This is a genomic window from Solihabitans fulvus (assembly GCF_008386585.1).
In the GTDB taxonomy this organism is placed as follows: domain Bacteria; phylum Actinomycetota; class Actinomycetes; order Mycobacteriales; family Pseudonocardiaceae; genus Solihabitans; species Solihabitans fulvus.
On the sequence record NZ_VUOB01000002.1, the window covers coordinates 170853 to 254710 of the forward strand.

The 83858-nt window shown below is 70.6% G+C and carries 75 protein-coding genes and 2 pseudogenes (1 of these 77 only partly in view); 39 read left to right on the forward strand and 38 right to left on the reverse strand.

The window, feature by feature from the left end:
* Together F0L68_RS02115 and F0L68_RS02120 are read right to left on the reverse strand one after the other, a co-directional pair.
* A protein-coding gene (locus F0L68_RS02115; protein ID WP_149847660.1) for a hypothetical protein crosses the window boundary here: on the reverse strand, nucleotides 1-62 show its 5' end (the start). Its footprint begins 487 nt before the window's first position; only the first 62 of its 549 coding nucleotides appear in the window; its start codon is at nucleotides 60-62; its stop codon lies beyond the left edge, outside the window.
* A gap of 143 nt (nucleotides 63-205) precedes the next feature.
* Nucleotides 206-1156 carry a hypothetical protein gene (locus tag F0L68_RS02120; protein WP_149847661.1) on the reverse strand — a complete coding sequence of 317 codons (951 nt, stop codon included), beginning with the start codon at nucleotides 1154-1156 and terminating at the stop codon, nucleotides 206-208.
* A gap of 213 nt (nucleotides 1157-1369) precedes the next feature.
* Here F0L68_RS02120 and F0L68_RS02125 point away from each other — a divergent pair, with 213 nt between their 5' ends.
* Nucleotides 1370-2296, forward strand: a complete 927-nt coding sequence (locus tag F0L68_RS02125; RefSeq protein ID WP_149847662.1) for a helix-turn-helix transcriptional regulator — start codon at nucleotides 1370-1372, stop codon at nucleotides 2294-2296.
* A 210-nt stretch (nucleotides 2297-2506) separates the two neighbouring features.
* Entirely contained in the window at nucleotides 2507-3346 is an 840-nt protein-coding gene (locus F0L68_RS02130) for a dioxygenase family protein (protein WP_223198426.1), read from the forward strand.
* A gap of 250 nt (nucleotides 3347-3596) precedes the next feature.
* Here F0L68_RS02130 and F0L68_RS02135 read toward each other — a convergent pair whose 3' ends face one another.
* Nucleotides 3597-4067, reverse strand: a complete 471-nt coding sequence (locus F0L68_RS02135; protein WP_149847664.1) for a bZIP transcription factor — start codon at nucleotides 4065-4067, stop codon at nucleotides 3597-3599.
* A 433-nt stretch (nucleotides 4068-4500) separates the two neighbouring features.
* Here F0L68_RS02135 and F0L68_RS02140 point away from each other — a divergent pair, with 433 nt between their 5' ends.
* Nucleotides 4501-8136, forward strand: coding sequence for a galactose-binding domain-containing protein (locus F0L68_RS02140; protein ID WP_149847665.1), 3636 nt, complete (start codon nucleotides 4501-4503; stop codon nucleotides 8134-8136).
* A 69-nt stretch (nucleotides 8137-8205) separates the two neighbouring features.
* Here F0L68_RS02140 and F0L68_RS02145 read toward each other — a convergent pair whose 3' ends face one another.
* Together F0L68_RS02145 and F0L68_RS02150 are read right to left on the reverse strand one after the other, a co-directional pair.
* Nucleotides 8206-10329 (reverse strand): ricin-type beta-trefoil lectin domain protein, encoded by a 2124-nt coding sequence (locus F0L68_RS02145; protein WP_149847666.1) that lies wholly within the window; start codon nucleotides 10327-10329, stop codon nucleotides 8206-8208.
* Between the two features lie 260 nt (nucleotides 10330-10589).
* The gene (locus F0L68_RS02150; protein WP_223198418.1) at nucleotides 10590-11711 is read right to left on the reverse strand and encodes a winged helix DNA-binding domain-containing protein; all 1122 of its coding nucleotides are present in this window, start codon (nucleotides 11709-11711) and stop codon (nucleotides 10590-10592) included.
* 118 nt (nucleotides 11712-11829) lie between these two features.
* Here F0L68_RS02150 and F0L68_RS02155 point away from each other — a divergent pair, with 118 nt between their 5' ends.
* Nucleotides 11830-12885 (forward strand): questin oxidase family protein, encoded by a 1056-nt coding sequence (locus tag F0L68_RS02155; protein ID WP_149847668.1) that lies wholly within the window; start codon nucleotides 11830-11832, stop codon nucleotides 12883-12885.
* A 197-nt stretch (nucleotides 12886-13082) separates the two neighbouring features.
* Here the strand turns inward: F0L68_RS02155 and F0L68_RS02160 are convergent, their stop codons facing one another.
* A complete protein-coding gene (locus F0L68_RS02160; RefSeq protein ID WP_149847669.1) occupies nucleotides 13083-13679 on the reverse strand; it encodes a hypothetical protein in 597 nt (198 codons plus the stop codon).
* Nucleotides 13680-14060: 381 nt separating this feature from the next.
* Here F0L68_RS02160 and F0L68_RS02165 point away from each other — a divergent pair, with 381 nt between their 5' ends.
* Both F0L68_RS02165 and F0L68_RS02170 read left to right on the forward strand, forming a co-directional pair.
* A complete protein-coding gene (locus F0L68_RS02165) occupies nucleotides 14061-15305 on the forward strand; it encodes an MFS transporter (protein WP_149847670.1) in 1245 nt (414 codons plus the stop codon).
* 177 nt (nucleotides 15306-15482) lie between these two features.
* Nucleotides 15483-17843, forward strand: a complete 2361-nt coding sequence (locus F0L68_RS02170; protein ID WP_188316343.1) for a family 20 glycosylhydrolase — start codon at nucleotides 15483-15485, stop codon at nucleotides 17841-17843.
* 49 nt (nucleotides 17844-17892) lie between these two features.
* Here the strand turns inward: F0L68_RS02170 and F0L68_RS02175 are convergent, their stop codons facing one another.
* Together F0L68_RS02175 and F0L68_RS02180 are read right to left on the reverse strand one after the other, a co-directional pair.
* The gene (locus F0L68_RS02175; RefSeq protein ID WP_149847672.1) at nucleotides 17893-18285 is read right to left on the reverse strand and encodes an SCO5389 family protein; all 393 of its coding nucleotides are present in this window, start codon (nucleotides 18283-18285) and stop codon (nucleotides 17893-17895) included.
* Nucleotides 18286-18318: 33 nt separating this feature from the next.
* Nucleotides 18319-19302 carry an ATP-binding protein gene (locus F0L68_RS02180; protein ID WP_149847673.1) on the reverse strand — a complete coding sequence of 328 codons (984 nt, stop codon included), beginning with the start codon at nucleotides 19300-19302 and terminating at the stop codon, nucleotides 18319-18321.
* A gap of 189 nt (nucleotides 19303-19491) precedes the next feature.
* Between F0L68_RS02180 and F0L68_RS02185 the strand changes: the two genes are divergently transcribed.
* The 5 genes from F0L68_RS02185 to F0L68_RS02205 all read left to right on the forward strand — a co-directional run bounded on the left by F0L68_RS02185 (nucleotide 19492) and on the right by F0L68_RS02205 (nucleotide 23625).
* Nucleotides 19492-20454: a metal ABC transporter solute-binding protein, Zn/Mn family gene (locus F0L68_RS02185; protein WP_149847674.1), complete on the forward strand. Its 963-nt coding sequence runs from the start codon at nucleotides 19492-19494 to the stop codon at nucleotides 20452-20454.
* Nucleotides 20451-21377, forward strand: coding sequence for a metal ABC transporter ATP-binding protein (locus F0L68_RS02190; RefSeq protein ID WP_223198419.1), 927 nt, complete (start codon nucleotides 20451-20453; stop codon nucleotides 21375-21377). The genes F0L68_RS02185 and F0L68_RS02190 overlap by 4 nt, the downstream gene beginning before the upstream one ends.
* Nucleotides 21374-22240 (forward strand): metal ABC transporter permease, encoded by an 867-nt coding sequence (locus F0L68_RS02195; RefSeq protein WP_149847675.1) that lies wholly within the window; start codon nucleotides 21374-21376, stop codon nucleotides 22238-22240. Before F0L68_RS02190 ends, F0L68_RS02195 begins: the two co-directional genes overlap by 4 nt.
* A complete protein-coding gene (locus F0L68_RS02200; protein WP_149847676.1) occupies nucleotides 22237-23067 on the forward strand; it encodes a metal ABC transporter permease in 831 nt (276 codons plus the stop codon). Before F0L68_RS02195 ends, F0L68_RS02200 begins: the two co-directional genes overlap by 4 nt.
* A gap of 108 nt (nucleotides 23068-23175) precedes the next feature.
* Nucleotides 23176-23625 carry a DUF5666 domain-containing protein gene (locus F0L68_RS02205; RefSeq protein WP_149847677.1) on the forward strand — a complete coding sequence of 150 codons (450 nt, stop codon included), beginning with the start codon at nucleotides 23176-23178 and terminating at the stop codon, nucleotides 23623-23625.
* A 51-nt stretch (nucleotides 23626-23676) separates the two neighbouring features.
* Here the strand turns inward: F0L68_RS02205 and F0L68_RS02210 are convergent, their stop codons facing one another.
* The 5 genes from F0L68_RS02210 to F0L68_RS02230 all read right to left on the reverse strand — a co-directional run bounded on the left by F0L68_RS02210 (nucleotide 23677) and on the right by F0L68_RS02230 (nucleotide 29360).
* Entirely contained in the window at nucleotides 23677-24540 is an 864-nt protein-coding gene (locus F0L68_RS02210; protein WP_223198420.1) for a polysaccharide lyase, read from the reverse strand.
* 195 nt (nucleotides 24541-24735) lie between these two features.
* Nucleotides 24736-25224, reverse strand: a complete 489-nt coding sequence (locus F0L68_RS02215; RefSeq protein WP_188316344.1) for a GNAT family N-acetyltransferase — start codon at nucleotides 25222-25224, stop codon at nucleotides 24736-24738.
* Between the two features lie 81 nt (nucleotides 25225-25305).
* Nucleotides 25306-27534, reverse strand: coding sequence for a (Fe-S)-binding protein (locus F0L68_RS02220; protein WP_149847679.1), 2229 nt, complete (start codon nucleotides 27532-27534; stop codon nucleotides 25306-25308).
* Between the two features lie 30 nt (nucleotides 27535-27564).
* Nucleotides 27565-28068, reverse strand: a complete 504-nt coding sequence (locus tag F0L68_RS02225) for a hypothetical protein (RefSeq protein ID WP_149847680.1) — start codon at nucleotides 28066-28068, stop codon at nucleotides 27565-27567.
* A 125-nt stretch (nucleotides 28069-28193) separates the two neighbouring features.
* A complete protein-coding gene (locus F0L68_RS02230) occupies nucleotides 28194-29360 on the reverse strand; it encodes a DUF6923 family protein (protein ID WP_223198421.1) in 1167 nt (388 codons plus the stop codon).
* Between the two features lie 344 nt (nucleotides 29361-29704).
* On the opposite strand from F0L68_RS02230, the gene F0L68_RS02235 reads away from it, so the two are divergent.
* Complete coding sequence (locus F0L68_RS02235; RefSeq protein WP_149847682.1) at nucleotides 29705-30463, forward strand: bestrophin-like domain; 759 nt, start codon at nucleotides 29705-29707, stop codon at nucleotides 30461-30463.
* Between the two features lie 55 nt (nucleotides 30464-30518).
* Complete coding sequence (locus F0L68_RS02240) at nucleotides 30519-31109, forward strand: hypothetical protein (protein ID WP_149847683.1); 591 nt, start codon at nucleotides 30519-30521, stop codon at nucleotides 31107-31109.
* Nucleotides 31110-31113: 4 nt separating this feature from the next.
* On the opposite strand, the gene F0L68_RS02245 is transcribed toward F0L68_RS02240, so the two are convergent.
* The 4 genes from F0L68_RS02245 to F0L68_RS02260 all read right to left on the reverse strand — a co-directional run bounded on the left by F0L68_RS02245 (nucleotide 31114) and on the right by F0L68_RS02260 (nucleotide 35067).
* Nucleotides 31114-32088: an ABC transporter substrate-binding protein gene (locus F0L68_RS02245; protein ID WP_149847684.1), complete on the reverse strand. Its 975-nt coding sequence runs from the start codon at nucleotides 32086-32088 to the stop codon at nucleotides 31114-31116.
* 49 nt (nucleotides 32089-32137) lie between these two features.
* The gene (locus tag F0L68_RS02250) at nucleotides 32138-32902 is read right to left on the reverse strand and encodes an amino acid ABC transporter ATP-binding protein (protein ID WP_149847685.1); all 765 of its coding nucleotides are present in this window, start codon (nucleotides 32900-32902) and stop codon (nucleotides 32138-32140) included.
* On the reverse strand, nucleotides 32899-33912 hold the full coding sequence (locus tag F0L68_RS02255; protein ID WP_149847686.1) for an amino acid ABC transporter permease: 1014 nt from the start codon (nucleotides 33910-33912) through the stop codon (nucleotides 32899-32901). Before F0L68_RS02255 ends, F0L68_RS02250 begins: the two co-directional genes overlap by 4 nt.
* A 360-nt stretch (nucleotides 33913-34272) precedes the next feature.
* Entirely contained in the window at nucleotides 34273-35067 is a 795-nt protein-coding gene (locus F0L68_RS02260; protein ID WP_149847687.1) for a PIG-L deacetylase family protein, read from the reverse strand.
* Nucleotides 35068-35231: 164 nt separating this feature from the next.
* On the opposite strand from F0L68_RS02260, the gene F0L68_RS02265 reads away from it, so the two are divergent.
* From F0L68_RS02265 to F0L68_RS02275, 3 genes are all read left to right on the forward strand, one after another.
* Complete coding sequence (locus tag F0L68_RS02265) at nucleotides 35232-38003, forward strand: DEAD/DEAH box helicase (RefSeq protein WP_149847688.1); 2772 nt, start codon at nucleotides 35232-35234, stop codon at nucleotides 38001-38003.
* Nucleotides 38004-38126: 123 nt separating this feature from the next.
* Entirely contained in the window at nucleotides 38127-38777 is a 651-nt protein-coding gene (locus F0L68_RS02270) for a DUF4333 domain-containing protein (protein ID WP_149847689.1), read from the forward strand.
* A gap of 70 nt (nucleotides 38778-38847) precedes the next feature.
* Nucleotides 38848-40062: a GNAT family N-acetyltransferase gene (locus tag F0L68_RS02275; protein WP_149847690.1), complete on the forward strand. Its 1215-nt coding sequence runs from the start codon at nucleotides 38848-38850 to the stop codon at nucleotides 40060-40062.
* A gap of 3 nt (nucleotides 40063-40065) precedes the next feature.
* Here the strand turns inward: F0L68_RS02275 and F0L68_RS42100 are convergent, their stop codons facing one another.
* The 4 genes from F0L68_RS42100 to F0L68_RS02290 all read right to left on the reverse strand — a co-directional run bounded on the left by F0L68_RS42100 (nucleotide 40066) and on the right by F0L68_RS02290 (nucleotide 43966).
* Complete coding sequence (locus tag F0L68_RS42100) at nucleotides 40066-40242, reverse strand: hypothetical protein (protein ID WP_188316345.1); 177 nt, start codon at nucleotides 40240-40242, stop codon at nucleotides 40066-40068.
* 109 nt (nucleotides 40243-40351) lie between these two features.
* Entirely contained in the window at nucleotides 40352-41299 is a 948-nt protein-coding gene (locus F0L68_RS02280; RefSeq protein ID WP_149847691.1) for an SMP-30/gluconolactonase/LRE family protein, read from the reverse strand.
* A 100-nt stretch (nucleotides 41300-41399) separates the two neighbouring features.
* Entirely contained in the window at nucleotides 41400-42620 is a 1221-nt protein-coding gene (locus F0L68_RS02285) for a glycoside hydrolase family 27 protein (RefSeq protein ID WP_149847692.1), read from the reverse strand.
* Between the two features lie 35 nt (nucleotides 42621-42655).
* Entirely contained in the window at nucleotides 42656-43966 is a 1311-nt protein-coding gene (locus tag F0L68_RS02290) for a glycoside hydrolase family 27 protein (RefSeq protein WP_149847693.1), read from the reverse strand.
* 330 nt (nucleotides 43967-44296) lie between these two features.
* Between F0L68_RS02290 and F0L68_RS02295 the strand changes: the two genes are divergently transcribed.
* Complete coding sequence (locus F0L68_RS02295) at nucleotides 44297-46222, forward strand: AAA family ATPase (RefSeq protein WP_149847694.1); 1926 nt, start codon at nucleotides 44297-44299, stop codon at nucleotides 46220-46222.
* 35 nt (nucleotides 46223-46257) lie between these two features.
* Complete coding sequence (locus F0L68_RS02300; protein WP_149847695.1) at nucleotides 46258-47931, forward strand: ABC transporter substrate-binding protein; 1674 nt, start codon at nucleotides 46258-46260, stop codon at nucleotides 47929-47931.
* 25 nt (nucleotides 47932-47956) lie between these two features.
* Here F0L68_RS02300 and F0L68_RS02305 read toward each other — a convergent pair whose 3' ends face one another.
* Both F0L68_RS02305 and F0L68_RS02310 read right to left on the reverse strand, forming a co-directional pair.
* The gene (locus tag F0L68_RS02305; protein ID WP_149847696.1) at nucleotides 47957-48667 is read right to left on the reverse strand and encodes an alpha/beta fold hydrolase; all 711 of its coding nucleotides are present in this window, start codon (nucleotides 48665-48667) and stop codon (nucleotides 47957-47959) included.
* Entirely contained in the window at nucleotides 48664-49653 is a 990-nt protein-coding gene (locus F0L68_RS02310; protein WP_149847697.1) for an NAD-dependent epimerase/dehydratase family protein, read from the reverse strand. Before F0L68_RS02310 ends, F0L68_RS02305 begins: the two co-directional genes overlap by 4 nt.
* 196 nt (nucleotides 49654-49849) lie before the next feature.
* Here F0L68_RS02310 and F0L68_RS02315 point away from each other — a divergent pair, with 196 nt between their 5' ends.
* Nucleotides 49850-51313, forward strand: a complete 1464-nt coding sequence (locus F0L68_RS02315; protein WP_149847698.1) for a glycoside hydrolase — start codon at nucleotides 49850-49852, stop codon at nucleotides 51311-51313.
* Between the two features lie 94 nt (nucleotides 51314-51407).
* On the opposite strand, the gene F0L68_RS02320 is transcribed toward F0L68_RS02315, so the two are convergent.
* The 5 genes from F0L68_RS02320 to F0L68_RS02340 form a co-directional block, all read right to left on the reverse strand.
* The gene (locus tag F0L68_RS02320; RefSeq protein WP_149847699.1) at nucleotides 51408-51980 is read right to left on the reverse strand and encodes a Clp protease N-terminal domain-containing protein; all 573 of its coding nucleotides are present in this window, start codon (nucleotides 51978-51980) and stop codon (nucleotides 51408-51410) included.
* 2 nt (nucleotides 51981-51982) lie between these two features.
* The gene (locus F0L68_RS02325; protein WP_149847700.1) at nucleotides 51983-52216 is read right to left on the reverse strand and encodes an RNA polymerase subunit sigma-70; all 234 of its coding nucleotides are present in this window, start codon (nucleotides 52214-52216) and stop codon (nucleotides 51983-51985) included.
* 106 nt (nucleotides 52217-52322) lie between these two features.
* The gene (locus F0L68_RS02330; protein WP_276313818.1) at nucleotides 52323-52634 is read right to left on the reverse strand and encodes a winged helix-turn-helix transcriptional regulator; all 312 of its coding nucleotides are present in this window, start codon (nucleotides 52632-52634) and stop codon (nucleotides 52323-52325) included.
* A gap of 137 nt (nucleotides 52635-52771) precedes the next feature.
* The gene (locus tag F0L68_RS02335) at nucleotides 52772-53548 is read right to left on the reverse strand and encodes a trypsin-like serine peptidase (RefSeq protein WP_188316346.1); all 777 of its coding nucleotides are present in this window, start codon (nucleotides 53546-53548) and stop codon (nucleotides 52772-52774) included.
* Nucleotides 53549-53770: 222 nt separating this feature from the next.
* Nucleotides 53771-54406 (reverse strand): NAD(P)-dependent oxidoreductase, encoded by a 636-nt coding sequence (locus F0L68_RS02340; RefSeq protein ID WP_149847702.1) that lies wholly within the window; start codon nucleotides 54404-54406, stop codon nucleotides 53771-53773.
* A gap of 91 nt (nucleotides 54407-54497) precedes the next feature.
* On the opposite strand from F0L68_RS02340, the gene F0L68_RS02345 reads away from it, so the two are divergent.
* The 4 genes from F0L68_RS02345 to F0L68_RS02360 all read left to right on the forward strand — a co-directional run bounded on the left by F0L68_RS02345 (nucleotide 54498) and on the right by F0L68_RS02360 (nucleotide 58518).
* Nucleotides 54498-55103 carry a TetR/AcrR family transcriptional regulator gene (locus F0L68_RS02345; RefSeq protein WP_149847703.1) on the forward strand — a complete coding sequence of 202 codons (606 nt, stop codon included), beginning with the start codon at nucleotides 54498-54500 and terminating at the stop codon, nucleotides 55101-55103.
* A gap of 126 nt (nucleotides 55104-55229) precedes the next feature.
* Nucleotides 55230-56336, forward strand: a complete 1107-nt coding sequence (locus F0L68_RS02350; RefSeq protein ID WP_149847704.1) for a DUF4037 domain-containing protein — start codon at nucleotides 55230-55232, stop codon at nucleotides 56334-56336.
* Between the two features lie 434 nt (nucleotides 56337-56770).
* On the forward strand, nucleotides 56771-57907 hold the full coding sequence (locus F0L68_RS02355; RefSeq protein WP_223198422.1) for an erythromycin esterase family protein: 1137 nt from the start codon (nucleotides 56771-56773) through the stop codon (nucleotides 57905-57907).
* A gap of 197 nt (nucleotides 57908-58104) precedes the next feature.
* Nucleotides 58105-58518 carry a hypothetical protein gene (locus F0L68_RS02360; RefSeq protein ID WP_149847706.1) on the forward strand — a complete coding sequence of 138 codons (414 nt, stop codon included), beginning with the start codon at nucleotides 58105-58107 and terminating at the stop codon, nucleotides 58516-58518.
* 145 nt (nucleotides 58519-58663) lie between these two features.
* On the opposite strand, the gene F0L68_RS42105 is transcribed toward F0L68_RS02360, so the two are convergent.
* The 10 genes and pseudogenes from F0L68_RS42105 to F0L68_RS02405 all read right to left on the reverse strand — a co-directional run bounded on the left by F0L68_RS42105 (nucleotide 58664) and on the right by F0L68_RS02405 (nucleotide 66122).
* Entirely contained in the window at nucleotides 58664-58810 is a 147-nt protein-coding gene (locus tag F0L68_RS42105) for a hypothetical protein (RefSeq protein WP_188316351.1), read from the reverse strand.
* Between the two features lie 39 nt (nucleotides 58811-58849).
* Nucleotides 58850-59179, reverse strand: a pseudogene (locus tag F0L68_RS44835) (tetratricopeptide repeat protein); the annotation flags it as partial.
* On the reverse strand, nucleotides 59133-60116 hold the full coding sequence (locus tag F0L68_RS02370; RefSeq protein ID WP_188316347.1) for an NB-ARC domain-containing protein: 984 nt from the start codon (nucleotides 60114-60116) through the stop codon (nucleotides 59133-59135). The pseudogene F0L68_RS44835 and the gene F0L68_RS02370, both read right to left, overlap by 47 nt.
* A 58-nt stretch (nucleotides 60117-60174) precedes the next feature.
* Nucleotides 60175-60819, reverse strand: coding sequence for a hypothetical protein (locus F0L68_RS02375; RefSeq protein WP_149847709.1), 645 nt, complete (start codon nucleotides 60817-60819; stop codon nucleotides 60175-60177).
* A gap of 166 nt (nucleotides 60820-60985) precedes the next feature.
* Complete coding sequence (locus F0L68_RS02380) at nucleotides 60986-61330, reverse strand: hypothetical protein (RefSeq protein ID WP_149847710.1); 345 nt, start codon at nucleotides 61328-61330, stop codon at nucleotides 60986-60988.
* A gap of 115 nt (nucleotides 61331-61445) precedes the next feature.
* Nucleotides 61446-61793, reverse strand: coding sequence for an L-rhamnose mutarotase (locus tag F0L68_RS02385; protein WP_149847711.1), 348 nt, complete (start codon nucleotides 61791-61793; stop codon nucleotides 61446-61448).
* A 61-nt stretch (nucleotides 61794-61854) separates the two neighbouring features.
* Nucleotides 61855-63036 carry a mandelate racemase/muconate lactonizing enzyme family protein gene (locus F0L68_RS02390; protein ID WP_149847712.1) on the reverse strand — a complete coding sequence of 394 codons (1182 nt, stop codon included), beginning with the start codon at nucleotides 63034-63036 and terminating at the stop codon, nucleotides 61855-61857.
* A 1-nt stretch (nucleotide 63037) separates the two neighbouring features.
* Nucleotides 63038-63865: a carbohydrate ABC transporter permease gene (locus F0L68_RS02395; RefSeq protein WP_149847713.1), complete on the reverse strand. Its 828-nt coding sequence runs from the start codon at nucleotides 63863-63865 to the stop codon at nucleotides 63038-63040.
* Nucleotides 63865-64845, reverse strand: a complete 981-nt coding sequence (locus F0L68_RS02400; RefSeq protein WP_188316348.1) for a carbohydrate ABC transporter permease — start codon at nucleotides 64843-64845, stop codon at nucleotides 63865-63867. The genes F0L68_RS02395 and F0L68_RS02400 overlap by 1 nt, the downstream gene beginning before the upstream one ends.
* Before the next feature lie 5 nt (nucleotides 64846-64850).
* Entirely contained in the window at nucleotides 64851-66122 is a 1272-nt protein-coding gene (locus F0L68_RS02405; RefSeq protein WP_149847714.1) for an ABC transporter substrate-binding protein, read from the reverse strand.
* 156 nt (nucleotides 66123-66278) lie between these two features.
* On the opposite strand from F0L68_RS02405, the gene F0L68_RS02410 reads away from it, so the two are divergent.
* The 16 genes and pseudogenes from F0L68_RS02410 to F0L68_RS02485 all read left to right on the forward strand — a co-directional run.
* Nucleotides 66279-67052, forward strand: a complete 774-nt coding sequence (locus F0L68_RS02410) for a FadR/GntR family transcriptional regulator (RefSeq protein WP_149847715.1) — start codon at nucleotides 66279-66281, stop codon at nucleotides 67050-67052.
* 117 nt (nucleotides 67053-67169) lie between these two features.
* Nucleotides 67170-67922, forward strand: a complete 753-nt coding sequence (locus F0L68_RS02415; protein WP_149847716.1) for an SDR family NAD(P)-dependent oxidoreductase — start codon at nucleotides 67170-67172, stop codon at nucleotides 67920-67922.
* Nucleotides 67915-68880 carry an aldo/keto reductase gene (locus tag F0L68_RS02420; RefSeq protein WP_149847717.1) on the forward strand — a complete coding sequence of 322 codons (966 nt, stop codon included), beginning with the start codon at nucleotides 67915-67917 and terminating at the stop codon, nucleotides 68878-68880. Before F0L68_RS02415 ends, F0L68_RS02420 begins: the two co-directional genes overlap by 8 nt.
* Before the next feature lie 38 nt (nucleotides 68881-68918).
* On the forward strand, nucleotides 68919-69764 hold the full coding sequence (locus F0L68_RS02425; protein ID WP_149847718.1) for a fumarylacetoacetate hydrolase family protein: 846 nt from the start codon (nucleotides 68919-68921) through the stop codon (nucleotides 69762-69764).
* Nucleotides 69761-70618: an amidohydrolase family protein gene (locus F0L68_RS02430; RefSeq protein WP_149847719.1), complete on the forward strand. Its 858-nt coding sequence runs from the start codon at nucleotides 69761-69763 to the stop codon at nucleotides 70616-70618. The genes F0L68_RS02425 and F0L68_RS02430 overlap by 4 nt, the downstream gene beginning before the upstream one ends.
* Complete coding sequence (gene larA, locus F0L68_RS02435) at nucleotides 70618-71901, forward strand: nickel-dependent lactate racemase (protein ID WP_149847720.1); 1284 nt, start codon at nucleotides 70618-70620, stop codon at nucleotides 71899-71901. The genes F0L68_RS02430 and larA overlap by 1 nt, the downstream gene beginning before the upstream one ends.
* Nucleotides 71898-73028, forward strand: coding sequence for a glycerate kinase (locus F0L68_RS02440; protein WP_149847721.1), 1131 nt, complete (start codon nucleotides 71898-71900; stop codon nucleotides 73026-73028). The genes larA and F0L68_RS02440 overlap by 4 nt, the downstream gene beginning before the upstream one ends.
* On the forward strand, nucleotides 73025-73723 hold the full coding sequence (gene larB, locus F0L68_RS02445; protein ID WP_149847722.1) for a nickel pincer cofactor biosynthesis protein LarB: 699 nt from the start codon (nucleotides 73025-73027) through the stop codon (nucleotides 73721-73723). The genes F0L68_RS02440 and larB overlap by 4 nt, the downstream gene beginning before the upstream one ends.
* Entirely contained in the window at nucleotides 73720-74868 is a 1149-nt protein-coding gene (larC, locus tag F0L68_RS02450; RefSeq protein ID WP_223198423.1) for a nickel pincer cofactor biosynthesis protein LarC, read from the forward strand. Before larB ends, larC begins: the two co-directional genes overlap by 4 nt.
* Nucleotides 74868-75668 carry an ATP-dependent sacrificial sulfur transferase LarE gene (gene larE, locus F0L68_RS02455; RefSeq protein WP_149847723.1) on the forward strand — a complete coding sequence of 267 codons (801 nt, stop codon included), beginning with the start codon at nucleotides 74868-74870 and terminating at the stop codon, nucleotides 75666-75668. Before larC ends, larE begins: the two co-directional genes overlap by 1 nt.
* The gene (locus F0L68_RS02460; RefSeq protein ID WP_149847724.1) at nucleotides 75665-76123 is read left to right on the forward strand and encodes a nucleotidyltransferase domain-containing protein; all 459 of its coding nucleotides are present in this window, start codon (nucleotides 75665-75667) and stop codon (nucleotides 76121-76123) included. Before larE ends, F0L68_RS02460 begins: the two co-directional genes overlap by 4 nt.
* A 343-nt stretch (nucleotides 76124-76466) precedes the next feature.
* On the forward strand, nucleotides 76467-77936 hold the full coding sequence (locus F0L68_RS02465; protein WP_149847725.1) for a non-reducing end alpha-L-arabinofuranosidase family hydrolase: 1470 nt from the start codon (nucleotides 76467-76469) through the stop codon (nucleotides 77934-77936).
* Between the two features lie 171 nt (nucleotides 77937-78107).
* Nucleotides 78108-79943 carry an RICIN domain-containing protein gene (locus tag F0L68_RS02470; RefSeq protein ID WP_149847726.1) on the forward strand — a complete coding sequence of 612 codons (1836 nt, stop codon included), beginning with the start codon at nucleotides 78108-78110 and terminating at the stop codon, nucleotides 79941-79943.
* Between the two features lie 209 nt (nucleotides 79944-80152).
* Complete coding sequence (locus F0L68_RS02475) at nucleotides 80153-82879, forward strand: RICIN domain-containing protein (protein ID WP_149847727.1); 2727 nt, start codon at nucleotides 80153-80155, stop codon at nucleotides 82877-82879.
* Between the two features lie 113 nt (nucleotides 82880-82992).
* Nucleotides 82993-83523 carry a SigE family RNA polymerase sigma factor gene (locus tag F0L68_RS02480; RefSeq protein WP_149847728.1) on the forward strand — a complete coding sequence of 177 codons (531 nt, stop codon included), beginning with the start codon at nucleotides 82993-82995 and terminating at the stop codon, nucleotides 83521-83523.
* Nucleotides 83520-83858: pseudogene (locus tag F0L68_RS02485) on the forward strand (hypothetical protein); the annotation flags it as partial. The gene F0L68_RS02480 and the pseudogene F0L68_RS02485, both read left to right, overlap by 4 nt.

Below are 83858 nucleotides of genomic sequence, written 5' to 3' on the forward strand. Positions count from 1 at the left end.
AGTGCGGCGAAGGCCACGGCAGTGTGCGCGAGCGCGCGCCGACGCGGTTGGTTCGGTGTCATCTGTTTGCTCGTCTCCTGGTGAACGGTCGCCGACGTGCCGGGCGATCGGGGGTGGGCGGCCGGCGTGCCGCCGGCTGTGACGCCCTGGTTCGGAGCAATGCGATCCTGGCCCCGGTCCTGCGATCGGTCCGGCGCCGCGCGGATCAGGCCAGCGGAATCGCCGGACGCACGTGCAGGTGGTCTACGTCGTCGGTGTCCCGCAACCACTCCGCGTACTCGGTGTCGCGGAACGCGGTCGCGACGGTGAGCCAGGACACGAACTCGCCGCCGCCGCCGTGCACCGCGCTGCCGCCGTCGCCGCCGCACACCACGCCGGGGTCGGCGGTCCGCTCGTCCTGGTAGGGGTCCTGGCCGATCTCCAGCCCGAAGATGTTCGGCAGGAGATGCGGGCCCTCGGCGGCCGAGTACGGGTCGCCGCCGGCCGGGTAGGTGTCGCCCCAGCGGAACAGCGTCGGGGCGCCCCCGCCGCACGCGTGCTCCCACTCGTCGGGGGTGAGCAGCCGCTGGCCGATCGCCGCCAGCCGGTCCACCTCCTCCTCGTACAGCGGGCAGTCGAGCAGCCAGGCGGACCGCACGGTCCAGTCCGCGCCGAGGATCACACGTGCCTCGCTGGACCATTCGATCTGGTAGCCGGGCGCCGGGGTGGTCGAAGGCTGCGCCGCGCGCGCGTCGGCGATCAGCCGCACGATGTCGGGGTGGTCCGGCGGCACGGCCACCGCGCCGGCCTCGACGGCGGCGACCGAGACCAGCAGCGGCGGCAGCACCACCGTGCGCGGCGCGGAGGTCATCGAGTCGACGAACTCCTGGAGGTCGAGGCGTAGACCGGATTCCGCCGCGCTCGTCGCGTAGCTCGCCGACTGCTCCGGTGTCGCCACGAAGCGACCGCCGTCGTAGCCGACGGCGACCTCGCCGCCAGGCACGAGGGAGAACCGCTGGCCGCGGACGTCGAACAACGCCGTCCGGCCGGTCCTGCCGGCGAACTCGTGCGCCCGGACCCCGAGCAGCGTCCCGCCGACGCGGTGCGCGATCGACGACGCGACCGCGCGGGCGGCACCGTCGTCGAGCATCCGCCATTCGGCCGCATCCGTGATCACCAGGGCAGTATGCAACGCCGATTCGCGCGGCGCCCGGCCCGTAAGACTCTGATTCGTTGCCCCCGGTGGCACCGGCCGGATCGTCGCGAGGTGCGGCGCCTGCCCCATTCAGCCGGCACACGCGCTATTCCCCGCAGAGCCCCGCGCATGTCATCGTGACCAGTGGACGCAATTGGTCTGGACCTCTAATCGGCCGACGAAAGGACCGGGACGATGCGCGGTACCACGGTGTTGCCGGGAACCCCCAGCCTGACACCGCGTGCGGGCGAGCTGCCGATACATCGGCTGGAACTGCCGATGCCCAACGCGCTTCCCTTCGCCGTCGGCACGTTCGACACCATCGGCCCGATGGCCCGCGCCCCGTTCCCGCACCGGCACACCTTCCACGAGATCGTCTACGTCACCGCCGGCACGGGGATGCACGTCGTCGACTTCGCCCGCTGGGAGCTGCGCCCGCCGCACCTGTGCGTCATCGCCCCCGGCCAGGTGCACCACTGGGACACCGTGCGTGGCCTCGACGGGTTCGTCGTGCTGTTCACCGACGACTTCCTGCTCGAGCACCGCGCCGACCGGGACGTGTTGCGGCGGCTGAGCGAACGGCCCTGGCTGACCCTGGACGACCGCGCGCGGGCGCGGACGGACCGGCTGGTCACCGAGCTGCACGACGAATACCGTTGCGGGGACGAGGGAACCGAGTCCGTGCTGCGCGCGCTGCTGCACGTCCTGATCGTCCGCGCGGCCAGGCTGCCCGAGGTCCCGGGGGCCGCGCCGCCCGCGCGGGCCGGGGCGGTGGCCGAGGAGTTCACCCAGCTGATGGGCCGCACCGACCTCGCACTCTGGTCGGTGCACGCGTTCGCGCAACGGATCGGCGTCACGCCCGGATACCTCGCCGAGGCCGTCAGGGCCACCACCGGACGCACCCCGTCCGAACTGGTCAGAGAGGCGAGGATCCGTGAGGCCAAACGACTTCTGGCCGGCACGGACCTGACGGTCCGGCAGGTGGCCAGGCGGACCGGGTTCACCGACCCCGCCTACTTCTGCCGGTTCTTCCGCAGGGAGACCGGTCTGCGTCCCGGCGACTTCCGCCGATGCGGCGACGTGCACTGGGGCGACGCGTTGGAAACGCTGTCGCCGCAGTAGGAGTCGGGGTAGGAGCCGCCGTGGGAGCAGCGGAAACAGCGACCCGGAGATTCACCACGACCGGCGAAGTCAGTCCATCGTCCACGCCGGGCCACGGTCGTAGGTTCGAGAGGATTCCCGACGCCCCCACAAGGAGCCAGCATGGACGCACCCCAGGACGGCGACCGCAGCACCCCTGAGGGAAACCGTCACGACACACCCGGCGCCGAGATGGGCTCCCGGCAGTTCAGCCGCAAGGCCGTGTTGCGCGCCGCGTTGGCTGCCGGAGTCGCGGTGCCGGCCGCCCTGCTCGGGGTCCCCGCGTTGGCCCGCACCGTCAACGCCAAGGGCGGCGCCGTCGTGCCGACGCCCTCGTGCCACGACGGCGACGAGCCGACCATTCCGCAGACGGAGGGCCCCTACTTCAAGCCGAACTCCCCGCTGCGCACCTCGCTGGTCGATCCCGGCACCGTCGGCACCCTGCTGAGCGTCACCGGTTACGTGTTCGGCCTTGCGTGCCTGCCGCTGCGCGACGTGCTGCTGGACTTCTGGCAGGCCGACGACAACGGCGCGTACGACAACTACGGCTACACCTTCCGGGGACACCAGTTCACCAACGCGCAGGGCATGTTCACGCTCAGCACCATCGTGCCCGGCCTCTACCCCGGCCGCACCAGGCACATCCACGTCAAGGTGCAGGCGCCGGGGCAGTCGATCCTCACCACCCAGCTGTACTTCCCGAACGAGCCGCGCAACAACACCGACTCGATCTTCGACCCCCGGCTGGTCATGACGGTCCGCGACGGGTCGGGCGGCCGCGAGGCCACGTTCGACTTCGTGCTGGACGTGCCGCAGACCGGCACCACCACCCCGACGACCCCGACCACGACCACCACGACGACCACCACCGGGCCCAACCCGCCCGGCGGCGGAAGCTGGGCGGCCGGCACCTCCTACGCGGCGGGCGACCGGGTCACCTATGGCGGGGTCGCCTATGTCTGCCTGCAAGGCCATGTGGCACAGACGGGCTGGGAACCGCCTGCCGTGCCGGCGTTGTGGCGGGTCGCCTGACCGTCAGGCGCGAGATTCGTCCGTCGATGGCGGCGGCGAACCACGACCGGCCGGGACGTCGAGCACAGCGGAGCCACGGTTGACGCGCGCGAGGCGCGCGCCGGCCGACGCGGCGTCGTCGCCCAGCTGACGGGCGACAGCCGTGGCGACTTGGCGGAGATCGCCACGTGGTCGCCAGGAGCGGCCGGGCGACGACGCGCTCGATGTCCCGGCCGGTCCTGGTGCCCTGCCGATCCTGCTGCACCGCCGGTCAGAACGGCGTGAAAACGCACTCGAACCCGCACTTCTTGCCCGGCCGATGGGTCGCGGCGACCCAGTACTCGCCGGGGCGGACCACCCCGCCGATGTACTCGTTGAGCTCGGCGCTGGCGTTCGCGGAGCCCACCTCGTTGGTCGGCGGGTTCTCGTAGCCGATCAGGAGTCGCACCCGCGCGGTCCGCCCGCTGACGAAGTACGCGGCCACGTACCCGAGCGAGGTGGCCTGGTAGACGGTGTCCATCGCCGCACGGAAGCGCGGCGCGGCGATGCCCGGCGCGGTGACACTCGACGCCGTAACACCGGGAGCGACCTGGCCGCGCAGCGCGTCCTCGGCGCGCGCCACCAGTTGGTTCAGGCGCTCCCGTTCGTCGGCCAGCGTCCCCACCAACCCGGTCAGCTGCGCCACCCGGCCTTCCAACTCCTCGACGCGGGCGCGCAGCGCCTCGTCCCCGGATCCATCCACTACGCGACCTCCAGTCAGACCGGCAGCCATCGGTCGAACCCTAGGAGGCACAAGGAATCCGCGGCGGACAGGGGTCGTGGCCGAGCACACGCCCGAACCTCCAGGGCGCGCTCGATCTGAATCCCCGACAACGGCGGCNNGCCGCCGTTGTCGGGGATTCAGCCGTGCCCGGTCAACCCGGTCACCGCGGCCTGATGCGGCCGGTCTGGTTCGTGCGCGGGCAAGGGTTCTCAAGCTGGTCACACGGCGGTAACATGCTCGCTTGAAAGAGATCGACAAATTGTCGCAAGAAACTGACACAACGAAGCTCATCATCGAACTCCGCCCTGAAATGCCATCGGGTACGCGGGTCTGATTTCGCACGCCCACTCCACCGTCGTTGTCCGTCGTCCGCGTCGTACCCCTGCTTTATCGATGTAGACAAAGGATCACCATGAGAAGAAGGCGCACCACAACAGGACTGATAGTCGCGACGCTGGTCGGCCTCGCGGTCGCGGCACCGCCGATCGTCGGCCTGGCACCGCCCGCATCCTCGGCCGGCTCGAACCCCGCGCCGCGCGACACCGCCGACGTCCCGGCCGCCGCGTCGCCGAACCTCGCACTCGGCCGGCCGGCGACGGCGAGCAGCCACACGCAGGACTACGTCCCAGGAAACGTCACGGACGGGAACCAGGCGAGCTACTGGGAGTCGACCAACAACGTGTTCCCGCAGTGGCTCCAGGTCGATCTCGGTTCCTCGGCCGGCGTGAACAAGCTGGTGTTGAAGCTCCCGACGGTCAACTGGGGTCCGCGCACCGAGACGCTGTCGATCCAGGGCAGCGTGGACAACACGAACTTCGCCACGATCCTCGCCTCGGCCGGCTACGCGTTCGACGGCTCGGCCAACACCGTCGCGATCAACGTCACCACCACGACGGCGCGATACCTGCGGCTGAACTTCACCGCCAACACGGGATGGCCGGCGGCGCAGCTCGCCGAACTGGAGGTGTACGGGCCGAGCGGCGGCGACACGCAGCCGCCGACCGCGCCGACCAACCTCGCGGTCACCACGCCGACCTCGGGGCAGGTAGCGCTGACCTGGGGCGCGTCGACCGACAACGTCGGCGTCACCTCGTATGCCATCTACCGCAACGGTTCTCTCGACACGACCGTCGACGGGACCACGCTAGGCCACACCGAGGTCCAGCCGGACAGCGCCACCGTGCAGTACTACGTGGTCGCGCTCGACGCCGCCGGCAACACCTCGCCGCCGAGCAACACCGTGACCCGACAGGGCAATGGCCCCCCGAGCACCAACCTCGCGCTCGGCAAGCCGGCCACCGGCACCGCGAACACCTACATCTACGTGCCGGGCAACGTCACCGACGGCGACCTGACCACCTACTTCGAGGGTTCGACCTACCCGAGCCAGGTCACCGTGCGGCTCGGCGCGAACGCCGACGTCTCCTCGGTCGTCGTCGCGCTCAACCCCGACCCGGTGTGGGGACCCCGCACCCAGACCATCGAGGTCCTCGGCCGGGAGCAGAACGCCTCCGGCGTCACCTCCATCGCCGCGCCGAGGAGCTACTCGTTCGACCCGGCCTCGGGCAACAAGGTCACCATCCCGGTGACCGCCAGGGTCGCCGACGTCGAACTCTCCATCACCAGTAACAGCGGCGCGCCCGGCGGGCAGGTCGCCGAACTCCAGGTGTTCGGCGTGCCGGCGCCCAACCCCGACCTCGCCGTCACGGGCTCCTCGTGGTCGCCGACCTCGCCGACCGAGACCGACCCGGTCACCCTCTCGGCGACGGTGCGCAACGTCGGCACTGCCGACGCGGCCGCCACCGACGTCAACTTCTACCTCGGCAACACCAAGGTCGGCACCGCGCCGGTCGACGCCATCGCGGCCGGCGCGTCCAGAACCGTCTCCGTGCAGGCGGTCGCGCAGAACGCGGGCAGCTACCAGTACACGGCGAAGGTCGACGAGTCCAAGAGCCTCATCGAGTTGAGCTACGCCAACAACAACTACACCAACCCCGCCGCGCTCGTGGTCGCGCCGGTGCAGAGTTCGGACCTGGTGGCGGCCGCGGTCGACTGGACGCCGAACAACCCGTCGCCCGGCAACACCGTGGCCTTCTCGGTGGCACTGAAGAACCAGGGCACCATCGCGTCGGCCGGCGGCTCGCACGGCATCACGCTCACGCTGGTCGACTCGGCCAACAACACCGTCAGCACGCTCACCGGCTCCTACGGCGGCGTCCTCGCGCCCGGCGCGAGCGCGGTCGTCGGCCTCGGCTCGTGGACCGCGGCCAACGGCAGGTTCACCGTGCGGACGGTCATTGCCGTCGACGCGAACGAGCTGCCCGTCAAGCAGGGCAACAACACCAGCAGCGCGTCGCTGTTCGTCGGACAGGGCGCGAACCTGCCCTACGGCAAGTACGAGGCCGAGGCGGGCGCGCTCGGCGGCGGCGCGGCGATCGTCGGACCGAACCGGACGATCGGCGACCTCGCCGGCGAGGCGTCCGGACGGCAGGCGGTGACGCTGAACAACACCGGCAGCCACGTCCAGTGGTCCTCACGGGAGCCGACCAACACGATCGTCGTGCGCTTCTCCATCCCGGACGCACCCGGCGGCGACGGCACCACCGCGACGCTCGACCTCTACGTCAACGACACGTTGGTGCAGCCGCTGAATCTGACCTCGCACTACGCCTGGCTGTACGGAGCGGAGACGGGCCCAGGCAACTCGCCGAGCGCTGGCGCTCCCCGGCACATCTACGACGAGGCGAGCTTCCTGCTGCCGGCGTCCTACCCGGCGGGCAGCGTCATCAAGCTCCAGAAGGACGCGGCCAACACCTCGCAGTACGCGATCGACTTCATGGAACTGGAGCAGGCAACGCCGATCGCGAACCCGAACCCCGCCAGCTACCTCACCCCGGCCGGATTCGGGCAGCAGGACGTGCAGAACGCGCTGGACAAGGTCAGGATGGACACCACGGGCGCCTACACGGGCGTCTACCTGCCGGCCGGCCAGTACCAGACGTCGAGCAAGTTCCAGGTGTACGGCAAGGCGGTGCGGATCGTCGGAGCCGGGCCGTGGTTCACGCAGTTCAGCTCGCCGTCCGGGCAGTCGGACACGGACGACGGCTTCTCCGTCTCCGCCACGGCGAACGGCTCGACACTGCGCGGGTTCGCGTTCTTCGGCAACTACACGTCCCGCATCGACGGGCCCGGCAAGGTCTTCGACCTCACCGACGTGGCGAACCTGACGATCGACGACATCTGGGTCGAGCACACGGTGTGCGCCATCTGGGGCACGCACGTCAGCGGCCTCAACGTCGCGGACCTACGGATTCGCGACACCTTCGCGGACGGCATCAACTTCACCAACGGGTCGCAGAACAACACGGTCGACAACTCCGAGGCGCGGTCGACCGGCGACGACAGCTTCGCGATCTTCGCCGCGCAGGACCACAACTCGGCGGACCTGACCGGCAACACGTTCAAGAACCTGACGTCGCTGCTGCCGTGGCGCGCGGCCAGCTTCGCGATCTACGGCGGCGACGGCAACACCTTCGAGAACCTGTACTCGGCGGACACGCTGACGTACTCGGGCCTGACGCTCAGCTCGCTGAACTTCAACTACCCGTTCCAGGGTTTCGGGGCCAACCCGAAGACCGTCGTCAGGAACATCTCGCTGGTGCGGGACGGCGGCCACTTCTGGAACGGGCAGGTGTTCGGCGCGATCTGGGTGTTCTCCGCGACCCAGCCGTTCCAGGGCCTGCGGATCACCGACGCGACGATCACCGATCCGACCTACTCCGGGATCATGTTCCAGACGGACTACGTGGGCGGCACGGCGCAGAACCCCGTGCAGGACACCATCTTCACCAACACCACGATCACCGGAGCACGGCAGAGCGGCGACCAGTTCGACGCGAAGTCGGGCTACGGCATCTGGGCCAACCCGCTGCCCGAGCCCAACCAGGGTCCCGCGGTCGGCTCGGTGACGTTCAACGGCCTGACCGAACGCGACAATCACGTGGACATCCAGAACACGACCACGACGTTCACCATCACGGTGAACTGACCAGCACGACGGCGTGCTCCGCCGGGTCGATCGCCGACCCGGCGGAGTACACCGACACCGCCCTCGGCCTTAGCCGGGCAGCCGCCAGAGCTGGTTGGGGTTGCCGGAACAGTCGAAGATGATCAGCTTGGTGCCGTCGGCGCTACCGCCGCCGCTGGCGTCGAGGCACCGGCCGGAGACCGGGTTGAGCAGCGTGCCGTTGGACTGCGGCTGCCACTGCTGGTTCGCGCCGCCGTTGCAGTCCCACAACTGGACGGCGGCGCCGTTCGCCGTGCCCGCCCACGCCACGTCCATGCACTTGCCCATGGACTGGATCGTCCCGTCGGCCGAGGCGGTCCAGGTCTGGTTGGACTGCTGGTTGCAGGTCCACAGCTCCAACTGGGTGCCGCTGGTGTTGCCGCCGCCGGTCACGTCGACGCACTTGCCGCCGATGCCGGTGATCGCGCCGGTCGGCCGGTAGTCCGTGGCGAACGCGGCCCGGCCGACGACGCCTGCCTGGTGCGAGGTGGCGAAGAAGCCGGCGTCCTGGCCGGCCGCCGCGCCCGGCACCGTGGCCGAGCCGACCGTCACCCAGGTGCTGCCGTCCGCCGAGTAGGCGCCGGTGTAGGTGTTTCCGCTGCGGCTGAGCCGAAGCCAGGACGGATACGCGGCGCTGCCGACCGACGCGCTGGTGCTGTCCAGGTAACCGTTCCCGTCGCTGTCCCACTGGAGCACGTAGCCGTGCTCCGGGGTGGCCGCCAGCACCACGTAACCGGGCGAGGAACCCGCCGAGGAGATGCTGTTGCGCACCATGATGCCGGCCTTGGCCCACGGATCGGTCGGCTGCTGGGCTGTGAGCCGCACGGTCGTGCTCGAACCGTCACCGAAGACGCCGGCCTGGTAGGTGGCCTGGTACTGGTCGACCCCGGTCCACGCGTCGGCGCCGCTGCCCGACAGCGTGAGGTGGTCGGCGGACTGAGCGAAGCCGGCCTGGCCGCCGGAACTGTAGGTGCGGTAGGGGGCGCTCACCGCCGACCCGCCGCCGGACACCCGGTACATCGCCGCGCCGTGCGCCGGCACGGTGGCGCTGATCGACCCGGTGGTGGAGCCGTTCTGGTGGCTCCACAGGTCCCTGAGCCCGTAGCTGGCGGCCGGCGCGACCCCGGCTGCCGCGGCGGTGGTGGCGATCGTCGCCGCCGCGCCGCCCGTGTTCACCAGCAGCACGGCCGCGTCGCCGTTGGCCAGCGGCTTGGTGAGCACGGAGGTCGACCCGCCCGTGGCGATCACGTGGCCCTGCGCGCCGAGGGAGTCCTGGTCGACACCGATGACGTCCTGGTTGAGGTAGATCGCCAGCGTCGCCGCGCTCGCCTTGCGCAGGTCGGTGCCGGCGATCAGCGGCGCGGCCATCTCCGCCCAGAGGCTGAAGTGCGTGCGGTACTCGGTGTCGGTCATGCCGCCGTTGCCGACCTCCAGCATGTCCGGGTCGTTCCACGCGCCCGGCGCGGCGTGCTGGTACAGCGGCGCGTTCTGCCCGAAGATCGAGGCGACCGAGCCCCAGTTGTCGCTGATGTCACCGGTGGTGCGCCACAGGTTCCCGGTGGCTGGTCCCCAGTTCCACGGGCCGGCCTCGCCCCAGTTGCAGATGCTGTAGCCGATGGTCCGGCCGGTGGCCCGCAGCGCGTCCCGCATCGCCGTGTACCGCTGGGTGGCGCTGACGCCCTGGTTGTTGCAGTTGTCGTACTTGAGGTAGTCGACCTGCCAGGACGCGAACAGCGCCGCGTCCTGGGTCTCGTGGCCGAGGCTGCCGGGATAGGACTGGCAGGTCAGGGTTCCCGCGCTTTCGTAGATGCCGAGCTTGAGCCCCCTGGCGTGCACGTAGTCGGCGACGGCGGTGATGCCGTGCGGGAACTTGACCGGGTCGGGCACGAGGTTGCCGTTGCCGTCGCGGTTCCTGGCCATCCAGCAGTCGTCGATGTTGACGTAGGTGTACCCGGCGTCGCGCATCCCGTTGGACACCAAGGTGTCCGCGGTCTGGGTGACCAGTTGCTCGTCGACTCCGCACCCGAACGCGTTCCAGTCGTTCCAGCCCATCGGCGGCGTGTTGGCGAGCGTGTTGGGCAGTGCGTCGGCCACGGGCGCCCCGACCAGCGTGAGTTGGGTCAGGGCCGCGGCGACCAACGCGGCCAACGACAGGGCGATCCCTCTTCGTCTCATACTGTTCCCTCCGGTCGGCAGGAAGCATGCGGCGTGCTGATCGGGTTGGCAGGTTCCAGCGCCGGTTGAGCCTGCCGGTGCAGTCCCAACGGATCGGTGTGTCGGCTGCCGTAGCTGGTCGCGTGCGGGGCGGGTTACCCGGCGGTCGGCGCTGAGGTTAACTCCGCATTAATTCGCACACAAGACTCAACTTGCGATCAGAGTTAAACAAGAATCCTCACCAGAGGCGTGCTGGGCGAGGTTTCGAGCGGTGCGGATGCTCAGTCCTGTTCGATGGCCGTCCCGACCTCGGTGAACCCGCGCACCGCGGCGAGCCGGTCGGCCTCGGCCTCGACCGCGGCGCGGCCGGCGCGGGACAGCCGCGCGAACGGCCGCACGCTGACGTCGAGGCGCCTGCGCCCGCTGCCCTTGCTGCGCCAGGTGCCGGCGATCTCCCCGTTGTGCAGCAGCGCGCCAGGATTGCCGAGCACTCGCCAGACTTCCTTCTGTAGCAACGGATCCGGCACGAGCGTGCCGCGGTCGCGCGCCTGGAGGAACGGGTCGAGCGGCGGCAGCAGCCTGGTGAGCTCCGGCGCCTCGGCCCGCCGCAGCGCGGCCACCTCGGCGTCGGGCAGCCACGCGCGCCGGCCGTCCACCCGGACCTCGACCAGATCGGCCGGCCACGCCGGCCGGACCTCGGCCTGCGACGTGCCGAGGTAGCCGGCGAACTCGGCCGGGGTGGCCGGACCGTGCAGCCGCAGATAGGCGTCCGCGACGGCCGACGCGCCCGCCGCCTGCTCGGGCACCGGTGGCCGGTTCTCCAGCGGGGTCAGCAGCAGCGGCGAGCTGCCCGGCCGGTGCCGCACCCCGGCCGGCAGGCCGACCTGCTGGAGAATCCCGCCGTACACATGGGTCGCGCCGCAGCCCCGGCACTGGTAGGAGTACGCGTCGGGCAGCGCCGCCGTCACCGCCGCGCTGACCTCGCCCTTCGGTGTCGGCCCCGAGACCGCAGCGCGCAGCGCCGTCGCCACGGCCGTGAACGCCTCGACGCCGCCGACACCGGCCGCCTTCAGCGCCGAGCGCTCCGTGCTGAGACGTGCCATCGCGTCCGCGTCGCCGCGCGGCCACAGGGCCGCGCTCAGCGCAGCCAGATCGTCCCGCCGGTGCAGGTGTGGTGCCCCGCGAAACGACCACAGCAACGCGAGCGGCCCGTCCTCGGCGACGGGATCCCCGGCCGCCGTGGCGGGCAGCCGGGCGGCCAGCGCGACCGAGGCGGAGCCCCTGGTGTCCTGCACCCCGAGGTCGAGGACGGCGAGCTCGGTCGCGGTCGGCGTCCGCCGGTCGAAGCCGTGCGCCGCGATCCGATACGCCACAACCTGTGCGCGGGTCACCTCGAAGACCATGCGGGCAGTGTGCATCATCGGTTCCTGACCCGCGCGACCATCCGGCGCGCCGCGCGGTTGACCTCAAGCCAGGTCGAAGTTGAACACTGGTCGCAGACGTTGTGATCAGGGAGGAACCATGGCCATCGACCCGACCGGAGTGCTCGACGAGGCGTACGAACGCCTGCACCGCACGGGACCGGAGTTCGACGGCTGGCTGAGCAACCACGGCCCGATGGCGGTCGAGGCGATGACCAGGGCCGGCCAGGGCGAGTCCGTGCACCACTGGCTGGACGACTACGTCCGGCGGCTGGACGATCTTCCCAAGGCCCGCGAGCCGATCGTCGGATGGCGCGAGGCGCTCGGCGACGAACGCCGCATCGGCGACTGGATCGAGCTGTTCACCAGGGAACTCGCCGAGGCCCCGTGGCGGGAGGTGCTGGCGAGCTGGTGGCCGAGGCTGCTGCCCGGCATCGTGGCGGGGGCGACCCACGGCGTCATCCGGGTCGGCCACGCGGTGCGCGTGCTGCTCGACCAGGAGCCGACCGAGCCGAGGATCGCCGAGCTCGCGCACGGGCTCGGCTACTGGGCGGCGCGCTGGCAGCTCCTGCCGTGCGTGCTGGAACCGGCCGGCCGGCTGCCGGTGTCCGTTGCGCTGGAGGAGATTCCGCGCATCGCCGACCAGACGGGCGGCATCGTGGCGCGGGTCGGCCGACTGGCCGGCCTGGACGGTTGGTCCACCGCGCTCGCCGCTCTGCGCGTCCCGTCCGGCATCGACGACGCGCGGACCCTGCTGACCGAACTGGTGGACACCGCGACGCTGCGCTATCGCACGCACGGCCACGGATCCGGGGTCATGCTGGTGCACGCGGTCACCGCGCCCAACGCCGTGCTGCGCACCTTGCCAGCGCTGCCCCGCAACCTGTGGGGGCAGAGCATGGCGGCGGCGTGGGCCGCCAGCGCGGCGGTGACCTCGGTCTACGCGCCGGCGACGGCCGCCGAGGAGTCGACCCTGCCGACCGGGCCCGACGGGCCGGACGCCGCCGCCGAGACCATGGCGCGGGCCGTCCGACACGGCGACGAGCACGCGATCAAGTTCGCCGACACCGCGGTGGACACCTATGCCAGGACGGGCGATCCGCGCGCCCTCGCGGCGGCGACGCGCGCCACGCAGCTGATCGAACCCCTTGCGTGACGCGGCTCGACACGGCGAGACCAGTCGCCGCCCGGATCGGGCACTCCGTCAGTTCCACGGCTATTCCAAGCGCGGCGGCACATTCCGGATGCCCGAGTGGACGTTCGGTGGAAATGCGACGCGCGGAGTCGGGAATACGGCCGTGACGCACGGCGAAAACGTTGTGCGGCCTTTCGCCATGGCGAACGTCCGCGTCGTCAGACCGTCGGGCTCGCCCACTCGGTGCGGCCGGTCTGGTCGTGTGTCCGATGGGGATCGGCCGCGCGCGAGCGCGCCTTCGCGCCCCTGCCGGTGGTGCCGAGGTCGCCGCGCATGGCCTCCTGCACGTTGCGGACCCGGTTCTTCACCAAGCTCATTCGGTCGGACATGTCGCGCTCGGCGCGGTCGGACGGGTCGAGCGGCTTGGCCGCGATCAGGTCGTACACCATGTCGTTGAGGCAGTCGTGCGCCTCCTGGCCCGCCTTCACGACCGGGCTGGAGCCGACGATCTTGATCGCGGCCAGGGTGTCGACGCAGTCCGCGAGAATCGCGATGGGCTTCTTCAGGTCGAGGTCCCGGCGCAGCTCGAACTGCGCCATCGCGAGGCCGACCGACCGCGTGCACTTGTCGATCAACGCCAGATAGCGCGCGTACAACTCGAGCCGCTGCTGCGACCAACGGGCGCGGTCCTCGTACTCCCAGTGCAGGTGATCGTGTCGAATGTCCTGCTCACGTCGTTGGCTCTCGCGCCACGCGTTGATCAACTGCGCGCCCACAATGCTGATGGCGGCGAGGACTGCGATGAGAAGCGGCATCCAGAGCGACTCTTGTCCCGATGGCACGGCAAACAAGATAGCGACGACCGAAACCCCGTCTCATTTGGGTGATGGCCTGGTTTTCGTGTTACTGCGACGGTATCTTCCCGCGCCCGGTACCTGTTCGAGTATTCAGGTAAAAGGTGTCCACGGATCGGAAAGCCCTTTTTCGCGCCGATTGACCGCTTTATCCGACGCGACTGTGGCACGACCGCGACGCGAGCGCCGCGCGGTGCGGTGGCCACCAGGGGAGTGCCGCCGGGGGAGTGCCGCCAACGTCTCGGTCGCCGGGATGTGACAGCAATTGTATAAGGGCTGTTATGATCCCCGGATGGTCGAAGGCGGCACGCCGGACCGGTTCGGACTGGCCGAGGGCAGCGCATGGCGATAGGGCACGCGCTCATCGACCTGACTCCGCTGCGGTCGTCGCCGGCGTTCCGGCGGCTGTGGATCGGCCGGGCGTTCTCCGGGTTCGGCGGCCAGCTGACGCTGGTCGCGGTGATGTTCCAGGTCTGGCACGCGACCGGCAGCACCGTCTGGACGGGTGCCGTCGGGCTGGCCCAGGCGGTGCCGTTGATCGTGTTCGGGCTGTTCGCCGGCGCGGCCATCGACCGCGTCGACCGGCGGAAGTTCTACCTGGTGACCACCGTCGGCCAGGCGGTGTGCGCGATTCTCCTTGCGGTGCAAGGGTTCTTCGGGCAACTACCGGTGATCGCGGTGCTGCTGCTCGTCGCCGTGCAGTCCTGCTTCGTCGCCGGTGGCGGCCCGGCGGCGCGCACCTTCCTTCCTCGGCTGCTGCCCGGCGACCAACTGGCGGCCGGGTTGGCGTTGAACCGGATCGCGTTCCAGGGCGCCATGTTGCTGGGGCCGGCGCTGGGTGGGCTGCTCCTTGGCTGGTTGGGCGTCGGCGGCTGCTACCTACTCGACGCGATCACGTTCGTCCTGGCGTTCTACGGCGCGTTCGGGCTGCCGCCGATGCGCCCCGACGGCGAAGTGTCCCGTCCCGGCCTGCACGGGGTGCTGGACGGTCTGACGTTCCTGGTGCGCAGCCCCGTGGTGCGCGGCGCGCTGCTCACCGACCTGGCCACCACGGTGCTGTCGATGCCGATCAGCCTGTTTCCGTTGGTCAACGCCGAGCGCTTCGGGAACAACCCGCGCACTCTCGGGCTGTTCCTGTCGGCCATGGCGGTCGGCGGGGTGCTCGCGTCGGTCTGGTCGGGGGTGTTCACCAGAATGGCCCGCCCAGGCCTGGTGATGCTCTGCGGATCGGCCACCTGGGGTGTGGCGCTCGCCCTGTTCGGCATCGCGCCGAACCCGTGGCTCGGGTTGGCCTTCCTGGTGTTGGCGGGCGCGGCCGACACCGTCTCGGTGGTGTCCCGGGGCACGATCGTGCAGCTGCACACCCCGGACGCGCTGCGGGGCAGGGTGGCCGCCGCCGAACAGATCGTCGGGCAGGCCGGCCCGGACCTCGGCAACCTGCGCGGCGGCCTGGTCGCCGGCGCGACGTCGGGACTGGTCGCGCTGGTGAGCGGTGGCCTGCTGTGCGTGGCGGCGGTCGCGCTGGTCGGCGCGAGCATCCCTGGGCTGCGCCGGTTCTCCACTGCGGCGTCCGCGCAGAGCCGGTGACCGCGCGGGTCTCGTCCGGGCGACGTCGGCACCGGTAATGACCAGTAGTGCGTGTTAATGCTCTGTTCAGGTCAATTCCGTGCAGGTATTGACAGTGCGGGCCGGTCTGCGGTGTCCTCATTACCGGTTAGTCAGTTGAGGTCGCCGTCCCGCCCTGTGAGCGCAAGGACACCGCCGATGACTCTGCTACGCACCCCGATCCGCCTGCTCGCCGCGTTGGCGGTGGCTCTCGCGGGCACGGCGGTCGCCGCCGCCTCGCCGGCCGCCGCCGTCAACGCGACGCCAACCACCATCCCCGCCCTCCAACAGTGGACCGGCGGCACCGGCGCCTACACCTTCGGCGCCGCAACGAGAATCGTGCGCGCCACCGGCGACGCGGCGGCACTCCAGGCGACCAGTCAGACGCTGGCCGAGGACCTGACCGCGCTGTCGGGGTTCACCATCGCCCAGGTCACCGGCAGCACCGCCGACCTGACGCCGGGCGACATCTATCTCGGCCTCGGTTCGACCGACACCGGCCTCGGCGCCGAGGGCTACCAGCTCGCGATCACCGACCGGGTGGCCGTCACCGCGCGCGCCGACGCTGGCGCGTTCGCCGGCACCCGCACCCTGTTGCAGCTGCTGCACCAGGGTTACGCCGTGCCGCAGGGCAGCGCGCGGGACTGGCCCGCCTATGCCCAGCGTGGCCTGATGGTGGACGACGGGCGGAAGTTCTTCACGCCAGCCTGGCTGCGCAACCACATCCGCGAGCTGGCCTACCTCAAGCTCAACTACCTGCACCTGCACCTGTCCGACAACCTGGGCTTCCGGATCCAGAGCGACACCCATCCCGAGATCGTGTCGGCCGACCATCTGTCCAAAAAGGACGTCGCCGACCTGGTCGCGTTGGCCGCCAGGTACCACGTGACGATCGTGCCCGAGATCGACATGCCGGGACACATGGACACGATCCTGGCCGCACACCAGGACCTCCGGCTCGTCGGCAGCGACGGCACGGTGAACAACGGCTACATCGACCTGGCGAAGGACGCCTCGTACACCCTGATGAAGGACCTCATCACCGAGTACCTGCCGCTGTTTCCCGGCCCCTACTGGCACATCGGCGCGGACGAGTACGTCACCAACTACGGCAACTACCCGCAGATGCTGACCTACGCGCGCGCCCACTACGGCGCGTCGGCGAACGCCAAGGACACCTACCTTGGCTTCGTGAACTGGGCGGACGGCGTGGTCCGCGCAGGCGGCAAGACCACCCGCGCCTGGAACGACGGCCTGTATGGCGGCAGCGCGGTCACCGTGCACCCCGAGGTGGTCGTCGAGTTCTGGACGAACTCAGGGCTCTCGCCGCAGCAGCACGTCGACAACGGCCACGAGATCATGAACGCCAGCTGGGATCCGACCTACTACGTGCTCGGCGGCGCGAAGCCCAACGTCACGTGGGGCTACGAGACCTGGAACCCCACCGTCTTCCAGGGCAACCAGACGCTGACGGCGGCGGGCCGCGCCAAGGATCTCGGCGCGAAGCTGCACGTGTGGTGCGACAATCCGAACGCCGAGACCGAGGACACCGTCGCCGCCGGCATCAAGGATCCGCTGCGGATGCTCGCTCAGCAGACCTGGGGCTCGCCCAAGCTCGCCGCCACCTACAGCGCCTTCCAGGGCGTGATCGCGAGCGTCGGTCGCAACCCCGCGTGGCCGACCGCCGCGCAGCCGGGCAACCTGGCCGCGAACCGACCGGTCACCGTGTCGAGCACCGAGACGCCGAACTTCCCTGGCGCCAACGCCGTCGACGGCGACTACGGCACCAGGTGGTCCAGCGCCTACGCCGATCCCCAGTGGCTCCAGGTCGACCTCGGCACGACCAGGTCGATCGGGCGGGTGAAGTTGACCTGGGAGACCGCCTACGGCAAGGCGTACCAACTCCAGACCTCGGCCGACGCGACGAACTGGACGACGATCTACCAGACGTCCACCGGCGTCGGCGGCGTCGAGGACCTGACCGGGCTGACCGGTTCCGGCCGCTACGTGCGGATGCTCGGCACCGCGCGCGGCACCACCTACGGCTACTCGCTCTACGAGTTCGAGGTCTACGCGCCCGGCTCGACGCCGGGGCCGGTGGCCTCGGGCCAGACCTACACCATCGGCAACCTCGGCTCGGGCAAGGTTGTGGACGACCCGGCCAGTTCCACCGCCACCGGCACGCAGTTGATCCAGTGGGCCAGGCACGGCGGACCCAACCAACAGTGGAAGGCCACCGGGAATCCCGACGGCAGCTTCTCGTTCACCAACGTCGCCAGCGGACTGTGCATGGACGTCAACGGCGGCTCGACCGCGTCCGGCGCGGCGATCATCCAGTGGACCTGCCACGGGGGAGACAACCAGCGGTGGCTGGTCACCTCGGGCTCGGCCGGCGTCACGGTCACGGGCAAGGCAAGCGGGCTGACGCTCACGGTGGGCGGTGTCGCGGACGGGGACCCGCTGACCCAGGCCACCGACACTGGAAGCGGCGCGCAGCGCTGGACCTTCACCCAGGTGTGAGGACCGGGCGCGCGACGCCGGACAGTCCGGCGTCGCGCGCCGACACCCGTCAGCAGTCGACGAGTTCCGGGCTCTGGTTGAGCAACTGGCCCCTTGGCGACACGAACGCGCGGTAGGCGGCGCCGTCGACGGCCGACGGGCGGAACGCGCCGACCTTGTGGCAGTTCTGGAACGCGAGCCGCACGCCGAAGTGCCGCTCGAGGCCGCCCCGGATGGCGTCGGAGGCCAAGGCGCGCAACAACTGTCCGCGATCCGGCTCGCTCGGCGGCGGCGTCGCGTCGGCGGCGAACTCCTCGGCGCCCGCGTCGAGGTCGGCCACCACCCGGCTGATCACCTCCCACGCGTAGGGCAGGGACTCGCGCACGCAGTCGACGAACTCCGCGTCGTCGACCTCGCCCCGCTCGGCCTTGTCGAGCAGGGCGGTCGGCACGGTAAGGGACATGGTCGGTACCTCCTGGTGTGTTGGGGTTTCCGGTCAGTTGGGGACGGGCGCGTGGCCCGAGCGCGACAGCGCGTCGGGACTGATGACGAAGTCGGGGTCGACCTGGTCTGCGAGGTCGGCGCCCGCGCGGTCGTTGCCCCAGGCGCGCGCGTTGCGCAGGTGGAACTCGACCGCCTGGCGCTGATAGGTCGGCCAGTCCTTGTCCGTCGCCTCGGCCAGCGCGCACATCGCGGCCAGGGCCGCCCGGTTCGCCTGCTCCAGCCGGCCGATCGGCCGGACCTCGCCGCGTTCGGCGGCGCGCACGTGGTCCGACCGGCCGAGCCAGGTGAGCAGGTCGTCGCCGACGCGGTCGCGCAGGAACTCGAGATCCCGTTCGTCGCTGACCTTGTTGCCCACCACGGCGATCCGCACGCCGAAGTCCCTGGCGTGGTCGAGGTACTGACGGTACACCGCGACGCTGCGGACGGTGGGCTCGCAGACCAGGAACGTGACGTCGAACCGGGTGAACAGCCCGGAGGCGAAGGAGTCCGCGCCCGCGGTCATGTCGACGACGACGTACTCGCCGTCGCCGTCGACCAGGTGGTTGAGCAACAGTTCGACCGCGCCGACCTTCGAGTGGTAGCAGGCCACGCCGAGGTCCCGTTCGGCGAACGGGCCGGTGACGGCGAGCCGCGCGCCGCCGACCTCGCGCACGCAGGCCCGGTAGACCGGGTTGTCCTCGGCCACCCGCAGCAGGCGGGAGCCCGCGCCAGGCGGGGTGGTCTTGATCATCGCGTCGGCGGAGGCGATCCGGGGATTGGCGCCGCGCAGGTGGTCCTTGATGAGCGGCAGGTGCGCGCCGAGTGCCGGCAGCGCGGCGGCCTCGTCCTCGGTCGCGCCGAGCGCGACGGCGAGGTGCTGGTTGATGTCGGCGTCCAGGGCCAGCACGGGACGCCGCTGGTCGGCGAGGTGGCTGATCAGGAGGGAGGCGAGTGTGGTCTTGCCGCTGCCTCCCTTGCCGACGAAGGCGATCTTCACGGTCGGGGGCTCCAACGGTTCGTGGCCCGGCGGGGTCCGGGCGAGATCAGGTCACAACGAGGAAACGGTTTTCGTTAGCAGTAGGACCCTACCTTGTATCGGTAACCGTTTTCACTTAGCGTCCCCGACACGCCCGCACCGTGGCGTCGTCGAACTGAGGGCGTGTCGCCCTCGTGGAAGGACACTGTCGTGAGGAAAGCCCTGTCTGCCGCTCGGTTCCGAGGACGCGGCCTGATCGCCGCCGCCGGCGCGGCCGCCGTGATCACCGCGGTGAGCGGGTGCGCGACCTCAGCCCCGGCGTCGACGGGCGCGAGCAGCGCCGCCGGGTCGACCACGAAGATCGCCGTCGTGGCCGCGGAGAACTTCTGGGGCAGCATCGCCACCCAGCTCGGCGGCGACCACGCCACGGTCACCAGCATCATCAGCAACCCCGACACCGACCCGCACTCCTACGAGGCCACCCCCGCCGACGGGCGCACGGTCGCCTCCGCGCAGTACGCGATCGTCAACGGCATCGGCTACGACGCCTGGGCGCCGAAGCTGATCGCCGCCAACCCCAACGACAAGCGCACCGTCCGCACCGTCGGCGACCTGGTCGGCGTGCAGGAGGGCGGCAACCCGCACCAGTGGTACTCGCCGGAGAGCGTGCGCAAGGTCGTCGACGCGATCACGGCCGACTACCAGAAGATCGACCCGGCCGACGCGGCCTACTTCGACAAGCAGAAGCAGGACTTCGAGAACAAGGCCCTCGACCGCTACACCAAGCTCATCGCGGAGATCAAGGCGAAGTACGCCGACACCCCGATCGGCGCGTCCGAGTCCATCGTCACGCCGCTGGCCGAGGGCCTCGGCCTCAAGCTGCTGACGCCGGAGAAGTTCCTGGACGCCATCAGCGAGGGCACCGATCCGACGGCGGCGGACAAGGCCACCGTGGACCAGCAGATCTCCGGCAAGCAGATCAAGATCTACGTGTACAACAGCCAGAACTCCACCCCGGACGTCAAGGCCCAGGTCGACGCCGCCACCGCAGCCGGCATCCAGGTGGCCACGGTGACCGAGACGCTGGCCCCGGCCACCGCGACCTTCCAGGACTGGCAGGCCACCCAGTTGCAGGGCATCGAGCAGGCCCTGGCCAAGGCGACTGGCAAGTGAGTCTGCGCCAAGGCGAGCGGGCGGTGGGCGGCGACAGCCCGCCGCCCGCCCGGCCGCCCGACGCGGCGATCCGGCTGCGGGGCGCGGCGGTCCGGCTGCGGGGCGCGGCGGTCCGGCTCGGCGGCCGGACCGTGTGGTCCGGCGTCGACCTCACCGTCGGCGCCGGCGAGTTCGTCGCCCTGCTCGGCCCCAACGGCGCGGGCAAGTCCACCCTGGTCAAGGTCCTCCTCGGGCTGCTTCCCCTGACAGCAGGGGAGATCAGCGTGCTCGGGGCCCGACCCGGCCGAGGGAACCACCGCGTCGGCTACCTGCCGCAGCGGCGCAGTTTCGACGCGGCACTGCGGATCCGGGGTGTCGACGTCGTGCGGCTCGGCCTGGACGGCGACCGCTGGGGCGTCCCGCTGCCAGCCTTCCTCGCGCCGAGGGCGCGGCGGCGCGCGGCCGAGGACCGGATCGCCGAGGTGATCGACCTGGTCGGCGCGACGGCCTACGCTGCACGGCCCATCGGCGCGCTCTCCGGCGGCGAACAGCAGCGGCTGCTCATCGCGCAGGCCCTGGTGCGCAGGCCCGACCTGCTGCTGCTCGACGAGCCGCTGGACAGCCTCGACCTGCCCAACCAGAGCGCCGTCGCCGCGCTGGTCGCGAGAATCTGCCGCAGCGAAAGGGTTTCCGTGGTGATGGTCGCGCACGACGTCAACCCGATCCTGGGCTACCTCGACCGCGTGGCCTACCTGGCCCACGGCGGCGCGGCCACCGGCACCCCGGAGGAGGTCATCACCGGAGCCACCCTCAGTCGCCTCTACGACACGCCGATCGAGGTGCTGCGGACCTCCGACGGCCGGCTGGTCGTGGTCGGCCAGCCGGAGGCCCCCGCGAGGCACACCGACCGGCACGGCGGCGACCCGAGGGGCGACACCCGATGACGCCGAGCTGGAACCTGGTCGCCGACCTGCGGGACCTGTGGTCCTACCCGTTCATGGTCAACGCCTTCCGCGCCGGCACGATCGTCGCCGTGCTGGCCGGCGCGATGGGCTGGTTCATGGTGCTGCGCCGCCAGTCCTTCGCAGGCCACACGCTGGCGGTCGTCGGATTTCCCGGCGCGGCGGGCGCGACGCTGCTCGGCGTCGCCGCGACGTTCGGCTACTTCGCGTTCTGCGTCGCCGCCGCGCTGGTGATCGCCGCGCTGCCGTTCGGGGCCGGCGGCCACGGCCAGGAGTCCGCGGTGACCGGCACCGTGCAGGCGTTCGCGCTCGCCTGCGGATTCCTGTTCGTGGCGCTGTACAAGGGTTTCCTGTCCGGCATGAACACCATGCTGTTCGGCAGCTTCCTCGGCGTCACGACCACGCAGGTGGTGGTGCTGCTGGTGATCGCGGCCGCGGCGCTGGCGGTGCTGACGCTGATCGGCCGCCCGTTGCTGTTCGCCTCGATCGACCCCGACGTGGCCGCCGCCCGGGGCGTGCCGGTGCGGGCGCTGTCGGTGGTGTTCCTGGTGCTGCTCGGTTGCGCCGCGGCGGAGGCCAGCCAGATCACCGGCACGCTGCTGGTGTTCGCGCTGTTGGTGATGCCGGCGGCCACCGCGCAGGCGCTCACGGCGAACCCGCGCTGGAGCCTGCCGCTGACGATCGTCATCGGCCTCGCGGCGACCTGGCTCGGGCTCGGCGTGTCCTACTACACCTCCGGTCCGCTCGGGTTCTACGTGACCACCTTCGCCTTCGGCGGGTACGCGATTACCCGGCTTGCCGGGCTTGCCAGGTTTGCCGGACTGACCGCGCGGGGTGCGGCATGACGGCGCTGCCGGAGTTCCTGCGCCACGCGCTGCTGGCCGGCACCGCGATCGCCGCGGCGGCCGGGCTGGTCGGCTACTTCCTGGTGCTGCGGGCGCAGGTGTTCACCGGGGACGCGCTGAGCCACGTCGCGTTCACCGGGGCGCTGGCCGCGTTGGCGTTCGGCGTCGACCCTCGGATCGGCCTGTTCGCCGCGACGATCGCGCTGGCGCTGCTGATGGGCGCGCTCGGGCGCAGGGGGCGCGCCGACGACGTGGTGATCGGCAGCGTCTTCGCCTGGATCCTCGGCCTCGGCGTGCTCTTCCTGACGATCTACACGACCTCCCGCAGCACCGCCAACGGCACTGCGGGTGTCACCGTGCTGTTCGGCTCGATCTTCGGTCTGTCCGCCGACCAGGCCACGGTGTCGGCGGTGATCGCGGTGGCGATCTGCGTCGCCGTGCTCGCGTTGGCCAGGCCGCTGCTGTTCGCCAGCATCGACGAGGCGGTGGCCAGGGCGCGCGGCGTGCCGGTGCGGCTGCTCGGCTTCGGCTTCCTCGCGCTGGTCGGCGCGGCGACCGCCGAGGCGACCCAGGCGGTCGGCGCGTTGCTGCTGCTGGGTCTGCTCGCCGCGCCGGCCGGCGCCGCGCAGCGGCTGACCGCCCGGCCGTTCGTCGCGCTCGCCCTGTCCGGTGCGCTGGCGGTGGGGGAGCTGTGGGCCGGCCTCGGCCTGTCCTACGCCGTCGGCTCGCTGCCGCCGAGCTTCGCGATCCTCGCCGTGGCGACCGGGGTCTACGCGGTCGTGTGCGCTGCGACCGCGCGGAGGGGCCGGTCGCTGAAGTCAACCTGAACGAATTCGGCTCCGTCCCGTGGTTTCAGGCCGCGCTCAGGCGGCGGCGACACCGTTGGTGACGACCGGCGGTGCGCCGGCTTCGATCGTGGGACCGAGGAGCAACCTGTGGATGCGACAACACGCCGACCGAGCCGCGGCAGGATCGCGCGAGTGGCCGGTGCCGCGCTGACCGTCGGTGGTCTCGTGTTGGCTCTCACCGCGTGCGGGAGCTCGTCCGGCGCGTCCGGGGCGAGCTCGACGCCGCCGTCACCGTCGTCGAGCAAGGGCAAGTCCGGCAAGCACGGCGCCACCGGGGTGACCGGCCAGGTCACCGCCGAGAACGGCGACAGCTGGACCGTCACCACCAAGGCGGGCAAGCAGTTCACGGTCGCCATCACGCCGCAGACCCAGTTCGGCACCAAGCAGCAGCCAGGCACCAAGGACCAGTTCCCGGTCGGGACCGCAGTGCGGGTCGCCGGACAGGTGAGCGGCACGACGGTGACCGCGTCGCGGGTCGCCCCGCCTGCCCCGCCCAAGACCTCCACGAGCGCGTCGCCGACCACCACGACGTCCTGACGAGGGGTGGGGCCGCGCCGGGCACGGAGCCCGGCGCGGCCTCGGCGGATGTCAGTGCTGGACGGACGTGCTGACCGAGAAGTCCGCGAAATAGGCGTGCACCGTGGACTTCGGGCCCCACGAGGTGTCGTGGCCGCCGAAGAACGTGGAGAAGAAGACGCCGGAGAACGGGATGGTCGAGATGCCGGCGGTCTTGGCGTTGAGCACCTGCTTCCCGTCGTACCAGACGGTGACCTGCTGGGCCTTCCGGTCGACCTGCTGTTCGATGGCGTGCCAGCCGCCGTCCGCGGCGAAGTGCCACGAGCCGAGGCCGAGGTCGACGCCGTAGCCGGTCGGGCCGGACGTGGTCGGCGAGTAGAAGTAGACCTCGCCGGGGTTTCCGCCGCGCCACATGTAGCGGGTCGAGAAGCCGCCGCAGTGGTTTCCGCCGCTCTCGCAGCCGATCGCGCCGCCGTAGAGGCCGGGCAGCTTGCCGGCCTTGCCCCAGTCGTAGTTGGTCGGGAACTTGACGTAGTACTTGAGGTCCAACGTCTGCGCCGACTTCAGCTCGGGATGGTTGACCTGCCCGAAGTCGGTGTAGAACTGGCCGCCGCCAGGGTTGGGGCAGTTGGAGCAGGAGTTCGCCGAGGATCCCTTGCCGTAGGTGACGTCCAGGACCGGCCCGGCCGGCGACGCCGGGTCCGCGGCGGCCTTGAGGTCCTTGAAGCCCCAGGTGCCCTTGCTGGCCTCGCCCCAGGCCTTCGACCAGGTCGAGGACGGGAAGCCGGCGAACGTGCCGGACCAGGCCGGCGCCGCGGCGTGCGTGGACGTGTCGGATGCGGTGGGGGCGGCCACCGCCGAGGTCGCGGCGGCACCGAGCAGGCACAGGGCCGCCGTGGCCGCGAGCGCGACGCTCCGAACGAAGGTAGCTGTCATTGCTGGCTCTCCTTGCCAGGTGCGCGCGGCCGCAGTGCCGCGTTGGCAGGAGAAAATGGGCTGCCCCACGGCAATCGACTGGCTGAGACCGCGCGTTGCTGTCGGCAACGGCCGCCCCCAACGTGGAGGGTGGCCGCCTGGCGGGGCGTGTCCACCTTGGCGGAGCCGGGCGGACGCGTCAAGCACGCAGATGGGTCAGAGCGGGCGATGCATGATGTGCAGTCCCACGAAGCCGTGCACCGGATGGTCGAACCCCTCCGGCAGCGTGCCGAGCACGGCGAAACCAAGCGACCTCCACAGCGCGACGGCCCTGGTGTTGGTCTCCACCACCGCGTTGAACTGCATGGCGCGGTAGCCCGCCGCCCTCGCCCAGTCCAGGGCGTACTCGCCGAGCGCGCGCCCGACGCCCCGGCCCGAGTGCGCCGGTGCCACCATGAAGCTCGCGCTCGCGACGTGCGCGCCGGGGCCCGCCTGGTTGGGGTTCATCTTCGCGGTGCCCAGCACGACGCCGGCCGCGTCGACGGCGATGACCGTGTGCCCCGGCGGTTCGAGCAGCCAGATCGAGCGTGCCCGGTCCTCGGTGAGGTCTCGGTCGTAGGTGTAGGTCTCGCCGGCCGCGACGATGTCGTGCAGGAACGGCCAGATCGCCGGCCAGTCCTCGACGCGCACGGGTCTGATCTGCATGACAGCCAGCATGACCGCCGGTCACGCCGCACCGCGACCGGATTTCGGTGCCGTGCGACCGGATTTCGCGCGGTGCCTCGGTCAGCCTTCCCTCGCCGACTCGACCTGCCCGGCCGACGCGCCGGGCGAACCACGCCGGACCGACTCGAGCAGCAGCTGCGACACGTCCCGCACCTCGACGTTGGTGGCCACCGCCTCGCTCTGCCGTTGGTCAAGGCCGTCGGTGAGCATGACCCGGCAGAACGGGCAGCCGGTGACGATGGTCTCGGCCTCGGTGGCGATGGCTTCGTCGACCCGCTCCAGGTTGATCCGCTTGCCGATCTTCTCCTCCATCCACATCCGCGCGCCGCCGGCTCCGCAGCACAGCGACCGGTCCGCGTGCCGAGGCATCTCGGCGAGCGTGGCCCCGGCGAGGTCGACCAGTTCGCGCGGCGGCTCGTAGACCTTGTTGTGCCGGCCCAGATAGCAGGGATCGTGGTAGGTCACGGTCGGCCCCTCGGCGCCGGCCACCGGCTTGACCGGGGTCAGCGCGCCGACCCGCACCAGCCGGTTCAGCAGCTGCGTGTGGTGCACGACCTCGTAGTGCCCTGCCAACTGCGGATACTCCCGGCCGAGAGTGTTCATGCAGTGCGGGCAGGTCGTCACGATCTTGCGCTGGTTCGGTTCGCGGCCCTCGAACACCGCGTTCAGCGTCTCCACCGTCTGCTGCGCCATCATCTGGAACAGGAACTCGTTGCCGGAGCGCCGCGCCGGGTCGCCGGTGCAGGTTTCCTCCATGCCGAGCACCACGTAGTTCACGCCGGCCAGGTGCAGCAGTTCCGCCGTGGCCCGCACGGTCTTGCGCGCGCTGTCCTCGAACGCGCCGGCGCAACCCACCCACAGCACGTACTCGACGTCCTCGGCGAGCGCGCCGTCGAACACCGGCACCTCGAAGTCGAGGTCCTTGGCCCAGTCGAGCCGCCCCGCGTTGTTCTGTCCCCACGGGTTGCCCTTGTTCTCCAGGTTGCGGAACAGGGTGCCGAGCTCGCTTGGGAACTCCGACTCGATCATCACCTGGTAGCGCCGCAGGTCCACGATGTGGTCGACGTGCTCGATGTCCACCGGGCACTGCTCGACGCATGCGCCGCAGGTGGTGCAGGACCACAGGACCTCGGGATCGATCACCCCGCCGACCTCCGCCGTGCCGACCAGCGGGCGGGCCGCCTGGTCCGGTCCTGAGCCGGGCACCCGACCGAATCCGGACTCGGGCACGCCGTGCCCGCCGCCCGGCACGATGTCGACGCTGCCCTCCTCGGGCGTGGGGACACTGTCGATGAGGTACGGAGCCTTGGCGAACAGGTGGTCCCGCAGATCCATGATGACCAGCTTGGGGGACAACGGTTTCCCGGTGTTCCAGGCGGGACACTGGCTCTGACACCGGCCGCACTCGGTGCAGGTGGCGAAGTCCAGCATGCCCTTCCAGGTGAAGTCCTCGATCTTGCCCCGCCCGAAGACGTCGTCCTCGCCAGGATCGTCGAAGTCGATCGGCTTGCCGTGCGACTCCATCGGCAGCAGCGGACCGAGGGCGTCCGGCAGCCGCTTGGTGGTGACGTTCAGCGGTGCCACGAAGATGTGCAGGTGCTTGGAGTGCAGCACCAGCACCAGGAAACCGACGATGACGCCGATGTTGCCGAGCAGGAACACCGTCTCGACGACGGAGTTCGCGGTCGCGCCCAGCCCGGCGAGCGGCTTTGCCAGCAGCCAGGAGGCGAATGGCCAACCGCTGTCGCCGAACGGGAAGTGCCCGGTGTTGACCTGTGCGGCCCGGTACAGCAACAGGGTCACCATGACGCTCGCGATCATCGCGAGCACCAGCCAGGCAGGGCCGGTGTGCGAGCCGTAGAACCGGGACGCCCGCTCCTTGCGCTGCGGCGCGTTGCGCACCCGGATCACCGCGAACGTCGCGAGGCCGGCGAGCACGCCGACGGTGAACAGGTCCTCGAGGAAGCCAAGCCACGGCTGCCGCCCGAACCACCAGAACGCGAAGTCGGGGGTGAACAACGCGCCCCACGCCTCGACGATGGTGAACAGCAGCACCACGAATCCCCAGAACGTGACGAAGTGCGCGACGCCGGGCACCGACCAGCGCAGCAGCCTGCGCTGGCCGAACACCTCGCGCAGCTGCGCCGCAGCCCGCGCGCCGATGGCATCCGTTCGGCCGCCGGTCGGCTGACCGGAACGGATCAGCCGGAACAGCCACCATGCGCGCCTGCCAGCCAGGCCGAGCCCGACGATGGTCAACAGCAGGCCGAGAACCAACCGAACCAACACGAGCCCTCCGCGTCCGGTAACAGGTGTGCGTCAGTGCGAGCGTCCGTAATAGCGGCACGCCTTGATGGCGTAGCGCATCGTCCGAACCCGCCAGTACTTCTGGTAGAGCGCGGTGCCGCGCGGCAACCCGAGCGTCAGGTCTCCGCCGGCCGACGGGTCGCCCTCGTCGTACCGCTCGGTGGCCCAGCCGAGCCGAGCCCGCCGCAGGGCCATCCCGCTGGACGCGAGGCCGCCGGGATCCGGCGGCGGATCGTTGCAGAACCGGTGCCGCAGCTGGAGATTGGGCAGCCCGCCCTCGGTCACGCCGGCGACGCCGCCCTCGTGGTCGACGACCGCGCGCCCCGGATGATCGTGCGCGCCGGTCAGCCGAACCGGGAGTCCACAGTGGACGCACGGATAGCCGACGCGGCTGCGGAAGGCCTGCCGCCGGTCCGCCTGGGTCGACGGATCCCTCGGGGTACCTGGGCCGCGCCCGAACGCGCCTCGATCGGCGCCCGCGACCGCGTCGCCCGCCCGGCGAACCCGCCATCTCATAGCTGGGCCTCCTCCGCCGGTGTGATCGACGCCACTTCGAGGAGGCTAGTGAGGGTATTCGTCGGGGCGCCAGAGGCCGAGTGGCCCATACACTCCCATGGCGCAACGGAACGTTCCGTATTCCGCTATCTGCCGCGACGAGCGCGCCCCGCGCGCAGCGAGGACGACGCGGCGGTACCGCCGAGCACGATCAGCAGCACCACCACGATGACCAGTTCGCGGGGCCTGGTCAGCGACGACGGCGGCGGTTCGCCCGGACGCCGGGGGCCGACCGGTGCCAGCGCGAACGCCCGCTGGGACGGCCGAGCGGTCGGCGCGACCGACCCGCTCGGCACCGAGGAAGCGGTGCCGCCCGGTCCGGGTGGCTGCGCCGCGCCGGGCGGCGGAGTCGTTGTGGCACCCGGGACTGCGCCGTTCGGCGGCGGTCCGTTCGGCTGGCCCGGCGCGTTGGTCGGGGTGCCGCCTGGTGGCGGGACCGTCGGCGGCGGGCCGGTTGTCGGCGGTGGGGGCGGGGGAGTGGTCGGCGGCGGCTGCGCGGCGGCGATGCAGCCGGTCGCGTCCGTCTCGAACACGGCCGGTCCCGTGGCGACCGCCTGGGCCCCGCCGGATCCGTCCAGCCGCACCCGGTAGAGCCGGCTGCCGCCGTCGGCGCCGTTGACGGCGTAGAGGTTTCGCTCCGCGTCGACGACCACCGAGCCGTAGCCCGGCCAGACCGGCGAACCCGGCAGCCCGGCCGGGGTCGACACGACGGAGACGTCCCCGGTGCCCGGATCGATGCGGACGATCCGCGCCGACCCGTAGCCGGTGGCGGACACCCCGTACAGCGCGCCGCTGGCCGGATCGCGGCCGATGTCGCCGACGCTCAACCCCAGCAGTGCGGGCCGGAGTTCGGTCCTGCGCAGCACGCGCAGATAGGAACCGCTGGCCGGGTTGACGTCCACGGCGTAGAGGAGGAAGTCCACGTGCACGTACAGCGTGCCGCCGAGCACCTCGCCGCCGTAGGAGTGCTCGAGATACGGGTCGCCCCACCACGGCGCGTCCGTGCCGCCCGGCCGGCCGAGATCGGTGACGACGCCCCGGCGGTCGAACCGCACCACGTGCGCGCCGTCGATGAACTGCCGGCCGAGGTGACTCGTGGCGATGCCGTAGCCGGTGTCCTGGTCGGCGGCGTAGCCGATCGCGGTCACCGTGTACCCGAGGTCGGCGACCCGGCTCGTCTCGCCGGTCGCCAGTTCGACCCGGGACAGAGTGGACGACGTACCCCACGAACCGGTCCGCACCTGATAGGACACGCAACTCGGGGCCGCCGCACCGGCCGGTGGCCACCCGATTGCCGTAATCGCGCACAGTACGAATGAACCGCTCAACGCGAACAGTCGCAGGGCGATCGATCGTCGACGCTCGATGCTTGCGGCGGCACGGTGTTGTCTGCGCATTCGACGCTCGCATCTCCGGGATTCACCCGTATCGCAGGCTTTACCGGAACCGTATCCGGTGATCTAGTTGCTGACTAGTGGGCTTTGTTGAGCCGACCCTGTCAAGCGATGCCGAAAGAATGACCTATGACTGTTTCCTGGTTAGTCGGCGGCACCGTGACGGATTCTGTTGCGCCATTAGTGTGATAGGAGTCGGACGAATGAGTGTTTATCTCGAGGGGCTGCTCTGGGTGCTGGCCGCCTCGGTGTTCGCGGTGGGGCTGACCGTCGCGATTCGACGATTCGGGTCGGCCGAGCTGCGCGAGGCGAACAACGACGCGGCCGGCAAGGTCTTCAGCATCGTCGGCGGGTTGAGCGCCGTGCTGATCGCGTTCGTCCTGATCGCCCAGTTCGACGGAATCACCAGCGCACGAGCCAGTACGGCCAGGGAAGCGGACAACCTCGTCGCGGTGTACTGGGCGGCGGATTCCCGCCCTGCCGCCGTGCGGGCGCAGATTCAGGAACTCTGCCAAAGCTATGCGAAGGAGGTCGCCGACGAGGAGTGGCCTGCCATGGCGCGCGGCGAATCGGTCAGCGCACGCGGCGGGGAACTGCTGGACAAACTGCACGCCGCCATCGCCTCGGACACCACGACCTCGGTGCAGGCGCAGGCCGCCACTGATCCGATGCTGGAGCTGTACATGGCGCGGCAGGACCGGCTGGAGCGTGCCGCCGAGCGGGTGAATCCCGTGGTGTGGCTGGCGCTGATCATCGGCGCGCTGATCTCCATCCTGTTCCCGCATCTGTTCGGCGGCCCCAAGTTCGCCGCGCACGCCATCATCATGGTGACCCTCAGCGCCACAATGGTGTTGCTGCTGTTCGCGATCTACCAGTTGCAGAACCCCTTCGGCGGCGGCGCGCGGGTGACTCCTGAGGCGTTCCGGCTGGCGCTGGACCGTTTCGGGTCACACCTCGGTTGACCGGTGATCGTCGGCGTGCGACCGTGGCCGCACCCGAGGGTGACACGGAGGCCCGGTGGAACCGGCTGCGCAGCACGGCATGGGGCCCCGACGTGGGATCGACGGCGAGACGGTGCGGCTGCTGCCGATGCCGGGGCTCTACCTCGGTCTCGGCCTGTACCTGATCTGTGTCGCGGCGGGCGGCGCGCTGGCGCTGGCTGGCGTCCTCCGCGAGCTGTGGCTGGCGATCCTCGCGCCCGCGGTGCTGGCCGTCGGGCTGTTCCTGGTGCTGCGGCGCGGGTTCGGCGTTCGCCTCGACGACGCCGGGGTCACCGTGCTCCGGCCGTGGCGGCGGCGCACGACCCGGTGGGCCGACATCGGTGGGCTGGTGTTCCTGCACCGCCCCAGCCCCGACTCGCACGACACCTGGCTGGTGCGGTTGGCGGTCGAGCCGGGGGCGGGTCTGCGGCGCGGAGACATCCCCCGGCACGCGCCCGGCCCGGTGCTGATGCGGTTGACCACGGTCGGCACCGACCGCGAGCCGCCCGCGCCGGGCGCGAACCGGGAACTGGCCGCGCAGGGCCGGATCTTCCGCGAGCTGATCCGGCGCGGGGTGCCGGTTGAGGAGCGCGGCTACGTCGACTGGGTCCTGCGCGCGACTCCCTGAACTGTCAGCTCTTGGGCAGGCCGGGCGGGTTGACCTCCGAGGTCGGCACGGCCTCGTTGGACAGGCCCCAGCGCTTGAGCACCTCGGCGTACTTGCCGTTCCTGATCAGCTCGTTGAGCGCGTCGGCGAACGGCTTGACCAGCCCGTTGTCCTTCTTCGTCGTGGCCGCGATCTTGCCGACGAGGTCGCCGCCGCCGGACTGGGTGCCGATGATCTCGGTCTGGCCCGACGTGGCAGCGTGGTAGCTCGCGCTCGGGTTCGGGCCGAGATACGCGTCGATCCGGCCGGACTGGAGGGCGAGGTAGTAGTCCGACGCGTTCTGGAAGTACTTGATGTCGACCGGTTTGAGGCCGGCGCGCTCGTCCTGTTGGCTCCAGCTCACCAGGATCTTCTCCTGGTTGGTGCCGGAGCCGACCGCGATCGTCTTGCCTGCGACGTCCTTTGGCCCGGCGACCTTCCAGTTGCCGCCCTTCTTCGCCTCGAAGGCGAGCGTGTCCAGCCGGTAGGTCGCGAAGTCGTACTTCTCCTTGCGTGCCTCGGTGACGGTGATGTTCGAGAAGCCCGCCTGGTACTTGCCGCTGTCCAGGCCGACGAACAGGTTCTCCCAGGAGGTCACCTCCAGCTGCGGTTGGAGGCCGAGGACGCCGGCGACCAGCCACGCGATGTCGTTCTCGACGCCGATGGGCGTCTTGTCGTCGGTGGCGTAGAAACCCAGTGGCGGCACGGAACCCGCGGTGCCGCCGATGACGAGCCTGCCGCCGGCGCGCACGTCGGCCGGCACCTCGGCGGCGATCCCGTCCACCTTGTCCGCGGTGATCCGGTGCTGGTCCGGGCTGAGGTTGACGGTCTGCCCGGACGGCCCAGCCGCGGTGGACGTGCCGTTCGCCCCCGCGCTGCCGCCGCAGCCGGCCAGCGCGAGAGCGGCGACGATGGTCAGGGCTGCGGCGGCGGGCCGGCGGCGTCGGTCGAGGATGGACACGTGCTTCCTCCAGTGGGGCGAACTGCGTTGCGGGACGGGCGAAGCGGGGTCAGAGAACCTTGGACAGGAACGCGCGGGTGCGCTCGTGGCGCGGCGCGTCCAACACCTGGGCTGGCGGCCCCTGTTCGAGGACGAGCCCGTCGTCCATGAACACCACGGAGTCGGCCACCTCGCGGGCGAACCCGACCTCGTGGGTCACCACGATCATGGTGGTGCCGCTGCGGGCGAGGTCCCGCATGACGTCAAGCACCTCGCCGACCAGCTCGGGATCCAGCGCCGAGGTCGGCTCGTCGAACAGCACCAGCTTCGGGTCAAGCGCCAGCGCGCGGGCGATCGCGACGCGCTGCTGCTGACCGCCGGAGAGCTGGCGGGGAAACGCGTCCGCCTTGTCGGCCAGGCCCACCCGGTCGAGCAGCCGTCGCGCCACCGGATAGACCTCCCGCCTTGGCCGGCGCTGCGCCGACAGGGGCGCCTCGGCCACGTTGTCCAGCACGGTCAGGTGCGGGAACAGGTTGAAGCTCTGGAAGACGAACCCGATGTGGGTCCGCTGCCGCAGGATGTCGCGCTCCTTCAGTTCGTGCAGCCGGTCGCCGACCCGGCGGTAGCCCATCAGCTCGCCGTCGACGCTGACGTGGCCCCTGTCCACCTTCTCCAGGTGGTTGATGCTGCGCAGCAGGGTCGACTTGCCCGAGCCGGACGGCCCGAGGACGACCGTCACCTCGCCGGTCCTGACCCGGAGATCCACGCCACGCAGGACTTCGAGCGTGCCGAAGCTCTTGTACACGCCCCGCAGGTCGACCATCGGACGACTCATCGACTCGCCTCCCCGACTGGACTCAGGTCGCGGCGCGCGGCGGCGGCCCTCAGCTGGCGCAGCCTCGTCCTGGCGCGCTGCAACGGGGTCGGCGGCAGGCTGCGCGCGGACCCCTTGGCGTAGTGGCGTTCCACGTAGTACTGGACGACCGACAGCACGGTGGTCAGCGCGACGTACCAGATCGTGGCGACCATGAGCAGCGCGACCACGCGCGTGTTGCGGCCGTAGATCACCTGCACCTGGTAGAACAGCTCGCCGATGGCCATTACCGACACCACCGAGGTGCCCTTGAACAGGCTGATCACCTCGTTGGCCGCGTTCGGCAGGATCGACCGCATCGCCTGCGGCAGCACGATTCGGCGGAACTGTCGCCCCTTCGGGATGCCGAGCGCCGCGGCCGCGTCGAGCTGCCCGTGGTCGACGGCGATGATGCCGGAGCGCACGATCTCCGCGGCGTAGGCCGCCTGGTGCAGGGCGAGCCCGAGCACGGCAGCGCCGATCGGACTGACCAGGTCCTTGGTCTCGAAGGACAACAGCGCGGGGCCGAACGGCACGCCGACGTCGAACCGTTGGTAGAGATAGGAGATGTTGAACCAGAACAGCAGTTGCACGATCAGGGGGATGGACCGGAACGCCCAGACATAGGTCCAGCCCACCGTCTGGAGGAAGGAACTCCTCGACAGCCGCATCAGCGCCACCACCACGCCGAGCGCGAACCCGAGCACCGTGCCGTACACGGTGAGCTGGATGGTGACGCCGACGGCGTGGACGATCACGTCCGCGGTCAGGTACTGGCCGACGGTGGCCCAGTCCCAGCCGGGGTTGGTGGCCAGCCCGTGCGCGAACTGCGCGACGAGCACGAGCACCACGACGACGCCGACCCACCGCCACGGGTGGCGTGCCGGCACCACCGGGAGCGCGGCCAGTTCGGCGGACTCGTCCTGCGCGGCCGGCGTCGCTGTCGGCGGATCGGCGGCGGCGAGCCGAACGGGTTCGGAGGACAGGCTCATGACGGTTCCTCCTGCGGGGGAACGGGAACGCCGCCGCCGCCCGGCGCCGGAAGGGCGGGGCGGACGTCGTCACGGCGTGCGGGAGTGCCGTTCCTGAGCGGAACGGAGTGGTGCTGCGTGGCTGCGCTAGGCCTGGTGCGTCGTCAGCCGCGACAGATGTCGCTGTCGGTGTGACCGAAGTCCACGTGCCGGCGCGAGCAGAGAACCGTGCGGTTCATCGGGCGCCTCCCGGCTCTGTCGACAGTTGTGCTGACCAGTGGTGAAACGGTAGCGACGCTCGTGGTGGCCGAACAAGACGCCGGCCCGAGGTGTCCAGTCGCTGAAACGGCCGCGACCCGTGGTTGACAGGCGGCGGCGCCGCTACGGGGTGCGCAGGATGTGCCCGTGCGGCCTGGCCGCCGGGGTCGCGGCAGGCTCGACAAACCACTCCCGGCCGAGCAGGAGCCCGAAAACGGGCGCTGGCAACCGAAGTAGCGCCCGGAACACGGGCGCGGCCCGGCCCCTGCCGTGGGTCTGGGACCGGTGCGCGGCGAGCGCCGCGCGCTTCTGCGCGGCGAACCCTCGGACGTCGATCCGGTGCGTGATCGCGGCGCGCGCGCTGTACGCGGAGCGGATGACCGCCGGGTCGTACCGCAGCGGCAGCCGAAGGAAGCGCAGCACGGCGAACAGCCTGACGACGGGCTCGCGCGGCATGGTGGCCTCCAGCACGCGGGGCGTGCCGGCCAGCTCGGCGGCCATGGCGCCGACCCGGTGCACCCGCACGTGGTCGCGGTGCCCGTAGCCGCCCATCGGGTCGTAGCTCAGCAGCACCTCGACGCGCTCCTCGCGGAGCAGGTCGGCGAGCCGGGCGGCGGCGTCCTCGACGGTGGCCCTGGCGAAGCGGGTGCGGTCCGGCGGGTCCGGATAGAGCACCGGCCCGTGCCCGCTGTCGGCGTAGCCGAGGTGCACGACCCTCGCGACACCCAGCGCCGCCGCGCTGGCCCTGAGCTCGTCCAGCCTGGCCTGCCCGTCCGGGCCGGTCGCCTCGCCCATCAGGCCGTCGCAGGCGACGGCGATGACGACCCGGTGCCCCTCCGTGGCCAGCCGGGCCAGCGTTCCCCCGGTCAGCAGCGCCTCGTCGTCCGGATGGGCGTGAAAGGCGAGGACCGTGGCCATGATCACCATGCTCCCAGACGGCCCTGCGCCGACGGTGGTGACCTGGAATTCCAGTGCGGCGAGAATCCTTCTTGAGTAGGAATCACGATGGCTTCAGTGTAGACCGAAATCAAGTCTGGCCGGTCCGCCACCACCTTGTCGGTGGGATGTGACAGCCTTGAGGCGTGGTCGACAGTCCTTCTCGGACCCCTGCCGAGGCATACGAAGAGTCCCGCCGCCGTGCGCTCCGGCCGAAGTTGACCGACTTCCTGCCGGTGCTGTCCTTCGAGCTGGACCCGTTCCAGCTCGAGGCCTGCGAGGCGCTGGAGAACGGACACGGGGTGCTGGTGTGCGCGCCAACCGGCGCCGGCAAGACGGTGGTCGGCGAGTTCGCCGTGCACCTCGCCCTCGCCCGTGGCCGCAAGTGCTTCTACACGACGCCGATCAAGGCGCTGTCCAACCAGAAGTTCGCCGACCTCACCGCGCGGTACGGGGCGGAGTCGGTCGGCCTGCTCACCGGCGACACCTCCATCAACGGCGACGCGCCCGTGGTCGTGATGACCACCGAGGTGCTGCGCAACATGCTCTACGCGGGCTCCTCCGCGCTCAACGGCCTGTCCTACGTGGTGATGGACGAGGTGCACTACCTGGCCGACCGGTTCCGCGGCGCGGTGTGGGAGGAGGTGATCCTGCACCTGCCGGAGCACGTGCAGCTGGTCAGCCTCTCTGCGACGGTCAGCAACGCCGAGGAGTTCGGCGAATGGCTCGTCGAGGTCCGCGGCGACACCACGGTCGTGGTGGACGAGCACCGGCCGGTGCCGCTGTGGCAGCACATGCTGGTCGGCAACCGCATGCTCGACCTGTTCGTCGGCGAGGCCCAGGACAGCGAGGCTCGGATCAACCCCGAGCTGCTGCGGCGCGCCGAGGACCTCGGCAGGCTGCACGTGCCGTGGGGCCGCCAGCGGCGCGGCGGCAAGGCGGGCCAGCAGCTCGGCGGCCAGCGCAGGACGGGCTTCCGGCCGGCCTCCAGGGTCGACGTGGTGCAGCGGCTGGACAACGCGGGGCTGCTGCCGGCCATCGTGTTCGTGTTCAGCAGGGCGGGTTGCGACGCCGCGGTCGGCCAGTGCGTGCGCGCCGGACTGCGGCTCAACGGGCCGGACGAGGTCGAGGAGATCCGCACGATCATCGACCAGCGCACCAGGGACCTGCCGGAGGGCGACCTCGGGGTGCTCGGGTACTGGGAGTGGCGCGAGGCGCTGGAGCGCGGTATCGCCAGCCACCACGCCGGGCTGCTGCCCGCCTTCAAGGAGACCGTGGAGGAGCTGTTCGTCCGCGGCCTGGTCAAGGTCGTGTTCGCCACCGAGACGCTGGCGCTGGGCATCAACATGCCGGCCAGGACCGTCGTGCTGGAGAAGCTGGTCAAGTACAACGGCGAGGCGCACGTCGACCTGACGCCGGGGGAGTACACGCAGCTCACCGGCCGGGCCGGCCGGCGCGGCATCGACGTCGAGGGACACGCCGTGGTGGTGTGGCAGCCCGGCATCGACCCCAAGCAGGTCGCCGGCCTCGCCTCCACCCGCACGTTCCCGCTGCGCTCCTCGTTCCGGCCCGGCTACAACATGGCGGTCAACCTGGTGCACCAGGTCGGCGCCTCGGCGGCCCGCGAGCTGCTGGAGCAGTCCTTCGCGCAGTTCCAGGCGGACCGGTCGGTGGTCGGCCTGTCCAGGCGGATCGAGCGCGGCAAGGAGGCGCTGGCCGGCTATGCCGAGTCGATGACCTGCCACCTCGGCGACTTCACCGAGTACGCGGCGCTGCGGCGGCGGGTGTCGGACCGGGAGAAGGCGCTGGCCAAGCAGAACAGCAACGACCGCAGGGCGGAGGCGGCCGCGTCGCTGGAGAAGCTGCGCAAGGGCGATGTCATCGCGGTGCCGTCGGGCCGCCGGATCGGGCTGGCGCTGGTGATCGACCCCGGCCTCGAACCGCTTGGCGAGCCGCGTCCGCTGGTGGTCACGGAGGACCGCTGGGCCGGCAGGCTGTCCGTGTCCGACTTCCCGACCCCGGTCGAGGTGCTCGGTCGGGTGAAGCTGCCCAAGCAGGTCGACGTGCGGTCGCCCAAGTCGCGCCGGGAGCTGGCCGAGGGTCTGCGCAACACGGGCATCGTCGCGCCGAGCCGGGGCAGGCGGCGGTCCAACCCCGACGACGACGCGGAGCTGGCGACGCTGCGCAGGGCGTTGCGGGCGCATCCCTGCCACGGCTGCCAGGAGCGCGAGGACCACGCGAGGTGGGCTGAGCGGTACTACCGGCTGCTCGCGGAGACCGAGCAGGTGGAGCGCAAGGTCGCGGCGACGACGCACTCGCTGGCCAGGGCGTTCGACCGGATTCGGGCGCTGCTGCGGGAGCGCGGCTACCTGGCCGCCGACGAGGCGGGCGAGGAGAAGGTCACCGAGCACGGGCAGCGGCTGACCCGGCTCTACAGCGAGTCGGACCTGCTGGCGGCGGAGTGCCTGCGGCGGGGCGTGTGGCGCGGGCTCGGCCCCGCCGAGCTGGCCTCGGTGGTGTCGGCGTTGGTGTACGAGGCGCGCAGGGACGGTTTGACGGAGCCGCGCCTGCCGGCCGGCCAGGTCGCGGACGCGCTGCTGGCCACCCAGCGGTTGTGGGTCGACCTGGAGGAGGACGAGCGGCGGCACAAGCTCGACCGCACCAGGCAGCCCGACGCGGGTTTCGCGTGGCCGGTCTTCCGGTGGGCGCGGGGAGAATCCCTGGAGAAGGTGCTCATCGCGGCCGAGGCGAACGGCCAGGAACTATCGGCTGGCGACTTCGTGCGGTGGTGCCGGCAGGTGATCGACCTGCTGGACCAGGTTCGCGACGTGATGGGTGGAGGTGACCCGGTTGGCGCAGTCGCGTCGAAGGCCGTGGACGCCCTGCGTCGAGGTGTGGTAGCTATGGCCACGGTCTGAACAAGCTTTGCGGGGCGGCCAGCGCCGGGGCGTGATCCTGTGGTTTGATCGCGCCCGACGGCCAGTGATCGGCGGCCGTCGCCGATTCTTCACGTGTCCGTCCCCGAATCCGGAGGCCCCATCATGACCAGCCCGTACGGACCGTCCGGGGGGAACGACCCGCAGCAGTGGGGCCAGCAGCCGCAGCCCTACGGCGGTGGGTACACCCCCGGCACGCCGTCCGGCGGCTTTCCCAACCAGGGCGGCTACCCCCAGCAGGGGGCGCAGCCCGGTTATGGGCAACCGGATCCGGCGCAGCAGGGCGGCTACGGCCAGCAGCCGGGTCAGCCGCAGTTCCCCGGCCAGTACGGCCAGCAGCCCGGTCAGTACGGGCAGCCGCAGCCGACGCAGCAGTTCCCCGGCCAGTACGGCCAGCAGCCCGGCTACCCGGGTGCGCCGCAGCAGCCGAAGAAGAAGTCCGGTGCGACGATGTGGATCGTCATCGCCGTGGTTGTGGTGCTGCTCGGCGTGTTCGCGGTGCTCGCGTTCGTCGCGCCGGGGTTCATGAACAAGAAGGTGTTCGACAACGCCGCGGTGCAGACCGGCGTGGTGAGCATCCTGAAGGACAACTACAAGATCGCCGACGTGTCGGGGGCCAAGTGCCCTGCCGGCCAGGAGGTCAAGAAGGGCGCCACCTTCAACTGCACCGCGACGATCGGCGGCAAGGACAAGACCGTCGCGATCACGGTGAAGACCGACGACGGCGAGTACGAGGTCGGCCAGCCGCAGGGCTGACGACCCTCGGTTGTTCGCTAGGCGAATAAACTAGTTCGCACCAGCGGGGAGTCCAGGGCAGTATCGGACCGTGACCGATCACGATGTCCGGGTCCTGGACTCCTCGCAGTTGCGGGACGCGCACCGCTTGTTCTGCGCGACTCTTCACTTCAAGCCGCTTGAGGGCGAACACTGGGCGCAGGCCGCCCAGACCTACCATCCCGGTAGGACGTTCGGCGCGTTCGACGGCGACGCGATGATCGGCACGGCCAGCTCGTTCGCCTCGGGGCTGCGGGTGCCTGGCGGTGCCGTGGTGCCGATGGCGGCGGTCAGCCGGGTCGGGGTGCGGGCCGACCGGACCCGCCGGGGCATTCTGAGCGCGTTGATGCGCGTGCAGCTCGAGGACGTGCGCAGCCAGGGTGACGTGGCGGCGTCGCTGCGCGCCAGCGAGAGCGGCATCTACGGCCGGTTCGGGTACGGCGTGGCGACGCGCGGCCAGACCGTGCGGATCGAGCGTCGGAGGGCGGCGCCGCGTGCCGGTGTGCCGAGCGGCGGTGAGGTGCGGCTGGTCGACCCCGAGGTGGCGTTGGACGGCCTGCTGCCCACGCTGTTCGAGCGCATCGCGTTCGAGACGCCCGGCGCGGTCGTCCGTTGGCCGGAGTACTGGGGCAGCATGTCGCGTCGGGCGGCCAAGGAGGGCGACGCACTGGTGGTGGCCGTGCACGCAGGGGCGGACGGCGACGACGGTTACGCGATCTACCAGGTGACCCGGACCGGCCACGGGCTGTCCGGGAAGTGCGAGCTCGTCGTGCACGACCTGTGGGCCGAGACCCCCGAGTCGCGGGCCGACCTGTGGCGGTTCACCTGCGACGTGGACCTGGTCGACGAGGTCGTCGCGCCGCTGCGGCCGCTCGAGGAGCCGGTCGAGCTGTTGTTCGCCGACCGCAGGGCGGTGTCGGTGAACGAGGTGGTCGACGAGACCTGGCTGCGGTTGGTCGACGTGCCGGCCGCGTTGGCCACCCGCGCCTACGGTGACGCGCCGGACGTGGTGATCGGGGTGCGCGACGCGCTGTTGTCCGACAACGACGGCAACTACCGCGTCGGTGCCGGCGGCGCGTCCCGCACCGACAGCGCGGCGCAGCTTGAGGTCGACGTGGACACGTTGGCGATGGCCTACCTTGGCGACGTGCGGCTGTCGACGCTGGCGTCGGTCGGCCGCGTCCGGGTGGCCGATCGGGACGCGCTCGCCTCGGCCGACGCGCTGTTCTGTGCGCAGGCGCGGCCGTGGGCGGGCACGTTCTTCTGAGCGTCAGGTCTGCCAGCGCGTGACGGCGTTGGCCAGTTGCGCTGGCACGGTCGGGGAGTGGTTGCTGACAATGGGAATCGCCCTCCGCTCGTGCCAGCGCTGCTGGCAGGAGTCCGAGCAGAAGTAGGTTGATGGCGAAGCGAGCTGGACAGTGCCGCAGGTGGCGCAGGGTTCGGACATCGACCCTCCCGGTCCGCACGTGGTCTGGTGAGATCCACTGTGCTGGCCGGATGGGACGGTGCCGTTTCCGTCGTGTTTCGGTTGCCGGACAGGCCGTTGCCGGACAGGCCTAGGTGGCCAACCGAGTGTTGACGGTGGTGCGGCGTTCGATCGGCACGTCGAGGACGGCGATGGCGGATTCCACCAGGCTGCCGAGGTAGAGCAGGTCGTCGTGCTGCCGCACGCCGGTCACCGACCGGTAGCCGCCGCCGACCAGCCGGACGTGCCGGGTGATCCGTCCGGCGCCGTCCAAGCCGAGCAGCCCGCTCGTCCTGGGCGGGCGCTTGGCGAGCGCGGCGGCGATCGGCGCGGCCGCGCGGCGGGCCGTCGGCGGCACGCGGTGCAGCAGGGCCAGCGCGGGGTTTCGGGGTTGCGGCAGCGCGGCCCAGATGGTGTCGTGCCGGCCGGTGGAGAGGTTGTCGGGGAAGCCGGGCAGGTCGTCGGCGAGCACGTCCGCCTCGCCGGCGTGCGGTCCGCCAAGCCACAGCCGGGTGATCCGGTAGCCGCCGGTCTCGGCGACGGCGACGTAGGACCCGTCGGCCGAGGCGGTGACGCCGTTGGCGAACTGGAGTCTGGTCAGCAGGACCGTGACGCTGCCGTCGGGGTCGCGCCGCAGCAGCCGCCCGGTGCCGCGGTGCGCCAGCAGGTCTCCCGAGTAGTGCGCGAGGTCGTGCGTGCGGGACGAGTCGGTGAAGTAGATGGTGCCGTCGGGTAGCACGGTCGCGTTGTCGCACAACAGCATTCGCTCGCCGTCGACGCGGTCGACGAGCGTGCGCACGGTGCCGGTGCGCGGGTCGACGGTGAGCAGCCCTCGGCGCGCGTCGCACACCACGAGGTGGCCGTCCTTGGCGATCTCGATGCCCAGCGGTCGGCCGCCGGTGTCGGCGACCGTGGCGATCCTGCTGCCGTCGGGATCGACGCGCAGGATCCGGCCGTCCGCGACGCCGGTCAGCAGGTCGCCGTCGGCGTCGACGGCGATGTCCTCGGGACCGCGTCCGTTGATCGGGATGAGTCGCATCCTCGGTGCTCCTGGCGGCTGGATCGGTGTTGCGGGGCGGGTGGATCGTGACCACCCGCCCCCGTCACCTTGCCATGTGCCGCGTGCGATGGCTCGCGACTCACCCGCCTGCGTGCACGCGCAGCAGGACCGTGCCGTGCGCGGGCACGCTCGCGCTGATCACGCCCGTGGAGGTCGTGTGGCCTTTGGACCACAGGTCGGTGAGTGTGTAGGAGTGCGCGGCCGGCAGGCCGACCGCGGCGGCCGTGGTCGCGATCGTGGCGGTCGAGCCGGTCTCGTTGTAGAGCGCGACGGCGCGGTCCCCGCCGCTGAGCGGCTTGGTGAGCACGCGGAGGCCGCCGTTGTCCGCGACCTGCGTGCCCTGCCGGCCGAGCGGGTCCTGGTCGACGGCGATGACGTCGGCGTTGCCGAGGGTGGCGAGCGTGGTCGCGGTCGCCTTGGCCAGGTCGGTGCCGATCAGCAGCGGCGCGGCCATCTCGGCCCACATGGAGAACTGGGTGCGTTGCTCGGTGGTGCTCAGCCCGGCGTTGCCGATCTCCAGCATGTCGGGGTCGTTCCAGGCGCCGGGGCCGGCGTACTGGGCGAGCGGGATGTTCTTGGCGATGATGGACTGGAGTCGTGACCAGGTCGGGTGCACGTCGGAGGTGGTGCGCCAGAGGTTGCCGACGGCGGGGGACCAGTCCTCGGTGTTGATCCCGTTGTCGCCCTTCTGACAGATGCTGAACACGATGGCCTGCCCGGTGGCCCGCTGCGCGGCGGCCAGTCCGTCGCGCATGTCGGTGTACCGCTTGATGGTGGCCGCCCTGGTGTCCTGTCCGCTGGCCTGCTTGCAGTTGTCGTCTTTCAGGTAGTCGACGCCCCATTTCGCGAACTGCATGGCGTCGGCGGCCTCGTGGTGGAACGAGCCGGGGAAGCCGTGGCTGCTGCACGTCATCAGGCCGGAGTCGTTGTACAGTCCCAGTTTCAGCCCGAGGCCGTGCACGTAGGCCGCCGTTCCCGAGATGCCGTCGGGGAACTTCGACGGGTTGGGCACCAGGTTGCCGGCCGAGTCGCGGTTGGGTTGGGCCCAGCAGTCGTCGATGTTGACGTAGGTGTAGCCGGCCTGTTGCAGCCCGGAGGTGTGGATGAAGTCGGCGGTCTTGCGCACGAACGCCTCGGTGACCGAGCAGCCGATGGCGTTCCAGTTGTTGAACCCCATCGGCGGGGTTTTGGCCAGTCCGTTGTCCAGCGCCAGCGCGGCGGGCGCGCCGAGCACCGCGGCGGTGGTGACGGAGGCGAGCACGCCCAGCGCCGCCAGCACGCCGATCAGTCGTCTACGCATGCGAGTTCTCCTTGCCAGCGCTAGTGGACGCAGCGCTAGTGGACGGGGATGACGCGCAGCAGCCGGGAGCCGTGCGCGGGGAGCGTGGCGGCGAAGCGGTCCCGCTGCGGGCCGAGTTCGGTGTGCGTCCACAGGTCGCGGACGAGCGCCCGGCCGGTGAAGCCGAGGTCGCGCCAGGTGGCGGTGACGGTGGCGGTCGACGCGTCGAGGTTGAACAGGGCGACGGTGTAGCTGCCGTCGTGGTTGTCGCTGAACCAGGTCTGTTGCTGGCTCGCCTGGGACACCGGGTGGGCGGGATGGCCTGCCTGGTCGACGGCGACGACCTCGTCGTTGGTGAGCATGCGCAGATCCTGACTGTCCATTGTGGTCAGGTCGGTGCCCAGCAGCAGTGGGGCGGCGGACGCGGCCCACAGCGTCATGGTGCTCTGCCGCTCGTCGGGAGTGAGGCCGTCGCGGCTGCCGTTGCCGATCTCCAGGGAGTCCAGGTCGTTCCAGCCGCCGGGCCCGGCGAAGGGCACCCACTTGGGCACGTCGGCGAACCGCTTGGCGACGCGCAGGTCCCAGTTGGTGAGGCCGGGGCAGTGGCTGTAGCACTCGACGTCGCCCTCGATGCGCCAGCCGTTGCTGTCGGCCCGCCAGGTGTCGGCGTTGGCGAAGCTCAGCGAGTTGGACAGTTCGAGGTGGATCGGGCGGCCGGTGTGCGCGATCGCGTCGTGCCAGTGCGCGATGTCGGCGCGGTTGTCCGCGGGGTTGCGGCCGCCACCGGGCCCGACGAAGTCCATCTTGACGTAGTCGACGCCCCAGGACGCCAGCAGGTCGGCCTGGGACTGCACGTACCGCGCGGCCCCCGGCTTGGTGAAGTCGATGCGCCACGCGTCCCCGACGGTGTTGCCCAGCGTGCTCGTGTCGGCGATGTCCTTGGCGTGGTAGGGAGTCTCGTTGATCGGCAGGTTCGCGTCGACGGCCGCCTTGGGGATGCCGGGCACCAGGTAGAGGCCGAACCGGAGGCCGAGCGCGTGGAGGTGTGCGGCGAGCGTCGGGATGCCGTGCGGGAACTTGGTGGTGTTCCAGGTGTTGCGGCCGTAGCCGTCGAGGTGGTCCGACCAGCCCGCGTCGATGTTGACGTAGCGGTAGCCGTGCGCGAGCAGCGAGTCGTGCATGACCTTCGCCTGCGCCTCGATGCCGGCCTCGGACACGTTGCCCCGGATGGAACTCCAGCTGCTCCAGCCCATCGGCGGGGTTGCTGCGACGACCGGGTGCGCCGGAGGTGTGCCGGGGATCGGCACGAGCACGCCGATCCAGCCGAGTGTCGCGCCGAGCAGAACGCCGAGCCAACGGGTCACCATCGCCGCCTACTTCCCCTTGGACAGTCACCAGTGGGGCAGCCCGGCGGCGTACGGGCGAGCCTGAACGGCTCTAGGTGTACCGCCAGGGATGGGCTGAGGCAAGGACTGCGGCCGTGAACATCGGTTGTCTTCAGCAACGAGCCAGGTGGAACGGGTGGGAAAGCGAGAAGTTCGCGTGATTCATCGGGTCAATAAGCGGTGCTTGGCTCGACGTGTTTCCGCCCTTTCGGCACAACGGGTACGAATCCGTGTTCGACCGGTTGCGGGCTGTCACATTGCGGCCGGCCCGGCCGATAACCGTGGCGAGCGACTCGCGACTTGGGGGGCTGCGTGACCGGACGCGTGACACTGGCGGGACGCTCGCGCGTCACGGGTGAGCTGTTCGACCACTGCATGCGGCGCACCGGCGACGAGCCCAGGGAACTGCCGATCATCGTGCTCTGCGGCCCGCGCGGCACCGGGAAAACCGTGCTGCTGCGATATCTGACCGACAGCTGCGCCGACTCGGTCGCCGTGCCCTACGTGTTCCACGACTGCGCGCGCCGGCCGCCGGAGTCGGCCTGGCGGCTCGTCTGCGACCTCGCCGACGACCTGCACGGCCACCCGTGGCGCAAGTTCGGCCGACTCAACTTCCCCAGGGTCACCCTCGGGCGGCTGGCCGCCGCGCAGGACCGGCTGCCCGACGACCTCTCGGCGGCGCAGGACGCGCTGGCCGAGGCGCTGCGCCGCGCGGCCAACCTGCGGGACCGCGCCGACGCGGCGGGCGGCATCGTGCTCGACGTGGCGCAGGCGTTGCACCTGCCCAGCCTGCCGCCCGACCTGATCAAGCGCTTGGTCGGTCGCGCGGCGAGCTCTCGGCAGGCCGTCGAACAGCTCTACCGCAGGGGACTCGGCTGGTACCGGTCGGAGTTCGACCACCCGCAGCACAGCGGCCTGCGCACGCTCGTGACGCTGAACTGGAGCCAGCACTCGGCCGGCCGCGCCGAGCGGGCCAGGGCGTCCCGCATGCTGACCGAGGCGCTGCTCGCCGACATCGCCGACAGCTACGGCAGGCGGCGCGGGTTCAACTGCGCGATCCTGCTGGACAACTGCGACGCGGGCGGCGCGGCGGACTTCCTCAACGACGTGGCGGACATCCGGGCGACCAGGTCGGGCGGCGGCGCGGCCGACCCCGTTCTCGTCGTCGCGGCCAGCCGCACCCAGCCGGCGCTGACCGGCCTCGCCGACGCGTGGATGTTCCCGTGGGAGACCGACCGCAAACCCGCGAACCGCATGCCCGAACCGGACACGGCCAGCTACCTGGACTGGCGGGAGAGTCGTGGCCCGCAACGGGATCCGGCCTCGTGGTGGTACCCGGTGCACCTGCGCGACCTCGCCGTCACCGAGCTGGACCGGTCCCTCGGCGAGCGTCGCCGGTTCGTGCACCGCCTCACCCACGGGCACCCGTGGAGCGTCCGCGCGGTCGCCGCCGCGATCCCGACACCGCAGCCAGGCCGACAGGCTCGGGAGGGCGACTTCCGCCGCGTGCTCGACGCGTTCGAACAGCAGGCGGGGCACCTGTTCGCCGGGCTGCCGGACCGGATGCGCGCGAACCTGGTCCGCTGGTCGGCCGCGCGCGACCTCGACACCGCGATGCGTTCCGGCATCACCAGGGGCGGCGGCGGGGTCGGCACCGCGCTGTACGAGGAACTGGTCAGCCGGATGTGGCTGGTGCAGGACGGGCGGCCGCACCGCGTCGGCCTGCATCCCTGGCTGCGCAGGCTCCTGCTGCACGAGCTCGCGGTGGCCGGCGACGGGTGGAAACCCGTGCACACCATGCTCCGCGACTACTGCCTGACCCACCGGCTGAACCTCGACGCCGCTTACCACGACCTGGCCCTCGGCGACGTGCGGCCCGCGGTGCGCCACCTCGGCGACAGGTTGCACGAGCTGAACGCCGAGTCCTGGATCGCGGAGTTCAACACCGTCACCTCCGCGCCGAGCGACAGCGACCGGACCCCGCTGGAACTGGCCACCGACCGGCACGACGGGCTGATGGGCGGGCGGTCCGAGACCGTGCTCGGTTCGGTCGTGGAGAACACGCTGTGGTCGATGGTCACCGCGCGATGGCTGTGGTCGGACCCCGTGCGGGACCCGTTGATGACCATGAACGACACGATCGCCGAGGGCTTCCTGCGCCTGGCCGAGGTCGCCTCGGCCGGCATGACCCGGTACCGCGAGGAGGCCAGGAGATACCGGGAGCTGACCGCCCGCTGAGCCGGCGCCGACGACGAAACCCCAGGGGACAAGGCATGGCCGACGAGGAAGAGCGACGAGCTGGGCGGCAGCGCGACGCCGACGAGGACGAGCGCCGCGTGCGGGCCAAGCGCGCCGCCGACACCGAAGCCGAGGCGGACGCCGACGCCGATCCGGTCGCGGCGGAGGAGCCCGCCGAGGTGCGACACGGCCGCCCGCTCAACCCGAGGCGGCCCCTGCACCGCAGGCCGCTGCCCTGGGTCGCCGTGGGAGTGTTGGTGTTGCTGGTGATCGGGCTGCTGGTGTGGGCGCCGTGGCGACAACCGACCGTGCGCGTCACCGACGGCGGCGACGTGCTGGCCGACTACCTCGGCGACGTGTCCGGCCGGATCAGGGACGAGAACCGCAGCCTGCCGGACGGGAACTTCGTCAGCGTCGCCTTCATGATCGCCATCCGCACGCCGGCGGACGACATCAACGGCCAGTCCGCGATCCTGCACGAGCTGGAGGGCGCGTTCCTCGCCCAGCACTGGGCCAACCATCCCGACGGGACGGCCGCGTTCGCCACGGACCGCCCGCTGGTGAAGCTGTTGGTCGCCGACACCGGGTTCAAGGGCACGGACTGGTCGGAGACGGTGGCGCAGCTGGTGCGCGCCGTCGGCGAGCAGCACCTGGTCGCGGTCGCCGGGCTCGGGTCGAGCACCACGCAGACGCAGGCGGCCGTCGACGAGTTGGCGCGCAACAAGATCCCGATGATCGGGGCGGTAGTCACGTCGGCGAAGCTGGCCGCGGCCGGGCTGGTGCGGGTCGCGCCGACCGACCACAACGAGACCGACGCGATGGTCAACTACCTCAGGGGCACGCAGGCGTGGAGGGACGCGGCCGACCCGAAGTCCTATCTGGCGTACCTGATCCAGGACAAGGCGGAGAACGACACCTACGCCGCCGACCTCGCCCAGTCGTACCGGAAGTCCTTCGGCGAGGGTGACCAGGGGAACGACAGGGTCCACGTGCTGCTCCAGGACGAGCAGGGGCTCTACGACGGGTCGCAGCCGGCCGCCGGCAACGCGCTCAGCCGCCAGGCGGACACCGTGTGCGTGATCAGACCCAGGGTGGTGCTGTTCGCGGGCCGCAGCCAGGACGTGCAGACCTTCGTCGCCGACCTCGCCGGGCGGCGGTGCGCCGACGCGCCGATCACGGTTGTCACCGGCGACGACGTCGACCACCTCAACATCCCGCGTCCGCCGGGGGCGGGCCCGCTGTGGGTGGAGCAGAACTCCGGCATCGAGGTCGTCTACACCGCGCTGGCCTCGCCGCAGACCTGGCAGCTCGACCAGGACGCGGTGTCGCGGTCGACCGTCGCGCGCTTCGCCACCTGCGTCGGCTGCTTCCTGCACTACTTCGCCGACCCGAAGGGGCTCGACGACGGCCACGCGATCATGGCGCACGACTCGGTGCTGACCGCGGTCACCGCGGCCCGCAACGTGGTGTCCCAGACCAACCCGACGCCACCACCCGCCGCCGCGCTGACCAACGGCCTCTACTCGATCGACGCCCAGCACGCCGTGCCCGGCGCGAGCGGCTACATCTACTTCCAGGGCTCCACCAACGGCCAGGACGGCGTGCCGGCGAGCAAGCTGGTCCCCATCCTCAAGCTGAACCCGGACGGCAGCGCCACCGAGCAGGGGCTGTCCTCCGGCACCGGTACGCTGCCGGGGCCGCCCAAGTAACGGCGACTCGAGGACCTGCCCTGGCCTAGGCCACCGCGCGGACGGCCGCGCGGATCAGGTCCGCGACCGCGTCCGGGCGGGACACGTGCGGCAGGTGCGAGGTGTCCAGCTCGATCGTGTCGGCCCCCATCTTGGCCGCCATCGCGCGCTGCGCGCCCGGCGGCAGCGCGCGGTCCCCGGCTGCCACCAGATACCAGCTGGGCAGGCTCGCCCAGGCCGGGGGACCGGACCGGTCGGACTGGGTGGCCATCGCCAGCGGGCGCTGTGTCACCGCGAGCACCGCGGCCCGCTCCGCCGGCACGTCGTGCGCGAGGACGTCGTGGAACCGAGCCTGGTCGAGGTACACATCGACGCCGGTGCCGCCGTCGGGCAGCGGGAACGGCCTGGTGACGATCGCCTCCTCCGGCACCCCGCCGGGGTGGTCGCCGACGGCGTCCTGGGCGTTCTCGCCCTCGGCCGGCCCCATCGCCGCGAGGTACACCAGGGCGCGGACGTTGGGCTCCCGCCCCGCGTTGGTGATCACCGCGCCGCCGTAGGAGTGCCCGACCAGCACCACGGGGCCGGGCACCGTGCGCAGGACGCTCGCCACATAGGCGGCGTCGTTGTCCTGACCCCGCAACGGGTTCGGCGGCGCGAGCACGGTGTGCCCGTCGCGCAGCAGGCCGGCGACGACCGCGTCCCAGCTGCTCGCGTCGGACAGGCCGCCGTGCACCAGCACGACCGTCGGCCTGGTCATGCCGCGCCGTTGAGCAGCGCGGCCTCGACCTCGGGAGCCAACCCGACCGCCGGCCGGTCCTTCCGGTGCGGCGCGACGCCGCCGAGGCCCGTCAGCCAGGTCCACGTGTCGGCCACCGTCTCGCCGACCGGCCGGCACACCAGCCCGGCCGCGACGGCCTTGGACGCGTCGGCGCGGTGCATGGTGTCGTACAGCTCACCCGGCGGGAGCCAGATCGGCAGGTCCGTCCACGGCTGCACCCCGGCCGCCGTGATCGCCTCGGGATCGACCCAGCGCAGACGCGCGTCGGACCCGGTCGCGGCGACGCACGCCTCGAGCAGTTCGCGCATCGTGGTGTGGCCGGGCTGGCTGACCAGGTTGTACGGCCCGTCGAGGCCGCGCTCGGCCGCGTCGAGGGTCCAGCGGGCGAGGTCGCGGACGTCGATGTACTGCAACCGCAGGTCGCTCGGCCCTGGAGCCAGCACGTCGCCGCCGCGCGCGATCCGGTTCAGCCACCACGGCAGCCTGCCGATGTTCTCGTACGGCCCGATCACGAGCCCGGCCCGCGCGAACAGCGCCCGGTCGCCGAACTCGGCCGCGACGGCCAGTTCGCCGCCGCGCTTGGCATTGGGGTAGTCCACGTCGCCGTCGTCCGGCGACCCGTCGACCAGCGGCGCACTCTCGCCCGCGCCGACCGGGCTGGGATAGGCGTACACCGACCTGCTGGACACGTAGACGTAGCGCCCGACCCGCCCGGCCAGCGCCCGCGCCGCGTCGCGTACCGCAGACGGCGCGTCGGTCCAGGTGTCCACCGCAATGTCCCATTCGCCGCCGTCGAGCGCGGCGAGCCCACCGGGAGCGGTGCGGTCGCCGCGCAGCCCCGTGACACCCGAGGGCGGCTCGTGCGTGCCCCGGTTGAAGACGGTGACCTGCCAGCCGCGCGCGAGCGCGTCCTCGACCACGGTCCTACCGACGAACTCGGTTCCGCCAAGCACAAGAAGCCTCATGGGCGGTAGTCTGCCGGTTCGGTACCGCCGATCCGGGCATTCTCGCTCACGGCGAAATCGCCCGAAGCGGAACTTTCTGCCGGCCGGGTTGCGGGAAGCAGACGCTGGGACGGTAGCCACGGCCCTCGGCCGGTGTGATCATGGCCTGCGGGCCCGCTTCCCTGGGCGGGTCGCACCACGACCGGAGGAGCTGTCGATGGAGCGTCGTACCGTCCTGCGTGGTCTGCTCGCCGTGCCGCTCGGCGCAGCGGCCGCGACGTACCTGGCCGATCCCGCCAACGCCGACTACACCACCACCGTCAACCCGTCCGTGAACTGGGGCACCTGGGAGGGCTGGGGCACCTCGCTCGCCTGGTGGGCCGCGGCGTTCGGCGACCGCGACGACCTCGCCGACATCTTCTTCACCCGCAACACCGTGCAGTACCAGGGACAGTCGCTGCCCGGCCTCGGGCTGAACATCGTGCGGTACAACGCGGGCGCGTCGACGTGGCACAGCATCAACGGCGAGTCCATGGTGACCTCGCCGAACATGATCCCCGGCCGGCAGGTCGAGGGCTACTGGCTCGACTGGTACAGCGCCGATCCCGCGTCGAGCAGCTGGAACTGGTACGCGGACAGCAAGCAGCGCAACATGATGTGGAAGGCACGCGACCGGGGCGTGAACCAGTTCGAGCTGTTCTCGAACTCGCCGATGTGGTGGATGTGCAAGAACCACAACCCGTCGGGCGCCGCGGACGGCAGCGAGAACCTCCAGTCGTGGAACTACGACCAGCACGCCGTGTACCTCGCGACGATCGCCCGCTACGCGCACGACCGGTGGGGCGTGAACTTCACCTCGGTCGAGCCGTTCAACGAGCCGTCCAGCTCGTGGTGGAAGGCCGACGGAACCCAGGAGGGCTGCCACTTCGACCTGTCCACCCAGCGGACCGTCATCAACAACCTGCGCGCCGAGCTGAACGCGCGGGACCTGGGGTGGATGCCGGTGACCGCGTCGGACTGCTCCTACTACGACGAGGCGACGGCCGCGTTGAACAGCTTCGACTCGGGCACCCGCAACAACATCGGCCGGATCAACGTGCACGGCTACCAGTACGGCGGCGGCCGGCGCGACCTGCTGTTCAACGCGGCCTCGGCCGCCGGCAAGAGGATCTGGAACTCCGAGTACGGCGGCGGGGACACCAGCGGCATGGAGACGGCGAGCAACCTCAACCTGGACTTCCGCTGGCTGCACCCCACGGCGTGGGTCTACTGGCAGGTGGTGGACGGCGGCGGCTGGGGCCTGATCCAGAGCGGCAACGGCGCCACCGGGCAGGTCAACCCGAAGTACTTCGTGCTGGCGCAGTACATGCGGCACATCCGGCCGGGCATGCGGATCATCGACGGCGGCGAGGGTAACACCGTGGCGGCCTACGATGCGGCCAACCACAAGCTCGTCATCGTCGGCACCAACTACGGCACCGGCCAGTGGATCAACTACGACCTGTCGCGGTTCGGCACGCCATCGCACGACGGCGCGCTGGTGGATCGGTGGTGCACCAACACGGGCGGCGGCGACAGCTACGTCCACCACGCGGACACCTACGTGCGCGGCACCCGGTTCTGGTCGTGGTTCGCGCCGAACACCGTGCAGACCTTCGAGGTCCCCGGGGTGTACCTGTGAGGTGACACCGGCCCTGCCCCGGCCGCCGCCATGCCGGCGGCCGGGGCGCGGTCGAGTCACCCCGACGTTGTCCGCGCTCCGTGGCGGTGCGACCTCACGCGGGCACGGCGGGGATGTCCCGGTCGAGGTCGGCGCGCAGCTGCGCGAAGTCGATGCCGGCCTCGGCCAGCACCTTGGCGGCGAGGCCCTCGCCCTCGCGGAGCAGGCCGAGCAGGAGGTGTCCGTCGGCGATGTGCTTGTGTTTCAGGCGAAGCGCCTCGCGCAGGGACAGTTCGAGGACCTTCTTGGCGCGCTTGGTGAACGGGATGTGTCCGCCGCCGGCGAACCTGCCCGCCCTGGTGTGGGCCGGGTCGCGGTCGAGGGCGCCGCGGCCGAACGTGGCCTCGACCTTCTCCTTGATGGCGGACAGGTCGATGCCGATCGTCCCCAGTGCGTCCGCGTCCCGTGCGTCGAGGCCCGGCGTCCCCAGCAGCCGGAGGACCGTGGTCTCTGCGTAGGCGAGGTCGAGGCCACGGACCACGAGCAGTCGGGCCGCCAGGGTGTGTGGCTGGCTGAGCAGGCCGAGCAGCAGGTGCTCGGTGCCGATGTAGTGGTGGCCGAGGCGGCGTGCCGCGCTCTGGGCGAGGACGACCGTCTGGCGCGCGTCCTGCGTGAACTGTTCGAACATGTCTAATTCCCCCGTCGCAGTAGTCCGCGCCCACCGGCGTACTTCTTGTGCACCGCCTGCCTGGTCACGTCGAGGCAGGCGGCGATGTCCTGCCACGACCAGTTCTGGTCCCTGGCGTTCTCGACCTGGAGGGCCTCGAGGCGTTCGACCAGGACCCGCAGCGCCCGCACGGCCCGCAGGCCGACGGCCGGGTCGCGGCTGCCCGCGTCGGAGGCCAACTGTGCTGTGTCGCTCACAGGTGTCAACGTAGGTTGACGCGCGAGACATGTCAACCTTGGTTGACGCGAGGGTCGGGATGGCGCGGCACGGGTGCCGGGGGAGGAGCTGCCGTGCCGGGGGCCGTCAGGCGCTGCGCGCGGCCATGATGTGCGGCATGTTCTCCTTGCCCCAGGCGCTCAACGGCCGCAGCGCCGCGTTGAGCGACTCGCCGAGCGGGGTGAGGGAGTACTCGACCCTCGGCGGGACCTCGGCGAAGACCTCGCGGTGCACGATCCCGTCGGCCGCGAGCTCGCGCAGCTGCTGGGTCAGGATCTTCTCGCTGACGTCGCCGACCAGCCGGCGCAGCTCGCCGAAACGGCAGGCCTCGCTGGTGGTGAGCGCCCACAGGATGAGCACCTTCCACTTGCCGTCGATCACGTCCATCGCGGCGTCGATTCCGCAGGCATACGGCTGAACCTTCACGTCACCAGTATGCGGGCTTTCGCGGTGCGGCGAACGACCGTGCGGGTGGCCCGGGTCCTACCGAGCCACCCGCCCCGCCTGACTTCGCCTAGCCCATGCCTAACCCGCGCCTAGCCCACGCCGTTGAGGAAGCTCTGGAACTCGTTGTCCAGCCGCACTCCGTAGGTCAGCTCCCCGCTGGAGTCGCCGCCCTCGTTGTCGCCGCCGACGCTGGCGACCACCGTGCCGTGCTGGGTGTTTGCGTCGTAGTTCACCAGGAACGCGGCGCCGCTCACGCCGTCGCCGAACGCCTTGCCGCAGTCCGCCTGGAACTCGTCCTTGTGCCCGCTGACGGGATGCACGGTGACGGGGACCCCGCAGTAGTACGGCCGGCCCTTCGCTGCGATCGGGTAGCCGATCGAGGTGATCGAACCGGAGATCGGCGCGTTGATCTGGTAGTCCTGCCCGCCGACCACGTCCTGGATGTTCTGGCCCTGCCCATTGGGGTTGAGCTCGAACAATGCGACGTCGTAGTCAGGGTTGCGGTGCAGGATGCCTCGCTTGGACGGCAGGTGGTAGGCCTTCACGCTCCACTTGCCGTACGGCGCCTGGTTGCCGCTCGCCGTGTCGTACCCCGGAGTGAAGCTGAACGCCGAGCCGGGCGGGTGCACCACCAGGTGGTCGATGCAGTGCGCCGCGGTCAGCACGATGTTGTGCTTGGGGGTGTTGAGCACCGTGCCGGTGCAGATCTGGCCGTAGCCGACGAGCGACAACGCCCCGACGGTGGGGATCGCCCCCGTCGGGGCGGCGTCGCGAGGTGCGGTGGCCGCGGTCGCGGTGGCCGCGGTGGCCGATAACAGGAACACCGCTGCCGCGGCGGCGAGAACGCCGGTGAGAGTGCGCGACAAATCTCCTCCTGGGTCGTCCGGGCCTGCAAGAAAGGCCGTGTTGCCAAGGAAGATCATCGTAGGGCCGCCGCGGCGACCGCGGTGGGTGTTCGGGAAAAGGCCAGTGTGTGTTTGGGAAAGGGCTGTCGGGACGGGACTTCGCGGGTGCGGGACGCGTGAACCGTTGGCGCGCAGCTCATCACGCGACCGCGCGGCGCGGTTGTCCTGCCCCGTCGGGAGTGTCTAGTAGGCGACGCCCACGACCTGCCGCGCCGTCGCCGGGTTGTCCACCATGGCGAGCATCGCGTGCGCGAGGTCCGCGCGGGAGATCGACGTGCCGCGCGGCACGGTGCCGCCGATCGTCGTGCGGTATTTGCCGGTCAGCGGCCCCTTGGTGAGGTAGGGCGGCCGGGCGATCCGCCACTCCGCGTCGCTGCCGCGCAGCTCCTTCTCCATCACGGCGAGATCCGCGTAGACCTCCCGCAGAATCGCCCGCAGCAGCGGGATCATGATCGCGCGGGAGAAGAACGGCTCGCCGTCGGGAAGCTCACCGACGGGCACCGCGCTGATCGCCGCGAACCGCCGCACCCCGCAGTCGTCCATGGCGGTCAGGATCGAGCGGGTCGCCGCCGAGGCGATGCCGACGCCCTTCCTGCCGTTGGCGCCGAGCGCGGAGATGACCGCGTCCTGCCCCTCCAGCGCTTCGTGCAGGGCCGAGGGGTTGGTCACGTGCGGGGTGAGCACCCGCAGGTCGGCGTGCTCGATGGCGAGCTTGGCCGGGTCGCGGACGACGGCGGTCACCTGGTGCCCGGCGTCGAGTGCCTGCCGGACGACGTGCCCGCCGGTGCCGCCGGTCGCGCCGAAAACCGTGAGTTTCATGAGCCACGCTCCAGGGTGGGTAAGTGTTCACTCACCGAGTAGGATGGTCACTCGACAGCAGTCCGTCAAGCCAAGGCAGTGAAAGGTCCCGATGCCACAGCAGCCCGCCCCGACCCGGCAGCGCATCCTCGACGCCGCCGACCGGCTCATGCGCACCATCGGCCTTGCCAGGGTCACCACCAAGGAGATCGCCCGCGCCTCGGACTGCTCGGAAGCCTTGCTGTACAAGCACTTCGCCAGCAAAGAAGAGATCTTCGTCGCGGTTCTCCAGGAGCGGCTGCCCGCGCTCGGCCCGCTGCTGGCCGAACTCACCGCCGACGCCGGCGGCCGGGACACCGGGCAGTGCCTCATCGACATCGCCAGGCAGGCCGCGCTGTTCTACGAGGCGAGCACGCAGATCGGAGCGTCGCTGTTCGCCGAGCCCGCCCTGCTCGAACGGCACCGCGCGGCCCTGCGCGAACTCGACGCCGGCCCGCACAAGCCGGTGCTCGCGCTGGCCGAGTACCTGCGCCGCGAGCGCACCGCCGGCCGCATCCGCACCGACGCGGACCCCGACGCCGCCGCGGCCATGCTGCTCGGCGCGTGCCACCTGCGGGCCTTCCTCGCGCACTTCACCGGCCAGCCGCCGCCGCAGTCCGCCGAGGCGTTCGCCGCCGGCCTGGCCGGGACGCTCATGGCGGGCCTCGCGCGCCAGTAGCGCGACAGGAAAAGCAACGAGAAGTCTCGTTGTTCGCCCGATTGGGTTGCCTCCTGCCGCCACACCGCCTCGCAGCGAGCCCAGCCGCCGAAATGCGTTCGCCCACCGAGCATCGGATCGGACACCATGCCCGGCGTGCCACCAGCATTCATCCCCGGTATCGAGTTGTCCGCCCGGCTGTACCGGGAAGCTGTGCGGCCCCTGCTGTCCGACCACTTTCCCGGACTCACCCACACCGCGGCCTTGATAGGTGCCGGCTCCGAGGTCCTCGGCTTCGACACCGAACGATCCACCGACCACGACTGGGGACCACGCCTGCACCTGTTCCTGGAATCGGCGGACGTCGCCGCACACCGCGACACGATCTCCAGCCTGCTGGCCGAACGACTGCCCACCAGCGTCGCGGGCTATCCCACCGACCTGATCCCGATCGGCAACCACGACACCCGCCACATGCAGTCCACCACCGGGCACATCCACCATGCGGTGGTCATCGCCGAACTCGGCGACTGGCTGACCGGCCACCTCGGCTTCGACCCCTTCGCCGAGATCACCACCCTCGACTGGCTGGCCACCTCGACCCAAGCCCTGGCCGAAGTCACCACCGGCGCGGTCTTCCACGACGGATCAGGCGACCTGCGCCGGGTTCGCCGTGCGCTGGCCTGGTACCCCGACGACGTGTGGCGCTACGTGCTGGCCTCTCAATGGCAGCGCATCAGCCAGGAAGAACCGTTCGTTGGCCGCTGCGATGAAGTCGGCGACAACCTCGGCGCGGCCATCGTCACCGCCCGCCTGGCCCGCGATCTGATGCGCCTGTGCCTGCTGATCAACCGCACGTACCCGCCCTACGGCAAGTGGCTGGGCAGCGCCTTCGCCCGCCTTCCCCGCGCCGCGCAACTCGGCCCGGTGCTGTCCGCCGCCGTGGCGGCCACCACGCCACACGACCGCGAACGGCACCTGACCGCCGCCTACGAAACGGTCGCCACCCTGCACAACGAGTTGACGCTGACGGCACCGGTCGATCCGCACGTTCGCCCGTTCCACGACCGCCCGTTCCAGGTGCTGCACGCCGAACGCTTCGCCACCGCCCTGATGGCCACCATCACCGACCCGGCCATACGGGACCTGCCGATGACCGGTGCCATCGACCAATTCGTCGACAGCACCGACGTCCTCGCCCACCGCACTCGCAGCCGGCACCTCGCAGCGGCGCTCTACCCGTCACCTCGATAGGCCGACGCTCCCGCGCCCTCGCACCATGGCGCCACGCGACCGGGGTCGACCGCCTGCCACCCGCAACGATGACTTGCCAAGCCCCACAGGGTGGGGACATCCCCACCGAGAAGGTGGACATGTCCCCACGGAGAAGTAAGGGGCTGCCTCCAGTGCGCGGCAACGCGATCACCGGCGATGCTTCCCACGTGACGATGAACCACGCAAGTCAAGGGGCACAGGGCATGCCCATCGACCGCAACCGCGTGAGCCGGCGGGGACTGTTGGCAACAGCGGCAGTGATCGCGGTAGGCGCGGTCCTGGCTCCCTCGCCGGCCCAGGCCGCACCGGAGGGGAAGCAAGGTCCGGTCGTCCGCGCCCTGGAACAGGCGGCTCACCCACTCCGCTCGACCGAGCCCGGGAGGAACACGGCCGACCTGCGAGCCCTCGGCTCAATGATCGGCGACGCCAAGGTGGTCGGCCTCGGCGAGGCCACCCATGGCTCCCACGAGTTCTTCACCATGAAACAGCGGGTCTTCCGCTATCTGGTGGAGGACAAGGGCTTCACCACCTTCGCCCTGGAGCTGAGCTGGTCGGCGGGCCTGCGGATCGACGAGTACCTCCAGACCGGCAACGGCGACGCCAGGACGATCGCGAACGAGACGCTGACCAACTCCCCGTGGGACCGCGAGGAGTTCGTGAACCTCATCGAGTGGATGCGGGACCACAACCGCCACCACCCCGGCCGCACCGTCCACTTCATGGGCGACGACATCGGCGCCCCCACGCTGGACGACGGGTTCTTCGGCCGAGTGACCGACTACGTGCGACGGGACCATCCGCAGTCGCTGCCTCGGCTCACCGAGCTCTACACCGGACTGCGTCCGATCGACGACGTCTTCGCCTACCTCGGCAAGCCACTCACGGAACGACAGCGCCTGGCGGCCCAGGCCCAGCAGGCCCTGGACCTGGTCAGCGGCCTGAAGGGTTCCGGAGGGGACACGTTCGACTGGGCCGAGCAGAACGCCCGATCCATCGCCCAGACCACCGCGTTCCTCACCGTGGATGTCACCAGCCCGGACTCGCTGGCCACCTCCGAGCGTTTCCGCGATGAGGTGATGGCCAAGAACGTCACCTGGTGGCAACGGCACACCGGCCACAAGATGCTGCTGTCGGCACAGAACACCCACGTCGGCTACGTCGCGGGCAATCCGACGCTGTATCCCAAGACGCAGGGATCGTTCCTGCGCGACGCGATGGGCGCCGGCTATCTCCCCGTCGGCGCCACCTTCGACCGGGGCTCCTTCCTGTCCAAGGACGCCGCCCTCGGCGGCGACTGGAAGAAGTTCACCGTGGACGCCGCCGGGCCCGGCACGAACGAGTTCACCCTCGACCAGGTCCGCTACCGGGACTACTACCTCGACGTCCGCAACGCCCCGGCCGCCGCGCGTGCCTGGCTGAGCCACCCCCGGCCCACGCGCAACATCGGCACCCAGTTCCCCACCGGTCCCGAGGACATCGCCATCGCCCGCTCCTTCGACGTCCTCGTCCACCTGCACGAGGTTCACGAGGCCGACAAACGCCAGCCGTGACAGTCCAAGCGCAGATCCGGCATGGCGTGATCGATGACGTAGTCACAATCCACTGTGGACTTCGATGTTCGTCGAGAGCCGTCATCCGATCGGGCTGTTTCGCCGCGATATCCATGAGTTCGCCGCACGTCCATGCAAACCTGGCTTCCGAACACGCAGCTCGTTCCGCCCGATCCCAGCACCTCTGTGGGGAGTTCATGAAGACGTCGAAGTTCGGTGCCGTACGGCTTGCCGCAGCGCCTGTCCTGACCGCGGCTACGGCCGCCGCGACCGCGCAGGCCACAGCCTCGGCAGCCACCCAGGTCGTGCTGACGAACCTGGACGGTGGTCGGACCGTGGTCGCAGCGGCCGGCGGCGATGTCGAGGTCCGGCTCACCGCATACCGCGAGCAGGGGCTCAACTGGTCCTGGAGCATTCCGCAGGCCAGCACCCCCGAGGTGCTCAAGCGGACGGCGGGCACGGCGGAACCGTCCGGAGGCGCCCGCGCTGTCTTCCACGTGCAGCACCCGGGCACCGGCAAGATCACCGCGACTCGCCATTGCCGCCCCAACCCCGGGAAGGCTTGCCTCGACGTCGTGGCGCCCTGGAAGGTCACGGTGGACGTCAAGTAGGCGGCTGCCTTGGATCTTCTGCCTGTTCAGAGGCATCTCAGGGCATCATGTCGATGCCGGCGGTTTCGTGATCACGTCACGGTGAGAGTTCTCGTGGCGTCAGCTCGAATTCCGTCCACTGGAAACGGGCGGCAGTTCCGCCGCTTCAGGCGAGCTCGTCGATCTTGGCGCGCACCTGTTCGGCGTCCGGGTGCCGCAGTTCGCTGAGGATCGTGTGGGCCCGCCGCCAGCTCTCCCGAGCCGCGTCGTGGTTGCCGACGGCCTGATGGACGTCACCGAGGTGGCTGTGCATGGCGGCCTCGTCGTACCGGTCACCCAACTCCGCGCACAGGGCCAGGGCCTGTTGGTAGCAGTCGACCGCCTCCGCGTGGTGGCCGAGGCGGTGATGGATGTAGCCGAGGCTTTCCAGGGTGCCGGCCTCGCTGAGGCGGTTGCCGAGTTCCCGATCCAGCGCAAGGGACTGTTGGCAGTGAAGGTCAGCAGGGTCCAGGGAAGCTGCCAGGCATGGGTGTCGAAGCCCGCGTCGACGGCCACCGCCAGGGCCGCGAGCAGCACCGGGCGCTCCACCACGAACCAGGTGCGGGCCTGGCTGTCGTCGGTGAGTTCCTCGGGTGTCACCCGGGCTGGCCTGGGTCGAGGGCGATCGGTTCGAGGGGCGGATGCACCAGCAGGGCCGCGGTTCGGCCGGTGTGCAGGTAGTGGTCCAGCATCCGGTGCATCGCGGCGTCCCGGTCCGCGTCGCTGTCCACAGTGGCGGCTTGCTCGGTGGCGTAGGCGCGCAGCAGCTCGTGGAACGCGAACCTACCGGGACGATGTTCGTCAAGCAGATGGGCCTCGGTGAGTTCCCGCAGTGCCACGCGGGCATCGACCGGACCGGTACCGGCCAGGCTCGCGGCGGCCGCCAGTGAGATGTCGGGACCGGGGTGCACTCCCAGCAGCCGGAACATCCGCGCCGCGTCGGCGCCCACCGATCGGTAGGACCAGGAGAACACCGCACGCAGATTGGTCGCCAGGTCCTTGCTCTCCAGAGGATCTAGGCGTGCGCGGTTGTCCCGTAGTTCCTCGGCCAGCGTGGCCAGGAGGAAGGCGGGGCGCGCGGCGGCCCGCGCGGCCGCGATGGCCAGTGCCAGAGGCAACCTGGCGCACAGGGCGATCAGTTCGTCGGCCGCCTCGGGCTCGGCCGCGACTCGGTCGCGGCCGAGCCGGAGTGCCAGGAGTTCATGGGCCTCCGTTGCGCTGAGCAGGCCGAGGGTGAGCAAATGGGTGTCCTCGGTGGCGACCAGGCCGGTGAGTTCGTGGCGACTGGTCACGATCGTCATCGCGGTGGTGCTGCCCGGCAACAGGGCACGCGCCTGGTCGGAGTGGCGGGCGTTGTCCAGTACCACCAGCATGCGGCGGCCGGCGAGCAGGCTGCGGTACAGCTTGGCCTGCTCGTCCAGGCTCGCGGGGATCCGCTCCGGCGGCACCGCGAACGCGTCGAGGAATCCCCGGATCGCCTTGGCCGTGGGCATGGGCAGGTCGGCGGTACTGAACCCGCTGAGGTTGACGTAGAGCTGGCCGTCGGGAAATCGGTTCTCGGTCTGCCGTGCCCAGTGCACCGCCAGCGTGGTCTTGCCGATTCCCGCCGCTTTGCGAGCGACGCCGCCTCGATAATCGTTACTGGGTGACGATCAGCGTCAACGCCACTGGCCGGTCGTGCTCGTCCCGTAGGTCGACGATCGTGGCGCTCTCGTGGTTGGTGAGGAACCCGATGGAGTTGGCCTCTCCGTTGGAGATCTCCCACCAGCCCTCCGCGAACGCGCCGGGCTCCTCGCGCCCGGCAGCGGCCTGTTCGACCTGCCCGAACGACTTCCGCACGACGAGACCGAGTTCCTCCTGCTGTGGCAGGCCTCTGCGCCGCAGTTCCGGTGCCGCGAGCTCCAGCAGGCGGTCGGACTCGAAGCCCATCTCCCAGCCGATGCAGGTGATGCCGAAGCCGGACAGGACGTTGTTGTCGTCGCCTCCGCCGGGCGCGTGGTCGGTGGCCTGGAACATGACTGCGGCGGCCTGGACGACCATGCCGCGCTCCTCCGGCTTGTACCAGTCGGGACCCTCGGCGATCACGACGGGGTAGCGGCCGGCAGGGATGGTGTTCGGTGGGTCGTAGATGAGCCCCGATCCCTCGCCGGAGCCCGGGGCGAACAGACTCATCGAGCCGCCGTCGTTGGGGGGAACGATCAGCTCGGTCACCCGCCGGAAGCGAGTGGCGTGCGGCGCGTACATCAGTTTTCGCGCCATCTCGACGATGTCTTTGTCTTCCACGGTGGGTGAGGGTAGTGCAGGACACTGACAAACCCGCAGCAGACGGTTGATTCGGCGCTGGCGGACAGCGAAGGTGCGGCAGGCAGGGAGGTTCCCGAGGTAGGAGTGCGTGTGGCCCCGGTAGTCCAGGACCAGCGGTCAGCGCTGACCTACGTAGCCGGGCCTGTCAGGCGTCCTCCGGATCCAGGTCCCCGAGACGCTCCCGACCGGTGTCGAAGTAGCTGCTTAGATACTCGTCCGGCGGAAGCTCGCTGTCCCGAAGCAGCGAGAACACCTCGACGCCACTGCCGATCTCGTTGGCGGTTGGCAGGGCATACGCCTGGGCGAGGCCCACGTAGTCGACCTGGTTGCCCTGCGCGTACTCACGTGCCTCGGATTCAGCCAACGCGATGGCGTCTCGCAGCGATTGGGCCTGCCACAGCAGGATACGTTCCTCGAACGGCGTGTCCTGCCAGGTCGTCCAACGGAAAATGCATCGCACGCTGTACCAACCGCCGACCTGGTCCGACATCTGGCCGTTCCCCACTCTCATCGCATCGACGTCGTGACCGGTGGGTGTGGTGCCCTGGAGAGCCACATCGACCGGAACGCACAGGTCAGCGTGCCATGGTCGAGTTGTCGCACAGTCAGGACGAGGTGGGGTCCTCCAGATGCCATACCTCCTGCATCGGTGACCACCAGCTTCCGGACTCCCGCTCGGCAAGCGACTCCTGGCACGGGTCGGTGAGCGTCCACCAGCGCTGCGTCTCGGGATCGGCGGCGACGCGGGCCTGGTCGGCGTCGTGGTCGGCACCGATGTACTCGTAGTAGCCGAACAACAGGTCGCCGTGCAGGAAGATGCTGAAGTTGCGCATGTTCGCGTCGAGCATCGTCTGCTCGACGGCTGGCCAGACGGCCGAGTGCAGCCGCAGGTACTCCGCACGCCGTTCCGGGCGCAGCCGGATCACCATGCCGTAGCGCTGTGTTCGCTTCATGTGCTTCTCCTCGACAGCCGAATGGCGGTGGCAGGCGCGGCGCCGCCGGCAGGGTTCGGTGTTATGCGTTGAGCACGGTGCTTTCGGGCTCCCGGTCCGCCCCGACAGCGTGCAGGCGGCGCCCGGCGCGTTCGGGCCGGATGTGCGCACCGCCGGACAACGGGTCCGGGACCAGATGGCTGGCGGCGGTGATCGCCTCCTCGTCGATGCGCAGGCCCAGGCCGGGACTGTCGCCGAGGACGTAGGCCCCGTTCTCGATGTGCAGGTCGAGGGAGACTCCCAGCGCGGGCCGGAGATCCTGCAACTCGCTGACCAGGTGGTTGGGGACCGACGTCGCCGCGTGCAGCAGACCGACCGGCGTGGTGCCGATGGGGCTGACGGGCAGATCGTGAGCGTGCGCGAGGGCGGCGACCCGCAGGAAGTGGGTGATGCCCCAGACCGCGGCCGTCTGGACGATGTCGACCGCTCCGGCCGCAATGAGCGGGCGGTGCTGTTCGAGCCCGGTGAGGTTCTCCCCGGTGGCGACCGAGGCGCGGATGCCTCGGCCCACCGCAGCGTGGCCTTCCACGTCCCAGCGCCGGACCGGCTCCTCGATCCAGGTCAGGTCGAGAGTGCGCTCGATCTCGCTGACGTAGCGGACCGCCTGCTTGCGCGTCCAGGTCTCGTTGACGTCGAGCATCAGGCTCGGTCGTGCGCCGTGCCCGGCGTCGGTGAGGAGGTCGCGCAGGAGTGTCAGACGGTGCCGGTCGCGGTCGACGTCGAGACCGCCCTTGATCTTCGCCGCGCGCAGTCCTCGGTCGGCGTAGGCCTGGTACGCCGCAACGAACTCGTCGTCGTCCAGGGCGATGTCCAGACCAGAGGCGTAGGCGGGCACGCGGCGGTCGCGGCCACCGAGCAGCCGCCACAGCGGCTCGCCCGCCGCCTGCGCCTTGATATCCCACAGCGCGGTGTCGAGGGCGCCGATGGTGCCGAACACCGCGCCGGCGTGGCCCGCCTTGAACGTCCGGCGCAGCATCCGGTCGTAGAGGGCGGTGACCGACCGAGGGTCCTCTCCCTCGATGGCGGTGAAGACGCTCTCGATCTCCACATGGGGGCCGAGCCCGACACCGGTGATGCCCTCGTCGGTCTCCACGAGGACGATGGGAACCCGGATGAGGCCGTCGGTGTACACGCCGTTCGCGTCACCGGCCGGCCGGCCCCAGTCCTGGACCGTGGTGAGCGTTCGGTAGCGAGCGATGCGCATGTCAGCCCTTCGTGGATCCGGCGGTGACACCGTCGGCGATCTGGCGTTGCAGGAACAGATAGGCGACCAGGACCGGTACGGCGGCGATCAGCACACCGGAGGCGAACGTGGGGATGTCGTCGGAGTACTGACCGCGCAACGACGTGACGCCGACCATCAGCGTGCGGTGCTCCGCGGACGGCATCAGCAGCAGGGAGATGAGCACGTCGTTCCAGCAGAACAGGGCGTTGAGCACGCCGACGGACAGCAGCGCCGGGGCGCCGATCGGGAGCATGATCCGCCAGTAGACCCCGTAGACCGAGTTCCCGTCGATGCGTGCGGCGTCGATGATGTCCGGCGGCACGGTCGAGTAGTAGCTGGTCAGCAGGAAGATCGTGAACGGCAGGAACTGCGCCACGTACGCGAGGATCAGCCCAGGATAGGTGTCGATGAGGCCGGTGTCGGCCATGATCCGCGCCAGCGGAACCATGATCACCTGGAACGGGATGAACAACGCGGCCAGGATCCCCAGGAAGAGCAGGGACGAGCCGCGGAAGCGCAGCCGGGCGAGCGCGAAGCCCGCCATCGACCCTAGCAACAGCAGCAGCGCCACCGAGCACGCCACGACGACCACCGAGTTCAGGAAGTACCGGGACATCCCGACGCTCGTCCACGCCTTGACGATGTTGTCCCACCTCAACGAGTCGGTCAGGGAGAACCGGTCGAGGACGTACTCGCGGCGGGTCTTCATGGCGACGTTGGTGGTGAACACCAGGGGGTAGATCGTGGCCAGCGCGAGCGCAGCCATCGGGATGGCGGCGACCCATCTGGTCAGCCGGGTGCCGGACATCAGTCCTCCTTGCCCGCGCGTCGCAGGATGCCGATCTGGCCAAGTCCCACCACGAGCATGATCAGGAACAGCGCTGTGGACGCCGCGGAGGCGAGCGCAGGTTGGTTCATCTGTCCCTGCTGGATCCAGACGTAGTACTCGGGCAGGTAGGTCGATCCGGCCGGCCCACCGCCGGTCATCACGTACAGCAGGCCGAACATCGACGTCAGCATGCCGATCATCGTGGTCACGAAGACGAACTGGATCGTGCGCGACAGGCTGGGGATGATGACGTGCCAGATCGTCTGCGGCAGCGAAGCACCGTCCACTTTGGCCGCGTCGAGCACCGAGGAGTCGAGGGTGGCGAACCCGGCAAGGAAGACGACCAGCGCCATGCCGAACGTCGCCCAGATGTGCACGCCGACGACCGCGAAGATCGCCACGTCCGGATTGCCGAGCCAGTCCACCGGTCCGATGCCGAGGCCGCCGAGCAGCGCGTTGAGCGGACCGTCGAAGGCCAGCAGCAGGTTGAAGATCGCGCCGACGATCACGGGGGAGAGCACGGCGGGGAAGAAGTAGACGCCGCGGTAGAGCCGGTGTCCTGGCACCTTCAGGAAGATGAAGGTCGCGAGCAGGCCGGGGATCGCCACCGCCACCGGCAGCAGCAGCACGAGCAGCCCGACGTTGCGCAACGCGGTGCGGAAGAGCGGATCGTGGAGCAGCGTGAGGTAGTTGTCGAGACCGACGTTCATGCCGTTGCGGGCGCCGTCGCCGGTGAAGGAGAAGTTGATCCCGAGCAGCAGCGGCCACAGTCGCAGCCCGGCGATGATCAGGATGGCCGGAGCCAGGAGAACCAGGGGCGCCAGGCGTTCGGCCCGTGAGCCCCGGCGGTTGCGCCGCGCCGACGCGGTGGCCGGCCGGGGCGCCGGTGCGCGGCCGGCGGTGTCCTCGGTGGGCCCGGCCGTGGCCGGGCCCACCGAGGTCCGAGAGTGTGCGGACACGTCGATCAGCCCGTCTTGTCGGAGGCTGCCAGCTGCGCAAGCACGTCGTCCACCGTGATCGAATCGCTGAGCAACTGCTGGGAGAGGCGTCCCATGAGGTCGACCGTCGTGGACGACAGGGCGACGTGCAGGGCAGGCTTGCCGGTCTTGACCTCCGCGACGATCGCCTTGGCGGCCGGGCCGCTCTTTGCGATGTCGATCGTGGTGTCGGACGCGATCGCGCCACCGTCGAGGGAGAACGCCTGGAGGGGTTCGGTCGAGGTCAGTGACCGCACGACGTCTGCGGCCAGCTTCGGGTCCTTGGTCCACTTGGCGACCGCGTAGCCGATGCCACCGTCGTAGGGCAGGCTCGGCTTCGCCGCGGGGTTGACCAGGGGTGCCTGCATGACGCCGATCTTCTCCGGCGTGAGGAACTCGGCGAAGTCCTTCCAGTGTCCGACATCGGACATCAGGCCGATCACGTTGGCCGCCTTGCCGGAGCTGAAGGCCGCGAACGCGTCGTTGAACATCGCGGTGGAGTTGGCGCCGTCGGTGTTCAGCCCGGTGTCACCGGCCTGCTTCCAGAGCTCGAAGATCTGCTTGACGTCCGGCGAGGACCAGTTCCGCTTGCCGGCGATCCAGTCGTCGTACTCCTGCGGGGTCAGGACCGCGGAACCAAGCGCCGATAACCAGAACTGGATGCCGAAGCCTTCCTTGTTGCCAAGCGCGAAGCACTTCGCCCCGGTCTTCTGGGTGATGACACCGCAGTTCTTGATGAACTCGTCCAGCGTCGTGGCGGGAGCGTCGGGGTTGAGGCCGGCCTTCTGATAGAGGTCCTTGTTGTAGTAGATCGGGTGCCCTTGCAGGGTCACCGGCTCGGCGTAGGTCTTCCCGTCCTTGGCGAACGCGTCCCAGCCGGTCAGCCGCTGCCTGTCGTCGGCGATGTAGGAGTCCAGCGGGGCGAGCGCGTCGGACCGATCGCGGATCTTGCCGCCACCGTTGAACATGATGACGTCCGGTCCCTTGCCGGACTGGATCGCCGCGCCGAGCAGTGTGTAGTACTGGTCGAAGGGCTGTGCCACGAACTCGAGGTTCACGCCGGGGTGCTTCTTGGCGAAGTCGGCCTTGGCCTTCTGGATGTAGCTGGCCGCCTTCGGGTCACCCGACTTCCAGTCCCAGACCACGAGCTTGTCGCTCGAACCGCCGGACGAGGAGCCCGGCCCGGAGGCGCTCCCGCAACCCGCTGTGAACGCCAGCCCCACCACCAGGGCGGCGGTCCATAGTGTGCGCTGCTTCATTGCTGCTGCTCACTTCTTGAGACGGTGGCCGGGCGGCGAGCTGCCCGACGAGGTGCGCTGAACGTAATTCGTATGACGTATTACGTCAACGGTCGATTGTCGGTACACTCGTTCGCACGCTCTCGGCGCCTCGGCGGGAGTGCAACCGGAGGACAGATGACGGCATCAGGCCAGCGGCCGATCACGAGCGCGCCCACAGTGCAGAGCTGGGAGCGCCGGCCGACGAACCTGACCAGGGCGGTCACCACGGAGCTGGTCGGACGCATCGTGCGCGGTGAGCACCCTTCCGGAACGTCGTTGCCGCCCGAGCCCGCGCTGTGCGAGTCCTTCTCGGTGAGCAGGACCGTCATCCGCGAGGCGGTGAAAGTCCTACAGGAAAAGGGTTTGGTCCAGGTGCGCCAGGGCGCTGGCACGCTGGTGACCCCGCAGTCGATGTGGAACGTGCTCGACGAGCTGGTCCTCGGGGCCGTCATCGCCGAGGACGAGACGCTGGGCGTGCTGGACGACCTGGTGGTGACCCGCAGGCTGCTCGAATCGGACATGGCCCAGGTCGCCGCGAGGGTCGCCGACGAGGAGACCGTCGACGCGCTGCGAACTCTCGTCGATCTCATGGATCAGGTGGTGGGCGACCCGGCCGCCTATCGCGTGCACGATCACGCCTTCCACGACAGGATCATGCAGGCTTCCGGCAACCGCATCGCCAGGGGCGTCGTGCGGTCGTTGGAAAGCCAGGTCTTCCACACGGCCCGCTACATGGGCCGGACCGATCGCGAGCTGTGCCGCGCTTCCAACGCGGGGCACCGCCGCATCTACGAACGGATCGCGGCGCACGACCCGACCGGCGCCTCCGACGCGATGTTCACCCACATCACTGAGGCCTGGCTCGTGCGTCGCAGCGACGCGGGAGAGCCGGGCCGCCTGGAACGTTAGGTCTGTCGCGCCGACGATGTGCATCGCTTGGTGGACAAGGATTTCGCTGAAGCGGTGCGACCGGCGCGCGTGGATCACGGCTAGTGTGCAAGCAATCGACGAACGGAGCGAGCGGGTATGGGCGACTTCGACGGGCTGGTGGCTCTGGTCACCGGTGGCGGGTCGGGCATCGGCCGGAGTACGGCCGAATTACTGTCCGGTCGCGGTGCGCGGGTCGCCGTGCTCGACCTTGCGGCGAACGGCCTGCCGGAGGAGATGTTGTTCGTGCGGACGGACGTCACCGACGATCGGAGCGTCCGCGACGCCGTGGCTGCGGTGGTCGCGCACTTCGGCGGCATCGACGTGGTGGTGAACAACGCGGGCATCGGCGCGCAGGGTGACGTGACCGCGGCGACCGACGACGAGTGGCTCACGGTGTTCGACGTCAACGTGGTCGGGATGGCCAGGGTAGCCCGCGCCTGCCTGCCGCACCTGCGCGACTCCCGTTCCGCCGCCATCGTGAACACCGGTTCGATCGCGGGGACCGCGGGTCTGCCGCAGCGGGCGGTGTACTCGGCGAGCAAGGGCGCGGTGCACGCATTGACCCGCGCCCTCGCCGCCGACCACATCCGGGAAGGCATCCGGGTCAACGCGGTCGCGCCAGGCACCGCCGACACGCCGTGGGTGCGCAGGCTGCTCGACTCGGCGCCGGACCCGGCGGGCGAGCTCGCGGCGCTGGAGGCCAGGCAGCCGCACGGCCGGCTGGTCAAGGCCGAGGAGATCGCCGCAGCGATCGCCTACCTCGCAGGCCCGGCGTCGGGTTCCACCACCGGGACCGTGCTCGCCGTCGACGGCGGCATGGACGCGCTGCGGTTGCGTCCCCGTGGCTGACATCGTGAGCCGACTTGGTCTCGGCACCTCCCCGCTGGGCAACCTGTACACCGAGGTGACCGACCGCGAGGCCCGCGCCGTGGTCGACGCGGCGTGGGAGGCCGGCATCCGGATCTTCGACACCGCCCCGCACTACGGGCTCGGTCTCTCGGAACGGCGGCTCGGCGCCGCGCTGAAGGACCGCCCGCGCGAGGAGTTCGTGGTGTCCACCAAGGTGGGACGGCTGCTGGTGCCCAACCCTGATGGGGCCGGGCGGCTTGACGACGGCGACAGCTTCGCGGTTCCGGCCATCTGGCGCCGCGAGTGGGACTTCAGTGCGGACGGTGTGCGGCGCAGCCTGGAGTCCTCGCTCGACCGTCTCGGGCTCGACCGGGTGGACGTGGTCTACCTGCACGACCCGGACGACCACTGGGAGCAGGCGGCGGGCGAGGCGATACCCCTGCTGGCAGAGCTGCGTGAACAGGGCGTGATCGGCTCGATCGGGGCCGGCATGAACCAGTGGCAGATGCTCGCCAAGTTCGTCTGCGAGTCCGATGTGGACAGTGTTCTGCTCGCCGGTCGCTACACCCTGCTGGAGCAGTCCGCGCTGGCCGAACTTCTTCCGCTGTGCGCGGAACGTGGGGTGGACGTGCTCGCCGCGGGGCTGTTCAATTCCGGGCTGCTGGCTCGCCACGAGGTGCCCGACGATGCCCACTACGACTACCGGACCGCGCCCGCGGACGTGGTCGACCGCGCCCGGCGGATCGCCGCGGTGTGCGCCCGGCACGACACGACGCTGCCGGCCGCCGCGCTGTGGTTCCCCTTCGGCCATCCGGCGGTGACCGGCGCGCTGATCGGAGCCCGTACGGCGGCCGAGCTCCGGGCGAACGTCGCCGCGTTCGCCGCGCCCCCTCCGCCGGGGTTGTGGGCGGACCTGCGTGACGAAGGGCTGCTCGAGGCCGGCGTGCCGACGCCGTGACCGGAACAGCATTGACGAGGAACGGATGAGGAACGGCAATGCGACTGCTACGAGTGGGCGATCCCGGCACCGAGATTCCGGCTGTGCTCGACGATGCCGGTCAGGCGCGGGATCTGCGCCCGGTGACGAGCGAGATCAACGGTGACTTCCTGGCGGGCGGCGGGGTGGCGCGGGTGCGCGAGGCCCTGACCGGCCTGCCGGAGCTGGACGTCACGGGGATGCGGATCGGCGCGCCCGTCGCCCGTCCCGGCGCCCTGGTGTGCATCGGGCTCAACTACTCCGACCACGCGGCGGAGACGGCGGCGGAACCGCCGAGCGAGCCCGTGGTGTTCATGAAGAACACCAACACGGTCGTCGGGCCGAACGACACCGTGCTGGTGCCGAGGGCGAGCGCGAAGACCGACTACGAGGTGGAGTTGGCCGTCGTTCTGGGCGCCACCGCGCGCTACCTGGACAGCCCGCAGGACGCGGCGGCGGTGATCGCGGGCTACGCGATCTCCAACGACGTCAGCGAGCGTGAGTTCCAGATCGAGCGCGGCGGCCAGTGGACCAAGGGCAAGTCCTGCGAGACGTTCAACCCGTTGGGGCCGTGGCTGGTCACCGCCGACGAGGTCGGCGACCCGCAGGCGCTCGGCCTGAGGCTGAGCGTCAACGGCGAGCTCCGCCAGGACGGCAACACCAAGAACATGCTGTTCGGCGTGCACCACGTCATCTGGTACCTCAGCCAGTTCATGGTCCTCGAACCCGGTGACGTGGTGAACACGGGCACGCCTGCTGGGGTCGCGCTCGGGGTCAACGACTTCGGGTACCTGCGCGCCGGCGACACGATCGAGATCGGCGTCGACCGCCTCGGCGTCCAGCGGCAGCGGGTCGGTCAGGCATGAGCGCGGTGCGCCGGATCGACGCCCACCACCACCTGTGGGATCTCTCCGCGCGGCCGCAGGACTGGCTCGACGGGCCGGAACTGACGCTGATCCGGCGTGACTTCGGGCTCGCGGACCTGCGTGCGGCGACAGGGTCGGCCGGCGTGGACGCCACCGTGTTGGTCCAGGTGCTCAACGACTTTGACGAGACGGTGGATTTCCTTGCCCTGGCAGGGAAATCCGACCTGATCGCTGGCGTCGTCGGCTGGGTCGACCTGACCGCGTCCGACGTCGCCGAGCAGCTCGACCGGCTGAGGTCGGGGCCGGGTGGCGACCGGCTGGTGAGCATTCGGCACCTGGTGCAGTCCGAGCCCGACCCGGACTGGCTGACGCGTCCCGACGTGCTGGCCGGGTTACGCGCGGTGCGCGACGCCGGGCTCGCCTACGACGTGCTGACCCGGCCGCACCAGCTGCCGGCGGCGGTGGCTGCGGCGCGGGCGGTGCCGGACCTGGTGTTCGTGTTGAACCATCTGTCCAAGCCGGACATCGCGAGCCGGCTGCTGGGACCGTGGGCGACCCAGCTGGCGGCGTTGGCGGCGGAACCGAACGTGGTCGCCAAGGTGTCCGGCCTGGTAACCGAGATTGGTCCACAATGGACTGTTGAGGAGTTGTGGCCCTACGTCGACGTCGCGCTCGAGGTGTTCGGTCCGCGCCGGCTGATGGCCGGCACGGACTGGCCGGTCTGCCTGCTCGCGGCCTCCTACGAGGACGTCCTCGGTGCGGCCTCGCAACTGTGCGCCGGCCTCTCCGCTGGCGAGCGCGATCAGATCTTCGGTGCGACGGCCGCCCGCGTCTACCGGTTGGGGGCCAACTGATGGACACGGTTCGGCTGGCCTACGGCGAGCAGGGGCTGGATCTGCGGGTCGATCCGGCCGTGACCACGGTCGTGACTCCTCAACACCACCGGATCTCCGAGCCACCGGGGGAGGTTCTGCGCAGGGCGCTGCGTGTCCCGGTCGCTGGTCCGCCGCTGCGGGAGCGCGTGCGCCGTGGCCAGACTGTGGCCATCTCGGCCTGCGACGGGACGCGTCCGCAGCCCCGCGAGCTGATGATCCCGGCGATCCTGGCGGAGCTCGACGGACTGGTCGACCTCGATGACGTCGTGGTGCTGGTCGCGACCGGCACGCACCGGGGCAACTCCGAGGCCGAGCTGCGCGAGATGTTCGGCGACGAGGTGGTCGACACGGTGCGGATCGTGAACCACGACTCCCGCGACCGCGCGAGCCTGACCTGGCTGGGCGAGTTCGGCGCGGGTGTTCCGGTGTGGCTCAACAGCGAATGGGTCGCCGCGGACGTGCGGATCACCACCGGTTTCGTCGAGCCGCACTTCTTCGCCGGGTTCTCCGGCGGGCCGAAGCTGGTCGCGCCCGGCCTCGCCGCACTGGAGACCGTGCTGGTGCTGCACGACGCGCACCGGATCGGGCACCCGATGGCGACCTGGGGGATCATCGAGGGCAACCCGGTGCACGACGACGTGCGCGCCATCGCGGCCGCCACCGGCGTGACGTACGGGTTCGACGTGGTGCTGAACCAGGACAAGGAGGTCGTCGCCGCGTTCGGCGGGGACCTGCTCGCGATGCACGCGGAGGCGGTGCGCACCGCCCGCGAGGTCGCCATGCAGCCGGTGCCCCAACTCTTCGACGTGGTCGTGACCACCAACTCCGGCTATCCGCTCGACCAGAACCTCTACCAGGCGGTGAAAGGGATGTCGGCCGCCTACCAGGTGACCAAGCCGGGCGGCACGATCGTGTGCGCGGCCGAGTGCCGGGACGGCTTCCCCGATCACGGTTCGTACCGCGAGGTGCTGGCCTCCGCGGGTTCGCCTGCGGAGTTGTTCGCGGAGATCTCCGCGCGCCAGGTCACCGTGCCGGACCAGTGGCAGGTGCAGATCCAGGCCCGGATCCAGGCCGCCTGCCGGGTGGTCATGCACACCTCGTACCTCAGCGACGCCGAGCTCGCCACCGCACACCTGGAGCAGACCGAGGACGTCTCCCGCACGGTGGCGGACGCTCTTGCGGCGGCCGGACCGGAGGCTCGGCTGTGCGTCCTGCCCGAGGGCCCGCAGACGATCCCGTACGTCGCCGGAGCACCCCGATGAACGGCTCGGTCTTGGTCTGCCTTGACAAGTTCCGCGGTTGCCTCACGGCCGCGCAGGCCTGCGCGGCGGTCGCCGCCGGCGTGGAAGCCGCGGGCGGCCGTGCGGTGGCGATGCCAGTCGCCGACGGCGGCGAGGGCACCCTGGCAGCCTTGGCCGGAGCCGGTTACCGCGAGGTGTGGGTCGAGGTCACCGGCCCGACCGGACGTCCGGTACGCGCCGCGTTCGCCGTCCGCGGGTCCCGCGCGGTGATCGAGATGGCCCAGGCGAGCGGCCTGGACGTGCTCCCCGGCGGCGTGGCGGCACCACTCGTCGCCGACAGCCACGGCACCGGCGAGCTGATCCGCGCCGCGCTCGACCACGGCTGTCTCGACATCGTGCTCGCGGTGGGTGGCAGCGCCACCACCGACGGGGGAGCGGGCCTGCTGCGCGCCCTCGGCGCCCGCATCACCGACTCGCGCGGCGCGCCGGTCGGGCCGGGCGGCGCGGCCCTGACCGGTGCGGCCAACGTCGATCTGTCCACATTGGACTTCAGATTACGGCTGGCGCGAGTGACTCTCGTGTCCGATGTGGACAATCCACTGACCGGCCCGTCCGGCGCCGCAGCGGTGTTCGGCCCGCAGAAGGGCGCGTCCCCGCGTGACGTGGAGGTCCTCGAGCGGGGGCTGCGGCAGTTCGCCGAGGTCGTGGCGGCCGAGATCGGCGGCGACTTCCGGGAGTCACCTGGCGCGGGCGCGGCCGGCGGCACCGGTTTCGCCGCCCTCGCCGCTCTCGGTGCCCGGCGCGTGTCGGGCGCGGAGTTCGTCCTGGGCGAGGCCGGCGTCGAGCAGGCCCTGCGCGCCGCCTCCCTCGTCGTGGTCGGGGAAGGCCGGTTCGACGAACAGAGCCTGCGCGGCAAGGCCCCCGTCGGAGTGGCGTCGGCGGCTCGACGGCACGGCGTGCCGGTCGTTGTGGTGGCCGGCGACGTCCGGCTCTCCGCTGCCCGCATGCGCGAGGTCGGTGTGGTGGCCGCGTGGTCGTTGCTGGAACGCGCCGGCGGCCTCGATGCCTCGATCAGCCGGGCGCCCGCGCTGCTGACGGAGATCGGGCGCGAACTGCCCGCCGTGGCCGCGCGAGGAGGGGCGGCATGACCGGATCGGAGGCGGTGGACCTCGGCTTCGCGCGGGTCGACATCGGCCGCGAAGCCCGCCAGGGACTGCCCGAGGTCATCTACGGCACCGGCAAGACCGCCGCCGAGATCGCCGCGATCGCCCGCACCTTGTTGCGGCACAACACCGGCCCGGTTCTCGCAACCCGCGTGGACGGCGACACCGCCGCCGCCGTCCTGGCCGAGGTCGCGGCTGCCGCGGTCCCGGGCAGTACCTACGACGCCTCGGCCCGCCTGCTCCTGTGGCGCCCCGCCGCACCGATCGGGTTCGCCGTGGTCGTCGCCGCCGCGGGCACCGCCGACCAGCCCGTGGCCCGCGAAGCCGCCGCCATCGCCGCCGCCGTTGGTCTCACCGTCACCACCGTGACCGACGTGGGCGTGGCCGGCCTGCACCGGCTCCTCGCCGAACAGGACCGCCTGCGCGCCGCCGACACCGTCATCGTCGTGGCCGGTATGGAAGGCGCGCTCGCCAGTGCCATCGGCGGCCTCGTCGCCTGTCCGGTGGTCGCCGTCCCCACTTCCACCGGCTACGGCGCCGGCCTGGAAGGCATCACCGCCCTCCTGGCCATGCACGCCTCCTGCGCCGCCGGCATCACCGTGGTCAACATCGACTCCGGTTTCGGCGCCGCGATGGCCGCCTTCCGCCTCTCCCGCGTTGTCAACCGGAGCACGACGTGACTCGCGTCTGCCTCATCTCCCCGTTTGCCGGCCTGGCCGGTGACATGCTGCTGGCGGCCCTCGTCGACGCGGGCGCACCGCTGGAGGCGATCCGCGCCGCCGTCACGGACACCGGCCTGACCGGCTGGGACCTCGCCGTCAGCCGCGTGGTGACCCACGGCCTCGCCAGTAGTCGGGCCGTGGTGTCGGTGACCGACGACGCCACCAGCCGCAGGGCGGGCGAACTGATCGCCATGGCCGGCCGGATCCGCGACCGCGCGGTGGCGGACACGGCGGCCGCGGCGTTGCGCGCCATCGCCGAGGTCGAGGGGCACCTGCACGGCGAGGACCCGGACGAGGTGCACCTGCACGAACTCGGCGGCCACGACACCCTCGTGGACATTGTCGGCGTGGCCGCGGCACTGCGCGCCCTCGACGTCCGCACCGTCCACTGTGAACCGTTGCCGCTCGGCAGCGGCACCGTCCGCACCGCCCACGGCGTCCTGCCCTGTCCGGCCCCGGCAACCGCCGCCCTGCTGCGCGGCGCACTGGTCACGGGTACTCCTCTGGTCGGCGAGACTGTCACGCCGACGGCCGCCGCGCTCCTGCGCGCGCTGTCCGCCGACTACAGCCCGCCGCCCCCGATGCGGTTGTCCGCCACCGGGTACGGCGCGGGCACCCGGACCCTGCCCGACCGCCCCAACGTCGCGGTCGTCCGGCTCGGCGAGCTGGAGACCGCGGACGTGCGGGACCTGGTGGTGCTGGAGACCAACCTCGACGACGTCACCGGTGAGCTGCTCGGCTACGTCGTCGGTCACCTGCTCGACTCCGGCGCCCTCGACAGCTGGGTCACACCAGCCGTGATGAAGAAGGGCCGGCCGGCGCACGTCCTGCACGCGCTCGCCGCTCCCGAGACGGCCGACGAGCTCGAACGGCTGATCCTCGCCGAGACGGGAACCCTCGGCGTGCGGCGAACCACCGTGCGTCGGACCGCAGCGGACCGCAGCACCGACATCGTGCAGGTGCACGGAATGCCGGTGCGCCGCAAACACGGTCCACACCACGGCAAGCCGGAGTACGACGACGCCGTCGCAGTCGCCAGGCAGACAGGTCTGCCACTACGCGTGGTGCTCGCCGTGGCCGCGGAGAAGCCGGAGGAGAGTTGATGGACAACAGCGCACAACTCGTGGCACGCCTCGCCGAGATCGGCCCGCTCGCCGTGGCGTTCTCCGGCGGCGTCGACTCGGCACTCGTCCTCGCCGCCGCAGCCCGCGCGCTGGGGCCCGGCGCGGTACTGGCCGTCACCGCCGACTCGGCGAGTCTGGCCGCCGCCGAACTGGCGGACGCGGCGGCGTTCGCGGACCGTCTCGGCGTGCGGCACCTGACGCCGGAGACCGCCGAACTCGACAACCCCGACTACGCCGCCAACGGCCGGAACCGTTGTTACTTCTGCAAGTCCACGGTGCTGGACCGGATCTCCACGGTCGCAGCGGAGCACGGCCTGACCGCGGTCGCCACCGGCGCGAACGCCGACGACGCGAGGGACCCGTTCCGCCCCGGCATCCGCGCCGGCGACGAGATCGGCGTGCACACCCCGTTGCGCGACCTCGGGATGTCCAAGGCCGATGTCCGCGCGGTCAGCCGCCTCTGGTCTCTGTCCACTTGGGACAAGCCGGCGATGCCGTGCCTCGCGAGCCGGGTCCGGTACGGCATCGCGATCACCCCGGCGCGGCTGGCCAGGGTGGAGCGCGCCGAGGTGGCGGTCCGGGCGTGGCTCGCGGACGCGGGCATCCCGACCCGGGATCTGCGGGTCCGTGACCTCGGCGACGTCGGACGGGTCGAGCTCGACCCGCACCTGGCCGACCGGCAGGAGATCCGGCTGGCGCTGGTCGACGTCGTGCGGGCGGCGGGGTTCGAGGGGGGCGAACTGGCGGCGTTCCGGTCCGGGGCGCTGAACCACGAGTGAACGCTCACTGGTTCGACAGCACCGCGACGTCGACCGGACGGAGACGGGAGGTCGAGGAACTGCTCCAGCGGGTCGCACAGTGGGCTGAAAAACGCAAGGACGTCGTCGGTGTGCTGCTCGTCGGCTCGTGGGCCAGGCAGGCCGCGCGCGAGGACTCGGACGTGGATCTTCTGCTGCTCACCGAGGAGCCGAGGCGGTACGACGCCGCGTCACTGGCCGAAGAGTTGAGCCTCGGTGCATTCGTCGTCAACCGCACCTGGGGGCCGGTCACCGAGTGGCGGTTCGTCACCGGGTCGGGCCTGGAGATCGAGGTGTGCGTCGGCACGCCCTCGTGGGCGGACACGTCGCCGGTTGACCCGGGGACGCGGCGCGTAGTCTGCGATGGCGTGCGCCCCGTGTACGACAGGAACGAACTGTTCGCCGCGCTCGTCGCGGCGTGCGCGCAGGATCAGTGAGCCGACCGCGTCCGCGCCGCCGCGACAGCTCTCCGCGTCCTTCGGCTGACCAGGACGGCCGACCCGCTGTGGCGTATTCAGTCCGCGCGTGTCTGTAACTTTCACTGCCCGGATGTCCTTTGTGGACCTTGGGTCATAGCCTTGAAGTGGCAAGATCGCCCGGACCCGGCGGCAGGACCCCGGGTGTCTTGGCGCATGGATTGACAATCTTCCTCTCGGAACCACAGGCTGGCGCGACATATGTTAGCGATAACAGTCGTCTCACTCACGGGAATGCCGATCTGGACGTGCAACGGCGGGAGCAACCAGAAGTGGACCTGAAGCCGGCTGGGAGAAGATCGTCATGAACAGGGGAAGCACAAGCCGCAGGAGTCGAACCCTGATCGCTGTACTCGGCGCCGCGGCGATGGTCGCGGTGGTGGCGTTGGGGGTGACGCTGGGGACCCACACGGCTCTGGCTGACGTCACCGGCGCACTGAACGGTGTCGGTTCGGGTCGGTGCCTGGACGTACCGAACGCCAGTCAGACCGACGGCACCTACCTACAGATCTACGACTGCTCGGGCGGTGGAAGCCAGCAGTGGACGTTGACGGCCAACGGCCAGTTGACGGTGTATGGCGGCAAGTGCCTCGACGTGCCCGGCCGCGCGACCGCCGCCGGTACCCGGGTGGAGATCTGGACCTGTAACGGTGGGGCCAACCAACAGTGGCGGGTGAACTCCGACGGTACGGTGGTCGGGGTGCAGTCCGGGCTCTGCCTGGACGTCACGGGTGCCGGTACGGCCAACGGCAGCGCGGTGGAGATCTGGACGTGCAACGGCGGCAGCAACCAGAAGTGGACGGGCTTGTCGACGACAACCCCGCCCACCACGACCCCGCCGACCACGACTACGACCGGGGGAGGCGGTAACTGCACTCTTCCGTCGACGTACCACTGGACGTCGACAGGTGCGTTGGCGACGCCGCAGAACGGGTGGGTCTCGCTCAAGGATTTCACCAACGTCGTCTACAACGGCAAGCACCTCGTCTACGCGTCGAACGTCTCGGGATCGTCGTACGGCTCGATGGCCTTCAGTCCCTTCTCGAACTGGTCCGACATGGGCTCGGCCGGCCAGATCGGGATGAGCCAGGCCGCGGTGGCGCCCACACTGTTCTACTTCGCGCCGAAGAACATCTGGGTGCTGGCCTACCAGTGGGGTGCCTGGCCCTTCATCTACCGCACGTCGAGCGACCCCACCAACCCCAACGGCTGGTCCTCGCCGCAGCCGCTGTTCACGGGCAGCATCTCCGGCTCGGGCACCGGCCCGATCGACCAGACCCTGATCGGTGACGGCACGAACATGTACCTGTTCTTCGCCGGTGACAACGGCAAGATCTACCGGGCGAGCATGCCGATCGGGAACTTCCCCGGCAACTTCGGCTCGTCGTACACGACGGTCATGAGCGACTCGACGAACAACCTGTTCGAGGCGGTCCAGGTGTACAAGGTCCAGGGCCAGAGCCAGTATCTGATGATTGTCGAGGCGATGGGCGCGGGTGGGCGCTACTTCCGCTCGTTCACGGCCAGCAGCCTGAACGGTTCGTGGACTCCGCAGGCCAGCAGCGAAAGCAACCCCTTCGCTGGCAAGGCGAACAGCGGTGCCAACTGGACCAACGACATCAGCCACGGTGACCTGGTCCGCAACAACCCGGACCAGACCATGACCATCGACCCCTGCAACCTCCAGTTCCTCTACCAGGGCAAGTCCCCCAACGCCGGTGGCCCCTACGACCAACTGCCATGGCGGCCGGGCGTCCTGACGCTGCGGCGCTAACGACCGACGCCTGACCGACGCCTGCCTCGGGGAGGAACCCCAGCCGCCCGGCGGCTGGGGTTCCTCTCGGCCGACCTGCGGGCGGGTCAGGTTCGCAACGGCGTCGACGTCGTCGTCGGCCACGGCGTCGCAGTTGACCACCCTTGTCTCGCGGTACCGCTGGAGGAACTGATGAGAACGACAACCGGACCAGGCCGGCTGCTGGTGGCGGCGAGCGCGGCTCTGGCGCTGGCCTTCCCCGCGCTGACGCCGGTCGCCGGCCACGCGGCGCCGGCCGCGTCGCTGAGCGTGGATCTCGCGTCGAAGCTGGGACCGTCAACCGGAGTGGGGGAGGGATTCCTCTACGGCATCACCGAGGACGGCACGCAGCCGGCGGATCAGTTCCTCCGGCCGCTCGGCATGAACGCCTTCCGCGGCGGTGGGTGGTTCTCCGGCGGCTGGATCAAGGACAACTACCAGTACGGATCCGCCGTCAAGGCCGACATCAGCTCGATGACCGCGCAGGCGAAGCGGCTGACCCAACCGCCGTACCACGTTCAGTACCAGGCGCTGCTCACGGACATCTACGGCATGAACGGCGGCCAGCCGTCGAACACGATGTACCCCTGCGACAACGGAAACTGCTCGAACTGGGTCAGTTTCATCGACGCGTCGGTTGGCGCGTTGCAGGCGTCGGGGCTGAAGTTCGCCTACGACATCGACAACGAGCCGGACATCTCGGTGTTCTGGACGCGGGGCGTGAACAGCGCCCAGTACTTCCAGATGTGGGACGCCGCCTACCGGGAGATCCGCCGAATCGCGCCGGGAGCGCAGATCGTCGGCCCGTCGTTCGCGTACACGCCGCAGAGCCGGCCCGACCAGTGGCAGACGTGGCTGGCGCACGTGAAGGCGGCGGGGACGGTGCCGGACATGATCACCAACCACAACGAGGGTGACGTCGACGACCCGGTCACCGTCTCGCAGTCCCTGAACAACGCCCTGTCGAGGGCGGGAATCGGCCCGGTGCCGCTGTCCGCGAACGAGTACCAGCCGGCCGACCGGCAGACCGCCGGCGTGACCGCGTGGTACCTGGCGCGCTTCGCCCAGTCCGGATACGCCAACGCGATGCGCGGCAACTGGGTCTGTTGCGTGACACCGAACCTGACCGGCGTGCTGACCCAGAGCGGCGGGACGTGGCAGCCGACTGGCAACTGGTGGGCCCTTCGTGACTACGCCGACCTGACCGGAACCCTCGTGGCCACCTCGGGCCAGGTCGGCTCGACGGCGATCTCCGCGTCCGAGGACGCCACCGCCAAGCGGGCGGTCGCCATCATCGGGGACTCCAACGGGTACACAGGCGGGTCGTCCGTGACGTTCAACGGCCTCGCGTCGGTCCCCTGGCTGGCGAACAACGGTTCCGTGAACGTCACCGTCAACCGCATTCCCGACCAGGCCCCACTGTCCGCGCCGCAGGTTGTGTACAACCAGAACGTCAGCGTCTCCAACGGATCGATCACCGTGCCGATCACGTTCCAGGCATCGCACGACGCGTTCGCCGTCTACCTGACGCCCGCTTCGTCCAGCGGCGGCGGCTTCCCCGGCGGCTACCACCAACTCGCGGTCGCCAACAACGGCCTGTGCCTCGACGTGTACGGCGCGAGCTCGGCCGCCGGCGCCGCGATCAACCAGTGGACCTGCGGCGCACAGGCCAACCAGCAGTTCCAGTTCGTGCCGTCCTCCGGCGGCTACGGCGAGCTCCGGGCGCAGAACTCCGGTCAGGACGTGGTGGTCGCCGGCAACTCCACCGCGCAGGGCACTCCCGACATCGTGCAGGAACCCCCGAACGCCACAGCGACCGCCGGCCTGTGGCAGCCCGTGCAGCAGTCCGACGGCTCGTACGAGTTCCGCAACCAGAACAGCGGCCTGTGTCTTGACGTGTACGGCGCCGGCAGCAACCTCGGCCAGCAGCTGGACCAGTGGCCGTGCAAGAACGCGCCGGGGACCAATCAGGACTTCATGGTGCACTGACCCCGCTCAGCCACGAGACGGCAGCCTCGACCCCTTGGTCAAGAAGGGGTCGGGGCTGCCGTGTTTCGTACTGTGCTGGACCTCCTGCCGGAGAACAGCACGACGAATCCTCGTCGGGCGGAAACCTTTTCGGCAGCGGCGGCAACTAGCAGGCGGAACCGATGACGATGAGCCGTGCGCGAGGCGCGGCGGATTCGAGGAGAGCCGCGATGAGTGAGACCGAGCCCACCCGCCGACCCGTGCGTCGGCGCGGTGGCGCCGCGCAGCGCAGACGCCGCCGCTGGACGGCGATCGCCCTGGTCCTGGGCGTATCCGCGCTGGTCGGTTCCTTCCTGCTGTTGACGCGGGACGGACCGAAGGCGGCGGCCGTGGCGGTGGACCCCACCACCTACTACCAGTTCGTCTCCGTGCGCAGCGGCAACGCGCTGGACGTGGCCGGCGCGGACGACGCGGACGGCGTCCGGATTCAGGAGGAGAAGCGCACCACCGACGCGGCGAGCCAGCAGTGGCAGGTGAAGCTCGTCGACGACGGTTACTGCCAGCTGGTCAATCACAACAGCGGGAAGGTGTTGGGAGTACGGAAGGCCGCCACGGCGCGGGCCGACATCGAGCAGCAGTCGGACACCGGCGCCGTGACCCAGCAGTGGAAGCTCAGCGATGCCGGTGACGGGGCGGTGAAGATCGTCTCGCGCGACAGCGGCCTGGCGCTTGGTGTGAACGACGGCGCGGACGGCCATGCGGTCGTCCCGTCCGCCGATCGGGGCGGCATGGACCAGCAGTGGAAGCTGGCGAAGGCGGACAGCCCCGCCAAGCCCTCGGTTCCCGCCCGGGCCACCGCGCCCAAGCCTTCCACCAGCGTTTCCGCCCCGCCGCCCGCGTCCGTCCCGCCAGCTGCGACCTCAGCCAGTCCGGGCAGTTACACCTGGCGAAACGTCCAGATCGGGGGCGGTGGCTTCGTCACCGGCCTGATCTTCAACCCCACGCGCAGGGGCCTGCTGTATGCGCGAACCGACATGGGCGGCGCGTACCGCTGGGACAACACGGCCGGCCAGTGGCTCCCGCTGACCGACTGGATCGCGGACTGGAACCTGATGGGCATCGAGAGCGTGGCGACCGATCCGGTCGACCCCGATCGCCTGTACCTCGCGGCCGGCGACTCCACCGAGGACTGGTCGACCAACGCCGCGATCCTGCGCTCCACCGACCAGGGCAGGACGTTCCAGCGCACCGACCTGCCGTTCAAGCTGGGCAGCAACGAGGACGGCCGGTCCGCGGGCGAACGGCTCGCGATCGACCCGACCGACCACGGCACGCTGTACCTGGGCACCCGCAAGAACGGGCTGTGGCGCAGCGCCGACTACGGCGTGACGTGGAGCCAGGTCGCCGCGTTCCCCGTCAAGGACGGTGCCAGCAGCGGAGCCGGCCTGTCGTTCGTGACCTTCGGCCCGGCCGGCAGCAGGACGATCTACGTCGGTGCCGCCGACCGAACCACCTCGCTGTACCGGTCCACCGACGGCGGCAGCACCTGGCAGGCCGTGCCCGGCCAGCCCACCGGGCAGCTGCCACAGCACGGCGTTCTGTCCGGTGACGGTGCGTTGTACGTGACCTACACCGACTCCCTCGGCCCGAACGGAGTGAAGGCCGGGTCGGTGTGGAAGCACACGCCGTCGAGCGGAACCTGGAAGGACGTCTCGCCGATCCCCGCCACCAGTTTCGGCTACGCCGGGCTTGCGGTGGACCCGCAGCACCCGTCCACGGTGATGGTCACCACCCTCGACCGCTGGTGGCCCTCGGACGAGCTCTACCGCTCCACCGATGGCGGTGCCACCTGGAAGGCCCTCGGGGCCACGTCCGTCCGGGACTCCTCCGGGGCGCCGTACGTCGGTACCGGCATCGGCCACTGGATGGGGGCGCTCGCCCTCGATCCGTTCGACTCGGGGCATGTGATGTACGGCACCGGATCGGGCCTCTGGGCCAGCAAGGACGTCACCGAGGCGGACAACGGCGGCGCCACGCACTGGACCGTCCCGGTCAAAGGGCTGGAGGAGACCGCCGTCCTCGGCCTGGTCGCGCCGCCCGGCGGCAAGCTGATCAGCGCACTCGGCGACGTCGGCGGATTCCGCCACGACGACCTGGACAGGGTGCCGGCCGCGGCCTCGTCCGGACCGCGCTTCAACAACACCACCGGAATCGACTTCGCCGAGGCCCAGCCGAACATCGCGGTCCGCGTCGGCTACGGCAGCGCGGAGCGCGGCGCCTACTCCACGGACGGCGGCGTCAGCTGGACGCCGTTCGCCGGGGCCCCGGTGAGCGCCGCGGGTGGCGGCAGCGTGGCGATCTCGGCCGACGGCGGCACCGTGGTGTGGACTGCGTCGGGGCAGGCGCCCTACGTCTCCACCGACCGGGGCGCGACCTGGACGGCGTCCTCGGGCCTGCCCAAGGGCACGGTCGTGGTGGCCGACCGCGCCGCGGCGGGCAGCTTCTACGCCCTCAGCGGCGGCACCCTGTTCGCCAGCACCGACCACGGCCGGAGCTTCACCGCTCGGGCCAACGGGCTCGCCGATGGACGCCTCAAGGCGGCGCCGGGCAGCGCCGGGGACCTGTGGATCGCGGGCGTCGGCGGCCTGTCGCACTCCACCGACGGCGGGGCGCGCTTCAGCAAGGTGGGCGGCGTCGGGGAGGCCAGCGCCGTCGGCTTCGGCAAGGCCGCTCCCGGTGCCAGTTACCCGGCCGGCTACCTCGTGGGTACGGTGAACGGCGTCACCGGGGTCTTCCGCTCCGTCAACGGCGGCGCCACGTGGGTACGGATCAACGACGACCGGCACCAGTACGGCGGGGCCGGCGGCAGCGGCGCCATCACCGGTGACCCCGCTGTGTTCGGCCGGGTCTATCTGGGCACCAACGGCCGTGGCGTGGTGTACGGCGACGTGTCCTGACCACCGGCCCTGCCGCCGGTCGGGTCGGCGCGAGCGCCAGGCCCGACCGGCGGCCACTGGTACGTTGCCTCCCTCGTTGGGGCGCATGGGTAGGAAGAGAGCAACCGGGACACATGCTCCTCGATGACGCGTCGGCGGAGTTCCACGACTTCTTCGAACGGCACTACGCCGAGCTGGCTCGTCTCTCCCGTCTGCTGACCGGCGAGACCGATGCCGCCGACGACCTTGCCGCGGACGCGCTGATCGCCCTGTGGCAGCGCTGGGACCGGCTGCGCCAGGCCGAGCATCCGCTGGCGTACGCCAGGGGAGTGGTCGCGAACCTCGCGCGGGAACGAATCCGCAGCGCGACCCGCGAGCGCCGCCGGATCGCCCTGTTCTGGTCACCGGGTTCGCAGCAGGCGCGGAGTCCGGACGTGGCCGCCGTCGTGGACGTGCGGGCGGCGCTCGGCCGGTTGCCCTTCGGCAAGCGGGCCTGCGTCATCCTCCGGCACGCCTTCGACCTGTCGGAGAAGGACACCGCGGATGCGCTGGGAATCTCGGTCGGTGCGGTGAAGAGCCAGACCTCGAAGGGACTGGTGGAGCTGGAACGGCTCCTCGGAGTGCAAGCGGCCGGGGACCTGGCAGCGGAGAGGGGGAGCCGGTGAACGAGGAGATCAGCAGGCGACTGCGCGAGGCGGCCGAGGCACACCAGCCCGACCGCGACCGGATGCTGGCACGCGTGCACCGCGGCATGGCCGGCACCACCGTCCGCCGCAGGGTGCGGTCGTGGCCCAAGGTGGCGCTCGTCGGCTCCGTCGCGGCCGGCGTCCTGGCCATCGCCGGCCTCGCCGTCGCCGGAGTCATCCCGACCACGCCGGCGCGCCCGAACGGCGAGACCACTCTCGTCGTCCCGAGCCCGACCACGACATCCAGCTCCCCGGCCTCCTCTCGCGCCACCGTCGGCTCGGCCGCGCCGCCCGCCTTCGGCGACCTGGTGCTC

Bases quoted from the DNA above. Each gene is read 5' to 3' on its own strand.
- F0L68_RS02140 (WP_149847665.1), top strand. From the start codon at position 4,501: ATGAGAAGAAGGCGCACCACAACAGGACTGATAGTCGCGACGCTGGTC.
- F0L68_RS02225 (WP_149847680.1), bottom strand. From the start codon at position 28,068: ATGAGATGGCGGGTTCGCCGGGCGGGCGACGCGGTCGCGGGCGCCGAT.
- F0L68_RS02380 (WP_149847710.1), bottom strand. From the start codon at position 61,330: ATGTCGGACCAGGTCGGCGGTTGGTACAGCGTGCGATGCATTTTCCGT.
- F0L68_RS02260 (WP_149847687.1), bottom strand. From the start codon at position 35,067: ATGGCCACGGTCCTCGCCTTTCACGCCCATCCGGACGACGAGGCGCTG.
- F0L68_RS02350 (WP_149847704.1), top strand. From the start codon at position 55,230: ATGCCCGGCGTGCCACCAGCATTCATCCCCGGTATCGAGTTGTCCGCC.
- F0L68_RS02250 (WP_149847685.1), bottom strand. From the start codon at position 32,902: ATGAGTCGTCCGATGGTCGACCTGCGGGGCGTGTACAAGAGCTTCGGC.
- larB (WP_149847722.1), top strand. From the start codon at position 73,025: ATGACCGGATCGGAGGCGGTGGACCTCGGCTTCGCGCGGGTCGACATC.
- F0L68_RS02200 (WP_149847676.1), top strand. From the start codon at position 22,237: ATGACGGCGCTGCCGGAGTTCCTGCGCCACGCGCTGCTGGCCGGCACC.
- F0L68_RS02145 (WP_149847666.1), bottom strand. From the start codon at position 10,329: ATGAGACGAAGAGGGATCGCCCTGTCGTTGGCCGCGTTGGTCGCCGCG.
- F0L68_RS02415 (WP_149847716.1), top strand. From the start codon at position 67,170: ATGGGCGACTTCGACGGGCTGGTGGCTCTGGTCACCGGTGGCGGGTCG.
- F0L68_RS02195 (WP_149847675.1), top strand. From the start codon at position 21,374: ATGACGCCGAGCTGGAACCTGGTCGCCGACCTGCGGGACCTGTGGTCC.
- F0L68_RS02390 (WP_149847712.1), bottom strand. From the start codon at position 63,036: ATGCGCATCGCTCGCTACCGAACGCTCACCACGGTCCAGGACTGGGGC.
- F0L68_RS02355 (WP_223198422.1), top strand. From the start codon at position 56,771: ATGATCGGCGACGCCAAGGTGGTCGGCCTCGGCGAGGCCACCCATGGC.
- larE (WP_149847723.1), top strand. From the start codon at position 74,868: ATGGACAACAGCGCACAACTCGTGGCACGCCTCGCCGAGATCGGCCCG.
- F0L68_RS02475 (WP_149847727.1), top strand. From the start codon at position 80,153: ATGAGTGAGACCGAGCCCACCCGCCGACCCGTGCGTCGGCGCGGTGGC.
- F0L68_RS02130 (WP_223198426.1), top strand. From the start codon at position 2,507: ATGGGCTCCCGGCAGTTCAGCCGCAAGGCCGTGTTGCGCGCCGCGTTG.
- F0L68_RS02170 (WP_188316343.1), top strand. From the start codon at position 15,483: ATGACTCTGCTACGCACCCCGATCCGCCTGCTCGCCGCGTTGGCGGTG.
- F0L68_RS02360 (WP_149847706.1), top strand. From the start codon at position 58,105: ATGAAGACGTCGAAGTTCGGTGCCGTACGGCTTGCCGCAGCGCCTGTC.
- F0L68_RS02440 (WP_149847721.1), top strand. From the start codon at position 71,898: ATGAACGGCTCGGTCTTGGTCTGCCTTGACAAGTTCCGCGGTTGCCTC.
- F0L68_RS02270 (WP_149847689.1), top strand. From the start codon at position 38,127: ATGACCAGCCCGTACGGACCGTCCGGGGGGAACGACCCGCAGCAGTGG.
- F0L68_RS02125 (WP_149847662.1), top strand. From the start codon at position 1,370: ATGCGCGGTACCACGGTGTTGCCGGGAACCCCCAGCCTGACACCGCGT.
- F0L68_RS02410 (WP_149847715.1), top strand. From the start codon at position 66,279: ATGACGGCATCAGGCCAGCGGCCGATCACGAGCGCGCCCACAGTGCAG.
- F0L68_RS02210 (WP_223198420.1), bottom strand. From the start codon at position 24,540: ATGACAGCTACCTTCGTTCGGAGCGTCGCGCTCGCGGCCACGGCGGCC.
- F0L68_RS02155 (WP_149847668.1), top strand. From the start codon at position 11,830: ATGGCCATCGACCCGACCGGAGTGCTCGACGAGGCGTACGAACGCCTG.
- F0L68_RS02290 (WP_149847693.1), bottom strand. From the start codon at position 43,966: ATGGTGACCCGTTGGCTCGGCGTTCTGCTCGGCGCGACACTCGGCTGG.
- F0L68_RS02340 (WP_149847702.1), bottom strand. From the start codon at position 54,406: ATGAAACTCACGGTTTTCGGCGCGACCGGCGGCACCGGCGGGCACGTC.
- F0L68_RS02255 (WP_149847686.1), bottom strand. From the start codon at position 33,912: ATGAGCCTGTCCTCCGAACCCGTTCGGCTCGCCGCCGCCGATCCGCCG.
- F0L68_RS02285 (WP_149847692.1), bottom strand. From the start codon at position 42,620: ATGCGTAGACGACTGATCGGCGTGCTGGCGGCGCTGGGCGTGCTCGCC.
- F0L68_RS02175 (WP_149847672.1), bottom strand. From the start codon at position 18,285: ATGTCCCTTACCGTGCCGACCGCCCTGCTCGACAAGGCCGAGCGGGGC.
- F0L68_RS42100 (WP_188316345.1), bottom strand. From the start codon at position 40,242: ATGTCCGAACCCTGCGCCACCTGCGGCACTGTCCAGCTCGCTTCGCCA.
- F0L68_RS02165 (WP_149847670.1), top strand. From the start codon at position 14,061: ATGGCGATAGGGCACGCGCTCATCGACCTGACTCCGCTGCGGTCGTCG.
- F0L68_RS42105 (WP_188316351.1), bottom strand. From the start codon at position 58,810: ATGCACAGCCACCTCGGTGACGTCCATCAGGCCGTCGGCAACCACGAC.
- F0L68_RS02430 (WP_149847719.1), top strand. From the start codon at position 69,761: ATGAGCGCGGTGCGCCGGATCGACGCCCACCACCACCTGTGGGATCTC.
- F0L68_RS02470 (WP_149847726.1), top strand. From the start codon at position 78,108: ATGAGAACGACAACCGGACCAGGCCGGCTGCTGGTGGCGGCGAGCGCG.
- F0L68_RS02385 (WP_149847711.1), bottom strand. From the start codon at position 61,793: ATGAAGCGAACACAGCGCTACGGCATGGTGATCCGGCTGCGCCCGGAA.
- F0L68_RS02320 (WP_149847699.1), bottom strand. From the start codon at position 51,980: ATGTTCGAACAGTTCACGCAGGACGCGCGCCAGACGGTCGTCCTCGCC.
- F0L68_RS02150 (WP_223198418.1), bottom strand. From the start codon at position 11,711: ATGGTCTTCGAGGTGACCCGCGCACAGGTTGTGGCGTATCGGATCGCG.
- F0L68_RS02215 (WP_188316344.1), bottom strand. From the start codon at position 25,224: ATGCAGATCAGACCCGTGCGCGTCGAGGACTGGCCGGCGATCTGGCCG.
- F0L68_RS02465 (WP_149847725.1), top strand. From the start codon at position 76,467: ATGAACAGGGGAAGCACAAGCCGCAGGAGTCGAACCCTGATCGCTGTA.
- F0L68_RS02345 (WP_149847703.1), top strand. From the start codon at position 54,498: ATGCCACAGCAGCCCGCCCCGACCCGGCAGCGCATCCTCGACGCCGCC.
- larA (WP_149847720.1), top strand. From the start codon at position 70,618: ATGGACACGGTTCGGCTGGCCTACGGCGAGCAGGGGCTGGATCTGCGG.
- F0L68_RS02300 (WP_149847695.1), top strand. From the start codon at position 46,258: ATGGCCGACGAGGAAGAGCGACGAGCTGGGCGGCAGCGCGACGCCGAC.
- F0L68_RS02305 (WP_149847696.1), bottom strand. From the start codon at position 48,667: ATGACCAGGCCGACGGTCGTGCTGGTGCACGGCGGCCTGTCCGACGCG.
- F0L68_RS02160 (WP_149847669.1), bottom strand. From the start codon at position 13,679: ATGCCGCTTCTCATCGCAGTCCTCGCCGCCATCAGCATTGTGGGCGCG.
- F0L68_RS02315 (WP_149847698.1), top strand. From the start codon at position 49,850: ATGGAGCGTCGTACCGTCCTGCGTGGTCTGCTCGCCGTGCCGCTCGGC.
- F0L68_RS02395 (WP_149847713.1), bottom strand. From the start codon at position 63,865: ATGTCCGGCACCCGGCTGACCAGATGGGTCGCCGCCATCCCGATGGCT.
- F0L68_RS02480 (WP_149847728.1), top strand. From the start codon at position 82,993: ATGCTCCTCGATGACGCGTCGGCGGAGTTCCACGACTTCTTCGAACGG.
- F0L68_RS02310 (WP_149847697.1), bottom strand. From the start codon at position 49,653: ATGAGGCTTCTTGTGCTTGGCGGAACCGAGTTCGTCGGTAGGACCGTG.
- F0L68_RS02405 (WP_149847714.1), bottom strand. From the start codon at position 66,122: ATGAAGCAGCGCACACTATGGACCGCCGCCCTGGTGGTGGGGCTGGCG.
- F0L68_RS02425 (WP_149847718.1), top strand. From the start codon at position 68,919: ATGCGACTGCTACGAGTGGGCGATCCCGGCACCGAGATTCCGGCTGTG.
- F0L68_RS02235 (WP_149847682.1), top strand. From the start codon at position 29,705: ATGAGTGTTTATCTCGAGGGGCTGCTCTGGGTGCTGGCCGCCTCGGTG.
- F0L68_RS02280 (WP_149847691.1), bottom strand. From the start codon at position 41,299: ATGCGACTCATCCCGATCAACGGACGCGGTCCCGAGGACATCGCCGTC.